Origin of the sequence: Glycomyces albidus (assembly GCF_009451885.1) — a bacterium.
Classification (GTDB): Bacteria; Actinomycetota; Actinomycetes; order Mycobacteriales; family Micromonosporaceae; genus Glycomyces; species Glycomyces albidus.
On the sequence record NZ_WIAO01000006.1, the window covers coordinates 55488 to 167927 of the forward strand.

Sequence of the window (112440 nt, forward strand, 5' to 3'; positions counted from 1 at the left end):
GCCTTCGTCGTCGGTCTTCGCGGTGGTCACCAGCGTGATGTCCATACCGCGAACCCGGTCGATCTTGTCCTGGTCGATCTCGGGGAACACGGCCTGCTCCGTGAGACCGAACGTGTAGTTCCCGTTGCCGTCGAACTGCTGGTCCGAGAGCCCGCGGAAGTCGCGGATGCGCGGCAGCGCGATCGCGAGCAGGCGGTCGAGGAACTCCCACATGCGGTCGCCGCGGAGGGTCACCTTCGCGCCGATCGCCTGGCCCTCGCGCAGCTTGAACTGCGCGATCGACTTCTTCGCCCGGCGGACCAGGGGCTTCTGCCCCGTGATCGTCGCCAGGTCCTCGAGCGCCCCGTTGATGAGCTTCGAGTCGCGGGCGGCCTCGCCGACACCCATGTTCACCACGATCTTGGTCAGACCGGGGATCTGGTGGATGTTCTTGTACTTGAACTGGTCCTGGAGCGCCGACCTGATCTCGGAGCGGTAAGTCTCCTTCAGGCGGGGCTGCACCTTCTCAGCAACGTCAGTCATTACAGGTCCTTACCCGTCCGCTTCGAAACGCGGACCTTGCGGCCGTCGTCGCCGAACCGGTAGCCGACGCGGGTCGGCTGGTTGTCGGCGTCGAGCACCTGCACGTTCGACACGTGGATCGCCGACTCCTGGGTGACGATGCCACCGGTCTTCGAACCACGGGCCGTCTGGCCGGCCTTAGTGTGCTTGGTGATGCGGTTGACACCCTCGACGAGCACGCGCTCGCGGTCGGGGTACGCCTCCAGCACCAGGCCCTCGGCGCCCTTGTCCTTGCCCGCGATGACGCGGACGCGGTCGCCCTTCTTGATCTTCATCTCTTACAGCACCTCCGGTGCGAGGGAGATGATCTTCATGAACTGCTTGTCGCGCAGTTCGCGGGCGACCGGCCCGAAGATACGGGTCCCTCGCGGTTCGCCGTCCTTGACGAGGACGGCGGCGTTCTCGTCGAACTTGATGTACGTGCCGTCAGGACGGCGCGTCTCCTTCACCGTGCGCACGATGACGGCCTTGACGACGTCGCCCTTCTTCACCCCGGCACCCGGGGTGGCGTCCTTGACGGAGGCCACGATCGTGTCGCCGATACCGGCGTAGCGTCGGCCGGAGCCGCCGAGCACCCGGATGCACAGGATCTCCCGCGCACCGGTGTTGTCGGCGACCTTGAGCCGCGACTCTTGCTGAATCACGTCCCGATCCTCCTACTTCGCCTTCTCGAGGATCTCGACGATGCGCCAACGCTTGGTCTTCGACAGCGGACGGGTCTCCATGATGGAGACGCGGTCGCCGATCCCGGCCTCGTTGTTCTCGTCGTGAGCCTTGTACTTCTTGTTGGACTTGACGACCTTGCCGTACAGGGCGTGCTTCTTGCGGTCCTCGACCTCGACGACCGCCGTCTTGTCCATCTTGTCGCCGACGACCAGGCCCTCGAGGACCTTGCGCCGACCGCGAGTCTGAGTTTCCTCGCTCACTTCTCAACCTCCTCCGGCGCGGCGCTGAGGCCCAGCCGGCGCTCGTTCATGACGGTGTAGATCCGCGCGATCTCCTTGCGGACCAGGCCGAGCTGGTGGTTGTTCTCCAACTGACCGGTCGCGTGGCGCACCCGGAGGTTGAACAGCTCTTCCTTCTTCTCCAGGAGCTTCGCCTGGAGTTCCTTCTCGCTGAGCTCGCGCAGCTCACCGGTGTCGATACCAGTCGCCATCACTACTCACCTGCCCCTTCGCGAGAGACGATGCGGCACTTCATCGGGAGCTTGTGGATCGCCCGCTGCAGCGCCTCGTGGGCCGTCTCCTCGTTCGGGTAAGACAGCTCGAACATGACGCGGCCCGGCTTGACGTTCGCCACCCAGTACTCGGGCGAGCCCTTACCGGAACCCTGACGGGTCTCGGCCGGCTTCTTGGTGATCGCGCGGTCCGGGAAGATCGTGATCCACACCTTGCCGCCACGCTTGATGTGGCGGGTCATGGCGATACGAGCGGACTCGATCTGGCGGTTGGTCACGTAGCTGTGCTCCAGCGCCTGAATGCCGTACTCGCCGAAGGAGACCTTCGTGCCGCGAGTGGCCTTGCCCTTGCGCTTGGGCGCGTGGGGCTTCCGGTAACCGCGCGGCGGCTTCCGTGGCATGAGCATGTCGCTTAGCCCTCCTGCTTCTCAGTCTCGGGGGCGGGCGCGGCGGCAGCGGACTGTCCCGTCGGAGCGGCGCCGCGGCCACCACGGCCGCGACCCCCGCGGGCCGCACCGCCGCCGGCACCGCCGCGGCCACCGCGAGCACCGCGGTCGCCACCGGCGTCGCGACGACGCTGCACCTGCTCGGCCTGCTCCTTGAGCGTGGCCTCACCCTTGTAGATCCACACCTTCACGCCGATGCGGCCGAAGGTCGTGGCGGCCTCGAACAGGCCGTAGTCGATGTTCGCGCGCAGCGTGTGCAGCGGGACCTGGCCCTCGCGGTACTGCTCGGAACGGGACATCTCGGCGCCGCCGAGACGGCCCGAGCACTGCACCTTAATGCCCTTCACGGTCGGGTTGCGCATGGCCGACTGGATGGCCTTGCGCATCGCGCGACGGAAGTTGACACGGCTGGACAGCTGCTCGGCCACGCCCTGGGCCACCAGCTGCGCATCGACGTCGGGGTTCTTGACCTCGATGATGTTCAGCTGGACCTGCTTGCCGGTCAGCTTCTCCAGGTTGCCGCGCAGACGATCGGCCTCGGCGCCCTTGCGGCCGATGACGATGCCCGGGCGGGCGGTGTGGATGTCGACGCGGACCCGCTCGCGGGTGCGCTCGATGTCGACCTTGCTGATGCCGGCGCGCTCCAGACCCTTGGTCATGAGCTTGCGGATCTTGACGTCCTCGCCGACGTAGTCGGCGTACTCCTTGTCGGCGTACCAACGCGAGGTCCAGTCGGCGCTGATGCCGAGGCGGTACCCGTGCGGGTGAATCTTCTGCCCCATTAGGCGGTCTCCTCCTTCTCAGCGTTCTCGTTGGACTTCGCGTCGGCCTCGGCCGGCTTCGGGGCGGCCTTGGGGCGGCGCACCGACGGAGCGGCGGAGCCCTTGGCCTGGACCGACTCGACCACCACGGTGATGTGGCTGGTGCGCTTGTTGATCCGGTAGGCGCGGCCGTGGGCGCGCGGACGGTACCGGCGCATGGTCGGGCCCTCGTCGACCTTGATCTCGGACACCAGAAGCGATTCCGGGTCGAGACCGAGGTTGTTCTCGGCGTTCGCCTGAGCCGACGCGATGACCTTGTAGACCACTTCGGCCGCGCTGAACGGCGCGAACTCGAGGGTCGTCAGGGCCTCGTCCACAGGCAGGCCACGCACGAGGTCGACGACGCGGCGCGCCTTGCGAGGTGCTACGCGGACGTACCGCGCCACCGCGCGCGCCTTCGGAGCCTCCTGCTCCACTGTTGCCATCGTTCTAAATCCTTCGTTCGTTTCTCAAAGCCCGTGGCCTAGCGGCGACGGCTCTTCCGGTCGTCCTTCTCGTGACCGCGGAACGTGCGGGTCGGAGCGAACTCGCCGAGCTTGTGCCCGACCATGTTCTCGGTGACGTAGACCGGAACGTGCTTGCGACCGTCGTGCACGCCGAAGGTCAACCCGATGAAGTCCGGGGTGATCGTCGAGCGGCGCGACCAGGTCTTGATGACGTTCTTGCTCTTGGTCTCGAGCGCCGCGTCCACCTTCTTCTGCAGGTGGTCGTCGACGAACGGACCCTTCTTCAGGCTGCGAGCCATGGCTTACTAACCCCGCTTCCGGTTGGCGTGGCGACGGCGCACGATGAGCCGGTCGGTCGGGTGGTTCTTCTTCCGGGTGCGGCCCTCGGGCTTGCCCTGCGGGTTCACCGGGTGGCGACCACCGGACGTGCGGCCTTCACCACCACCGTGCGGGTGGTCGACCGGGTTCATGACGACACCGCGGACGGTCGGGCGCCAGCCCTTCCAGCGCATGCGGCCGGCCTTGCCCCAGTTGATGTTGCCCTGCTCGGCGTTGCCGACCTCGCCGATGGAGGCGCGGCAGGTGACCTGGACCAGGCGGATCTCGCCGGACGGCATGCGCAGGTGCGCGTACTTGCCTTCCCGGGCGAGGAGCTGGATCGAGGCGCCGGCCGAGCGGCCCAGAGCGGCACCGCCGCCGGGCTTGAGCTCCACCGCGTGGATCGTGGTACCGACCGGGATGTGGCGCAGCTCCAGCGAGTTGCCGGGCTTGATGTCCGCTTCCGGGCCGTTCTCGATCACGTCACCCTGCTTGATGCCCTTGGGGGCCAGGATGTAGCGCTTCTCGCCGTCCGCGTAGTGCAGCAGCGCGATGTTCGCGGTCCGGTTCGGGTCGTACTCGATGTGCGCGACCTTCGCCGGCACGCCGTCCTTGTCGTGGCGGCGGAAGTCGATCACCCGGTAGCGGCGCTTGTGGCCCCCACCGCGGTGACGCGTCGAGATCTTGCCCGTGTTGCCGCGGCCGCCGGTCTTGGTGATCGGGCGCAGCAGCGACTTCTCGGGCGTCGAACGGGTGATCTCGGCGAAGTCGGAGACGCTGGAGCCACGACGCCCAGGCGTCGTCGGCTTGTACTTGCGAATAGCCATATCGGTTAACTCCCTGCGTCTCTTAGGCGATCTGTCCGCCGAAGATCTCACCGAGGCGACCGGGGTCGCCTTCGACGGTGACGATCGCGTGCTTGACGCTCTTGCGCTGGCCCCAACCGGTCCGGGTGCGCTTGCGCTTGCCCGAGCGGTTCAGGGTGTTGACGCTCTTGACGTCCACACCGAAGATCTGCTTGATGGCGATCTTGATGTGGCTCTTGTTGGCGCGCGGGTCGACCTCGAAGGTGTACTTGCCCTCGCCGAGGAGGGTGTAGGTCTTCTCCGAGATGACCGGCTTGATGATGATGTCGCGCGGGTCGGCGACGGTCACTTCGCTCACGCCGCGACCTCCTGATCGGTCCGGTCAGCGATGAACGCCTCGAGGGCGGCCTCGCTGAACACGATGTCCTCGTTGTTGAGCACGTCGTAGGTGTTGACCTGACCCCAGTCGAGGAGGTGCACCTCGGGGAGGTTGCGCAGGCTCTGCGCCGCGGTCTCCTCGTCGCGGGACAGGACCACGAGGACCTTCTTCGCGCCGGTGATCGCCTCGAGGGCGGCCTTGGCGGTCTTGGTCTTCGGGGCCTCGTCCGCGAGGAATGAGTCGATGACGTGCACGTTGTCGCCGCGCACCCGGTCGGTGAGGGCGCCCGCGAGAGCGGCGGCCTTCATCTTCTTGGGCGTGCGCTCGGCGAACGACCGCGGCTTGGGGCCGTGGACGACGCCGCCGCCGGCGAACTGCGGGGCGCGGGTCGAACCCTGGCGGGCGCGGCCGGTGCCCTTCTGCCGGTACGGCTTCTTGCCACCGCCGCGGACTTCGCCGCGGGTCTTGGTGTTGGCCGAGCCCGAGCGGGCGGCGGCCAGCTGGGCCGTCACGACCTGGTGCATGAGCGGGATGTTCGGCTCGACGTCGAAGATCGACGCCGGGAGCTCGATGGTCTTCCCGGTCGCTTCGCCAGAGGCGTTCTTGACGGTGATTTCAAGGCTCATGGTTATGCCACCTGCTTCACTGCGGAGCGGACGAGCACCAGGCCGTTCTTCGGTCCGGGGACGGCGCCGACGATGAGCAGCAGCCCGCGCTCGGCGTCGACCGCCTGGACGCGGAGGTTCTGCGTCGTGTGGCGGGAGCCGCCGTGGCGGCCGGCCATGCGCATGCCCTTGAACACGCGGCCCGGGGTCGCGCAGCCGCCGATGGAACCGGGGGCGCGGTGGACCTTGTGCGCACCGTGGCTGGCGGGGAGGCCGCCGAAGCCGTGGCGCTTCATGACACCCGAGAAGCCCTTGCCCTTGGTGGTGCCGGTGACGTCGACGAGCTGACCGGATTCGAAGACGGTCGCCTCGACGGTCTGGCCCAGCTCGTAGTCGGCGGCGTCCGAGGTGCGCAGCTCGACAAGGTGGCGACGCGGGGCGACGCCGGCCTTCTCGAAGTGGCCCTGGAGCGGCTTGGTGACGTTCTTGAGTTTGATGTCGCCGAAGCCCAGCTGGACGGCGGAGTAGCCGTCGACGTCGGGCTTGCGGACCTGGGTGACCACGTTCGGGCCGGCCTGCACCACAGTGACGGGAACGGCGCGGCCGTTCTCGTCCCAAACCTGGGTCATGCCGAGCTTGGTGCCCAGGATTCCCTTGATCTGCCTGTCCATTGGTCCCCTACAGCTTGATCTCGATGTCGACGCCGGCCGGGAGGTCGAGGCGCATCAACGAGTCGACCGTCTTCGGGGTCGGGTCGAGGATGTCGATGAGGCGCTTGTGCGTGCGCATCTCGAAGTGCTCGCGCGAGTCCTTGTACTTGTGCGGCGACCGGATGACACAGAAACGGTTGATCTCGGTCGGCAGCGGCACCGGCCCGGAGATGGCAGCACCGGTACGGGTGACCGTCTCCACGATCTTGCGGGCCGAGGAGTCCACGACCTCGTGGTCGTAGGCTTTCAGCCTGATGCGGATCTTCTGTCCCGCCATGATTCCTAACCTAACGTAAATTGGCTGTTCAGACCGCTCCACGCGGTCGGGCGTGTCGCGAGTTTGAGACTGGCTCGGGCACAGCAGTGCCCCTTGCTTGTCCATCGGCTCGCCCGCCTGCCCGTCATGAAACGGTCCCTCTCAGCACGGTCAGTGCCTACTCGGGCCCGCGGGCCGGGCGTGAGCACCGGCGCATGTCAAAGACGCGCCCGTGCGAACGCAACCTGACCAGTATGCCCGATCCCCCGAATGCCCAGCAAGCTGGGGTCGGGCAACAGTGGGACAGGTTACGCGTATACGGCTGTCCTCGCGTCCGGGACGTCGCGGGGCGACGGTCTCCGGGAGCGAATGAACCGGGGCGGCCGGCAGGCGGCCGCCCCGGTGTGCGGTCTTACTTGATGACCTTGGTGACGCGGCCCGAGCCGACGGTCCGGCCGCCCTCGCGGATCGCGAAGAGGAGGCCCTCGTCCATGGCGATGGGCTGGATCAGCTCCACCTTCATGTCGGTGTTGTCACCCGGCATGACCATCTCGGTGCCCTCGGGGAGGGTCACGACGCCGGTCACGTCGGTGGTCCGGAAGTAGAACTGCGGACGGTAGTTGTTGAAGAACGGCGTGTGGCGCCCGCCCTCGTCCTTGGACAGGATGTAGACCTGCGCCTCGAAGTCGGTGTGCGGGGTGGTCGTGCCAGGCTTGACGACGACCATGCCGCGCTCGACCTCTTCGCGCTTGGTGCCGCGGAGCAGGAGGCCCACGTTCTCACCGGCGCGCGCGTCGTCGAGGGTCTTGCGGAACATCTCGATGGCGGTCACCTTGGTGGTGATGGCGCCCTCGCGGATGCCGACGATCTCGACTTCCTCGTTCGGGAGGAGCACACCGCGCTCCACACGACCGGTGACCACGGTGCCGCGGCCGGTGATGGTGAAGACGTCCTCGATCGGCATCAGGAACGGCTTGTCCATCTGGCGCTCCGGCTCCGGGACGGAGTCGTCGACGGCCTGCATGAGCTCGGCGACCGCGTCGACCCACTTCTGCTCGCCCTCGAGGGCGCCCAGAGCGGAGACCTGAACGACCGGGGCGTCGTCGCCCGGGAAGTTCTGGTCGGACAGCAGCTCGCGGACCTCCATCTCGACGAGCTCGAGGATCTCCTCGTCGTCGACCATGTCGGCCTTGTTGAGCGCCACGACGATGTACGGGACACCGACCTGGCGGGCGAGGAGGACGTGCTCGCGGGTCTGCGGCATGGGGCCGTCAGCGGCGGACACGACCAGGATCGCGCCGTCCATCTGGGCCGCGCCGGTGATCATGTTCTTGATGTAGTCGGCGTGGCCGGGGCAGTCGACGTGGGCGTAGTGCCGCGCCTCGGTCTGGTACTCGACGTGCGAGATGGAGATCGTGATACCGCGCTGCTTCTCCTCAGGCGCGTTGTCGATCTCGTCGAACGGCGTGTACGGGTTGATGTCCGGGTACTTGTCGTGCAGCACCTTCGTGATCGCCGCGGTGAGGGTGGTCTTGCCGTGGTCGACGTGACCGAGCGTGCCGATGTTCACGTGCGGCTTGTTGCGCTCGAACTTTTCCTTAGCCACTTCGTCCTCCTGTGGACTGGGTAAATCTGGTTTGACTTATCTGACCTATTGCGTCGCTTCGGGTCTCAGCGCCTCTGCCGGCAACAGGTGGTAGCGCCGGGCACCCGGGCTTGGGTGCCCGAAACGCCTACTCGCCTGTCGCCTTGGCGATGATCTCCTTGGCGACGTTCGTCGGGACTTCGGCGTAGGTGTCGAACTGCATCGAGTAGTTCGCCCGCCCGGCCGTCTTCGACCGCAGGTCGCCGACGTAACCGAACATCTCCGACAGCGGCACGACGGCCTTGACCGTGCGGTCGTTGCCCCGCTCGCCCATCTCCTGGACCATGCCGCGACGGGAGTTGATGTCGCCGATGACATCGCCCATGTTCTCTTCAGGGCAGATGACCTCGACGGCCATCATCGGCTCGAGCAGCACCGGACGAGCCCGCTTCGCGGCCTCCTTCAGCGCCATCCGACCCGCGATCTTGAAGGCCATCTCCGAGGAGTCGACCTCGTGGTACTGACCGTCGATCAGTTCCATCTTCACGCCCACCAGCGGGTAGCCCGCGAGGACGCCGTCTTCGAGCGCGGACTCCGCGCCGGCCTTGACCGACGGGATGTACTCGCGCGGGATGCGGCCACCGGTGATCTTGTCGTCGAAGGCGAAGATCTCGTCCTCGTTCGACTTCATCTCGAGCGGCTCGAGGTTGACGAGCACCCGCGCGAACTGACCGGAACCACCGGTCTGCTTCTTGTGCAGGTATTCGACCTTCTCGATGCGCTGCGTGATGGTCTCGCGGTAGGCCACCTGCGGCTTGCCGATGTTGGCCTCGACGTTGAACTCCCGCTTCATGCGGTCGACCAGGATGTCGAGGTGCAGCTCGCCCATGCCGGAGATGATCGTCTGACCGGAGTCCTCGTCGGTCTTGACCCGGAAGGTCGGGTCCTCTTCGGCGAGGCGCTGGATGGCGGTGGCCAGCTTGTCCTGGTCGGCCTTCGACTTGGGCTCGATGGCCACGTCGATCACCGGCTCGGGGAAGACCATCGACTCCAGGATGACCTGGTCGTTCGAGTCGCACAGCGTGTCACCGGTGGTGGTGGCCTTGAGGCCCTGCACCGCGATGATGTCGCCGGCCTGCGCGTCCGCGCGCTCTTCGCGCTTGTTCGCGTGCATCTGGTAGATCTTGCCGACGCGCTCCTTGCGGCCCTTGGTCGAGTTGATGACCTGGGTGCCGGACGCCACCGTGCCGGAGTAGATCCGGACGTAGGTGAGGCGGCCGAGGTGCTTGTCGGTCTGGATCTTGAACGCGAGGCCCGCGAAGGGCTCCTCGACGTCCGCGTGGCGCTCGGCCGGGGTCTCGTTGTCGGTGAGGGTCCCCTGGATCGCCGGGATGTCGAGCGGGCTCGGCAGGTAGTCCACGACCGCGTCGAGCAGGGGCTGGACGCCCTTGTTCTTGAACGCGGTGCCGCAGAGGACCGGGTTGATCTGGTTGGCGATGGTCGCCTTCCGGATCGCGGCCTTGACCTCGGCGGTGGTGATCTCGTCGCCGGAGAGGAACTTCTCCGCGAACTCGTCGTCGGTGTCGGAGAGCGTCTCGAGGAGCTTCTCGCGGTACTCCTCGGCCTGGTCGGCCAGGTCCGCCGGGATCTCCTCGACCGTGTACTCCTCGCCGAGGCCGGTCTCGCCGCGCCACACCTTGGCGTGCATCTCGACCAGGTCGACGACGCCGATGAAGTCGGCCTCGTTCCCGATCGGGAGCTGGATCACCGCGGTGTTGGAGTTGAGGCGGTCCTGCATCATCTCCACGCAGCGGAAGAAGTTCGCACCGGTGCGGTCGAGCTTGTTGACGAAGCACATGCGCGGGACGCTGTACTTGTTCGCCTGGCGCCAGACGTTCTCGGTCTGCGGCTCCACGCCGGCGACGCCGTCGTAGACGGCGATCGCGGAGTCGAGCACGCGCAGCGAACGCTCCACCTCGACGGTGAAGTCGACGTGCCCGGGCGTGTCGATGATCTGGATGACGTGGTCGTCCCACTGGCACTTGGTCGCAGCGGAGGTGATGGTGATACCACGCTCCTGCTCCTGCTCCATCCAGTCCATCGTGGCGGCGCCGTCGTGGACCTCACCGATCTTGTGCGAGACACCGGTGTAGTACAGGATCCGCTCGGTGGTGGTGGTCTTACCGGCGTCGATGTGGGCCATGATGCCGATGTTCCGGAGCTTGGCGAGCTCCGCGTTGGCCTTGTTAGCCACGATGTCTCCTTCTCACTACCAGCGGTAGTGCGCGAACGCCTTGTTGGAATCGGCCATCTTGTGCGTGTCTTCGCGCTTCTTGACCGCGGCACCGAGGCCGTTCGAAGCGTCGAGGATCTCGTTCGTCAGGCGCTCGACCATGCTCTTCTCGCGGCGGTCGCGGGCGTAGCCCACGAGCCAGCGGAGACCGAGGGTGGTGGCGCGCTGCGGACGGACGTCGACCGGGACCTGGTAGGTCGCGCCGCCGACGCGGCGGGAGCGGACCTCGAGGGTCGGCTTGACGTTGTCGAGGGCGCGCTTGAGGATCACCACGGGGTCCGAGTCGGCCTTCTGGCGGCAGTTCTCGAGGGCCTCGTAGACGATCCGCTCGGCGAGGCGGCGCTTGCCGTCCTTGAGGACCTTGTTGATGAGCTGGGTGACGAGCACCGAGTTGTAGACCGGGTCGGCGGTAAGCGGCCGGCGCGGCGCGGGACCTTTACGCGGCATGGCTTACTTCTCCTTCTTCGCGCCGTAGCGGCTGCGGGCCTGCTTGCGGTCGCGGACACCCTGGGTGTCGAGCGCGCCGCGGATGATCTTGTAGCGGACACCCGGCAGGTCGCGGACACGACCGCCGCGGACCAGCACGATGGAGTGCTCCTGGAGGTTGTGGCCCACACCCGGGATGTAGGCGGTGACCTCGGTGCCGTTCATGAGGCGGACGCGGGCCACCTTGCGCATGGCCGAGTTCGGCTTCTTGGGCGTGGTGGTGTACACGCGCGTGCACACGCCGCGGGCCTGCGGCGAGCCCTTCAGCGCGGGCGTCTTGTTCTTGCTGGTCTTGGCCTGGCGGCCTTTGCGGACCAGCTGCTGGATAGTCGGCACTAGGCAGACCCCTCTCAACAGTCGACGGTTGCGTATTCCTGTGTTGACGCCATCTGTCCCCCACGATGCGGAGCACGGCGTCGAGGCCGGGCTCAGCGGGATGGGTTCCCGTCCCCCGCGTTCGGGCGTGTCGCGTCTCTCCGGACCCATACCCGCCGCCCGGCAGACCGAAGTCCGCCGCGATGCGAGTTCAGACGCGTTCGTGAAGCGATCTCCTCGGAGACCGGCTAAAGAGCCGTGTTCACGAAGCCCCCAGTGCGAGGGATGCGTGCCGATGGCGCCGGCCTGCGGGACCGAGATCCCGCTGCCTTGCAGGCACGCAACCTGGCCTGGCTCTCACGGGGACCGAGCTGCCGGAGTTGACAGGGCCACCATGCCGCTCAAAGCGGTGTCCAGGCGCAAGGGAGAAGCCTACCTAGCCTAACGAACAAGGTCAAAGCCGATTTCGCCCTGAGCGGCATCCGTGTTCGGAGTCACGCCGGGGTGAGGAGCCTTGTCCTGTCGTTTCGGTGCGGTAAGCACACCGCAGCCATCTTAGCTCGCGGGACGCGCGCGCCCCGCGCGGGGAGCCCGGTGGGAGTGCTTGTTCACCAGGGGTTCCCCCGGATGTCAGGCGATGTCGCCGCCGTACGGCGCCTGCCCGGCCGACCGGGCCATCCCGAGCACCCAGACCAGCAGTGCCGCGACGACGACCGCCCCGGCGATCCCGATCGCGATCCACGCGGTGCGCCTGATCCCGGGCAGCCGCGCCGCGCCGAGGAGGAACCCCTCCGAGGCCCGGATGTCGGCCTCCGCCTGCCGGGCGAGCATGAGCGCGACCACCGCCGGAATCGCCCCGCCGACGAACACGGACAGCGCCGCCCCGACCCCGGCCAGCATCCGCGCGGCCACGATCTTCGTCGACTCCACCGGCTCCGGATCATCCGGATGCCGAACCCCCTGCTGCACCTGCGCCACGAACCCATCCTGCCCTACCGGTCGGGAAGCTCTTCGGACGGTTCTCGATCACGGTTGAGATAGTCGAAGAACTCATCGACGCTACGGAAGACCCGACCGGACGGATCGCCGTACAACTAGTGCGTGACGCCCTCCCGGCCCTCAACCCGCGGCCGATCACCTTCTCCTCATTCTCATGCATCTGGTCAGGTCCCCTACCGCGACGACATAAAGCCGCGCGACACGCCCTCGCAAATGCTTCTCCTGAGCCTTACCCACGGGTGAGAATAGAAAGTATTATGGTAGCTATGAAAGTAAGCTTGAGCATCCCCGACGAGGACATCCGCTTCCTCGACAACTTCGCTCGCGACCACGGCATCCCCTCACGCTCGGCCGCGGTGCAGCAGAGCATCGCGCTGCTGCGCGAAGCGGAGCTCAAGGAGCAGTACAAGATCGCGATGCAGGAGTGGCGCGAATCGCCCGATTCCGAACTGTGGGAGAGCACCGTCGGGGACGGCCTCACCGATGCGTAGAGGCGACATCTACCAAGTCGACTTCGAACCCAGCCGCGGCGCCGAAGCGAACAAGGCCCGACCGGCGATCGTCGTCAGCCGCGACACACTCAACCAGGCCGTCGAAGAGCTGGGATACGGCGTGATCACCGTAGTGCCGCTCACCTCGAACACCAAGCGGATCCTCCAGTTCCAGACGCTGCTCAGATCGGTCGACACCGGACTGCCGTCGGACTCCAAGACTTTGACCGAGCAGGTCCGGGCGCTCAGCGTCGAACGGTTCATCCACCGTGTCGGCGGGCTCAATGCCGAACTCCTCGCCCGTGTCGACGCCGACCTCCGGCTCCACCTCGACCTGTAGTCAGCGCTCTCCTCTCCCGGGCTCGCGTCCGTCCGCATCGCGGACCGCCCTCGCCGCGATATCCGTCAGCAACTCCAGCAGGTACTGCTGGAGCGTTTGCCCCTGGTCCTTCGCGCTCGCGCAGAGCAGTTCGTAGAGGTCGTCCGGAACATCGCGGATCTCGATCGTCGCCATGCTCAAGTTCTACAGCGACGAGTCGGTAAGAGCCGCAATGAAACGCCGGTGGGGGCCGGGCGCTTTCGCGCCCGGCCCCCACCGGTTTTCTCAGTGCCGTCGGGAATCGGCGGGTTCTTGCTTAGAACGTCCCCAGATCGTACGAGTCCTCGAGGCTCACGGCCGGGCCGCCGCCGTAGGCGAAGGCCGACGCGGTCGAGTCGTCGTAGCCGCCGAGGGAGTAGACCGCGGCCTTGGCTTCCTCGGTGGGCTCGACGGAGACGTTGCGGTACTTGGCGATGCCGGTACCGGCCGGGATCAGCTTGCCGAGGATCACGTTCTCCTTCAGGCCGACCAGCGAGTCGGACTTGCCGGAGATCGCGGCCTCGGTGAGCACCCGGGTGGTCTCCTGGAACGAGGCCGCGGACAGCCACGACTCCGTCGCCAGGGAGGCCTTGGTGATGCCCATGAGCTGCGGGCGGCCGGAGGCCGGCTCGCCGCCGTCGGCGATGATCTTGCGGTTCTGCTCCTCGAACTCGAGGCGGTCGACCAGGGAGCCCGGCAGGAACTCCGAGGTGCCCGAGTCGATGATCGTGATCCGCTTGAGCATCTGGCGCACGATGATCTCGATGTGCTTGTCGTGGATCATCACGCCCTGCGACCGGTACACGTCCTGGACCTGCTCCACCAGGTGGCGCTGGACCTTCCGCGGACCGAGCACGCGCAGCAGCTCGTGCGGGTCGATCGTGCCCTCGACGAGCTTCTCGCCGACCTCGACGTGCTCGCCCTCGCCCACGCGCAGGCGCAGGCGCCTCGGCACCTTGTCCACCACGATCTCCTCGGAGCCGTCGTCCGGCGTGATGATGATCTTCCGGCTCTTCTCCGCGTCCTCGATGCGCACGGTGCCGCTCGCCTCGGCGATCGGCGCCTTGCCCTTCGGGATGCGGGCCTCGAAGACCTCCTGCACACGCGGCAGACCCTGCGTGATGTCGTCGCCGGCCACACCACCGGTGTGGAAGGTGCGCATCGTGAGCTGGGTGCCCGGCTCGCCGATCGACTGCGCCGCGATGATGCCGACGGCCTCGCCGAGGTCCACCTTCTCGCCCGTGGGCATCGAACGGCCGTAGCAGGCCGCGCAGACGCCCTGGCGGGACTCGCAGGTCAGGACCGAGCGGACCTTCACCGCGGTGACGCCGGCGGCGACGAGCTGGGCGATGTGGTCCGAGTTCAGCGGCGTGTTGCGCTCGAGGAGCACCTTGCCGTCGACCTCGACGTCCTCGCCCAGGTTCCGCGCGTCGATCGAGGTCTCGACCAGGTCGGACTCGATGAAGCGGCCGTCGACCACGACGCCGACCGGGAAGTCGAGCGCCCGGTCCGTCCCGCAGTCGTCCTCGCGGATGATGACGTCCTGCGACACGTCCACCAGACGACGGGTCAGGTAACCCGAGTCGGCGGTCCGCAGCGCGGTGTCCGCGAGGCCCTTGCGGGAGCCGTGGGTCGAGATGAAGTACTCGAGCACCGTCAGGCCCTCGCGCAGCGACGACTTGATCGGGCGCGGGATGATCTCGCCCTTCGGGTTCGCCACCAGGCCGCGCATGCCGGCGATCTGGCGCAGCTGCAGCATGTTGCCTCGCGCGCCCGAGTTGATCATCTGCCACAGCGGGTTCTCCGGCTGCAGCGTCTCGTTCAGGTCGTCCAGCACCTCGGCCGTGGCCTTGGTCCAGATCTCCGTGAGCTCGCCGCGCCGCTCCTCCGCGGTCATGAGACCCCGGACGTACTGCTTGTCGATCTTGGCGGAGTCGGCCTCGTACTTCTCGAGGATCTCGGCCTTGTGCGCCGGCTCCACGACGTCCTCGATGCCGATGGTCACGCCCGACCAGCCGGCCCACTTGAAGCCGGCGGACTTCAGCGCGTCCAGGCAGGCGCCCAGCTGCACCTTCGAGTAGTGCTCGGACAGGTCGTGGATGATGTTCGACAACTGGCCCTTGCGGACCTCGTAGTTGACGTACTCGAAGTCCGGCGGCAGGCACTCGTTGAAGAACACCCGGCCCAGCGTCGTCTCCACCAGCAGCGGCTCGCCCGGAGTCCAGCCCTCGGGGGCCGTCCACGGCTCGCCCGGGCCGTTGTTGATCGACTCGATGCCGTCCAGACGGATCCGGATGCGCGCCTGGATGTCCAGCTCGCCGCGGTCCTTCGCCATCTGCGCCTCGCCGACGTCCGAGAACGCCCGGCCCTCGCCGACGCGGCCTTCGGAGAGGTGCGTCAGGTAGTACAGGCCGATGATCTGGTCCTGCGTGGGCAGGGCCACCGGCTTGCCGTCCGAGGGCTTGAGGATGTTGTTCGACGCCAGCATCAGGATGCGGGCCTCGGCCTGGGCCTCAGCCGACAGCGGCACGTGCACGGCCATCTGGTCGCCGTCGAAGTCCGCGTTGAAGGCGGTGCACACCAGCGGGTGGAGCTGGATGGCCTTGCCCTCGACGAGCTGCGGCTCGAACGCCTGGATGCCGAGGCGGTGCAGCGTGGGCGCGCGGTTGAGCAGGACCGGGTGCTCGGAGATGACCTCTTCGAGCACGTCCCACACGACCGGGCGCGCGCGCTCGACCATGCGCTTGGCCGACTTGATGTTCTGCGCGTGGTTCAGGTCCACCAGGCGCTTCATCACGAACGGCTTGAACAGCTCCAGCGCCATCTGCTTGGGCAGACCGCACTGGTGCAGCTTCAGGCGCGGGCCGACCACGATGACCGAGCGGCCCGAGTAGTCGACGCGCTTGCCGAGCAGGTTCTGGCGGAACCGGCCCTGCTTGCCCTTGAGCATGTCGGACAGCGACTTGAGCGGACGGTTGCCGGGGCCCGTCACCGGGCGGCCGCGGCGGCCGTTGTCGAACAGCGCGTCCACCGACTCCTGCAGCATCCGCTTCTCGTTCGCCACGATGATCTCGGGCGCGCCGAGGTCCATCAGGCGCTTGAGGCGGTTGTTGCGGTTGATGACGCGGCGGTACAGGTCGTTCAGGTCCGAGGTCGCGAACCGGCCGCCGTCGAGCTGCACCATCGGGCGCAGCTCCGGCGGGATCACCGGCACGCAGTCGAGCACCATGCCCAGCGGCGAGTTGCCGGTGGCCTGGAACGCGGCCACGACCTTCAGGCGCTTGAGGGCGCGGAGCTTCTTTTGGCCCTTGCCGGTCGCGATGACGTCCCGCAGGTGGATCGTCTCGGCGTCCAGGTCGAGGTTCTCGAGCAGGTTCTTGATGGACTCGGCGCCCATCCCGCCCGTGTAGTACTCGCCGAAGCGCTGCTGCAGCTCCCGGTAGAGCATCTCGTCGCCGATGAGCTGGCGCACGTCCAGCTTGCGGAACGTGTCCATGACCTCGTCGAGGCGGTCGATCTCCCGCTGCGCCTTGTCGCGGATCTGGCGCATCTCGCGCTCGCCGCCGTCCTTGACCTTGCGGCGGACGTCGGCGCGGGCGCCTTCGGCCTCCAGCTCGGCCAGGTCGGCCTCGAGCTTCGAGGCGCGCTCCTCGATCGCGGCGTCGCGCTGCTGCTCCAGGTGGCGCTTCTCGGCGACGATCTCGTTCTCCAGCGTCGGGAGGTCGCGCTGGCGCGCCTCGTCGTCGACGGCGGTGATCACGTAAGCCGCGAAGTAGATGACCTTCTCGAGGTCCTTCGGCGCCAGGTCCAGCAGGTAGCCCAGGCGCGAGGGCACGCCCTTGAAGTACCAGATGTGGGTCACGGGCGCGGCCAGCTCGATGTGGCCCATGCGCTCGCGGCGCACCTTCGAGCGCGTCACCTCGACGCCGCAGCGCTCGCAGATGATGCCCTTGAACCGGATGCGCTTGTACTTGCCGCAGTAGCACTCCCAGTCCCGGGTCGGGCCGAAGATCTTCTCGCAGAAGAGGCCGTCCTTCTCGGGCTTGAGGGTGCGGTAGTTGATGGTCTCGGGCTTCTTCACCTCGCCGTGAGACCACTGCCGGATGTCCTCCGCGGTGGCGAGGCCGATCTTCAACTTGTCGAAGAAGTTGACGTCGAGCACTGAACTCTTCCCCTTGATGGTTCTTAAGGATTGGATGAGACGTTGGCGGGGGCGGCGGCGAGCCGCCGCCCCTGCTCGACGTCAGGCGCTCTCGAAGTCCACGCTCGAGGGCTCTTCATGGGACAGGTCGATCCCGAGCTCCTCGGCCGCGCGGAAGACCTCGTCGTCGCTCTCGGTCATCTGGATGGCCTGCCCGTCGGCGGACAGGACCTCGACGTTGAGGCAGAGCGACTGGAGCTCTTTGAGCAGCACCTTGAACGATTCGGGAATGCCCGGTTCGGGGACGTTCTCGCCCTTGACGATCGCCTCGTAGACCTTGACACGGCCCACCACGTCGTCGGACTTGATCGTCAGCAGCTCCTGCAGCGCGTAGGCCGCGCCGTAGGCCTGCATGGCCCAGCACTCCATCTCACCGAAGCGCTGGCCGCCGAACTGGGCCTTGCCGCCGAGCGGCTGCTGGGTGATCATCGAGTACGGACCGGTCGAACGCGCGTGGATCTTGTCGTCGACCATGTGGTTCAGCTTCAGGATGTACATGTAGCCGACCGAGATCGGGTCCGGGAACGGCTCGCCGGTGCGCCCGTCGAACAGCTGCGCCTTGCCGGTCGGGGCCACCATGCGCTGGCCGTCGCGGTTCGGGAGCGTGCTCGCCAGGACACCCTGGACCTCGTCGGGGTGGGCGCCGTCGAACACCGGCGTCCCCACCTTCGAGTCGGCCGGGGCCTCGTCGGCGCCGATCGCCTTCAGGGCCTGCTGCCAGGCCTCGTCGAAGCCCTCCAGCTTCCAGCCCGTCTTCGCCGCCCAGCCCAGGTGGACTTCCAGTACCTGGCCGATGTTCATTCGGCCCGGGACGCCCAGCGGGTTGAGCAGGATGTCGATCGGGGTGCCGTCCGGCAGGAACGGCATGTCCTCCTGCGGCACCACCTTGGAGATGACGCCCTTGTTGCCGTGGCGGCCGGCGAGCTTGTCGCCCACGCCGATCTTGCGCTTCTGCGCGATGTAGACGCGGACCAGCTCGTTGACGCCCGGGGACAGCTCGTCGCCGTCCTCGCGGCTGAAGGTGCGGACGCCGATGACCGTGCCGGCCTCGCCGTGCGGGACCTTCAGGGACGTGTCGCGCACCTCGCGGGCCTTCTCGCCGAAGATCGCGCGGAGCAGGCGCTCCTCCGGAGTCAGCTCGGTCTCGCCCTTCGGCGTGACCTTGCCGACGAGGATGTCGCCGTCCTCGACCTCGGCGCCGATCCGGATGATGCCCCGGTCGTCGAGGTCGGAGAGCATCTCCTCGCCGACGTTCGGGATGTCCCGGGTGATCTCCTCCGGACCCAGCTTGGTGTCGCGGGCGTCGACCTCGTGCTCGTCGATGTGGATCGAGGTGAGCACGTCCTCTTCGACCAGGCGCGAGGAGAGCACGATGGCGTCCTCGAAGTTCTGGCCCTCCCAGGTGGTGAACGCGACCAGCAGGTTCTTGCCGAGGGCCATCTCGCCCTTGTCGGTCGAGGGGCCGTCGGCGATCGGCTGCCCGGCCTCCACGCGCTCGCCCTCGGTCACGAGGGGCACCTGGTTGATGCACGAGCCCGCGTTGGAGCGGCGGAACTTGTGCAGCAGGTAGGTGCGGCGCATGCCGTTGTCCTGCGCGATGGTGATGTAGTCGGCGCTGGAGTCCTCGACGATGCCGTCGGCCTCGGCGACGACCACGTCGCCGGCGTCGACCGCGGCGCGGTACTCCATGCCGGTGCCCACCAGCGGCGAGTCGGTCTTGATCAGCGGCACGGCCTGGCGCTGCATGTTCGCGCCCATGAGGGCGCGGTTCGCGTCGTCGTGCTCGAGGAACGGCACCAGCGCGGTCGCGACCGAGGTCATCTGGCGCGGCGAGACGTCCATGAAGTCGATCTCGTTCGCGGTCAGGAGCTCGGCCTCGCCGCCCAGGCCGCGGGCCAGGACCTGCGCGTCGACGAACGAGCCGTCGTCGTTCAGGAGCTGGTTCGCCTGGGCGATGGTGAAGCGGTCCTCTTCGTCGGCCGTCAGGTACTGGATCTCGTCGGTGACCTTGCCGTCGACGACCTTCCGGTACGGCGTCTCGATGAAGCCGAACGGGTTGACGCGGGCGAAGGTCGACATGGCGCCGATGAGGCCGATGTTCGGGCCTTCCGGCGTCTCGATCGGGCACATGCGGCCGTAGTGCGACGGGTGCACGTCGCGGACGTCCATGGCGGCGCGGTCCCGCGAGAGACCGCCCGGGCCGAGCGCCGAGAGGCGGCGGCGGTGGGTCAGGCCCGTGATCGGGTTGACCTGGTCCATGAACTGCGACAGCTGCGAGGTGCCGAAGAACTCCTTGATCGCGGCCACCACGGGGCGGATATTGATCAGGGTCTGCGGCGTGATCGCCTCGACGTCCTGGGTCGTCATCCGCTCGCGGACGACGCGCTCCATGCGGGAGAGGCCCACCCGGATCTGGTTCTGGATGAGCTCGCCGACGGTGCGCAGGCGGCGGTTGCCGAAGTGGTCGATGTCGTCCGGCGCGTAGCCCGGCTCGGCCGCGTGCAGGCGCAGCATGAACTCGATCGTCGCCGCGAGGTCGTCCTCGGTGAGGACGCCGGTCGAGATCGGGTGGTCGAGGCCGAACTTCTTGTTGACCTTGTACCGGCCGACCTTGGCGAGGTCGTAGCGCTTCTTGTTGAAGAACAGGTTCTCCAGCAGCGACTGCGCGTTGTCCTTGGTCGGCGGCTCGCCCGGGCGGAGCTTGCGGTAGATGTCGAGCAGGGCCTCGTCCTGCGAGTTGATGGTGTCCTTCTCGAGGGTCGCCATCATGAGCTCGGACCAGCCGAAGCGCTCGCGGATCCGGTCGTTGTCCCAACCGATCGCCTTGAGCAGCACGGTCACGGCCTGGCGGCGCTTGCGGTCGACGCGCACGCCGACGGTCTCGCGCTTGTCCACGTCGAACTCGAGCCAGGCGCCGCGGCCGGGAATGACCTTGGCGCTGGTGAGGTCGCGGTCCGAGGTCTTGTCGGGCTGCTTGTCGAAGTACACCCCGGGCGAGCGGACGAGCTGCGACACGACGACGCGCTCGGTGCCGTTGACGATGAAGGTGCCCTTCGGGGTCATCATGGGGAAGTCGCCCATGAAGACCGTCTGGCTCTTGATCTCGCCGGTGGTGTGGTTGATGAACTCCGCGGTCACGAACAGCGGAGCGCAGTAGGTGAGGTCCTTCTCGCGGCACTCCTCGATCGGGGCCTTGACCTCGTCGAAGCGAGGGTTGGAGAAGGACAGGCTCATGGTGCCCGAGAAGTCCTCGATCGGGCTGATCTCCTCGAGGATCTCGTCGAGGCCGCTGACTGCGTCTTCACCCGCTCGGGCACGGTAGGTCTCGTTGCCGACGAGCCAGTCGAACGAGTCGGTCTGGAGCGCCAGAAGGTTCGGTACTTCGAGTTTCTCTTCGATCCTGCCGAACGAGATGCGGCGGGGAGCGTGCTTGCTCTTGCTGGAGCTGGTCTTGCCAGTGCGGGAAGCTGCCAAGATTCGTCCTTCCGAGGACCTGATTGTTACGACGGCCGGCGCATGCCACAGACACCGCATCGATGCGGGATCGACGAGGACAGCCGGAAGCAGGCCACTGATGGGACGACATGCCGAAAGGCGATGAACGTCGGTCGAAAGCCTGGAATCCCCACCGTCCGCGACCCTCACCGCGTCAAGAAGGCGTGAAGGAGGCAGCGCAAATTAATACCCTAGCGTAGACTCCGGCGGACTGTCAACTGACCCAACGCGCGGTGGGGTAAGTGGTGACGAGCGTCTCGCTGACTGCCGAAGTTCCTCCCGGTCATGGGTCGGTCCCCTGCGGGGGCCGTCGGTGCCGTCCTGCCTCCGGGCCGCCGCGGGCGGCCCGTGTTCGCCCGCTCCCGCAGCGTTTCGGACGAGCGCCGGAACACGGGGGCGTTGCGTGCGCCACGGAGTGGCGCTTGAGGAACTAGTTTGCAGGATCAAGTCACAGTTCGTCAAGTCAGGCGTCTAATTCGCCCGGATGCGCCCCTTCGGCCCGGGCGCGTGGAGCGGGCGTCGGCCAGCGGCGATGGGCGCCTGAGGAGCCGGCGGCGGGCCTCCGTGCGGCCGGTCTCCGGGCGTGTCGCGATCGGTGCGGGCGCGGGACGCCTTGCGTCGCCCGCGGCCGGTGCCCCGGCCGTGATGCGGCGTCCCGCCCACGCACCTTCGGCGGCCGAGGACCGCCTCACCTGTACAACGAGCCCGCGCCGGGAAGGTGACGCGGGCTCAGCCGGATGCGGGGTCTGCCGGGGGCGGCGCGGGCGGCGCGGGCGGCGCGGGCGGCGCGGGCGGCGCGGGCGGCGACAGGGTACGTGCGCCGCCGGGGGCCGCGACCATGCGCGCACAGGTACGGCAGCGGCACGGGTAGGGGCCGGACCTTCCGTCCCCCGGGCGCGGAGCGGCCCGGGCCGCGCCCCATCTGCGCGACCCGGGCCTTTTCTTCCCCGATAGAGAGGTGGTTCGTGTCGACGTCCCGCTAGGCGTCCAGGAGCTCCTGGGCCTTCGCGAGGGCGTCGTTGGTGGCCTCCTGCCAGGCGTAGACGTCCTGCTCGATCGCCGCGTAGGCGTCGGCGTGGGCGTCCTCGTAGGCCTTCTCGGAGGCGTCGGCGTAGCCGGTCTCCTCGCCGCAGGCGGCGAAGTCGACGGCCATCTGGATCTCGTACGCCTTCCACTCCTCATAGGAGGATCCGGCGGCCTCGGGGATCTCCGGGACCACGGCGTCGCTGTCGCCGACCATCATCTCGCGCTCCTCGTCGGAGGCGTCCTGGTAGTAGAGCGCCGCGAAGAACTCGTAGACGGGCAGGCTGTTGTACTCGTCGAACTCCCAGCCCTCGTAGCCCTTGCCGGTGATGCACTCGATGAGCTCGTCCTGCTTCTCGGCCATCGCCTCACCGTAGGCGATCTCGATGTCCTCCCACATGGTCTCGTCGCCCCAGATGGGATTCTGCTCGCCGTAGGACCAGTACGAGTAGGTCTCCTCGGCGCCGCCCTCGCCTTCGTAGGTCTCCTCGATCAACTCGGGCTCGCCGTGGAGCTCCTCGATCATGGAGAGCTGGCAGCCGCCCGGCATGGGCTCGGGCTCCATCTCCTCCTCGAGGTCGATCGCGCCGTCATCGGCGGCGGCGGCCTCCTCCTCGGCGATGGCGTCCTCGGAGAACTCGCCCTCGCCGGACATCATGTCGGCGTAGTCCTGCGCGGAGCCGTAGGACCACTCGGCGTACTCCTCGCCCTGGTAGGCGACGTACCAGGCGTACTGCTCCTCAGGGGTGAGCGCGTCCCACTCGGTGGTGTCGGGCTCCTCCCAGGAGCCCTCCTCCTCCGCCCACCTCTCCTCTTCGGCGGCCCAGTAGTCCTCGGTGGCGGGGTCGTCCATGCCGTCGGGGCCGTTGGCCCACTGCCCGAAGCCGTACTCCTCGGCCTGGGCGGGGTCGATGAGGAAGCTCTCGTGGGGGTAGTACTCGGTGAGCGCCTCCTGCTCGTCGGGCTCGTACGGCTGCAGCGACCAGGGGTCGTGGACGGTGAAGCCCTGCTCCTCCAGGCACTTCTCGACGAGCCGGTACTCGGCGGCCGCCAGCTCGGCCTCGAGCCGGTTGCTGTCGTTGATCATGTCGACCAGGCGGTCCTCATCGGACTCCGCGGCGTCGTCGCCGAGGCCGAGCATGCCGCAGCCCGCGGTCAACGCCAGCACGGCGGCAGCGCCTGCGACGGCGGCGGCCCCTCTTCTCCCGGGCATCGTCGTTCTCCTTGCGTGTCAGGTGTGTCTACCCGCAAGACGAGGCGGTGCGCGGCTTTCGTTGCAAGGCCGCCGGGAATCTTCTGAAAATCTCTCAGGTGGCACGAAACCGGGGCCGCACTGCGCGATGCAGTGCGGCCCCGGGTTCCGTACGAAGGGCTGGGAGGCCCCTTGAGGATGAGTAGTGTGCGACTACTTCAGGGAGACGGTGGCGCCGGCGCCCTCGAGGGCCTCCTTGGCCTTGTCGGCGTCTTCCTTCTTCGCACCCTCGAGGACGGCCTTGGGGGCGCTCTCGACGAGCTCCTTGGCCTCCTTGAGGCCGAGGCCGGTCAGGCCGCGGACTTCCTTGATGACCTTGATCTTGGACTCGCCGGCCGACTCGAGGACGACGTCGAACGTGTCCTTCTCGACAGCGGCCTCCTCGCCACCGGCGGCGGGGCCGGCGGCGGCCACGGCGACGGGGGCGGCGGCGGTGACGTCGAACTTCTCCTCGAACGCCTTCACGAACTCGGAGACCTCGAGGAGGGTCATGCCCTCGAACTGCTCGAGCAGCTCGTCGGTGGACAGCTTGGTAGCCATGGTGTGATTCCTTTCTGAACGTCTTCGGGCCTTGCGGGGCTACTCCCCGGCGGCCGCTTTCTTGTCCTGCAGCGCCGCGCCCAGACGCGCCACCTGCCCGGCGGGGGCGGCGATGACGGAGACGGCCTTCTGCGCGGTGGCCTTGAGCGCGCCGGCCAGCTTGGCCAGGAGCACCTCGCGGGATTCGAGGTCGGCGAGCTTGTTGATCTCGTCGACGGAGAGGGCCTTGCCCTCCATGAACCCGCCCTTGATCACCAGGGCGTCGTGCGTCTTCGCGAACGCGCGGAGGCCCTTGGCGGCCTCCACCGGGTCGCCTTCGATGAAGGTGATCGCGGTGGGACCGGTGAACAGGTCGTCCAGCCCGGTGACCCCGGCCTGGTTGGCGGCTCGCTTGGCGAGCGTGTTCTTGGCGACGCGGTAACGCGTGCCCTCGCCGAGGGAACGCCGCAGCTCGCGGAGCTCTGCAACGGTCAGGCCGCGGTACTCGGTGAGCACCGTGGCGGTCGCGCTGGAGAAGTCCTCGGCGAGCTCGGCGATGGCGGTCTGCTTACCCGCCGGATATTCCCTGTCAGCCATGTTTCCCTCCTTTCTCGGCTGAAATCAATCCTCAACCGTCGCGGAGGCGACAAAAAAGGCGCCCCAGCGGGACGCCTTGTCAGTGGGACCTGAAGGCCGACGGGATCGGCCCACACCATGGTCGCTTCGAAGAGTCGCCCTACGTCGGTCCCGGGTGGTTTACAACCGCACGAGGCGGTGACCGAACGGTCTTTGGGTTGTGGCCTCCAGCGTAGCAGCGGACACGGAGAAGCCCCAGCGCAGGAGTCCTGCGCCGGGGCTACATCACACTCGGCCGCGCCGTGGAGGCACCGCTACTTGATCCGAACCGCCTGCGGGTCGACCGGGATGCCCGGGCCCATGGTGGTCGAGATGACCGACTTCTTGATGTACACGCCCTTGGAGCTGGCGGGCTTCAGCCGCTGGACCTCTTCGAGGGCCGCGCTGTAGTTCTCCGCGAGCTGCTCGGCCGTGAAGCTGGTCTTGCCGATCGGCAGGTGCAGGTTCGCGTGCTTGTCGACGCGGAACGCGATCTTGCCGGCCTTGATCTCGGTGACGGCCTTCGCGACGTCCGGCGTGACGGTGCCGGTCTTCGGGTTCGGCATGAGGCCGCGCGGGCCCAGGATCCGCGCGATCCGGCCGATCTTGGCCATCTGGTCGGGAGTGGCGACGGCGGCGTCGAACTCGAGCCAGCCTTCGGAGATGCGCTTCACGAGCTCGTCGGAGCCGACCTCGTCGGCGCCGGCGGCGACGGCGGCCTCGGCCTTGTCGCCTTCGGCGAAGACGATCACGCGGACGGTCTTGCCCGTGCCGTGGGGCAGGGAGACGGTGCCGCGGACGAGCTGGTCGGCCTGGCGCGGGTCGACGCCGAGGCGCAGGGCGACCTCGACGGTGGCGTCGAACTTGGTCGGCGAGGTCTCCTTGGCGAGACCGGTCGCCTCGACCGGCGCGTACAGCTGCGTCCGGTCGACCTTCTTGATGAGGTCTTGGTACTTCTTGCTGCGCTTCATGTTTCCATCCTTCGGATGTCGTGGTGAGGGCCGGCGCGCGCCCTTCCACTGGGTTTCATGCCGGCGGGGCCGGCGACGTTCGGTTGCTCTTAACCCTCGACCGTGATGCCCATGGAGCGGGCGGTGCCGGCGACGATGAGCGACGCGGCGTCGAGGTCGTTGGCGTTGAGGTCGGGGAGCTTCTTCTCCGCGATCTCGCGCACCTGGGCCTCGGTCACCTTGCCGACCTTGACGCGGTGCGGCTCGCCCGATCCCTTGGCGACACCGGCGGCCTTGAGCAGGAGCTTCGCGGCCGGCGGGGTCTTGAGGACGAACGTGAACGAGCGGTCCTCGTACACCGTGATCTCAGCGGGGAGGACTTCGCCGCGCTGGGATTCGGTGGCCGCGTTGTACGCCTTGCAGAACTCCATGATGTTGACGCCGTGCTGACCGAGGGCGGGGCCCACCGGCGGAGCCGGCGTGGCCTGGCCACCCTGCAGTTCGAGCTTGAACGTCACAACGGCCTTCTTGTTGGGAGCCATCGTGTCCTTCTCTTCCTGGGCTTCGTCTACGGCTTGCAAAGCTTCGCCGTGACTGGCTGTTCACAGGGCGGACCGCCCTGTGTTCTTCCGTGCGCGCACCGGCTCGGAGCTGGAGCGCAACCGTTCCAGGGTACCTGCCGAGCGGCAGGGTCCCCGAAGCGAGGTGTGTGAGCTGTGCTTCAGGTCGCCGGGGGCCGCGGGGCCCGCGGCGCGCCTGCGGTTACAGCTTCGAGACCTGGTTGAAGTTGAGCTCGACCGGGGTCTCGCGGCCGAAGATCGAGACGAGCACCTTGAGCTTCTGCTGCTCGGCGTTGATCTCCGCGATGGTGGCGGGCATCGACGCGAACGCGCCGTCGACGACGGTGACGGACTCGCCCTCGGCGAAGTCGACCTTGATGTCGGCGTCGGAGGAGGCGGACTCGCCGGCCGCGCCCTCGTCCTTGGGCTTCTGCTCCGGCGGGAGGAGCCACTGGATGACCTCGTCGAGCGGGAGCGGGCTGGGCCGGTCGGTGCGGTCGACCACGCCGACGAAGCCGGTCACGCCGGGCGTGTTGCGCACGACCGAGTACGACTCGGGGGTCATCTCCATGCGGACGAGCACGTAGCTCGGGAAGACCTTGGCCTCCACCTTGGAGCGCTTGCCGTTCTTGATCTCCACCTCGGTGTGGGTGGGGACCTCGATCTGGTAGATGTAGTCCTCCATGTCGAAGGACTGGATGCGGTTCTCGAGGTTCGAGCGCACGCGGTTCTCGAAGCCGGCGTAGGAGTGCAGCACGTACCACTCGCCGGGGGCGAAGCGCAGCTTGGCGCGCAGCGCCTCCGCCGGGTCGACCTCGGGCTCGCCGGGCTCGGCGGCCTCGGCCTCGTCGGTCTCCGGCTCGTCGTCGACGTCCGCGACCTGGGCCGCAGCGGCCTGCGCCGCGGCTTCTTCCTTCAAGGCCTCGTCGAACTCAGACACGCTTGACTCTCATTCCGGCTCGGTGCCCGCCGTCCGCGGGCACTGCGACTGTGCTTCTGCTGCTTCTGCTTCGGTTTCTTCGGATGCGGCGGCGCTGCGCCGAGGTACGGCTCTCGCCGTGGCGGATCCCGCCGCCGGTGAAGTCGCGCGCCGGCGGAACCGGCGCGCGTCATACCCACTAGGGTAGCCGCTCTGCGGCGGGGCGCGCCTCAGGCACCGTCGAAACGGCGCAGGTCACGCGAACCGCCCGGGGCGGGCGCGGGCGGGACGGGCCGGATGCCGACTCGCCCGGGGACCGCGGAGGGCCTAGGAGTCGGCGCCGAAGGCGCGGCGGACGAGGTCGCCGAAGAGCAGGTCGAGCCCGCCGATGTACGCCATCATGATGCCGACGAAGACGAGCACCACGATCGAGTAGGTGATGAGCTGGCGGCGGGTCGGGTAGACGACCTTGCGCAGCTGCTCGACCACCTCGCGCAGGAACCGGCCGAGCTTCTTGAAGGGGTTGCGCTCGACCGCCTTGTCGCCCTGCTTGCGGGTGGGACGCCCCTTGTCGGCGGTCGCATCGGAGCGGCTGGTGTCGTCGGCCACGTCGGCTTCCTCCAGGGTTCGTCTGATCGGGGCGGTCAGGCTTGCAGCATACCGGACTAACTCGACGCGTCCGCGTCGCGGCGTCGCGCTTTGTAGGCGGCGGTGAGTTCGGCGCGGCGCTCGTTCCAGTGGTCGCGCATCAGCCGCATCTCGACCTTGGTGAACTCCATGAACGCGGCGGTCTGGATGAGCCGGTCGCGGCCGGGACCGTCCGGGAGCGTGTCGATCCCGACGAGCGCGGTGTCGCGGTAGCGGTCGAGGAACCCGGAGCGGTCGAGCATGATCGAGCCCCAGATGTCGTCGTCGTTGAGCCGGTAGACGTCGGCGCGGGTGGAGGGCCGGCGGGTCTTGAAGACCAGGCCGGCGGCGAGGAGCTCGCGCACCGCGCCCGAGACGGCCGCGAGGCTGATGCCCAGGCCCTCGGCGATCTCGGCGGCGGTGTAGGTCTCGTCGTCGTCGACCAGGATGTAGGTGAACACCCGCGCGGCCATCTTCTGCATCCCGCTGGTCGCCAGGATCGCCGCGAACTGCTCCACGTAGTCGAGCATCGACTGCCGCTCCGCGCTGTGCTCTTCCATGTCTCCCCTTCGCCGCGCCCCGATCGGTTCTTGATGATATCTTGACACTCATCATGTTTCACAAATTTGTGAAAACTATGATAGCTTGAGCGCATGAACGCAGTGATCCGCACTGAGAACCTGGTCAAGCGCTTCGGTCACGTGACCGCGCTCGATCATCTCAATCTCGAAGTGGCCCAAGGCGAGACCCACGGGTTCCTCGGCCCGAACGGCGCCGGCAAGTCCACCACCATCCGCGTCCTCCTCGGCATGCTCCGATCCGACGAGGGCCGCGCCGAGCTCTTCGGCGCCGACCCCTGGAAGGACGCCGCCGAGCTCCACCGGCGCCTCGCGTACGTCCCCGGCGACGTCGCCCTCTGGCCCGGCCTCACCGGCGGCGAGACCATCGACCTCCTCGGACGCCTGCGCGGCGGCATCGACAAGCGCAAACGCGACGAGCTCCTCGAGCGCTTCGACCTCGACCCGCGCAAGAAGGGCCGCTCCTACTCCAAGGGCAACCGCCAGAAGGTCGCCCTCGTCGCCGCGTTCGCCGCCGACGTCGACCTGCTCCTGCTCGACGAGCCCACCTCCGGACTCGACCCGCTCATGGGCGCCGTCTTCAACGAATGCGTCAGGGAGGCGTCGGCCCAGGGCCGCACCGTGCTCCTCTCGAGCCACATCATGAGCGAGGTCGAGGCCCTCTGCGAGCGGGTGAGCATCATCCGCAAGGGCGTCATCGCCGAGACCGGCACCCTCGCCGACATGCGGCACTTCTCCCGCTCCCGGCTGCGCGCCACCCTCAAGAACCCCGTCCGCGGCCTCGGCGACCACGACGGCGTCCACGACCTGAAGACCGACGGCCTCGACATCGACTGCAACGTCGACGCCGCCGCCCTCGACGACGTGCTCGCCCAGCTCGCCGTCGCCGGCGTCGCCGCGCTCACCTGCGAGCCGCCGTCCCTGGAGCAGATCTTCATGCGCTTCTACGGCGACGAGCTCGCCGCCTCGGGCGTCCAAGAGGAGAACGGGAAATGAGCACCGCAGCAGCGGAGATCGAAGACGGCCTGGGCACACTCGCCGGCACCGGCAAGCTCCTGCGGTTCCAGGCCCGCCGCACCCGCGTCTTCCTCATCGGATGGTTCGCGGGGCTCGCCGGCGGCACCTGGATGATCGCCGCGGCGTTCCCCGGCCTCTACCCGACCGCGGCCGACCGCGCCCAGTACGCGACCACCGTGGACACTCCGGCGATGCGGTCGATGACCGGCCCCGTCGAGTACATCGAGGCGTACGCCGACAGCACCGCCGCGATGCTCGCCCACAACATGCTGCTGTGGACCGGGGCGCTCACCGCCGTCATGTTCGCCCTCCTGGTCACCAGGGTGACCAGGGCCGACGAGGAGACCTCCCGCCTGGAGGTCATCCGGTCCCTGCCCGTCGGCAGGCGCGCCGACCTGGCCGCGGCGATGCTCCTCGCCGTCATCGCCTCCCTCGTGCTCGGCCTGCTCCTGGCGCTCACCGTCCTCGGCGTCCCCGGCGCGGACCTCGAAGGCGCACTGCTCTACGGCCTCGCGCACGCCGCCATCGGCATCGTGTTCGCCGCGCTCACCGCCGTCGCCGCGCAGATCGCCGGGTTCGGATCCACCGCCACCGGCATGGCCTTCGGCGTCATCGGCCTGGCCGCGCTCATGAGCGGCGTCGGCAGCGCCCAGGAGAGCGGCGCGATCTGGGCCTCCCCCATCGGCTGGTCCCAGGAGACGTTCGTCTTCACCGCCGGCCAGCGCTGGTGGCCGCTGGCGGTCTCGGCCGGCGCGGCCGCGCTGCTGGCCTGGCTCGCGTTCTCCCTGGTCACCCGTCGCGACTTCGGCCAGGGCATGATGCCCGCCCGGGCCGGGCGGGCCCACGCGGGCGGCGGGCTGCGCAGCGTCGGCTCGCTGACGCTGCGGCTCAACCGGGCGGTCCTGTGGTCCGGGGTCGTGACCATGCTCCTGCTCGGTGCCGCGTACGGGTCGGTGGTCGGCAGCGCCGACGACATGCTCGAGACGCTCTCGGACACGCAGCGCCAGGTCCTCGACCAGGGCGGGGCGTCCATCGAGCAGAACTTCGCGGCCACCATCAGCGCGCTCGACGGACTGTTCGCCAGCATCTTCGGGCTGCTCGTCGTCGGCCGCGCCCGCCGGGAGGAGACGGGCGGACGCGGCGAGCTCCTCGCCGCGGGTCCGGTGCCGCGCAGCGGCTGGCCGGGCTCGTACCTGCCGACCGCGCTGGCGACCGTGACGCTCGCGGTGGCCGTCGGCGGGCTGTTCCTGGCGATCACCGGATCGGCCTCGACCGGGGACGGGGCGTTCTTCGGGGAGCTGCTCGGCGCCTCGCTGCTCCAGCTCCCGGCGGCGTGGGCGCTGACCGCGTTCGCGTTCGCCGCGTACGCCTGGCTGCCGCGTGCGGGGTGGCTGCGCTGGCTGGCGTGGGTGTACGCGTTCGTCGTGTCCTACTTCGGGCAGCTGCTCGACATGCCGGCCTGGTCCAGGGCGCTCTCGCCGTTCGACCACCTCGCGAGGTACCCGGCCGAGGACGTCGAGTGGCTGCCGGTGGTGCTGCTGACGCTGGTGGCCGGCGTCTTCGCGGTGCTCGGCTACGCCGGTGCCCGCCGGAGGGACCTGCACTTCAGCTAGCCCCGCACCAGACCCCGTTCCAAGGAAACCGGGCGCCGCCGGTCCGACACCCCGGGCCGGCGGCGCCGACCCGTGCCGGTGGTGCCGGCGGGACTTGTCATACCCCCGTGAAAGCCTGTGGTTCCATGGGCAGCGTGTTCGAACTCCGCTATGAGTTGACCGATCCGCCCGCCGAGGCCGAGTTCGCACTCGATCCGGCGCAGCGGTCGGCGGTCGAGCACGCCGCCGGGCCCCTGCTGATCCGGGGCGGGCCGCAGACGGGCAAGACCGAGGCGCTGCTGCGGGCCGCGGCCGCGAAGGTCGAGGCCGGGGCCGATCCGGCGTCGATCCTGTTCTTCGGGCTGCGCCGCCAGGACACGGCGTACCTGCGGGCCCGTCTGAACGCCGCGACGGCCGCGCGGTCGGCGGCCGAGATCGGCGTGTACACCTTCCCGGCGTTCGCGTTCGCGGTGCTCCGGTCGGCCGCGGCGCTCGACGGCCGGGAGGAGCCGCGGCTGCTGACCGGTCCGGAGGCCGACGCGCTCATCCGGTCGATGCTCGAGGTCGAGGACTTCGGCTGGCCCGACGGGTTCGACGAGGCGGTGCGCACGTACGCGTTCGCGCAGCAGCTTCGGGACCTGGTGCTGCGCTGCGGCGAGCGCGGCCTGTCGGCGCCGGAGCTGACGCGGCTCGCGCTCGAGCACGACCGTCCCGAGTGGACGGCGGCGGCGCGGTTCTACGACCGGTACGTGACCACGCTGGCACTGCAGTCGATGTCGAGTGCGCTGTACGACTCGGCGGAGATCGTGCGCGCCGCGGGGGCCGCGCTGCGCTCGCGTCCGGAGCTGCTGCCGCGGCCCGCGTGGGTGTTCGTGGACGACCTCCAGGACGCGACCCCGGCTCATCTGCGGCTGCTGGAGCTGCTGGCCGGGGACGGCGGGAACATCGTCGCGGCCGGGTCGCCGGACGCGGCCGTGTTCGGCTTCCAGGGCGGCGACCCGGAGTCGATCCGGGAGTTCCCGTTCCGGTTCCCGGCGTTCGACGGGGCCGAGGCGCCGACGGCGCAGCTGGACGACGTGCACGAGGTGGCGCTCGCGCCGCTGGCGGCGACGACGGTGCTGTCGCGGCGCCTGCGCGGGTCGGACCGGGACCGGCGGCGCGGGACGGCCTCGCAGGAGCGGGGCCGGGCGGAGGTGGTGTACCTGCCGTCGGCGACGCGGGAGGCGGTGTACATCGCGGACGTCGCGCGGCGCGCGCACCTGCTCGACGGGGTCCCTTACGGCGACATGGCGGTGGTGGTGAAGTCGGCGTCGTCGATCCCGCAGATGCGGCGGGCGATGCAGCACGCGGGGGTGCCGACCCGGCAGGCCGCCGACGACGTGCCGCTCCCGGCGCATCCGACGGTCCGGGACCTGCTGCGGGTGGTGCTGGTGGGGCGCCATCCCGACCGGCTCGACGAGACGGTCGCGGCCGGGCTGCTGCATTCGCAGTTCGGCGGCGCGGACCCGTTCGCGGAGCGGCGGCTGCGCCAGGAGCTGCGGCGGCTGGCGGTCGCGGCCGACGACTTCTCCCCCGGCGCCGACCTGCTGGTCGAGTCGCTGGCGGATCCGGCGCGGATCGCGGCGCTGCCGGAGGAGGAGTGGGCCGAGCCGGCGCGGCGGCTCGACGCGCTGTTCGCGGCGGCCCGCGGGGGCGGCGGCATCACCGAGACGCTGTGGTCGGTGTGGGAGGCGTCGGGGCTGGGCGAGCGGCTCAAGCGGCGGGCGCTGTCCTCGGACCGGCGGGCGCAGCGCGCGGACGCCGAGCTGGATGCGGTGATCGCGATGTTCGACCTGGCGGCCGATTACGAGAAGAAGCAGCCGGGGGCGCTCGTCGACGTGTTCTGCGAGCATGTGCTCCACCAGCAGCTTCCGGGCGACTTCCTTTCGGCGCGTGCGGAACTGGGCGATGCGGTGACGTTGACGACGGCGCATGCCGCGCACGGTCGCCAGTGGGCGTTCGTGGTGGTGGCGGGCGCGCAGGAGGGGGTGTGGCCGAACCTGCGGCCGCGCGGTTCGCTCCTGGGCGCGGAGGCGCTGGTCGACGTGCTGGACGGGCGCGCCGACGTGGACCAGGTGGCACAGCTGCTCGACGAGGAGCGGCGGCTGTTCTACAACGCGTGCACGCGGGCGCGGACGCGGCTGCTGGTGACGGCGGTCGACTCCGACGACGCGCAGCCGAGCCGGTTCTGCGGGGAGCTGGGGGTCGAGCCGGTGACGGCGCCGCGGCGGGGGCGGCCGCTGAGCCTCGCGTCGCTGGCGGCGCGGCTGCGGGAGGCCGTGGTGGACGCGGGGCACGCCGAGCGGGACGCGGCGGCGGCCGGGCTGCGCCGCCTCGCCGAGTCGGGGGTGCCGGGCGCGGATCCGGCCACGTGGTGGGGTCTGGCGCAGGTCTCCGACGAGCGGGCGCTCAAGCTCGCCGGGGAGACGCTGCGGATCTCGCCGTCGCAAGTGGAGACGTCGCAGCAGTGCGGGCTGCGGTGGATCCTGGAGTCGAACGGCGCGGACGACGGGGACCTGCTGCCGCGGCATCTGGGGACGCTCCTGCACGCCGCCGCCGAGGCGGTCACGGTCGATCCGGCCGCCGACCCGAAGGCGGTCATGGAGCAGGTCGTGGGCGAACATTTCGACCGGCTGCCGTTCGAGGCGCCGTGGCACGCCGAGCAGCAGCGCCGCCGCGTCTCGGGCGCGGTCGAGCGGTTCGCGGCGTGGCTGAGCGCGAACCGGCGGGAGCTGCTCGGGGCGGAGCGGTCGTTCCGGGTGAAGCTCGAGGTGGGGCCGCCGGGCGTCGAAGTCGTCATGTCCGGGCAGATCGACCGGCTCGAGCGCGACGGCGACGGGCGCCTGTACGTGGTGGACCTGAAGACCGGCAGGAACGTGCCGCGGGCCGACGAGGTGCAGACGCACGCGCAGCTGGGGGCGTACCAGCTCGCGGTGGCCGAGGGGGCGTTCAGCGAGGGCAGCGAGCCGGGCGGCGCGGAGCTGGTCTACCCGAACGTGGAGAACAAGAAGTCGATCCGGATCGTGACGCAGGGGCCGCTGAGCGAGGGCGAGAACCCGGACTGGGCGCGTGAGGCCGTCGCGGAGGCCGCGAACCGGATGGCCGGCGACGTGTTCGAGGCGCGGAACACGAGCAAGTGCGCGACGTGCAAGATCAAGCAGTGCTGCCCGATCGCGGACGAGGGGCGGCAGGTCACCGATGAGTGAGGCGCGGGTGAACGAGGCGGGCGAGGCCCGGGTGAGCGAGGCCCGGGTGAGCGGGGCGCGGGCGGCGCAGGTGCGGCGGTTCAGCGCGCTGGGACTCGCCAACCGGCTCGGGGCGAACCGGCCCACCGCAGAGCAGGAGCTCGTGATCGAGGCCGGCCGCGACCCGATGCTCGTGATCGCGGGCGCGGGCTCGGGCAAGACGACGACGATGGCCGACCGGGTCGTGTGGCTCATCGCGAACCGGGTGGTGCGCCCCGAGCACATCCTCGGGCTCACCTTCACCCGCAAGGCCGCCGCGGAGCTCGCGGCGAGGGTCAGGGAGAAGCTGCGGCGCCTGACCGAGTCGATCCCCGAGCTGTCGGACCTGCACGGCGAACCGACGGTGTCGACGTACAACGCGTACGCGGGGAGCCTGGTCGGCGAGCACGGGCTGCGCATCGGCATCGAGCCGGGCACCCGGATCGTCACCGACACGGGCCGGTGGCAGATCGCCCGGGACCTGGTGTGCGCGTGGGACGGCGAGATGAGCGAGTTCGACGTCGGGATCGACGAGGTCACCAAGCGGGTGCTGCAGCTCGCCGGGCAGCTCGCCGAGCACCTCCGGGACGGCGCCGACCTCCGGTCGTTCGGCCGCGACCTGTACGAGGAGCTCGAGGAGCGCGTCAACGGCAAGCCGCTCAACGACGAGTTCCGGAACCTGGCGTCCCTGCGGCGCAAGTACGACCAGCTGCTGCCGCTGGTGGAGGCGTGGGACCAACGCAAGCGCGAGCTCGGCGTCATGGACTTCGCCGACCAGCTCTCGCTCGCGGCGCAGCTCGTGGCGGGTGCGCCCGAGATCATCCGCTCCGAGCGCGACCGGTGGCGGGTGGTCCTGCTCGACGAGTACCAGGACACGTCGTTCTCCCAGGTCTCGCTGCTGCGGGACCTGTTCGGCGGCGGGCACCCGGTGACGGCGGTGGGCGACCCGAACCAGTCGATCTACTCCTGGCGCGGCGCCTCCGCCGGGACCCTCCAGCGGTTCCCCGCGGACTTCCCGGCCGCGACGGGCGAGCCCGCGAAGGTCGCGTACCTGACGAAGTCGTGGCGCAACCGCGAAGCGATCCTCGAGATCGCGAACACCGTCTCGGCGCCGCTGCGCGCCGCGGACGTGCCGCCCCTGACCGTGGGCGCGAAGTTCGACGACGAGCACGGCCCCGGCCTGGTCGAGGCGGCGATGCACCTGTCGGCCGCCGACGAGGCCGAGTGGATCGCGGCCCGGCTCGCCGCGGTCTGGCAGCCGGGCGCCGAGGAGACCGCCGCGGTCCTCATCCGCAAGCGCCGCCAGATCCCGGCGCTGCACCGCGCCCTGACGCACGCCGGGCTCCCCGTCCAGGTGGTCGGGTCGCTCGGGCTGCTGTTCTTCCCCGAAGTGGCCGAGACGGTGGCGATGCTGCGCGCGGCCGCGGACCCGATGAACGGCCCGGCGCTCATGCGGCTCCTGGCGGGGAACCGGTGGCGGATCGGTCCGCGCGACATCGCGGCCCTGTGGGCGCGGGCGCGCGAGCTCGCCCCGGACTCGCGCGGCTTCGAACCGGACGCGGGCGTGGAGGCCGAGGCGTCCCTCGCCGACGCGCTCGGCAATCCCGGTGCGCCCGAACGCTACTCGACCCTCGGGTACCTGCGGTTCGCGCAGCTCCACGAGGAGCTGAGCTGGATCCGCAGCCGCCTGGGGCAGAGCCTCCCGGACGTGGTCGGCGACGTCATCACCCACACGGGCCTGGACGTCGAGGTGATGCTGCACCACGGGGACCTGAGCAACCTCGACGAGTTCACGGACGTGGCCGCGTCGTACGAGAACGACACGGCCGGGGCGAGCATCCCGGGGTTCCTGTCGTACCTGGAGACGGCGGCCGAACAGGAGCGCGGCCTCACGGTCGAGGGCGCGAACCCGGCCGGCGGGGTGGTGCAGCTCCTCACCGTCCACGCAGCGAAGGGCCTGGAGTGGGACGTGGTGGCGGTCCCGGGGCTGTGCGACGGGATTCTGCCGACCACCAAGCGGGACTCGACGTGGGTCTCGGACGCCGCGCGCCTGCCGTACCCGCTGCGCGGCGACGCCGAGAACCTCCCGGTTCTGTACCTCGACGAGGCGCGGATCCCCTCGGAGGTCGCGAAGGCGGTCAAGGCGTTCAAGAAGGACGACCACGAGGCGAACCTCGGCGAGGAGCGGCGGCTGGCCTATGTGGCCATGACGCGCGCCCGCCGGGCGCTGCTGGCCAGCGGCTACTGGTGGGACGCGGACAAGCAGAGCGCGCGGCGGCCCGCCCCGTACCTCGAGGAGGCCCGGAACGCGGGCGCCGAGACCCCGGTGTGGACCCAGTCGGGGCCGACGAACCCGCTCGAGGACCAGGCCCGCACCGCGCAGTGGCCGAGCAAGGCGCCTTTGGGGTCCCGGCAGGCGGCGTTCGCCGAGGCGGCCGAGCTGGTCCTGAACGCGGCCGACCCGGAGCGGGAGGGCCCGCTCGCGCGACAGTGGCGCGAGGAGGCCGAACTGCTCCTGGCCGAGCGCGAGGAGCGCGAGTCCGGGATCGTGCGCCTGCCCCGGCCGGCGCGCCTGTCGACGTCGCAGCTCATGGCGATGCGCGCCGACGAGGCGGCGTTCGCGGCCGAGCGGCGCCGGCCCATGCCGCAGCCGCCGCGACCGGCGACCCAGCGCGGCACCGAGTTCCACTCGTGGGTGGAGGAGTTCTTCGGCGGCGGCACCCTCTTCGACCCCGCCGATCTGCCCGGCGCGGCCGACGAGGCGATCGACCAGTCCGACCTCGAACGCCTCAAGGCCGCGTTCCGCGGCTCCGAGTGGGCGAACCGGCGCATCGCCGCCCAGGAGGTGCCGTTCGTCATCGAGTTCGAGGGAACGGTCGTGCGCGGCCGCATCGACGCGGTGTTCTACCGAGAGCCCGGCGACCGCGACGGCGGCTACGACATCGTCGACTGGAAGACCGGCCGCCCGCCGGAGGGCGAGGCCGCGGCCCATGCGGCGCTCCAGCTCAAGGTCTACCGGAAGGCGTGGGCGCGGCTGAAGGGCGTCGACGAGTCGGAGGTCCGGGCGGCGTTCCACTACATCTCGGCGAACCGCACCTGGTGGCCGGACCTCGATTAGGGAGGCGGACGCGTCGCGTTCGCACCGATGCCGCCGCGGATTTGCCCGGCATTGCTATCGTGGCGTTCGCCTCCAACGGCCGGCCCGGCCGGCCGGCGGCCCTGACACCCGAAGGGTCGCAACCGAATCCCCCATTGATAGGAACCAATGAGCATGACCTTCAAGCTCCGCACCGCCCGCAGGGCCACCGTCGTCACCGCCGGCGCCTTCGCCCTTCTCCTGGCCGCCGCCGCGTGCGGTGGCAGCAGCGACACGCCTGAGGGCGCGGTGGAGAACTTCCTCGACAACGGCATCGAGGACTTCGCCAACTCGTTCGCCTCCGGCGATGTCGACAAGGCCGCCACCGATGCCGAGGAGTACTTCTGCGCTGAGGACATCACCGCCATCAAGGACATGGGCGCCATGTTCGAGGGCATGAGCGAGGACGAGATCAAGGAGGCCATGGGCGACGAGGAGATCGTCCCCGAGGACTGGTCGTACGAGATCGGCGAGGTCACCGAAGAGGGCGACACCGCGTCCGTCGCGGTCACCATGACCGAGAACGGCGAGGACACCGAGGAGACCTTCGACCTGGTCAAGGAAGACGACGTCTGGAAGATCTGCGGTTTCATGGCCTGAGGCCGCATCGCCTGAAGGGCCCGGCGAGCGCAGCTCGTCGGGCCCTTCTCACTCGCCGCGGGCGCCGATACCGTCCGCGGTCACTCGGCCAGTAGGGCGAGCAGTCCATCGGCGATCTCGCCGACTTCGGCGAGCCGCCCGGACGCCACAGCGATGACCAGGTCATAGGCCTTGTCCTCGACGGCGTCGGGGTCGGCGAGCCGCAGACCGTTGAGTTCGAGGAACGTCGCAGCGGCGAGGAAACCGAGACGCTTGTTCCCGTCGACGAGCGGGTGGTTCGCAACGATCGAATGCAGGAGCGCCGCGGCCTTCTCGAGGAGCGACTCGTACGCCTCGGAGCCGAACACGCTCGTCTGCGGGCGGGCGGCGGCCGATTCCAGCAGCCCGATGTCGCGGATCCCGACGGTCGGCCCTGCTGCGACCACGGCGAGGTCCACCAGTTCCTCAGTCGTCAAGTAGCGGGGCACTACTCGCCCAGTCTCGTCATCAGCCGGGCGTGCCGCTTCGCGATGTCCTCCGCCACCGATCGGACGTGCTCGCGCTGCCGACGCTCCATCCATTCGGCGATCGCGGCTTCGGCGGCGCTGTTCATCGACAGGCCCGCTTCCGCGGCGACCTCCCGGAACCGGCTCTCCACCTCGTCGGACAGCCTGAGTGTCATCGCCATCCCGGCACCTCCATTCTGGTTGCATCGATGATACCAAGGATGCCACCAACTCGGCGGTCGCGCATCGTCGACCGCGGGTGCGGACGTGAGAGGGCCCGACTGGGGATGCCAGCCGGGCCCTCTCGCGTCGTCGTCTAGCGCTTCTCGACCGCGGCCTTCACCGTGGCGTCTCCAGCCTCGCCGGAGGTGGCGCTTTCAGGGAGGTCCCCGAACACCAGGTCCAGGGCGAGGGTCTCGGCCTGAACGAACTCGCGATGGGCCTCGACGGCGGCGCGGACGGCGTCCGAGGCGTCGACGGTGACGGCGACGCGGTCGGTGACGTCGAGGCCGGCGTCCTTGCGGGCCTGCTGGATCACGCGGACCAGGTCGCGGGCCAGGCCCTCGGCGGCCAGCTCCGGCGTGACCTCCGTGTCGAGGACGAGCACGCCGCCCTCGTTCGGAAGGGCCTCGGTGTGCTCGGCGTCGACGGCGACCATCGTCAGCTCGAACTCGCCGTCCTCCAGGACGACGCCGCCGGCGGTGACCGTGCCGTCCTCGACGGTCCAGTCCCCCGCCTTGACGGCCTTGATGACCCGCTGCACGTCCTTGCCCAGGCGCGGCCCGAGCACGCGCGGGACCAGCTTCAGGTCGGACTTCGAGTAGGCGCTCACGTCGGAGTCGAACTCGACGGCCTTGACGTTCAGCTCGTCCTTGAGCAGGTCCGCGAAGGGCTCGAGGCGCTCGGCGTGCGGGGTCGCGACCGTGACCTTCGCCAGCGGCAGCCGCACCCGCAGCTTGCGCGCCTTGCGCATGAACAGGCCCACGGAGGCGATGTCGCGCACGGCGTCCATCGCCTCGACCAGGGCGTGGTCGGCGGGCAGGTCCCCGGCCGAGGGCCAGTCGGCGAGGTGCACCGAGCGGCCGCCGGTCAAGCCCCGCCAGATGTCCTCGGCGACCATCGGCAGCAGCGGCGCGGCCACCTCGGTCGCGGCCTTCAGCGCCGTCGCGAGCGTGGCGAACCCGGCCTCGTCGCCCTCCCAGAACCGGTCGCGGGAGCGGCGCACGTACCAGTTGGTGAGGCTCTCGAGGTAGGACCGGAACGCGGCCGTGGCGGCCACGAGGTCGTAGCCGTCCATCGCCTCGGTCATCGCCTCGACCAGTTCGCGGGTCTTGGCGAGCAGGTACCGGTCGAGCCGGTGCTCGGACGCCAGCGCGGTCGCGCGGGCCTGCTCGGGGCTGGCCTCGTATCCGGAGGCGCCGGCGTAGAGCGTGTAGAAGTACCACACGTTCCACAGCGGCAGGACGATCTGGCGGACGGCGTCGCGGAAGCCGGTCTCGGTGACGGGCATGTCGCCGCCGCGCAGGACCGGGGACGAGACGAGGAACCAGCGGACCGCGTCGGAGCCGTACTGCTCGAACGACTCCCGGACGTCCGGGTAGTTCTTGAGCGATTTGGACATCTTCTGGCCGTCGGCGCCCAGGAGGGTGCCGTGGACAACGGCGGTGCGGAACGCGGGCCGGTCGAACAGGGCGGTCGAGAGGACGTGCAGCAGGTAGAACCAGCCGCGGGTCTGGGCCGTGTACTCGACGATGAAGTCGCCGGGGAAGTGGTGCTCGAACCAGTCGGCGTTCTCGAACGGGTAGTGGACCTGGGCGAACGGCATGGACCCGGATTCGAACCAGCAGTCGAGGACCTCGGGGACGCGGCGCATCGTCGACTTCCCGGTGGGGTCGTCAGGGTTCGGCCGCACGAGGTCGTCGATGTAGGGCCGGTGGAGGTCGCGGACTTCGACGCCGAAGTCGCGTTCGAGTTCGGCGAGGGAGCCGTAGACGTCGATGCGCGGGTGCTCGGGGTCGTCGCTGACCCACACGGGGATGGGCGAGCCCCAGAAGCGGTTGCGGCTGATGTTCCAGTCGCGCGCGTTGGCGAGCCACTTCCCGAACTGGCCGTCCTTGATGTGGCCGGGGGTCCAGTCGATCTCCTGGTTGAGTTCGACCATGCGGTCGCGGAACTTGGTGACGGCCACGAACCACGCCGAGAGGGCGCGCTGGATCAGCGGGGAGCCGCAGCGCCAGCAGTGCGGGTAGTTGTGGTTGTAGGTGTCGTGGCGCAGCAGCCGCTGGGTGGCCTTGAGGTCGTTGATGATGAGCTTGTTCGCTTCGAAGACGTGGACGCCGGCGTACGGGGGGACCTCGTCGGTGAACTTGCCGGAGTCGTCGACGGGGACGACCGGTTCGATGCCGGCGGCGTCGGTGACGAGCTTGTCCTCTTCGCCGAAGGCGGGGGCGATGTGGACGACGCCGGTGCCGTCCTCGGTGGTGACGTAGTCGGCGGCGAGGACCTGGTGGGCGTTCTCGCGTCCGGCGAAGAAGTCGAACGGCGGGTTGTAGCGCAGGCCGACGAGGTCGGCGCCCTTGTAGCGGGCGAGGACTTCGGGGGCGTCGCCGAGTTCGCGGGCGTAGGCGGCGAGGCGGGCCTCGGCGAGGAGGTAGCGGCCGTCGTCGGTGGCGACGACGGCGTAGTCGACGTCGGGGTGGACGGCGGCGGCGAGGTTGGACGGCAGGGTCCAGGGCGTGGTGGTCCACACCAGGAGCTTGACGCCGCCGAGGGGGCCGTCGTCGGCGACGTCGAGGCCGACGGTGACGGCGGGGTCCTGCCGGTCGCGGTAGGTGTCGTCCATCTTGGTCTCGGTGGCGGCGAGGGGCGTCTCGCAGCGCCAGCAGTACCAGAGGACGCGGTAGCCCTCGTAGATGAGGCCCTTGTCGTAGAGGGTCTTGAAGGCCCACATGACGCTCTCCATGTAGGTGAGGTCGAGGGTCTTGTAGTCGTTCTCGAAGTCGACCCAGCGGGCCTGGCGGGTGACGTAGTCGTGCCATTCGCCGGTGAACTGGAGGACGGACGCCTTGGCGGCGGCGTTGAACCGGTCGATGCCGTAGGCCTCGATCTCGGCCTTGGTCTTGAGGCCGAGTTCCTTCTCGGTGGTGACCTCGGCGGGCATGCCGTGGGTGTCCCAGCCGAAGCGGCGCTCGACGCGGCGGCCGCGCATGGTCTGGTAGCGGGGGACGATGTCCTTGACGTACCCGGTGAGGAGGTGCCCGTAGTGGGGCAGGCCGTTGGCGAAGGGGGGGCCGTCGTAGAAGACGAACTCGTTGGCGCCGTTCTCGCCGGCTTCGCGGGCCTCGACGGAGGACTGGAAGGTGTCGTCCTTGGTCCAGAAGTCGAGGATGCGGCGCTCGACCTCCGGGAGGTTCGGGCTCGCGGGGACACCCCGTCGGGGGTCGTCGAGTGGATAGGCCATAGACCCGGTTCTCCTCACACACCTTGCTCACCTGTGTGCGAGGACGAGCCGCGCCCTCTGAGGGCGGCCCGCGGTACCACCTCGCTTGGCGCACGAGTGCGCCCGCTCGATTCGGCGGCGGTGACGGGCCGCGCCCGTCCGGTTCTACTGGGGCCCGTGGCGGCCGCGGGTGCCGCGGCCGGTGGGCCGGTTCTTCCGGAAGCTCGCCGGTGATGGCCGGGTCGACGCTGTTGCACGCAAGTGTAGCGCTGCCCGCCCGGGGGTCCGCGAGCGATTTGCGCCGAGGGGGGCCTGGTCACCGGTCGGCGTCCCAGGGTGCGGACATGTACTATCTGCCTTGTGAGCATCCACGCGAACAACTGGTGGTGGCGTCGCTGAGGCGGCGTCCTGCTTGTGCGTGCGAGCGAACGGAGCGACCGTCGTGAAGGCGGTCGCTTCGTCGTATCCGGGGTCGGCCGCTTCAGGACGGGACTCGAGACCCAGCACCTTCTTGAGGAAGAGGCCCTGATGACAGTGTTCAAGACCCCGTCGGGAGTGACGGTCGAGCGGACGGTGTCCGAGCTCGACTCGCCCGACCTGACGTCCGTGGTGGCGCAGGTCGAGGCCCGCCGCGGCGGCGTGCTCTCCAGCGGCATGGAGTATCCGGGGCGCTATTCGCGCTACCACCTGGCGTACGTGGACCCGTCCCTGGAGGTCGTGGCGCGCGGCCGGCAGGTGACGGTGCGGCAGTTGAACGCCCGCGGCTACCTGCTGGTCGACGTCCTCGCGGACGCGTTCGCGGCGGCCGGGGTGGGGGCGGTGACCCGCGACGACGGCGAGGTGCGCGTCGAGGTGCCGGTGCCGACCGAGCGGGTGCCGGAGGAGCTGCGGTCGAAGCTGCCGACGGCGTTCTCGGCGCTGCGGGTGGTGCTCGAGGCGCTGCGGTGCGACGACCCGTACCTGGGCCTGTGGGGGGCGTTCGGGTACGACCTGGCGTACCAGTTCGAGCCGATCCCGTACGCGAAGGACCGCCCGGCCGACCAGCGGGACCTGGTGCTGCACCTGGCCGACGAGCTGTACGTGGTCGACCGGAAGCGCGAGACGGCGCAGGTGCGCCGGTACGAGTTCTCGTTCGGGGACCGGTCGACGAAGGGCCTGCCGCGCGAGACCGAGTCGCTGGAGTACGTGCGGGCCGAGTCGGTCCCGGACGGGCCGGTGCCGGGCGTGTACGCGGACACGGTGCGCCGGGCCCGCCGCGAGTTCAAGGCGGGCAACCTGTTCGAGGTGGTCCCGGGGCACGAGATGTACGCGGCGTGCGATTCGCCGACGCTGTTCTACGAGCGGCTGCGGACGGCGAATCCGGCGCCGTACGAGTTCATCTTCAACCTGGGCGAGCGCGAGTACCTGGTGGGGGCGTCGCCGGAGATGTTCGTGCGGGTCGCCGGGGACCGGGTGGAGACGTGCCCGATCTCGGGGACGATCGCGCGCGGGGACGACCCGATGCACGACGCCTCGCAGATCGCGGAGCTGATCGGCTCCGCGAAGGAGGAGTCGGAGCTGACGATGTGCACCGACGTGGACCGCAACGACAAGGCCCGCGTGTGCGTGCCCGGGTCGGTGAAGGTCCTGGGGCGCAGGCAGATCGAGCTGTACTCGCGGCTGATCCACACGGTGGACCACGTCGAGGGGCGGCTGCGCGAGGGCATGGACGCGCTGGACGCGTTCTTGACGCACATGTGGTCGGTGACGGTGACGGGCGCGCCGAAGACGTGGGCGATGCGGTTCATCGAGGAGCAGGAGACGACGCCGCGGCGCTGGTACGGGGGCGCGGTCGGGTTCGTGGGCTTCGACGGTTCCATGAACACGGGCTTGACGCTGCGCACGGCGCAGATCCGCGGGGGCGTGGCGGCGGTGCGCGCGGGCGCGACGCTGCTGTACGACTCGGACCCGGACGCGGAGGAGGCCGAGACGCACCTGAAGGCGCGGGCGCTGCTGGAGACCGCGGCGGGCGGGGTCGGCGCCGCGGCGCCGGTGCCCGAGCCGATCGAGGTGGCGGGCGGCCCGGCCGGGGTGGGCCGGAAGGTCCTGCTGGTGGACCACGAGGACTCGTTCGTGAACACGCTCGGGGACTACTTCCGGCAACACGGCTGCGAGGTGACGACGCTCCGGTTCGGGTTCGACGTCGCGTCGGTGCTGGACGAGCTCGCGCCGGACCTGGTGGTGCTGTCGCCGGGGCCGGGCCGGCCGGAGGACTTCGGGACGGCGGCGCTCCTGGACGAGCTCGAGCGGCGCGCGATGCCGGTGTTCGGAGTGTGCCTGGGGCTCCAGGCGATGGTCGAGCACGCGGGCGGGCGCCTGTCGCTGCTGGACGAGCCGAGCCACGGCAAGCCCGGGAACGTGAAGGTGAACGGCGGCGGCCTGTTCGACGGCCTGCCGGACGAGGTGACGGCGGCGCGCTACCACTCGCTGTACGCCACCGCGGACCAGGTGAAGGGCGATTTCGCGCCGACTGCGGCGATCGACGAGGTCGTGATGGCGATCGAGGCGCCCGGGAAGCGGTGGTTCGCGGTGCAGTTCCACCCCGAGTCGATCCTGACGGCGGCGGGCGCGCACGGACACCGGATCATCGGGAACGCGCTGCGCCTGACGGCGTGACAGGGGACGGGTCGACGGAGTGACGCCGCGGGGCCGGGATGCTTCCCGGCCCCTTCTCGTCGCTGCTCCCGGTCAGGAGGTGTACTCCCAGTCCTTGACGCAGCCCCACGCGCTGTGACCCCAGTTGCCCTTCCAGTAGACCTCCATCCAGAAGTCGCTGGAGTGGCCGCACGCGGTGTACTCACCGCCGGCGACGCGGGTGCAGGAGGTCTGCACCCAGGTGCCGGCCGGGATGGATCCGAGGATCGCGGAGCCCGCCTCGGCGCGGAGCCGGTGGTTGACCCCTTCGGCGAAGCGGGCGCGGCAGGTGCGCTGTTCGACGGCGCTGGCCGGGACCGTGTCCTGGTCTTGGGCCGTGCCGTGCTCGATGCGCGACTTGACGGGCGTCGGCACTTCGGTCGGGACGGCCGCGGCCGGCGATGCGGCGGACAGCGACAGCGCGAGGCCGGCTGCCGCGATTCCGATGGCAGTGAAGAGCTTCTTCAGTACCATGATCACCCCTTTGGTGAACGTGTTCATGACTGCGCCTTGTGACGCAGGCTCCACTTAAGTACGTGGAAGCGGCTCTTTCCCCACAAACCACGCATTGTCGGGAACCTGACAGCGCCGGTTCGGCGCGTCGGATCGGGGCCGCGCGGCGGCAGGGCCCGCGTGTTCGAATTGCGGGGCGGCCGCCGATCGGGGGCGGAGTGTCGGTGGCCCGTGGTTGGGTGGTCGGATGGCGAAAACCGTGTACAACACCGCGACCACCGTCGACGGGTTCATTGCCGATCCGGACAACTCACTGGAGTGGCTGTTCCAGGTCCCGGGCGGACTGCCCGCGGAGCCGGGCTCGGACGGCGAGGCGGTCGAGACGCCGCTCGACGAGTTCGGCGAGTTCCTGAAGGGCGTCGGCGCGATCTGCATGGGGTCGACCACGTACGAGTGGATCCTGAACTTCGAGAACGCGGCCGAGCAGCCGGAGAAGTGGGTGTACGAGCAGCCCGCCTGGGTCTTCACCAGCCGCGACCTGCCGGCCGTGCCGGGCGCCGACATCCGGTTCGTCTCCGGCGACGTCGCGGCGGTCCACGCCGAGATGGCGGCGGTCGCCGGCGACAAGGACCGCTGGATCGTCGGCGGCGGCGACCTCGTCGGACAGTTCTTCGAGGCGGGCCTCCTCGACGAGATCCGGGTCAGCCTCGCGCCGGTGTTCCTCGGCGCCGGGGCGCCGCTGCTCCCCCGCCGCATCCTCTCCGACCGCCTCGAACTCATCGAGGCGAAGCCGAGCGGCCAGTTCGCGACTCTCGCTTACCGGGTCAAGAACTAGGCGGAGTCCTCGGCCCCGGGGCGCATCGGTATCCGGACCGCAGCGCCGGACCGGGGCCGGGACCTCGCCAGGCCGCACCTGGGCGGCAGGAGACTCGCCTCCGGCCGCCCACCGGTCCCGGCCCGGCCTTCGCGGGCGGGCCGGGACCGGACTTGTGTGCGCTGCAAGAGTGCTTAGTCGTCGCCGCGGTCGTCGGTGTCGTCGCGGCCGTCATCCGAGTCGTCGTTGTCGTCACCGTCGCTGTCGTCCCGGTCGTCGTCGTCATCCGAGCCGTCGTCGGAGTCGTCGTCTTGGGCCGAGTCGAGGACCGTGCCGTCGAGGGCGTCGACCGCGACGTCCCATTCGACGCCGTCGGCGTCGGTGATGTCGATGATCCAGACGGGGGCCTCGGCGGTGCCTTCGAGGTCGGCGTCGCGGACCGTGCCGTCGACTGCGGTGAGCGCGGCCTCGGCGGCCGCGTCCTCGCCGATGGCGCCGGCCGGGAGCTGGAAGTCGTCGTCGGAGCCGTCGCCGTTGTCGTCGTACTGGTCGTCGAGGTCGAGACCCGTCTGCGAGGCGCCGTTGTCCTCGCGGCGGTCGTCGGCGTCGTCGAAGTCGGCGGCGAAGGCCGCGGCGGTGCCGCCGCCGAGGAGGAGGACGCCGGCGGCGCCCGCGATCACGAGGGTGCGGTGGCGGCCGGTGAAGCGGCGGGCCTTCGGGGCCTCGGGCTGCTGGGCGGGAGTCTGCTCGTTCATGACTGGTCCTTTCGGTCCGTTCGGATCGGATGTCGGCAACCTTGCGCCCTCGAACCTGAAGCCAAGCTGAAGTCACCTGAAGACGGCTTAAGGTTTCCGGGCCGACGAGCCGAGGACGACGCGTTCGCGCTGGCAGGAGGCGAATCCCGACCGGGGAGTCGACTTCAGCTTGGCTTCAGGTTCCGTGTGCCAAGCTTCGGAACATGCGTTTGCTGATGGTGGAAGACGAGCAGCGGCTGGCCCAGGTGGTCGCCGCCGGGCTGGCGGCCGAGGGATACGCCGTCGACCTGGCCCACGACGGCCCGACCGGCCTGTCGATGGCGAGGAGCGGCGACTACGACGCGGTCATCCTCGACATCATGCTGCCCGGCATGAACGGCTACCAGGTGTGCGCGGCCCTGCGGGAGGCCGGCGTCGAGACCCCGATCCTCATGCTCACCGCCAAGGACGGCGAGTACGACGAGGCCGAGGGCCTCGACACCGGCGCCGACGACTACCTCACCAAGCCGTTCTCCTTCGTCGTCCTCCAGGCCCGCATCCGCGCCATGCTGCGCCGCGGCCGATCGGCCCGGCCGTCGGTCTGGCGGTTCGGCGACCTCGCCGTCGACCCGGCCACCCGCACCTGCCGCCGCGGCGACAAGGCGCTCGACCTCACCTCCAAGGAGTTCTCGGTCCTCGAATACCTGGCCAGCCGCGCCGGCGAAGTGGTCTCCAAGTCCGAGATCCTCGAGCACGTGTGGGACTTCGCCTACGACGGCGACGTGAACATCGTCGAGGTGTACATCTCCAACCTGCGCCGCAAGATCGACGCGCCATACGGGAAGGCGGCCATCACCACCGTGCGCGGGGCGGGCTACCGGCTGGCGGCCGACGGTGGATGAGAAGACGAGGAAGCGGGCCCTGAAGGAGTCCCGGCGGCACGCCTACGACAAGCGGCTCCTGTGGCGGCCCGAGTCGGTGCGGGCACGGACCACCGTGGGCGCCACCGTCGTCGTCGCGATCGCGCTCATCGTCGCCGGCTTCCTCGTGGTGACGCTCCTGCGCGACAACCTCTACGGCCGGGCCGAACTGACCGCCGAAGTCAACGCCCGCTCGATCGCGGGCCAGCTCGCCTCCGGCACCGCGCCGGGCGCCGTCGAGCTGCCGGACGACGACGAAGCCGCCCAGATCGTCGCGGCGAACGGTGACGTCGTCGCCGCCAGCGAAGACCTCGCCGGGATGGGCGCCGTCGGCGACTTCGCCCCCGCACCGGACCCGGTCACGGAGACCACTGAGGATGCGGACGACGGCGACGACGGCGGCACCGACGATGACGACACCGACGACCAGACCGACGACGATGACGACGACGCGGACGACGGCGACTCGGACGGCGGCGACTCGGACGACAATGCGACCGAGACCCAGAGTCCCTCGGCCGCACCGGAACCCACGCAAGGCGCCGTCGGGTCGTCGATCGCCTACGAGACCGTGACCCTGCGGTCCGAGGGGGCGCCGTACCGGTTCGCGGCCATGAACGCCACCGCGCCAGACGGCACCGTTTACACCGTCTACTCGGGAGCGTCGCTGGAGACGCAGGAGGAGGCCGTCGAGAGCGTGACGGCCACGATGTGGTGGGCGCTGCCGGCGCTGCTCGCAGTCGTCGCGGTGGTGACCTGGCTCGTGACGCGGCGGGCGCTGCGCCCGGTCGGGGCGATCCAGAAGGAGCTCATCTCGATCACCGGCGGCGACCTCTCCCGGCGGGTGCCGGTGCCGGCGAGCCGCGACGAGATCCACAGCCTCGCCGTCACCACCAACACGACCCTCGCGGCGCTCGACCACGCGGTGTCGCAGCAGCGCCGGTTCGTCGCCGACGCCTCGCACGAGCTGCGCAGCCCGCTCGCGATCCTGCGCAGCCAGATCGAGATCGCGAGGGAGCACCCCGAACTCCTCGACCTCGACGCGACGCACGCCGACGTGATCCGGCTCCAGGACCTCGCCGCCGACCTGCTGCTCCTGGCGCGGCTCGACGCCGGCGAGCGCCCGCCGCACACCGAGGTGCCGTTCACCGAGCTCGTCCGGGAGGAGGTGGCCCGGCGGGCCGCCTCCGACCGGGTGCCGGTCCGGCTCGAGGTGGAGGAGGACCTGTCCGTCTTCGGGGTGCGCGGGCACCTGGCGCGGGCCGTCGGGAACCTGCTGGCCAACGCGCAGCGCCACGCCGCGACCGCGGTGACGGTCACGCTCGCGGCGGAGGACGACGAGTGGCTGTTCCTCGACGTCGGCGACGACGGGAACGGGGTGCCGGCCGGGGACCGCAGGCGGATCTTCGACCGGTTCGTGCGCCTCGACGAATCGCGCAGCCGCGACGAAGGCGGCGCCGGACTGGGCCTGGCGATCGTGCAGGACGTGGTGCTGGCGCACCGCGGCATGGTCCAGGTCCTCGAGTCGCCGGAGGGAGGTGCGCTGTTCAGGATGGCGCTGCGACGGGCCGACCGCCGGCCCCCGCAGGCGAGTGCGGAGGCCGGCGGGCCGGTCGCCTCAGGTCCTGCCCCGTGAACCGGGCCCGGGCCGGCCGGGTTCACGGGAAGGATCTCAGGCGAGGTCGACGGGCTCCTTGCGGCGGTGCGTCACGAGGAACAGGACGGCGCCGAGGATGAGCGCGCCCGCGGCGGCCGCGACGAACGCGATCGTCGAGCCGCCGGTGTCCGGCAGCGAAGGTCCGCCGATCTTCAGCGCCGCCGAGTTGTTCGCCAGGTCGCCGTCGAGGTTCACGCCGTCGACGCCGCGGAGGAAGGCGTCCACTTCGACGCGTCCGGCCTTGCCGGTGGCGTCCGAGACGTCGACGGTGAGGACGATGTCGACCGATTCTCCGGCGCCGAGGCCGTCGAAGGCGCACGCGAAGTCGATCCGGTCGAGCCCGGACCCGGCCTCGAGCGCTTCGCGGCGGTCCTCGATCTCGTCCTCGTCGAAGCAGCGCCAGCCGTCGTCACCGGGATCCTCGGTGTCGCCGATCGAGACGAGCGCCGCGCCTTCGGGGAGCTGCCCGCGGACGAAGTAGGACGGGTCCCCCGCGTACGCCGGCCGATCGGTTGCGGCGGCGGGGCCGTCGTTGCCGATGGGGATGGTCAGCTCGACTTCGCCGCCGCGGATCTTGGCGCCGCCGACGGTCAGGTCGAAGGGGTGGTCGGTGGTCTCGATGGTGATGCCGCCGCGGTTGTCGCCGTCGATCGGGTCCTGGTCGCCGGCGGCGGTGAGGCCGAGCAGGTTCGAGGAGCCTTCGTCCCAGGAGGGTGCGCCGTATTGGCGTTCGAACGTCGCCTGGTCCATGGAGAGCACCTCGTACTCGCATGCGCAGACCGCGAGGGGGCCGGGTGCGCCGGGATCGACGGTGTACTCGATCGGGTGGGTGAACTGGAACGCGGTGCCCGGGAGGTCCTCGAATTCGGTGAAGAAGCAGAAGTGGCCGCCGGGCGTCGACCTCCAGGCGTCGGCGAAGCAGTTGTCCCAGGGCGCCTCGATGCCGACCACGCCTTCGGCGTCCAGGCTGGTGAAACCGGGGCCGAGCCAGACCGCGGTGACGTAGAGGTCGTCGGGGAGCGCGGCGTCGGTGCTGAACCTCGGATTGACGTCGACCGCGGAACCGGGTTCGACGCCGGTGTGGGCGACGTCCGCCGCGTCGTAGTCGGTGAAGGTGCCCTCGTATCGGTGCTCGACGACCTCGACGGTGCCGGTCTCGGTGTAGGTCTCGGACGCGTCGAAGTAGACCAGGAGCGTGTACTCGTACTCGCCGAGCTCGGTCCCGGCCGCTGCGGCGACGGGGAAGAGGAACTCGTTCGCCGTGCCGGGGTCCTCGATCTCGCACTCGATGTAGGGCGAGGGGTCGTATGTGGTGCAGCCGTGGCCGATGCCGAAGGTGATGGTCCCGTCGGGGGCGTCGATGTCGAGCGTCATGACGAGGGGGCCGGCCGGGTCCTCGTCGAAGGCGACGTCGAGGGTGGCGGCGCGCGGCATGCCGCCGGCGACGAGCGGGCCGTCGAGGTCGAGGACGATCTCGGGCGCCGGCCCCTGTGCGGCGGCGGGCGGTGCGAAGGCGCCCGTTCCGGCGACCGCCGCCGCGAGGACGACGGCCGCCGCCGAACGCCGGCCGATCCGTTCGAAGAATGTGCTCATTGGACGCTCCAAGCGGGCTTGCCAGGGGGCGTCGGCTCGGCGTCCGGTGGCGAGGGCTGATGAACGGGAAACGTCCGTGCGCGGCCCGAGGTTGCGGAGCCCGATATGAACAATGGGTGAACTGACGGGTGTCGCGCCTGGTCAGGAGATGCGCGATCCGAGGGGGACGTCGGCGTCGGGGGCGAGGAGGACGACTTCGTCGGTCCCCTCGACGGGCACGCCGAGGACGAGCACTTCGGACATGAAGTCGGCGATCTGCCGGGGCGGGAAGTTGGTGACCGCGACGACGGTGCGCCCGACGAGCTCTTCGGGCGTGTAGCGGGCGGTGATCTGGGCGCTGGAGCGTTTCACGCCGAGGTCGCCGAAGTCGATCCAGAGCTTGTACGCGGGCTTACGGGCCTTGGCGAAGACTTCGGCGCGTTCGATGCGGCCGGTGCGGATCTCGGTGCGGAAGAAGTCCTCGGCGGAGCTCTGCTCCCGGGTCTGCGACTGGTGTGCCATGCCGGGAGGATAGCGCCGCCCGGTCAGGCCCGAAAGCGGGCTTCGAGCCGCCGGAGGGCGTCGGGGGTGAGGCGGCCGTAGAGGCGGATGCGGGCCATGCCGCCGTCGGGGAAGATGTTGAGCCGCACGGCGGTCGCGGGACGGTCGTTGCCGAGGACGAACCGGTGCGGCGTGTCCGGTTGCAGTGCGGTGCGTTCGAAGAGGGTGAAGGTGTCGGTGCCGTCGGCGGCGTCGATGGAGGCCCAGCCGGGCGCGTTGTGCTTGAGGTGGGTGGTGTCGAGTTCGGCGACGCGGATGACGCCGCGGCCGGCGAGGCGGATGTCGAGCCATTCGTGGCCGGGGGTGCGGCGGCGGGCGGTCTCCCAGCCGTCGGCCTGGCTCGCCGGCAGGCCGGGCATGATCGCGCCGACCGGGTTGGAGTAGAAGGCGTTCGATGCGCCGGTGACGGCGGCGCCGTTGACGAGCGCGGCGAGGTCGAGCGGGAGGTCGGCGAAGCCCGCCGGGTCGGGGACGGGCGTGCCGTGGACGCGCAGGCGCGCGACGCCGCCGTCGGGGTGCAGGTTGAGGCGGACGTGGGTGTAGCGGGCCGGGTCGTCGACGTCGTACTCGTTGCGGCTGTCGCCCTTGGCGTCCGTGATCGGGACGATGGGTCGCCAGCCGGTGAGGTCGGCGACGGCGGGGTGGCCGTCGGCGCGGCAGGCGTCGACGGAGATGCGGGGCGGGTAGTTGCCGGTGAAGTAGGCGGTGTCCACCACGATGCCGCTGATCACGCCCGGGACGCCGAGGCGGACGATCGCCCAGTCGTGGCCGTCGGTGCGGCGGCGGCGGGTCTCCCAGCCGTCGTAGACCTGGCCTTTGGCGCCGAAGGTGTGCGCGGCGTGGACGACCGGGTAGGGCCGGATGAGGTTCTCCTTCTCGGCGAAGGACTCGTCGTTGGCGGCGAGGACGGCGCCGCCGAGGGCGCGGGAGGCGAGGTCGGGGAGCGCCCAGCGGTCGTCGGCGGGGCTGGTTTCGGGGACGGTGGCGTTCATCAGGGGCTCCTCTTGAGCTGTCGGCCGCGCGGGGCGGCCTCGGTGTCGATGCGCTTGCCGCGCAACCAGGTGGCGACGACGTCGCCGGTGAGGCGGCGGCCGTCGTACGGGGTGACGGGGTGGCGGTGGAGGAGGTCGGCGGCGCGGACGGTCCATTCGCGTTCGGGGTCGAAGGCGACGAGGTCGGCGTCGGCTCCGGCGGCGATGCGGCCTTTGCGCCGGAGGCCGGCGAAGTCGGCCGGGCCGCGGGACATCCACCGGGCGACGTCGGCGAGCGCGTGTCCTCGCGCGCGGGCTTCGGTCCAGACGACGGGGAGTCCGATCTGGAGGGAGGCGATGCCGCCCCAGGAGGTCGCGAAGTCGCCGGTCTTCATGGCGGGCGGGCTGGGCGAGTGGTCGGAGACGACGAAGTCGATGCGGCCGTCGGCGAGCCCGGCCCAGAGGGCGTCGCGGTTGGCGTCGCCGCGGATGGGCGGGCAGCACTTGAAGGCGGTGGCGCCGTCGGGGATGCGCTCGGCGGCGAGGGCGAGGTAGTGGGGGCAGGTCTCGGCGGTGATCGCGATGCCGTCGAGGCGGGCGCGGTGGATCTGCTCGAGGGCGCCGGCGGCGGAGAGGTGGAGGATGTGGACGCGGGCGCGGGTCATCCTGGCGGCGTCGATGACGTCGCGGATCGCGTCGGTCTCGGCTTCCGGCGGGCGGGTGGCGAGGAACCGGTCGAACGCGGTGGCGCTGCCGGCGTCGCGGAGGCGGTCGGGGTTCTCGGCGTGGACGATCAGGGTGGTGCCGAGCGCGGCGACGGTGGTGCAGGCGCGGATGAGCCCGGCGCGGCCGAGGGGAGGGAACTCGTCGACTCCCGATGGGGCCGTGAAGCATTTGAAGCCGAAGACGCCGGCCTCGTGGAGTGCCTTCAGTTCGGTCTCGTTGCCGGGGATCGCGCCGCCCCAGAAGCCGACGTCGACCCAGGTCCGCCCTCTGGCGGCGGCGCGTTTGGCGGCGAGGGCGGTGGTGTCGACGGTCGGCGGGAGGCTGTTGAGGGGCATGTCGACGATGGTGGTGACGCCCCCTGCGGCGGCGGCGCGGGTGGCGGTCGCGAAGCCTTCCCATTCGGTGCGGCCGGGTTCGTTGACGTGCACGTGGGTGTCGACGAGACCGGGCAGGAGCGCGAGGTCGCGGAGGTCTTCGGTGCGGTGAGCGGGGATCGGCTCGTCGTAGTCGCCGATGACGGCGATCCGCTCGCCCGCGATCGCGACGGCGGCGGGCCGCTCGCCGTCGGGCAGGACGGTCCGGCGCGAGCGGAGCACCAGGTCGTAGACGACGGGCGCGGAAATGTCGGAGGGGTCGGTCATCATGGTGACTCCAAGTGCGCACATGGTGACGATAGAGAGGGGGTGTCGCGAAGGGACCGCGTGCGGAGGCACGACGGGAATGCACGGCATGGGAACCCGACGACCGCCGATCGGGGCCGAGACCGGAGACTGCCGGGGCGGTTCGATGCGGTTCGGCTTCCGCGACCGGTGTGCCGGACCGGCTGCTGAAGACGGCCCGCAACGTCGCGGCCTGCGTGGACCGGGTGCCGCGTCGGCTGGCGGAGGTCGAGCGTCACTCGTCGGTTGCGGTCCGAATGCCGGCCGGGCGGCCGGTGACGGTTCTCGCTGAGGCGATCTCCGCGGTGCCGGTGCTCCAGTTGCCGCGCTTCGCGGACCGCGTGCAGCGCAAGCTGTAGGCGGAGGTCGAGAGCCGCTCGGCGGTCGCCCGAGCGCCGGCCGGGCGGACGGTGATGGGTCATGCCGACGGCCCCTCTGCGGAGCGTGCGCTGCGCTTGGCGCCTCGACTGTGGGTCCGGGTCGAGTGCCTCCCTGCAGCCGCGGTCCGAATGCGGGTCGGGCGACCGGCGACGGTTCACGCTGAGAAGACCTTCGCAGAGCGACTGCGAGCGCCGCGCTTCGCGGACCAGGCGTTGTGCTGACGGCGGGCGGCCGTCGACGGCTTGTGGGCGCTCGCGGTTCGCGAGGACGGCCGCGAAGTCGTTGCGGCTCATGGTGCCTCGGTTTTCGCGGCGCGGTAGGCGCGCCATGAGCCGAAGGCGGTGATGTCGGTCAGGCCGGGCAGGTCGGCGCAGGCGTCTCGGAGGCGCATGCCGAGGGCTTCAGTGCCGTCGGCGAGGCCGACGACGCCGAGTTCGAGGTCCGCCGGTTCGGCGGGCAGGAGGGAGGTGCGCAGGACGGCGAGGTCGATGTCGTAGAGCTCGCCCTGGATGGCGGCGCCGTCCCCGGGCCGCGCGGCCTGGAGGGCCGGGTGGTCGTCGTCGACCGAATGCAGTCGGTAGATCGGCAGCGTCGTCGCGGCGCCGAGGAACGGCGCGCCGCCGATGAGGTGGTGGAGGTTGCCGCCTTTCATGCCGCCTCCGTTGAGGAACATGTGGACCATCGTCGGCTCCTTCGGTTCGGTGGTGACGGTTCGGACCGGTCGCGGCTGCCGCGGCGTCGGTCGGATCCGGCGGTCGCCGGACCCGACCTCGGCCTCGCGGCTGCGCGTGGCCGTCAGCGGTGGATGGGGCCGCTGGCTTCGGTGAGGAAGCCGGCGGTGGCGCCGTTGCGGACGGCGGTGATCTCGGCGACGATCGACAGCGCCGTCTCCTCGGTGGTGCGGCCGTTGAGGTCGAGGCCGATCGGCGACCTGAGCCTGGCCAGCGCGGTCTCGGGGACGCCGGTGTCGCGGAGCCGGGCGAGCCGGTCGCGGTGGGTGGCGCGAGAGCCCATGGCGCCGATGAAGCCGGCGCGGGAGACGAGGGCGCGTTCGAGGAGTGGCACGTCGAACTTCTCGTCGTGGGTGAGGACGCAGATCGCGGTGTCGGCGTCGACGGTGATGGCGTCGAAGTGGCGGTGGGGCCAGTCGACGATCACCTCGTCGGCTTCGGGGAAGCGGATGTCGGTGGCGAAGACCGGGCGGGCGTCGCAGACGGTGACGCGGTAGCCGAGCTGCTTGGCGATGCGGACGAGGGGCCCGGCGAAGTCGATGGCGCCGTAGACGAGGAGCCGCGGCGGCGGGGTGTGGACTTCGACGGCGTATTCGCCGGCGCGGCCGGAGGTCGCGGGCAGGTCGGTGGCGCCGAGTTCGAGCGGGCCGGTGAATCCGTGGGCGGTGATGGCGACGGCCCGGCCGATCTCGGGGCCTTCGGCGGCGCGGACGAGGGTGACGGGTTCGCCGTCGAGGATCGCGTCGAGGGCGGCGGCGAGCGCGGTGTCGTCGGGTTCGATGCGGGCGATGAGGACGTCCATGGTGCCGCCGCAGGTGAGGCCGAAGGCGACGGCGTCTTCGTCGCTGTAGCCGAAGGATTCGACCGCGGGTTCGCCGCTGTCGAGGACTTCTTGGCAGCGGAGGTAGACGGCGGCTTCGACGCAGCCGCCGGAGACGCCGCCGACGGCCGCTCCCTGGCCGTCGACGGCGAGCGCGGTGCCGAGCGGGCGCGGCGAGGAGCCGGTGCTCCCGATGAGGGAGGCGAGTGCGAAGGGGCGGCCTTCGCGCATCCAGGTGCGCAGTGTGGCGGCGATGGTGTTCATGACGGCCTCCGGACGGTGAGATGCTCGGGTCGGACGGGGACGCGGGTGAGCGGCAGGCCGGTGGCGTCCCTGATGGCGGCGACGATGGCGGGGGTGGAGGAGAGCGTCGGGGGCTCGCCGGCGCCGCGGAGCCCGTAGGGCGCTTCGGGGTCGGCGTTCTCGACGATGCGCAGGCGCATCGGGGGCATGTCGAGGATGGTGGGGATGAGGTAGTCGGTGAAGGAGGCGTTCTTGACGCGGCCGCCGTCGGTGACGATCTCCTCCATGACGGCGAGTCCGAGTCCTTGGGCGGTGCCGCCGTGGATCTGGCCTTCGAGGGCGACGGGGTTGAGGATCTTGCCGACGTCTTGGACGCAGGTGAGGTCGACGACCTTGACGAGGCCGAGTTCGACGTCGACGTCGACGGTGGCGCGGTGGACGCAGAGGGCGAGCTGGACGTGGCTGTCGCCTTGGCCGGTGACGGGGTCCATGGGTTTGGTGGCGCGGTGGCGGAAGACGCGGGTGGCTTCGATGGGGCCGTCGGCGAGGTCGCGGTCCTGCCAGAGGTCGCGGACGGCTTCGCAGGCGGCTTTGACGGCGCCGCCGGTCATGTAGGACTGGCGTGAGGCGGAGGAGGATCCGGCGGAGCCGATCTTGGTGTCGTTGGGGAGCAGGACGACGTGTCGGACGCCGAGTTCGGTGCGGGCGATCTGGGTCTGGAGGTTCCAGTGGCCCTGGCCGACTTCGGCGGCGGCGGTGTGGATGTAGGCGACGGGTTCGCCGTCGTGTTCGGGGCCGCCGAGTTCGAGGCGGACGCGCGCGGTCGAGTAGTCGTCGAAGCCTTCGGAGTAGCAGATGTTCTTGAGGCCGACGCCGTAGCCGACGCCGCGGCGGACGCCTTCGCCGTGGGTGGTGTTGCCGGTGCCGCCGGGGAGTTCGACGATGTCGCGGTCGGCGGGGACGGGTGGGACGGGGAGGTCGGTGAAGCGGTCGAGGAGGTCGGCGAGCGGTGAGAACGGCCGGGCGCGGTCCGGGTCGGCGGGGGCGGCGGGGTCGGGTTCGTAGGCGTCGATGACCTGGCCGGTGATGAGCTGGTCGCCTCGGGCGATGGCGTTGCGGCGGCGGATCTCGAGGGGGTCGAGGTCGAGCGCGTCGGCGAGGGCGTCCATTTGGGACTCGTAGGCGAAGCAGGTCTGGACGGCGCCGAAGCCGCGCATCGCCCCGCACGGCGGGTTGTTGGTGCGCGCTCCCCAGGCGTCGATGCTCGCGTGCTCGACCCGGTAGGGGCCGACGGCGAGTGAGGCGGCGTTGCCGACGACGGCTTCGGTGGTGGAGGCGTAGGCGCCGCCGTCGAGGACGATGTGCGCTTTGACGTAGACGAGGTGCCCGTCGGCGTCGGCGCCGTGCTCGTAGCGCATCCGGGCGGGGTGGCGGTGGACGTGGCCGAGGAAGGACTCGGCGCGGTCGTACATCATCTTGACCGGTCGGCCGGTGCGGAGGGCGAGCATGGCCATGTGGATCTGGACGGAGAGGTCTTCGCGGGCGCCGAACGCGCCGCCGATCCCTGCCATCTCGAGGTGGATCCGCTCGGGTTCGAGGCCGAGGCACGGCGCGATCTGCTCGAGGTCGGAGTGGAGCCACTGGGTCGCGACGTGGAGGACGAGGCCGCCGCCGGTGGGGACGGCGACGCCGGATTCGGGGCCGAGCGGCGCTTGGTCCTGCATGCCGACTTCGTATTCGCGGGTGACGACGACGGCGGCTTCGGCGGTGTCGGGGTCGCCGACGCGCACGGGCTGGTACCGGAAGTAGGCGCCGGCTTCGACGGCTTCGCTCGGGTCGCATTGCGGTTCGAGGGGCTCGTAGTCGACGGCGATGCGTTCGGCGGCGCGGCGGGCGAGGTCGAGGGTCTCGGCGGCGACGATCGCGACCGGTTCGCCCTGGTAGTTGACTTCGCCTGGGGCGAGGACGGGCTGGTCGGCCTCGATGAGTCCGTAGTGGAGTTTCCCGGGGACGTCGGCGGCGGTGAGCACGGCCGCGACGCCCGGCAGTGCGAGGGCCGGGCCGGTGTCGATCGACCGGATGAGCGCCCGCGGGTGCGGGCTGCGGAGCGTGTGGCCCCACAGCATGCCGTCGAAGGCCAGGTCGGACGCGTAGTCGAAGGTGCCGTTGACTTTCGCTTCGGCGTCGGGGCGGATGGGCGACTGCCCGACGGTCCCGTCCGGTCGAGCGGTGACGGCGTTCGCGGGCACGGCGGCGGAGGTGCGGGTCCGATACGCCGCCTCTCCGTCGAGCGTCGGAGCGGCCGAAGCAGGCGGGGAGGGCGGGCCGATGGGCGGCCGCGGCTCCTGCGGCAGCTCTGCTCCGGTTCGAGGAGCGGCAGCGGGTTCACCGGGTGGTTGCGGCCGGTGCGGCGCGTCGGCACCGCTGCGGGGGCCGCTGTGGGCGGCGGCGTTTCGAGGGCCGGCTCCGGTGGCGCTGCTGCGGGGGCCGGTATCGGCGGCCGGCGGGGCGGCGTGCTCGTGCGCCGCATCGGGCCGGGCGGCGGGTGCGGGGGTGTGCCCGACCCCGCCGGCTGCCCAAGGCGGCGGGGTCGGAGTCGCGGGTTCAGGCATCGGATGCCTCCCTGAGGTCGGCGCCGGCGGCGGCGAGGTCCTTCGCAAGCGTCTCGGTGTCGGCGGTGCGGAGTTCTCCGTCGGCGACGACGGTGGCGCCGGCGACGGTGAGGAGCCGCAGCGGCGCGGCCGGGCCGAGGACGAGGGCCGTCACGGGGTCGGCGATCCCGGCGTGGCCGATGCCGGTGAGATCCCAGAGGGCGATGTCGCCCTGCTTGCCGACCTCGAGGGATCCGATCTCGGCGTCGCGGCCGAGGACCCGGGCGCCGCCGAGGGTGGCGAGGCGCAGCGCGGTGCGCGCGTCCATGGCGTGGGGGCCGTGGAGCTGCCTGGCGGTGTAGGTCGCCTGCCGCAGCTCCTCCCCCAGGTGCCCGGCCTCCTGACTCGCGGCGCCGTCGACGCCGAGGCCCACCGGGATGCCCGCGGCGAGCATGGCCGGGACGTCGGCGAGGCCGGTTCCCAAGCGTGCGTTGGAGGACGGGCAGTGCGCGACGCCGGTGCCGGCCGCGCCGAGGCGGGCCCGGGACCGGTCGTCGAGGTGCACCGCGTGGGCGAGCCACGCGTCGTCGGCGAGCCACCCGACCCGGTCCATGTACTCGACGGGGTCGCAGCCGTGGACCGCGGCGCAGAACTCGGCCTCGTCGACGGTCTCGCACAGGTGCGTGTGGAGCCGCACGCCCTTGTCGCGGGCGAGCGCCGCGGACTCGCGCAGCAGCTCCGTGGAGACCGAGAACGGCGAGCAGGGCGCGACGGCGATGCGCAGCATCGAGCCGGGGGCCGGGTCGTGGTGGCGGTCGACGGCCTCCGCGGTGGCCGCGAGCGCGGCGTCGAGGTCCTCCACGATGCGGTCGGGCGGCAGGCCGCCGTCGGCGACGCCGCGGTCCATGGACCCGCGGGCGAGGTGGAGCCGGACCCCGATCCGGGCGGCGGCCGCGATCTGGACGTCGACGAGTTCTGCCGCCTGGCCGTCCGGGTAGACGTAGTGGTGGTCGGCGGCGGTGGTGCAGCCGGAGAGGGCGAGCCAGGCGAGCCCCGCGGTGTTGGCGGCGGCGACGTGCCCGGGGCGGATGCGGCCCCAGACCGGGTAGAGCTCGACGAGCCATTCGAAGAGCGTGTGGTCGGTCGCGTATCCCCTGGTGGCCCATTGGTAGAGGTGGTGGTGGGTGTTGACGAGGCCGGGCGTGGCGAGGCAGCCGGTCCCGTCGATGCGGCGGGCGCCGTCGACGTGCGGGGCGGGGCCGGCGCCGACGGCGGTGATGACGCCGTCCTCGACCACGACGTGCCCGGAGGCGTGTTCGGGGCCGGCGACCGTCACCACGGCTGCGTTGTCGATCACTATCGCGCCCATCGCGCACGCTCCGGGGTCGGATTGTCACACCCGGTCGGCAGGCTTGGAGCCGCTGCCGAACCGAATACGGAAGGAGGTGAGGGAATGTCGTGACTCATCGGGGTTCACCAGCCAGGCCGGCGGCGGCCGTGTGGACGGCGTCGATGATCTTCTCGTAGCCGGTGCAGCGGCACAGGTTCCCTGCGAGGGCTTCCCGGATGTCCAGATCGGACGGGTCGCCGTTGCGGCCGAGGAGGTCGGCGACGGAGACGAGGAGCCCGGGGGTGCAGAAGCCGCATTGGACCGCGCCGCACTGGACGAACGCGTCGCGGACGGGGCGCGGCACGGCGCCGACGACGGTCTTCACGTCGCGGCCCTCGCACTGGGCGGTCGCGACCAGGCACGAGCAGACCGGAGCGCCGTCGAGCAGGACCGTGCAGGACCCGCATTCGCCCTGTTCGCAGGCGTTCTTGGAGCCGGTGCGGCCGAGCCGGTCGCGGAGGGTGGCCAGGAGGCTCTCGCCGGGCCGGTCGATCTCGGCCGCGACGTCGGCGCCGTCGACGCGCATGGTCACTTTCATCGGGGGTTCCTCTCGTGCGCGGCGGTCCAGACCCGGCGCAGCGCCCGGGCGGCACAGACGGCGAGGGCGTGGCGCCGGTAGTCGGCGGTGCCGCGGACGTCGTCGATGGGCCGCGCTGCGGCGGCGACGCGGCGGCCGAACTCGTCGGCGAGCGCGTCGTCGAAGCGGCCGGGGTCGGACCACGGCAGCTCGACCGCCTCGGCGTCGGGCGCGGTGAGCGGGACGGGCCCGGCCGAGCCGATGCCGGTGCCGAGTCGGCGCGTCTCAGGGTCGAGCGCGAGCGCGAAGGAGCAGACCGCGATGACCATGGCGTTGCGGGTGCCGACCTTGAGGAACTGCTGCGGGCCTGCCGCTTTGGGGACCGTGACGGCGGTGATGAGTTCGCCGGGGCGGAGCGCGGAGCGCTTGGGGCCGAGGTAGAACTCCCCGATCGGGACGTGGCGGACGCCTTCGGTGGAGGCGATCTCGACGCTCGCACCGGTGGCCAGGAGCGGCGGGTGGGCGTCGCCGGCCGGAGAGGCGGTGGCGAGGTTGCCGCCGATGGTGCCGCGGCTGCGGATCTGCGGGGACCCCACGGTGCGGGCGGCGGCGGCCAGGCCGGGGAGGACCGCGGCGAGTTCGGCGGTGATCCGCGCGTACGGCACGCCCGAGCCGATCCGGACGGTGTCGCCTTCGTCGGTCCAGTCGCGCAGTTCGTCGAGGCCGGTGAGGTCGAGCATCGCCTCAGGGCGGGTGAGCCGGTAGTTGACGGCGACCATGAGGTCGGTGCCGCCGGCGACGGGGACGGCTTCGGGGTGCTCGGCGAGGAGCCGCACGGCTTCGGCCACCGCCGCGGGGCGGTGGAAGTCGAAGCGGGCCGGGGCCGCGGCGGTCATGGCGCCTCCCTTCGGACCGCGCCCTCGATGAGCCCGTAGGGCAGGTCTCCCGCCTGGAAGACCACGCCGGGGTTGTCGAGGCCGAATCGCCCGAGGTCGAGCAGGTAGTGGTGCCGGTTCGGCAGCGACAGGCGCACTTCGCCGGCCTCGGGAACCGTCTTCAGTATGCGCTCGCCGACGGCGTAGAGGGTCTGTTGCAGCGAGAGCGAGTAGGTGTCGGCGAACGCTTCGAGGAGGGCGGCCCGGGCCGACTGGAACGCCTGGTCGTAGTCGGCGGGCGCGGTCGTGTAGTCCCAGTCGGCGGCGACCGCGGTGGCGAGGATGCGGTCGTCGGTCTCCGGGAGGGTCGTGAACTCGTTGACCAGGAAGCCGGTGAACTCGGAGTCGGTGGTGTTCAGCAGCAGCAGGTCCCGGATCCCGGCGGTGACCGCGGCCCCGGCGCCGCCGTAGGCCGCTTCGGCGGTGCGGCGCTCGCCGCCTTCGCCGCGGGTAAAGGAGTGGTCGCCGACGCGGGTCCACGGGTGCTCTTCGATGCGGACGCGCGCGTGGGTGATGGAGGGGGTGGTGTCGACGAAGTGCCGGGCGAGCCGCTCGGCGAACGCCTCGACGGCGCCGACGCCGTCCCGGGCGAGGGCGTACACGGTGTTCTTCTGCGTGTCGGTGGGGAGGACGCCGGTGTTGTCGCCGCTGTAGTGGGTGGCGTCGAGGTCGCCCGAGAGCGCGGTGTGCACGGTGAGGTCGCGGATCGCGTGGCGCGGCGTGTCGCGGTCGACGCGGACGAGCCGGACGCCGGACTTGCCGTAGCTGTTGGGTCCCAGAGTGAACCCGGGCGACGGTGCGTTCATCTAGCTGCCTCGGTACGTGGAGTAGGCGAAGGGACTCAGCAGGAGCGGGACATGGTGGTGCCCGCCGGCGACGCGGAAGGCGATCTCGACCTCCGGGTAGAAGGTGTTGATCCCTCGGTCGGCGAACCAGTCGCCGGTGTCGAAGCGGAGCCGGTGCAGACCGGGTTCGGTGCGCCAGTCGGCGACGCGGCCGTCCTCGTCGGTGCGGCCCGAATGGACGACGGCGAAGACGCCGTCGCCTTCGCGGCGCAGCAGCGTCAGATGGACCCCGCCGGCGGGCCGGCCGGTGACGGCATCGAGAACGTGGGAGGAAACGGTGCTCACCGGGCGACCTCCCCACTCGACCGGCCGGACGCGCTCCGAGACGCGCTGCCGGGGGCGATGCCGAACGCCTTGTCGAGGCGGAGTGCGACGATCTTGCGCAGTTCGGCGCGGGCCTCGGCGCGTTCGGTCGGGTCGTCGTTGCGGAGCCGCCGCCGGGCCTCCGCGAGGATCTCCTCGGCGGTGAGGCCAGTGGCGCAGATGAGGAACACGCGGCCGAAGCGGCGCTCGTACGCGGCGTTCGCCTCGGCGAGTTCCGCCCGGACCGACTCGTCGGCGGTCATCGCCCTCGCCTGCTCGCCACGCGACCACGCCGCCTCGGTGGCTCCGGCGGGACCGCCGCTCATCGCGTCCGCCTCGCCGGTAGACCGCGCCTCGCCGTTGCCGGTCTTCCCGTCGCCGCCGGGCCGCTGGCCACGGCGTCCCTCCGCCGGGGCGTCGCCATGCCGGGCCCCGCCGCGACTGCCCGCCGGGCCGTCGCCGTCGTTCCGGGCCGGTTCAGGGCCGCTCCCGCTACGTCCGCCGATGGGCGGGTGGGCGGCGTGCGCGGCGGCGACCTCCGCCTCGTCGAGCTCGTCGAAGCCGGCCAGCGCGGCGGCCTTCAGCGCGGCGAGCGAGCCGTAAGGCCGCCCAGTGGCGAGCTTCTCGGCCCAGGCTCGCGAGGCGCAGCAGGCGGTGAGCACCTCCATCGCGGCCTCGGGGTCCGCCGTGTTGAACCCTCCGAGCGTCCACATCGGCGCCTCCCGTTCACGTCCGGTTCTCCGCGGTGCACCCTCAGGGTCGCAGGTTTGTCGCCGCGTCGGGCAATTGAAGCCGAAACCCGAGGCAGAAGGCATTGTCGCCCGCTATGAAACCTTCGTTTCCCAGTCGTTAAATGCTGGAGGATCGTCCAAAGTCCGCCCGGCCGCGGCGCTATGGTGGCCTTATCCACCGCGTCCCGAACCCGCCTGCGAAGGCCGGACCCCCTGGGGGCCACCATGCGACTCCGTACCCTGCTGCAGATGCCGGAACTGGGCCTGACCCTGGTGTCGGGCCGCCACCACCTGGACCGGGAGGTCCGCTGGGTCGTCCCGACCGACCTGCGCGACCCGCGCCGGTACCTGTCGGGCGGGGAGCTGGTGCTCACCGGGATGATGTGGCGCCGCGCCGAGCGCGACTCCGACGCGTTCGTGCGCAATCTGACCGCCGCCGGGGTGACCGCGCTGGGCGCGGGCGACCACCCCGAGTTCCACTCGGTGCCGTCCGACCTCGTCGACGCGTGCGCGAGGCACGACCTGCCGCTGTTCGCCGTGGACGCCGAGGTCGCGTTCGCCGAGATCACCGAGCGGATCGTGCAGCGCCTGTCGGCGGGGCGCTCGGGCGACCTCGCCTCGCTCCTGGACCGGCACCGGCGGCTCATCGCCTCCGACGGGATCGGGCAGATCCTCGAGCTGATCGACCGCGAGCTCGGCATGGAGTGCCTGGTGCTGTCGCCGACCGGGCGGGCTCTGCGCGGAAGCCTCGAACTGGGCGAGAACGAGCGCGCCGCGATCGTCGCCCGCGCGCACGCCGCCGACCGCCTGCCGCAGAAGGTGACGCTCGACCGGCACCGCTGCTACTCGGTGTTCGGCATCGGCCCCACGATCCACACGGGGCGGTTCCTGGTGGTCGGGGACGACCACACGCGGTGGCCGCCGGAGCGGCGGCTCGTCGCCGAGCAGCTCTCGGCCCTGCTCATGCTCGAACTCGACGACCCGTCCCAGCGCCCCGCGCCGCACATCGAGCTCGTGACCGCGCTCCGCGAGGGCCGCGCCGACGAGCACCTGATGCGCTCGGCGGGCCTGCCCGCGGACGGGCCGGCCACGGTGATCGTCGCGACCGGCGGTCCCGAGGCGCTGCGGGAGGCCGTCGTCGCCGAGACCCTCCAGTTCGACTGCGTCCTGAAGGACGCCGCCGTGCGGGGCCAAGCCCGGAAAGACGGCGCACTGAACGACGGCGTACTGAAAGACGGCTCCCTCGAGGACGGCGTTCCCGAAGACGGTGCGCCGCAACCAGTTTCAGGATTCGAGGACGCGCTGCGGCCGCCGGCCGCGGCGTGGGCGACCGTCGGCGGCGAGACCGTCGCGGTCCTGACCGGACCCGGCGCCGCTCCCGGGGAGCGCGCCCGGCTCCTCGCGTGGGCGCGGCGCTGCGCCTCCGTGCTCCAGTCCGCGCACCCCGGCGGGCCGGGCGCCGTCGGCGTCGGCCTCGCCGACCCCGTCAACGCCCCCGACGGACTGCGCGGCGCCCTCGAACAGGCCCGCCACACGGCCGCGCTCGCCCAGCCGCGCCCCGGCCGCATCGAGGTCGCCGAACCCGACCACCTCGTCTCGCACCGGATGCTCCTCGCCGCCGTCCCACCCGACGTCTCCCGGGCGTTCCGCACCCGCGTGCTCGACCCGCTCCTGGAGTACGACGCCCGGCACCGCTCCGACCTGCTGCCGACCCTGCGGCGGTTCCTCGAATGCGACGGCTCCTGGCGCCAGTGCGCCGTGAGCCTCCACGTCCACGTCAACACCGTCCGGTACCGAATGCGCCGCGTCGAAGAGCTCACCGGCCGCGACCTGCGCAATCCCCTCGACCGGATGGACCTCGCACTGGCGGTCAGCCTGGACTGACCGCCCCGTCAGCGGGCGGCGCAGGGGGCGCGCCGCACCTCCCGCCGCGAAGCGGGACCATCGAAGGGGGATATTCGAACCATGGGGAACACCGCGGGGCTCGTACTCGCCGCAGGCGCCGGCAGGCGCTTCGGACAACCGAAGGCCCTCGTCCAGTACGACGGCCGCAGCCTGCTCGACCGGGCGGTGGCGACACTGCGCGACGGCGGCTGCCGCCAGGTCCTCGCCGTGCTCGGCGCCGGGGCCGAGCAGGCGCTCTCTGCCGCTGTCGAGGCGTTCACGCCGGTGCTCAACCGGCGCTGGGGGCAGGGGCTGTCGACATCGCTGAAAGCCGGGCTCGCCGCCGTCCCGGAACGCTACGACGGGGTCGTCGTGACCCTCGTCGACCTGCCGCACATCGAGGCCGAGGCCGTGCGGCGGCTCATCACCGCCGCCGGGGACGGAGCCACCGTCGCGATCGCCACGTACGAGGGCCGGCGCGGCCACCCGATGTACTTCGCCCGCGAGCACCTCGACCGCATCGCCGCCGGCGCGATCGGCGACCGGGGCGCCCGCGACTTCATCGCCGCGAACCCCGGCCTGGTGCGCGAGGTCGCGTGCCCGGGCGACCCGATCGACGTCGACACTCCGGCCGACCTCGCCGCGCTCCGGCACCCGAGCCACGCGTAACGGGACCGCGCACTGCTGCCAGCGTCGTCAGCGGTGCGCCGCACCGGTCAGAACCAGAGGTCGATCTCGCGCTTCGCGGACTCCTCCGAGTCCGAGGCGTGCACCAGGTTCTGCTGGTTCGACAGCGAGAAGTCGCCGCGGATCGTCCCCGGCTCGGCCTTGCGGCCGTCGGTGGCGCCGGCGAGCTTGCGCACCACCGGGATCGCCTCGTCGCCGGACACGACCAGGCTCACGAGCGGACCCGAGGTCATGAACTCCTTCAGGCCCTCGTAGTACGGGCGGCCCACGTGCTCGGCGTAGTGCGCGTCCGACAGCGCCGCGTCCATGGTCCGCAGCCGCATCTCCTCCACGCGCAGGCCCTTGCGCTCCAGGCGGGACAGGACTTCGCCGATGAGCCCGCGCCGGACGGCGTCGGGTTTGATCAACACGAGCGTGCGCTGCTCGGCCACGAGAGACTCCTTGGAAGCGACGGGATCAGTGGCTGCCATCGTAAGGGATGTTGTGCCCGTTGCCTCACCCACGTACGATTCACCTTGAAACCCGGTTTCCCCACTTGCGGATGAGGTGTCCCAGATGCCCTCGAGACAGCCACCCCGTCCCGCCCCGCGGCCTTCCAAGGCCCCCAGCCGGGGCGGCGCCAAAGGCGGGGCCGCCCGAGGCGGAGCGAAGGGCGCCGCCAAGGGCGGGTCCGCGGGCGCGCGCAAGGCGGCGCCGGCGAAGGCGCAGCCGCGCGGCGTCCGGCAGCCGACCCGGGGCATGACCGCCGAGCAACTCCGGCAGCAGCGGCTCCTCATGGACCAGCAGCGGCGGCAGCGCGAGGCCCGCTGGTGGGCGATCAACCAGCACGCGATGCGCGACCTGCACTCGCGCCAGCACCACGCGGCCGGCAGCGAGGCGATCGGGACCGTCCTCAACGCCGACAGGCGGATGCGGTGGCGGACCTCGCGCGCGATCGGCGCCATCACTTTACTGATCCTGTCGTTCTTCTTCACGTCCATGGCGATCGGCGCCCAGAGCGTCGGGATCGCCGCGCTCGCGTTCGTGTGCCTCGCGGGGTGCATCGCGTTCTTCACGGTCGAGCACTCGGCCCGGCGCTTCCCGCAGCCGGTCCCGGCGCCGCCGCTCATCGGGCAGCACCGGCTCGAGGACCTCATCGTCGAGGACGACCCGCCGCGCGGCGCCGCGGTGAAGCAGCCCGAGCAGGGCACGCTGGACGACCTGTTCGAGTCGCCGCGGCCCGAGGCCGGACCGGTTGCGGCGCAGCCGGAACCGTCGAAGCCCGCAGCAGCCGCCGCGGCCGGGCCGACCGTCGTGGTCGTGCCGGTCGACCAGGGCCCGAAGCCGGAGGCCGAGCCTGAACCCGACGTCGCCGTCGCGACCGCGCCCGTCCCGGACTCCGGTCCGGCGCCGGTCGTGCCCGACGCCGCGGTCGCCACGGCGCCGGTGCCGGAGCACGAGGCGCCGGCGGCCGCACCGGAACCCGATGAGTCGCCTGTGGTGACCGAGGCCGCTGCTGTGGTCGTTCCGGCGGAGCCCGCGGACGCGACGGAACACGACAAGGCCCCTGCCGCAATGGCGTCCACTGGGGAGTCTGCCGCTCAGGAAGCGGCGCCCGATGACCCCGCGGGGGCGACCGCAGATCACAACCGGGCGTCCTTGTCCATTGAGGAGCCCGAGGCTCAGGAGTCCGTTCCGGAGGATCCCGCAGAGGCGCCCGCACCGGACCACGACCGGGCGCCCGCCGCCACGTCGACCACTGAGGAGCCTGCCGCACCGGAGGCCGCCCCGGCTGCCCCCGCGGAGGCGACCGCTGCACCGGAACCCGGTGCGGGCGAACCGGACCGCGAGGACCCGCGGGCGCCCGATGCGCCCGACGCCTCGGAAGAGCGGCCCGTGGCCGCGCATCCGGTCGACGGCGCGTCGTCGGAGTCGGCGCCGCTGCCCGCGGACCCGCCGGCGGCGTTCACGCTGCCGAGCGACCGGATCGGCGGCGGCAGCGCAGGCGACGCGACGCAGTCCGCGGAGCACGCGTCCGATCAGACGCACTCGAGTCAGGCGCGACCCCATGAAGGACCGCCGAACCCAGCGCCGCCGAAGGGCCCCATAGCGGAAGCGGCGACGAAGCTGCGTTCCCCGTCCCCGCCGCGGCAGCGGACCTCCGGGGAGGGCAGCAGCCTCGCGAACGACCTCGCCGAACTGCTCCTGTCGGAGCAGCGGCTCGGCGGCGCCGACGTCACCGACGTGGCCGCGACCCTCGTGGTCGCCGACCTCCAGCGGTCGGTCGAGTTCTACACGGACGCACTGGGCCTGTCGATCTCCGACCGGACCGAGGAGGCCGCCGTGCTCGACGCCGGGTTCGGGAAGATCCTGCTGTGGGAGCGGCCCGACGCGCCGCCCGGCGAGCGCGGCATCATGCACCTGACGTTCGAGGTCGGCGACATCGACGCCGCGTTCACGCAGATGAACGAGGCCGGCGTCCAGTTCCTGCACCTGCCGCGCACCGCGCTGCTGGGCCAGAACTACGAGATGCGGGCCGCCGCGTTCCGGGACCCGGACGGGCACGGCCTGGCGATCACCGAACACCGGGAGCGCGAATAGCTCCCGACCCGATCCCGTTCCCGCCCTTGCGAACCAGCGTCTTCGAAGCGGAGTGCCCATGCTCATCGTCGGCGAGATCCACACCGCGCTGCTGCCGCACTCGCGGCCGCTGACGCCCGAGGAGGCCAAGGCGGCCCTGTCGCTCGCCGTCGGCGAGACCGTCGTCCAGTGGGCGCGGCCCGTCCCGCACACGGCGTCGCCGACGCTCCTGCACGGCGTGGACTGCAAGCTGCCGCTCGCGCCCAAGCAGGACAACCCGCACGCCGACGACCGGTCGGCGAACGGGTCGGTCCGCGCGGTCGGCACGGTCTGCTCGCGGGCCGTCCTCACCGGCGGCCACCTGCTCCAGGGCTCGGCGTGGACGGCCGTGTCGCCGCCACGGCAGCCCCGGCGGATGCCCTGGTCGTACTACCTGGCGCGGCCCGGGACGCTGGAGACGATCGGGAACTTCGAGGCCGAGCGGCTCGCGCGGGCGTTCCTGGCCGCCGAGAACCGGCGCGACCGCTCCGAACTGCTCGACGTCGCCGCGATCGCCCGGCATTCGATCCACGACGTGCTCGCACGGCCCGTCCTGGACCAGCGGCCGCCGGTCAAGACCGGGTCGACCCGGCTGCGGTGGGCGGCCATCGCCGAGCCCGGCGCGAACAAGGCCGTCGCGTTCCGGCTGGTCGGGAACGACCGGCGGCGCATGAGCATGACGACCGGCCCGGTCGAGCCCGAAGCGCTCGCCGCCGCGGCCGAGGACCTCGCCGTCCACGACTGGCTGCTGACCGCGGTCGCGTCGCGGATCGCGCTCGCGAAGATCGGCGAAGACCCGCGGCACACGCTGCGGACGCTCCGGCCCGTCGTCGACCACCTGCTCCACCTGTGGGCCGCGGGCGCCCGGACCTCGCGGGACCTCGAGTTCATGTGGGACTCGCTGGAGCGGCGCCCGGGCCTGACCCGGCAGTGGACCACGATGACCGAGCGGGTCCGCTCCCAGATCGACTACGGCGCGGCCGATCTCGCCGCGAAGATGCTCGACATGATGGAGCAGAGCGAGCGGCGGCAGGCCGGCCCGGACCAGTTCCGGCGCTAGCGCTACAGCGGCCCCTGGAAGATGTAGGTGAGCCGGTCGACGAGCTCGGCCGGCAGCGTCATCCCTTCACGCTCGGCGGACTTGCGGATCGACTCGACCGCGCCCGCGTCGGGGCGGACGCTGCCGCAGATCACCCGCACCGCGTGCTCCACTTCCAGAAAGTCCACCGACAGGACCGACACGGTCCGGTACGCCGGGAACGGGAACGCCCTCGGGTTCAGTTGCAGGATCGGCGGCATCTCGGCCCACGTGTCCGGGAAGCGGCTCCCCGACAGGCGCTGCCCGGGCGCGTGCCCGTGCTCAGCGGGCACGAGCGACTCCACCGGCTCGGGCACGCCGATGCGCCGGCCCTGGTCGCGCAGCACCCCCAGGCGCAGGAGCTGCCAGACCGCGGCGAGCATCGGGCACGACCAGCGCCGGCCCTTCGCGGTCTCGTTCCACAGCTCGACGTCGAGGAACACCGAATGCTCGCGCCGCGCGTTCTGGCTCGGCGGCGTCCACCGCAGCGGCGCGCCCATCGCGATGCCGCGCGGCTTCGGCGTCGGCACGCCGTTGGGGAGCCAGCCGAGGTCGGACACCTGCGGACGCGACCCGTTGGTGCCCGGCGGCGGTTCGAACACGATCCGGTCGGCGACCAGCCCGGCCAGGTTCAGCGACCCCATGCGGTCGCACGAGGACTCGCGGGCGAGGTAGTCGATGCGCAGCCCCGCGTCCGCGGCGGCCTCCGAGACCGTCGCGATGAGCTGCTCGGGATCGGGCAGGTCCTGGTGGAAGTAGTCGTCGACGAGGTAGCAGGTGCTGACCCGCGGCGTGCGGCCGCCGAGGCGCTTGGTGAGCGCCTCCGTGGTGCCGTGCACCCACGCGGCCGCCGAGGCCATCTCCTCCTTCAGCGCGTCCGGACGGGCGAGGTCGTCGGCGTAGAGGTGCCCGACCTCGATCGACAGGTGGGACATGCCGAACCGCTCGGTGCGCTGCTTCGCGCTGGTCTCCTCGTACGTCATTCGATCCCCCGCACGCTCGCTTCGAGTCCGGGCTGGAACAGCTCCTCCGCCGAGCGGGCGGCCAGGTCCGAGAAGGCCCGGACGGTCTCCAGGTTGGCGATCCTGAGGGTGACCGTGTCGGCGTCGGTGATGACCTGCTCGCGCCATTGCAGGACCGGGTCGAGCGGGACCGACCCGAGGAGGTTCATGCGGCCGAGCTTCAGGCGCGCGGCCATCTGGTGCAGGTCGGCGTCGATCTTCCGCAGCCACCGGATCTGCGTGGCCTCCAGGCCCGACAGGTCCGCGCCGTCGGGGTCGACCACGGCGGTGCGCACGTACCGGATCGAGGCGAGCAGCTTGCGCTGGTACTCCTCGCCGTACGCCTTTGCGGTCTCGACCAGGCCGCGCTCGCCGTGGACGAGCGAGTGCGCGGCGATGACGTGCTGCTTCGTCCAGCGGTGGTAGACGATCCACCGCCACGGCAGGTTCGCGAGCTCGGGCCGGGCGGTCGCGGCCATGACCATGTCGGTGGCGTGGGAGCGGCCCGCGGACAGGTCGACGATGACGAGGTCGTACTCGCGCGAGAGCTCCTGGAGGAGCTTGACGCACCGGTCGACGGTGTTCTCGTCGCCGGGGAACTCCGAGCCGTCCGCATCGCCGGGGCACAGGACGAGCTCGCCGGCGCCGTCGGGGCGGGCCTGGAGTTCGGCGCGGTCGCTCACGGCCCACACCGAGTGCCGCTCGGGCTCGGAGGCGAGGTCCTGCAGGTACTCGTGGACGCCGTTGCCGTAGGTGCCGTGCTCGAGGTCGTCGATCCCGAAGATCGCGCCGGCCGTCGGCGAACCGAAGTCGAAGTCCACATAGCACACGTTGGCGCCCTGGAGCGCGCGGCGGTACGCGAGGTTGCACGAGGAGACCGACCGGCCCGTCCCGCCCTTGTCCGAGGTCGCGAACAGCAGCATCGTCACACTCCGGTCTCGGCGTCGCGGCCGGCCGCGATGAGCCGGTCGAGATCGATGAGGGCCTTGACCCCCAAGGAGAACGCCGTGCCCGGCCGCTCGTCGACGACCTCCTTGGCGTGGCGGATCGTCAGCCCCACCGAGCGGATCTCCTGCGCCAGCGCCGGACCGGCGTTCGCCGAGCCGCGCAGCAGCTCCTGGTCGTAGATGTGCTCGGCCTCCACGAGCAGCTCGTGCGCGAGGTCCTCCAGGCTGCGGGAGCGGGCGGGCTCGGACCCGGCGAACTGGGCGGCGATGACCATGGCCTCGACGACGCGGATCGTGAAGTGCCAGGACGGGTCCTCGAACCAGTTCGGCAGCTCGGCGTACACCTGCTTGGGCTGGTCCCACAGGCGCGCGGCGAGGCCCTCGCGGATGCGCCGCCGCGACAGGTGGTCCCACACCAGGTCGGCGACTTCGAGGAGTTCGGCGCGGGCGTCGATGGTGACCAGGAGCCCGGCGGCGTCGTAGAGGCGCTTGAGCAGGAGCGGCGCGAAGTCGACCATGTTCCAGATCATCGCCGGGCCGTCGAGCTTCTCGATGCCGGCGAGTTCGGCCTTGACGCCCGGGAAGTGCATCTCGATCGCGCGGTCGCCGACGAGCGGGCGGCGGGTGATGCGGCCGCGGTTGGCGAGTTCGACCAGGACGTCGGCGAGGCGGATGAGGTCGTCGTCGCCGCCGCGCTGGGAGCCGAAGGTCTCGGTGGCGACGGCGCAGACCAGGAGCGTGTAGTAGTCGTACTCGAGGCCGTCGGTGGTCCGCCAGGGGACGTCTTCGAGGGGCCACTTGGAGCCGCCGCCGAAGGACGCGACCATGGCCCAGTAGCGGCGGGTGACGTCGAGCCGGATCTGGAGCGACTGGGCGAGGCGCCGCTCCTCCTCGGTGAGGAGGTTGCGGCGCATGACCCGGTCGGAGAACAGGGTCGCGATGGCCTCGAGCGCGACCACGGTGAAGTACAGGTACGGGGCGTCCTCGGCGCGGCCGGTGCGCTGGGTCGAGGTGTCGGAGACGTCGGGGATCTCGGGGGCCTTCTCGACGACCGACCAGGACCAGCCGATCTCGAACAGCTTCGTGGGCGCCTCGACGCCCGCGGTGCCGCCGGAGCCGACGGTGATGGTGCGCAGGGTCGCGATGATCTCCTCGGCCGCTTCGCGGAAGCGGCGCACGATCTTCCGGTCGGGCTGGCCGTCGACGTTGATGAGGGCGATGAGCTGGCGGCCGAAGTCGTCGTCGGCGTCGAAGGTGGACACCGCGAAGGAGCGGAGGAGGCCGGTGATGGCGCCGAGGAGGCGGCGGTGGACGATCTGCTCGATGTGGTCGAGCTCCTTGACGAGGTCCTCGCGGCCCATGCGGTCGACCGTGGGCGAGAAGTCGCTGAGGAAGGTGAGCGCGGTGAGGCTCAGCGGGATCGCGAGCGCGAAGCCCTCCGTCACGTCGATGGCGCGCTGCTCGGCCGTGGCCTCCCGGGTGCGGTCGACCCGGTGCATGTTGGAGCCGCCGGAGTAGACGGGCACGCCGTCGGCGTCGACGTGCTTCTCCATGTACTCCTTGATGAGCCGCATGATCCGGATGGGGATCTCGACGGCGTCGCCGAGGCCGGAGAGGGCGTCGAGGACCGCGTCGCTGGTGGCGTCGGGGTCGGCGTAGCGCAGGTCCGGGAGTTCCTGGGCGGGGAAGAGCAGGCACAGGAGCTGCTGGGCGTCGCCGACGGCGTCGGAGTCGTTGCGCCCGCCCCAGTACCACTCGCGGCGCTTGGAGCCGTCCTCGGCGGGGCGCCAGCTGTAGGCCACCTGGGCCTTCCAGATGTCGAGGAGCTGTTGCCGAGGCTGCATCTTCACTGGGGACCACCGCCGTGCGCTCTGGGCCGAAACGGACAGGTTCACTATGGCATGCCGATGCGTCGCAAACGGACTCGCAGAACGCGTTTTGTCGGTTACCCGACACTTCAGTCGCGTCCGCGGCGGGCCCCTCGAACGTCCTATCAGTATGGTCGGCGGGACGACGCCCCCGGACCGCCCCTGACACGAGGAGTCGAGATGGTCGAGATGATCCTGGCCGGCGTGATCGTCGGGGCGGTGGCCGCGGCCGCCGTCATCACCGGAACGCGCGACCGCCGCCGCCGCAAGGCGCTCGACGGGCTGGACGGCGCCGCCGGGCACCCCGAGCCGATCCCGGGCGGCTGGCACGCCTCCTCCGCGCAGAACGCGGGCGTCACCATGGGCATGGACTCCGGCGGCGACGGCTTCTGATCAGGCCGTGCGCTCGTAGACGCGGCACGGGACCGCGAACCCGGGCACGGTCGTCTCGCGTTCGAGGACCATGCCGAGCTTCTCGGCGACGCGGATCGAGGCGGCGTTCTGCGAATGGATGCAGGAGACGAGCCGGTCGAGGCCGAGCTCGCCGAACGCGAACCCCATCACCGCGCGGGCGGCCTCGGGCGCGTAGCCGCGGCCCCACCGGTCCCTCCTGACGCGCCAGCCCAGCTCGGTCGCCGGGAGGATCTCCGGCAGGAAGTGCGGGGTCGCCAGCGCCGACCAGCCGACGAGGGTGCCGGTGGCGGTCTCGACGGCGGCGAAGACGCCCCAGCCGTGCGCGTCCCAGTGCGCCTCGGCCTTGGCGGTGCGGGCCCGGGTGTCCTCGATGGCGAGCGGTGCGCCGCTGCCGATGAAGCGCATGACCTCGGGGTCGGCGTTGAGGACGTGCATGGCGTCGGCGTCGCCGGCGGTCAGCGGGCGCAGCAGGAGCCGCTCGGTCCGCAGTTCGACGGTCATCGCTTCGGCGGCCTTCCGAGGGCGGTCTTCACGGACCAGCAGTAGCCCCACACGAGCGCGAACACGATCCCGGCGACGCCGAGGGACCAGTGGATCGGCCAGCAGGCGATCACCGCGACCTGCAGGACCGCGCCGGCGGGCCAGACCCACGGGCGCTTCGCCATGCCCGCCAGGACGATCGAGGCGAGGACCAGGGCGGCGATCGCGATGGTCGCGGGAGCGGGGTCGTCGAGGATCATCCGCATCGGGACGATCGCGAGCAGCAGCGCGAGCGCTTCGAACGCGAGCGCCAGCGCGGCGAGGCTGCGGGCGGCGCGGGCCGGGTCGCGCAGGCCGGAGCGGTCGGCGTCCGGCTCCTCCCAGGGGGCCTCGGCCTCCTCGGGCTCCTCGGGGTGCTCGTGGCGGTCAGCCACGGCGGCCGACCAGGATGCGGCGCGCGTCGGCGACGGTGAAGACCGAGCCGGTGACGAGGACGCCGCCGCCGGATTCGTACAGGTCGTCGGCCTCTTCGGCGAGCTCGATGCCGCGGGCGATCGCGTCCCGCATGTGCGGATACACGTGGACCCGCTCCTCGCCGAAGACCTCCGCGGCGAGCTTCGCGAGGGTCGCGGCGGGCATCGCCCGGTCCGACGTGGACTTGGTGACCACGATCTCGTCGAGGATCGGCTCCAGGAGCTCGAGCATGTGGTCGACCTCCTTGTCGGCGAGCATCCCGACGACGCCGACGAGCTTGCGGAAGTTGAACCCCTCGTCGACGGCCTTCGCCATGGCCTCCATGCCGGCCGGGTTGTGCGCGGCGTCGAGGATCACCGCCGGCTCGGTCCGGACGACCTCGAGGCGGCCCGGGGACGTGAACTCCGCGAACGCCTGCCCGACGACCTCCGCGTCGAGCGCCTTCGGCTCGCCCGCGCCGAGGAGCACCTCGACCGCCGCGAGCGCCAGCGCCGCGTTGTGGGCCTGGTACTCGCCGTGCAGGGGCAGGAACAGGTCCTGGTAGCGGGCGGCCCGCGTCTCGATCGTCAGGAGCTGGCCGCCGACGGCGACCTCGCGGGCGGTCACCTCGAAGCCGCGGCCCTCGGCGACGAGCTTCGCGCCGACCGCGCTGACGCGGCGCAGCAGCGGCTCCATCGCCGAGCGCTCCTGGACGGAGGTCACGAGCGTCGAGCCCTCGTGGACGATCCCGGCCTTCATGGTCGCGATCTCGGCGATGGTCTCGCCGAGCCACTTGGTGTGGTCGATCCCGATCGGGGTGATGACCGCGACCTCGGCGTTGAGGACATTGGTGGAGTCGGTCTCGCCGCCGAGGCCGACCTCGACGACGCCGACGTCGATCGGGGTGTCCGCGAACGCGCCCATGGCGAGCGCGACGGTCATCTCGAAGTAGGTGAGCGACTCGCTGGCCTCGCGGTCGACGAGCTCGGCCAGGGGCGCGATCTCGTAGTACTGCTGGGCGAGCCGCTCGGGGCTGATCGGTTCGCCGTCGACGCAGATCCGCTCGGTGACGTCGTTGAGGTGCGGCGAGGTGAACATGCCGGTGCGCAGGCCGTGGCCGCGCAGAAGCCGCTCGATCATGCGGGTGGTCGAGGTCTTGCCGTTCGTCCCGGTGACGTGGACGGACCGGAACGAGCGCTGCGGGTCGCCCATGAGGTCGAGGAGCTGCTTGATGCGGTCGAGCGTGAAGTCCCAGCGGGAGAACCCGCGGGACTCAAGCGCCGCTTCGACTTGCGCCAGTTCGGCGTTCAATGTGGTCGTCCCCCATGGTCGTCGACGAGACGTGCGTTGTCGATCGGTTGTGGCGGCCGGGGCCGCACGCGGCCCCGGCCTCGGTCACGCGAGCCGCTGGAGCTGCGCGGTGATGCGGGCGATGTCGGCCTCGGCGGTCGCCTTGCGCGCCTTGATCTTGTCGACCACGGCGTCGGGGGCCTTCGCGAGGAACGCCTCGTTGCCGAGCTTCGCGGCCGTCCCGGCCAGCTCCTTGTCGGCGACCTTGAGGGCCTTCTCCAGGCGCGCCCGCTCGGCGGCGACGTCGATCGTCCCCGACGTGTCGAGCGCGACCGCGGCCTGGTCCGACACCGCGAGTTCGGCGGTCGGCGCGAAGTCCTCCCCAGGGGCCTCGAGCCGCACCAGGGACCGGATCAGCGGCTCCTGGTCGGCCAGGCCCGCCGCGTCCAGGCCCGTGAACCGCGCCGGCACCGGCTGGCTCGGCTTCACGCCCTGGTCGCTGCGGAAGCGCCGCACCTCGGTCACCAGGTGCTGGAGGGCGCCCACGAGCCGCTCGGCCTCGTCGTCGGCGCCGGCCGGCCGCGGCCAGGCGGCCACGGTCAGCGAGTCCCCTCGGTCCTCAGTGCCGGTGAGCGTCAGCCACAGCTCCTCGGTCACGAACGGGATCACCGGGTGCAGCAGGCGCAGGAGCTGGTCGAAGACGTGGCCGATCACCCGGCGGGTGTCGTCGGCGCGCGGCCCGCCCTCGGCGAGCACCGGCTTGGTCAGCTCGAGGTACCAGTCGAAGACGTCGTCCCACGCGAAGTGGTACAGCGCGTCCATGGCCTTCGCGAACTCGTACTGCTCGAGGTGCCGGTCGACGTCCTCGATCGTGCGCGAGAGCCGCGAGAGCACCCACCGGTCGATCAGCGACAGGTCGACGGGCAGGTCCCCCTCGACCGTGGCGCCGGACATGAGCGCGAACCGGGTGCCGTTCCACAGCTTGTTGCAGAAGTTCCGGGCGACCTCGGCCAGCTCGGTCGACGCGATCGCGTCGGCGCCGGGGTTGGCGTCCCGGGCGAGCATGAACCGCAGCGCGTCGGCGCCGTACTGGTCCACCACGTCGAGCGGGTCGATGCCGTTCCCGGAGGACTTCGACATCTTCTTGCCGTGCTTGTCGCGCAGGAGCCCGTGCAGGAACACCTCGCCGAACGGGGCCTTCCCCATGGCGTAGGTCCCGAACATCATCATCCGGACCACCCAGAAGAAGATGATGTCCCAGCCGGTCACGAGCACCGCGGTCGGATAGAACTTGTCGAGCGCCGGAGTCTGCTCGGGCCAGCCGAACGTCGAGAACGGCCACAGGCCCGAGGAGAACCACGTGTCGAGCACGTCCGGGTCCTGCACGTAGCCGTCGGGCGCGGTCTCGCCCGGGCCCACGCACACCTCTTCCCCGTTCGGCCCGTACCAGATCGGGATCCGGTGGCCCCACCACAGCTGGCGCGAGATGCACCAGTCGAGGAGGTTGTCGACCCACGAGAAGTAGCGCTTCTCCATCTCCGGCGGGTGGATCTTGGTCTCGCCGCTGCGCACGGCGTCGCCGGCCATCTTCGCGAGGCGCTCCACCTTCACGAACCACTGCTTCGACAGGCGCGGCTCCACCGTCGTGTCGCACCGCTCGCAGTGCCCGACCGCGTGCATGTACGGGCGCTTCTCCGCGGTGATGCGGCCCTCGGCCCGCAGCGCGGCGGCGATGGCCGAGCGCGCCTCGAACCGGTCGAGCCCCTGGAACGGGCCGTGCGCGGTGATCACGCCGCGCTCGTCCATGATCAGGATCGACTCCAGGCCGTGGCGCTGGCCGATCGCGAAGTCGTTCGGGTCGTGCGCCGGGGTCACCTTGACCGCGCCGGTCCCGAACGCGGGGTCGACGTGCGAGTCGGCCACGATCGGGATGCGCCGGCCGGTGAAGGGGACCTCCACGGTCTTCCCCAGCAGGTGCCGGTAGCGCTCGTCGTCGGGGTGCACGGCCACCGCGGTGTCGCCGAGCATCGTCTCGAGCCGGGTCGTGGCCACCACGATCGACTCGTCGCCGTCGCCGTAGCGCATGGACACGAGCTCGCCCGCGTCCTCCTGGTGCTCGACCTCGATGTCCGACAGGGCGGTCATGCAGCGCGGGCACCAGTTGATGATGCGCTCGGCGCGGTAGATCATGCCGTCGTCGTACATGCGCTTGAACATGGTCTGCACGGCGGCCGAGAGCCCGTCGTCGAGGGTGAACCGCTCGCGGTCCCAGTCGACGCCGTCGCCGATCTTCTTCATCTGCGAGGTGATGCGCTCGTGGTAGACGTCCTTCCACTCCCACACCTTGTCCACGAACGCCTCGCGGCCGAGGTCGTGACGGGACAGGCCCTCCTTGTCGGCGAGCTGGCGCTCCACCACGTTCTGGGTGGAGATGCCGGCGTGGTCGGTGCCGGGGAGGAACAGGGCCTCCTTGCCGCGCATGCGCTCGCGCCGCACCAGCGTGTCGATGAGGGTGTGGTCGAGCGCGTGCCCGAGGTGGAGCTGCCCCGTCACGTTCGGCGGGGGGATCACGATCGCGTAGGGCTCGCGGTCGGAGTCGTCGGCAGCCTTGAAGCGGCCGTCGGCTACCCATTTCGCGTAGCGTCGCGCCTCTACCTCTACGGGCGCGTACGTCTTCGGCAGTTGGGTTTCCGGGGCCGGCGTCTTCTCTGCTGCGTCTGTCACCGTTCCAGTCTACGAAGCCGCATGGTGAGAAGGCGAAGAGGTTTAGCCGGTGTCGCCGAGAACGCTCCTCGCGGCCGAGGCGACGTCGGTCTCGCCGTTCGCGACGGCCGCCGCCAGCTCGTCGGTGACCCGGAACCGCTCGCGCAGGGCCGCGTCGACCCGGGCGCGGATCTCGGCCGCCGCCCGGCGGCGGCGCTTGTCGGCGAGGTGGTCGCCCTCGGAGAGCCAGTCGCGGTGCTTCGCGATCGCGGCGACGAGGTCGTCGATCCCCTTCGCCTCGGAGGCGACGGTGGTGCAGATCGGCTGGCGCCACTCGCCGGGTTCGCGGCGGACCAGGCTCATCATGGCGCGCAGGTCGCGGACGGCGCCGTCGGCGCCGGGCCGGTCGGCCTTGTTGACGACGTAGACGTCGGCGATCTCGACGACCCCGGCCTTGACCGCCTGGATGCCGTCGCCCATGCCGGGGGCGAGCAGCAGCAGGGTGGTGTCGGCCAGGGAGGCGATCTCGACCTCGGCCTGGCCGACGCCGACGGTCTCGACGATGACCACGTCGAAGCCGAGCCCTTCGAGGAGGCGCACGCCCGCGCCGGTGGTGGCCGCGAGCCCGCCGAGGTGGCCGCGGGTGGCGACCGAGCGGATGTAGACGCCGGGGTCGAGGGCGTGGTCGGCCATGCGGACGCGGTCGCCGAGGATCGCGCCGCCGCTGAACGGGCTCGACGGGTCGACGGCGAGGACGCCGACGCGCAGGTCCTGCTCGCGCCACGCGGCGATGAGCGCGGAGACGAGCGTGGACTTGCCGACGCCGGGCGAGCCGGTGATCCCCACGATCAGGGCGTCGCCGCCCTTGGTGAGTCCGGCGAGCTCGGCGCTCTCGGCGCTGCCGGTGCCCTGGTTCTCGACGACGGTGATGAGGCGGGCGGTGGCCCGGCGGTCTCCCGCGCGGGCCGCCGCCACCAGGTCTGGCAGACCCATCAGGCTCCCTTGAGGACGATCGCGTCGCCCTGGCCGCCGCCGCCGCAGAGGCCGGCGGCCCCGAGCCGCCCGGGGGCGAGCTGGCGGGCGAGGGTCTGGGCGAGGCGGGCGCCGGAGGCCCCGATCGGGTGGCCGAGGGCGATCGCGCCGCCGTCGGGGTTGACCCGGTCGAGCCCGACGCCGAGGGTCTCGGCGGAGGCGAGCACGACCGCGGCGAACGCCTCGTTCATCTCGACCACGTCGAGGTCGGCGACCGAGGCGCCGGCCATGCCGAGGGCCCTGGCGATCGCGTTGGCGGGCTGGTCGAGCAGCGAGTTGTCGGGCCCGGCGACCGTCGCGTAGGCGAGGACCTCGGCGGTCCAGGCCCAGCCGTTGGCCTCGGCGAGCGACTTGCGGGTCAGCACGAGCGCGGAGGCGCCGTCGGAGATCTGCGACGCGGAGGCGGCGGTGATGGTGCCGTTCTCGGTGAACGCCGGGCGGAGCTGCGCGAGGCTCTCCGGCGTCGACTCGGGGCGGACCCCCTCGTCGGCGTCGACGTAGCCGCGCCGGGTCTCGACCGGGGTGATCTCCTCGGCGAGGCGCTCGGCGGCCTTGGCGGCCCGCTGGTGCGAGTCGGCGGCGAACGCGTCCTGCTGCTCTCGGGTGAGCGACCGGCCCTTGAGGTGGCGCTCGGTGGACTCGCCCATGGAGATGCCGTCGTAGGCGTCGGTGAGCCCGTCGTGCGCGAGGTGGTCGAGGAGGACGGCGTCGCCGTACTTAAAGCCGCGGCGCGAGCCCGTCAGCAGGTGCGGGGCGCGGCTCATCGACTCCATCCCGCCGGCGACGACCACGTCGGCGGCGCCGCCGCGGATGAGCTGGTCGGCGAGCCCGACGGCGGTGAGGCCGGAGAGGCACACCTTGTTGATCGCCAACGACGGGATGCGCATGGGCAGCCCGGCGGCCACGGCGGCCTGGCGGGCGGGGTTCTGTCCGCACCCCGCGGGCAGGACCTGCCCGAGGAGGACCTGGTCGACCAGGTCCGGGCTGACGCCCGCGCGTTCGATGGCGGCTCTGATCGCGGTCCCGGCCAGATCGGTGGCGGGGATGTCGGCGAGCGCGCCGTTGAAACGCCCGATGGGTGTCCGGGCGGCGGCGAGGATGACGGTTGCGTCGTTCATGGCGGACCTCCGTTGGTCTGTTCGCTCGATACGCTCGATCGTATGACGTTCACGGACGGAATCGGATTGCGGCGCATCGATCACGTCGGCATCGCGGTGCCCGACCTCGACGCGGCCCTGGAATGGTACGAGGGCGCGCTCGGCGGCCGGGCCGTGCACCGCGAGGTCAACGAGGCGCAAGGGGTGGTCGAGGTGATGGTCGCGTGGCCCGAGGGCGGCGCGCAGGTGCAGCTCCTCGCGCCGCTGACGGACGACTCGCCGATCGCGAAGTTCCTGGGGACCAAGGGCCCGGGGCTCCAGCAGCTCGCGTTCACCGTGGACGACGTCGCGGCCGCCGCGGACGCGCTCCGCGCGAGGGGCGCGCGGCTCCTGTACGACGAGGCGCGGCAGGGCACCGCCGGGTCGAGGATCAACTTCGTGCACCCCAAGGACGCCGGGGGCGTGCTGGTCGAACTCGTCGAACCCGCTTAGTGCGCTGGGGCCCTTGCAGGTCAGGGCCCGCTCTGTCGGATAGGCGACGCCTTCCGGGTGACACCTGGAGGACACCGGAACTTCACCTGTTTCGACATCCGTGTCATTCCAAGGGATTCGCCCGATTTGCGGCTAGTGTTGCGGGTGATCCGGCGGGCACAAACCCCTGACCTTGCTGTCGACATTCCCCTTGGCGTCTGCAAGTATTGGTCCATGTCGCAGCAGCCCTCCAGCAGTACCTTTTTCGACAACGACCAATCGGTGCCGGAATTCCCCGTGCAGTTGCGGGGTTACGACCGGCACCAGGTGGATGACTTCATCCAGAAGAACCTCGCCAAGCTGACCCAGACCGAGCAGCAGCGCACCGAGGCCGAGCAGCGGATGACCGACGCCCAGCGTCGTCTGCGCCAAGCCGAGCAGCGCATCCAGGGCCTCGAGCAGCGCCTCGCCGAGCAGCAGAAGCAGCTCGAGGAGAACACGCGCCCGACCCTGTCCGGTCTCGGCACCCGCGTCGAGCAGATCCTGCGGCTGGCCGAGGAGCAGGCCAACGAGCACCGCGCCGAGGCGAAGCGCGAGACCGAGGGCATCCTCTCGGCCGCCCGCCTGGAGTCGCGCGAGATCACCGACGCCGCCCGCGGCGAGGCCGGCAGCCTGAAGCAGAACGCCGAGCGCGAGGCCAACGCCCTGCGCACCCAGGTGGAGCGCGAGGTCGCGGAGCTGCGGACCAACGCCCGCCGCGAGTGCGAGACCCTCCGCGCCGACGCCGAGCGCGAGACCAAGCAGCTGCGCACCGCCACCGGCCACGAAGTCGCCGAACTGAAGGCATCCGTCGAGCGCGAGGTCGCGACCCTCCGCGCCACGGCGGACCGCGAGATCACCCAGCTGCGTGCCAAGGCCGCCCGCGAGGCCGAGGAGAAGCGCGCCGAGGCCGCGAAGCTCTTCGCCGAGGCGAAGGAGAAGCGCGACAAGGACCTCCAGGCCCTCGACCTCGAACTGGCCGAGCGTAAGGAGAAGGCCGAGCGCGAGGAGTCCGAGCGCCACACCCGCGCCGTCGCCGAGACGCAGAAGCTCGTGTCCGACGCCGAGAACCGCGCCCGCGACGCCGAGGAGCGCGCCAAGGCCGCCGAGACCCGCGGCGAGGAGAAGCGCAGCGAGGCCGACAAGTACGCCGAGGAGACCACCTCGAAGGCGAAGAAGGACGCGCACAAGCTCGTCAGCGACGCCAAGGCCGAGGCCGAGCGCCTCCTGGCCGACGCGAAGTCCGATGCGGAGCGTGTCACCAAGGACGCCGAGTCCAAGGTGGCCGAGCTCACCGCGAAGCGCGACCAGGTCCAGGAGACGCTGCGGAACCTCAGCGGTCTGGTCAGCGGCGCCCTCGGTGGGGCGCTGGGGCAGCAGGACGGCGACAAGTAGAAAAATCAGACGAACAAGTAAACCTGGCGAATCCGCGTTACCGTCGAGACCTACGACAGTGAAGAATGATCGTAGGCGTTGGTCGACGGTGGAGGAACCACAGCTCGGCCGCGTCCCGTCACATCCGGTCCCTATCCGGAGGTGGCGGGACGCGGCTTACGTGAGGATGAGGGCATGGCGCGTGAAGACAGACTCGACGATTCCGAACTCCTGACCGGATTCGATGAGGGCGGACCCATCGACCGGGGATTCGAGACCGCCCTGCGCGGCTACGACAAGCGGCAGGTGGACCGGTACCTCCAGCAGATGCAGCTCCAGATGGACACGCTCGCTGGGGAACGCGCCGAGGCACTCGCGCAGATCGACCGGCTCGTCGTGCAGATCCAGCAGTTGCAGGCCCAGATCCAGGAGCTGCGCCGGCGCAGCGCCGCCGGCGACAACGCCTCCTACCGGCACCTCGGCGTGCGCATCGAGCACATGCTGACGCTCGCCGAGGAGCAGGCCGAGGAGATCAAGGCCAAGGCGCACGCGCAGACCCAGCACCTGCACCAGCGCGCCGACCAGCGCCTGCGCGAGGCCGAGGCGCAGATCGAGCAGGCGCGCAAGGATTTCGAGACGACGTTGAAGGCCCGGCGGGCCGCCGCCGAGAAGGCCGAGGCCGACCGGCGCGCGATCATCGACGCCGAGATCAACAAGCGGGCCCGCGAGGCCCAGGCGATGCTGGACCAGGCGAAGGAGCGCGCCGCGGCGCTGGTGGCCGAGGCGGAGCAGGACGCCGAGAACAAACGGGCCGCCGCTGACGAGCAGACCCGGCAGCTGGTCGCTCACGTCGAGCGCCTGCGCGCCGAGGCCCAGCAGCTCAAGGACGACGCCGCGGTGGCCGCCGAGCAGGCGATCGCCGAGGCCCGCGAGAAGGCCGACCGCATCGCCGCCGAGGCCGAGGCGGAGGCCGAGCGCAAGCGCGCCGAGCACGAGGCCGAACTGCGGGACCTGCGCACCGAGGCCGTCGAGAACCTCGAGCGGTTCAAGCAGGAGACCGAGACGTTCGCGCAGTCGGTCCGCACCGAGGCCGAGAACGAGGCGACGCGCCTGCGCGCCGAGGCTGCCGACAACGCGACCCTGACGCGCACCGAGGCCGCCGACGAGGCCAAGCGGCTCCGCCAGGAGGCCCAGCGCCGCCTGGAGGAGGCCGAGGCCGAGTCGCAGCGGCTCACGGCCGAGACCGAGCAGAAGGTCGCGGCGCTGACCGCGGAGGCCGAGGAGACCGCCCGGGCGCAGCGGGAGGCCGCCGAGGCGCTCGCGCAGCGCCTCACGGAGGAGACCGAGCGGGAGACGCGGCGCATGCGCGAGGAGGTCGCCGCGGCGACCCTCCAGGAGCGGCAGGAAGCCGAGACCGCCGCGCGTGCGCTGAGCGAGGCGGCCGCCGAGGAGAGCGAGCGGCTTCGCGCCGAGGCCGCGGCGGAGGCCGAGCGGATCACCGCCGAAGCGGCCTCCGAGGCCGCCCGGCTCCGCGAGCACGCCGACCGGGCCAAGGCCGAGGCCGAGGCCGACGTCGAGCGCGCCCGCGCCCAGCTGGCCGAGATCGAGGCCGAGCGCGAGCGCCTGCTCGCCGACGCGAAGGCCGAGGCGCAGCGGATCCTCGAGCAGGCCGGCCTGGAGGCCGAGCAGGTCCGGGCCGACCGGGACCAGTACATCGCCGAGGCCGAGAAGAAGGCCGAGAACGCCAAGCGCCGCGCCGAGGAGCTCTCCAAGTCCGCCAAGCAGACCGCGCGGCGCGACTCCGAGGCCATCCTCGCCACCGCGCGGGCGCAGGCGAAGAAGCTCATCGAGGAGGCCCGCCGCGGCCGCGGCGAGGCGGCCGAGGAGCCGGCCCCGGCCGGCGACGGCGCGGTGAACAAGTCCGCGGCCGCCCGCAAGCGCGCGCAGAGCGGCGGCAAGCAGGCCAGCAGCAGCGAGTCGGCCGAGAAGGTCTCGTACTCCTGAGCAACGCGACACGGAGGGCCCGGCGCTGAGCGCCGGGCCCTCGTCGTTCCAGCGCATCCGGCCGTTCCGGTCGTCCTGGTCCTTGAATCGCCGTCGACGGCCGGCCTCGGCGACGCGGAAGGGCCCGCAGCGGTCTCGCTGCGGGCCCTTCGTCAGGAAGCGGGGTTCGCCGTCCGGCGCGCTACTTGGCGCCGGCCTTGGTCTCCTCAGAGGATTCCTCGGTCTGCTTGCCCTTGCTCTTGGCGTCCCCGGAGCCGCCCGGGGTGGTGCCGACGATCGGCGGCATGAGGCCGCCGCCGCCGGTGGCGCGCTTCTTGTTCCACACGTCGAACAGGACCGCGGCGAGGACGACCAGGCCGAGGATGATCTGCACGGTGTCGGTCGCGATGCCGAGGACCTGCATCCCCTGGCGCAGGACGCCCATCACGAGACCGCCGATGACGGCGCCGATGATGGTGCCGACGCCGCCGGTGACGGAGGCGCCGCCGATGAACGAGGCGGCGATGGCGTCGAGCTCGAACGCGTTGCCCGCGCCCGGGGTGGCCGCGTGCAGGCGGGCGGTGACGATAACGCCGGCGAGGCCGGACAGCGCGCCCATGTTCACGAAGACCCAGAAGGTGGTCTTCTTGGTCTTCACGCCCGAGAGCAGCGCGGCCTTCTCGTTCCCGCCGCCCGCGTAGACGTGGCGGCCGAAGACGGTCCGGTTGGCGATGAACGTGTACAGCAGGACCAGGCCCAGCAGGATCCAGCCGATGATCGGCAGGCCCTTGTAGGAGTAGAAGACGTACGCGGCGGCGACGATCACCGCGGCGACGGCGACGACCTGGGCGAGCCACGCGAGCTGCGAGCGTCCGGCGATGCCGGCCTTGACCTGGCGCCTGCGGCTGCGCACCTGGAAGAACACGTACAGGGCCGCGCCGAGCACGCCGACGACGAGCGTCGGGAGCCGCAGGTCCACGCCGAGGAAGGCGTAACCGGAGGCCAGCTCGTTGAAGGTGCCGGTGGTGCCGATGGTCTCGGCGTCGAGGACCTTCAGGGTCAGGCCGCGGAAGATGAGCATGCCCGCGAGGGTGACGATGAAGGCCGGGATGCGCACGTACGCGATCCAGAAGGCCTGCCAGACGCCGATGAGGGCGCCGAGGGCGATGGCGAAGAGCACCGCGGTGTACCAGGGCCAGTCCCAGTGCGAGAGCGCGATCGCCGACATGGCGCCGCAGAACGCCAGGACCGAGCCGACCGACAGGTCGATGTGGCCGTTGACGATCACCAGCATCATCCCGACCGCGAGGATCAGGATGTACGAGTTCTGCAGGATCACGTTCGTCAGGTTCAACGGCGTGATGAAGTTCTCGTTCTGCAGCGTCACGTTGAGGACCTGGAACAGCAGCATGATCAGCACGAGGGCGATGATCATGCCGTAGGAGCGCAGGTTGATGTTCTTCAGGGCCGAGATGAGGCTCGGCCGCGGTGTGGTCTGGACGGTGCTCATTGGCGTAGTTCTTCTCCCCCGGATGCGGTCTCAAGCGTCATGAGTCGCATCAGTTCTTCCTGTGTGGCGTTCTCGCGGTCGACCTGGCCGGTGATGTGCCCGGCGCTCATCGCGTAGATGCGGTCGCACATGCCGAGCAGCTCGGGCAGTTCGGAGGAGATCATGAGGACCCCCTTGCCCTGGTCGACCAGCTTCTGGATCAGCTCGTAGATCTCGTACTTGGCGCCGACGTCGATGCCTCGGGTCGGCTCGTCGAGGATGAGCAGCTCGGGTTCGGTGAAGACCCACTTGCCGAGCACGATCTTCTGCTGGTTGCCGCCGGAGAGGTTCCCGGCGAGCTGGTAGACCGACGGGGCCTTGACGCCGAACTCCTTGCGCAGGCGCTCGGAGACGGTGTTGATGCCGTCCTGGTCGACGACGCCGCGCTTGGAGAGCTTGCCCAGGCCGGGCAGGGTGAAGTTCTCGCGCAGGTCGTACTCGAGGTGCAGGCCGTAGTGCTTGCGGTCCTCGGTCGCGTACGCGAGGCCGGCGTCGATGGCCTCGGGGACATTGCGCAGGCGCAGCGGCTTGCCGTCCATGAGGGCCGTGCCGGAGATGTTCGAGCCCCAGCTGCGGCCGAACAGGCTCATGGCGAACTCGGTGCGGCCGGCGCCCATGAGGCCCGCGAGGCCGACGATCTCGCCGCGGGCGACGTTCAGGGACGCGCCGTTGACGATGACGCGGTCGCGCTGCTCGGGATGGTGGACCGTCCAGTCCTTGACCTCGAAGAAGACCTCGCCGATCTTGGGCTCGTGCGGCGGGAACAGGTGCTCGAGGTCGCGGCCGACCATGGACTTGATGAGCCGGTCCTCGGTGACGGCGTCGGCCTCGGTGTCGAGCGTCTCGATCGACTGGCCGTCGCGGAGCACGGTGATCCGGTCGGCGACCGCCAGTACCTCGCCCAGCTTGTGGGAGATGATGATGCTGGTGACGCCCTCGTCGCGGAGCGTGCGGAGCAGCTCCAGGAGGTTCTCGGAGTCGGTGTCGTTGAGCGCGGCGGTCGGCTCGTCGAGGATCAGGAGCTTGACGTTCTTGGACAGCGCCTTGGCGATCTCGACGAGCTGCTGCTTGCCGACGCCGATCTTCTCGACCAGGGTGGCCGGGTTGTCGTGGAGGCCGACCTGCCGCATGAGGCGGGCGGCCTCGGTGTTGGTCCGGTCCCAGGAGATGACGCCGCGGTTCTTCTGCTCGTTGCCGAGGAAGATGTTCTCCGCGATCGAGAGTTCGCCGACGAGGGCCAGCTCCTGGTGGATGATGACGACGCCCGCGGCTTCGGAGTCGCGGATGTTCTTGAACTGGGCGGGCTCGCCGTCGAACTCGATCTCGCCTTCGAAGTCGCCGTAGGCGTAGACGCCCGAAAGGATCTTCATGAGCGTCGACTTGCCGGCGCCGTTCTCGCCGACGAGCGCGTGGATCGTCGCCCGCTTGACCCCCAAGTCGACCCCGGAGAGCGCGAGCACGCCCGGGAACCGCTTGGTGATCCCCCGCATACGGAGGATTTCTTCAGTCATTGCTTCGTCCTATTTGGAATGAATGGACAGCTCTGGGGAGAGAGGTTCGGGGACGCCCGTGGCGGGCATGGGCGTCCCCGAGGAAGAGGTCCAGCGGAACCTACGCGAGGTCTTCTTCGGCGATGTAGCCGGAGTCGACGACGACTTCCTGGTAGTTGTTCACGTCGACGCTCACCGGCTCCAGCAGGTAGGCCGGGACGACCTTGTTGCCGTTGTCGTAGGTGGAGTCGTCGTTGATCTCGGGCTCGTTGCCGTCGAGGACCGCCACGACCATGTCGACCGTGGTGGCCGCGAGCTCGCGGGTGTCCTTGTACACGGTCATCGACTGCAGGCCGTCGATGATGTACTTCACGGACTCGACCTCGGCGTCCTGGCCGGTGATGACCGGCATGGTGGTGTAGCCGTTGCCCTGGAGCGAGGCGATGATGCCGCGGCTGATGCCGTCGTAGGGCGCGAGCACCGCGTCGACGACCGAACCGTCGTTGTAGAAGTTCGACAGGATGTTGTCCATGCGCTCCTGCGCGACGGCGCCGTCCCAGTTCTCGGTCGCGATCTGCTCGAGCGTGGTCTGGCCCGACTTGACGACGAGCTTGCCCTCGGTCACGAACGGTTCGAGCACGGCCCAGGCGCCGTCGAAGAAGTACTTGGTGTTGTTATCGGTCAACGCGCCGGCGAAGAGCTCGATGTTGAACGGGCCGGCCTGGTTCGCGAGGTCGAGCGCCTCGACGATGTAGGTCCCCTGCAGGGTGCCGACCTGGGTGTTGTCGAAGCTCGCGTAGTAGTCGACGTCCGGCGTGTCCAGGATGAGGCGGTCGTAGGCGATGACCGTGATGTCCTGGCCCTTCGCCTGGGCGAGCACACCGCTGAGCGACTTGTTGTCGATCGCGGCGATGACGAGCACGTCGACGTTCTGCCCGACCATGGTCTCGATCTGGCTCACCTGGTCGGCGGCCACGTCGTTCGCGTACTGCAGGCTGACCTCGTAGCCCTCCTCCTCGAACGCCTTCTTGAGGTTGTCGCCGTCGAGGATCCACCGCTCGGAGGTCTTCGTGGGCATCGCGATGCCGACCTTGCCGCCGCCGCCCTCACCGCCGCCGTCCTCGGAGGCGCATGCGGAGGCGACCATGGCGACCGCGGCCGCGCCGATGGTGCCGGTCATCAGTTGACGTCGATTGACGTTCATTAGTACTCCTTCGTACCGGGCGGTGCCGGGGCATGACCGACGTCGCCCTGGGGTCAAGACGGATTCGATAGTTCAACGTTTTTCCACAACCGTCAACAGCGGATGCGTCTCGTGTCCGAATCGTTGCTTTTCCAGTTCACCGAATTCCGACACTCGATCCCCACAGGGCACATCGGACTTCGGCTCACTTCATGGAAATGACCGTGCGTATTGACTTGGTCACCTGATCGTGCCACATCCCTACGGCCGACTACCGCTCGACCGATCGGATGGGATAGCCTCACATTTAGTGCCAAATCACGACACCGTTCAGCTGACCCCCTGAGGAGGTGAGGATGTCGAGCACGACGACCGTCGGACCCGCAGCCGTCCACCGTTTACTGCACCGGGACGCGGTGTGCAGCGTCTTCAGCGGCACCGTCGCGGCCGACCCCACGGACCTCCTGTGCGTCACGGTCGCGCACGAGCGCGTCGACGGCTCCCGCCGCGAAGTCTTCCTCGAATGGGCCGCGAAGCTCACCGGCCTCGCCGCCCACCCCCATCTGTCCCCCTGCAGCGCGGTCGGCCTCACCGAGAACGGACGCCCGTACCTGGCGGTGGGCACCGCCAGGCGCACCCTCGCCGACCTCCTCGCCGAGCAGGGGCCCATGCCTCCCGGGCAGGTGCGCGCCCTCGGCGTGGCCTTGAGCGACGCCGTGACCGTCTACCACCGCGCCGGCCTCATCCACGGCGCCATCCAGCCCTCGCACATCCTCGTCGGCCAGGGGCACCACCTCCAGCTCACCGCCTACGACGTCACCGCCCCCGTCCTGGCCGCCCCCCTACCCCCCTCCCCCTACACCGCCCCCGAGCACCTCGACGCCGCCGTCGCGGGCGAGGTCGCCGCCAGCCCCGCCGGCGACGTGTACGCCCTCGCCACCGTCCTCTACGCCGCCCTCGGCGGGCGGCTGCCGTGGGTGCGCCACGCCCGCGAGGACGCCGCCGACCCGCTGCTGCGCGCCGCCCCCGTGCCGCACGTCCCCGGCGTCGACGCCGAACTGACCGACCTCATCGGGGCCGCCCTCAGCCCCGACCCCCGGCGGCGCCCCACCGCCGACGTCTTCCGCGAGCACCTCACCCGCATCAGCCTCGCCGGGCCCTTCGCCCCCGGCCAGCGCCCCGACTCAGTGGCCTCCGGCCTCCTCCCCCGCCGCGGCCTCCGCCCCGTGACCGTGGCCGTCTCGACCGAGCTGGCGCCGTACCGGGCCCGCCGCGAGCGGGTCGGGCTGCGCCCGCGGCTGCGGTCCATCGCCACCGCGACCGCCGGCATCGCGCTCACGGGAGCGCTCCTCGGGGGCGCCGCGCTGGCGACCTACGCCGCGACCAACCCGGAGAGCACCGGCACCGTCTGCACCGACCCGGCCGTGCTCGGCGGGCGGATCAGCGAGCAGCTCGACGAGGGCGAGATCATCGAGAGCTGGTGCGCCGACGGCGGCGGCTATGTCGCGGCCGAGGTGGACTACCCGGGCGGCTCGGGCGGCGACGGCGACGGCTCGACCGAGCGCCGCGTCTGGCGCATCGAGGGCGACGACCTCGTGGCCGTCACCGGCTGCGCCGACACCGCGATGCCGCCCAGCATCATCGAATTCCTCGACTGCCCCTGAGCCCCGGGACCCGTGGTCGGTCCGCGGCCGCATGGCCGGGTCGGCCCGCGCTGCGACCGCCGCCGGCGCGTGCGGCCGCCCGTCCTGTCGCCGCCGGGCACGGCCGTTTCAGGCTCGTGTCGCTCATATCGTTGGGCCCCAAGGTGTTCCATGACCGCCTCCTTCGCTGCGCCGGCCGTGCGCCGGGGCTGGAGGCAATGGTGCTGGGGTGCAGCTGAAGGGGACCTGAAGCCGCCTTCAGGCGGCTTCAGGTCCGCGGGTCCGCCCCTTTCGGGCTCGGGCGGGGCGGTCCGGCGCTATCCGGCCTCGGGCGGGCGCTGCTCGTCTCCCGGCTTCGGGAGGAAGCCGCCGAAGGCGGCGACGGTCTTGTTCGCGTAGGCGGAGGTGTCGCCGCGCTCCATGGGACCGTCCCAAGTGGTCGGCAGCGGGGCGTGCGCGGGGAGGATGCGGGAGACGATGCGGTCCAGGGCCTCTTCGGCCTTGCCGACCCAGAGGTGGCCGCCGCCGGCGATCTCCTCGACCTCGGCCTGCGGGATCGCGGCGAAGCGCTGCTTCGCCTCGGGGTACTGGAGGTAGTCGTCCTGCTCGGGGATGAGCGCCAGGAGCGGGCGGCCGTCGTCGGCCCACCGCTCGAGGTCGTCCTCTTTCGAGTAGCGGAGGGGCGGGGAGAGGAGGATCGCGCCCTCGACGCCCGGCTCCAGGCCGTACTTGAGGGTGAGGTCGGTGCCGAAGGACCAGCCGACCAGCCACAGCCGCGGCAGCTCCGCGAACTCGGCGTACTCGACCGCGGCGGCGAGGTCGAAGCGCTCGCCCACGCCGTTGTCGAACGCGCCCTGGCTCTTGCCCTGCTGCGATTCGGTGCCGCGGGTGTTGAAGCGCAGCACCGCCGTGTTCGCCAGCGCAGGGAGCCGCCAGGCGGCCTTGCGGAAGATGTGCGAGTCCATCATGCCGCCGTGGGTGGGCAGCGGGTGGACGCACACGATGGTCGCCTCGGGCTCGCGGTCGGCGGGCAGGGCGAGTTCGCCGACGAGTTCGAGCCCGTCGGCGGTGTGGAGCGTGAGCGCCTCGCGTCTGGCGGGGAGCATGCTCGCGGATCTGATGACAGCCACGCCGGAATTATCCCCGCCGGGGCGGGCGCGAAACCAGCCGCTGTGTCGCAGCACTCGCGGCCGGCCGGGCCGGTGCCGTCCCGAGCCCCCACCCGCCCGGGGAGAAGGTAGTCCGATCTTTCCGTGCGGGTGCGACAGGAAGGCGGCCCCGCGGCGGGCCTGTCACCCGGAAGGGCTCGGTTCGGTGCGCGCCGGCGGTCAGCGCCAGCGGCCGGGGCGGCGGCGGTCGCGGGCGTTCCAGCAGCCGGTGTGCCAGTGGCGGCGGTCGTCGCCGTCGCCGCCGTCGGCCCAGGCGACGACGTGCGGGGTGCCCGGCTGGATCTCGAGGTCGCAGCCGGGGCACCGGTAGACCTTGTCGGCGCCCGCGCCGGGGATGCGGCGCACCCGCAGCGGACCGCCGGGTCCGTCGACGAGGGTCGGGTCCTGGGCGCCGGAGGTCGGCCGCCGGGGTTCGTCCCGGCGGCGGTTCTTGCGGGGCACGGTCGGGCCTAGGTGCGCGGGGTGTCGTCTTCGGCGGGCCGGGCGGCGGCCTCGGCGGCCGCGGCTTCGCGCGCGACGCGCTCGTTGAGCCGCCTGACGTGCTTGTTCATCCCGCGGATGAGGAAGATCGTCACGACGACGAGGAAGACGGTCACGAACAGCCCGAGCGGTCCGGCCATCGCCTGGTCGCGTTCCGGCCCGAACTCTTGTGCCAGCATCTCGATTCCCACGCCTCAACCGTAGCCCGGCCGCTCAGGCGTCCTGCAGGGCCGGGAGCCTCCAGTCGACCGGCTCACCGCCCTGTTCGGCGAGGAGCGCGTTGACGCGGCTGAAGGGCTTGGAGCCGAAGAAGCCGCGGCGGGCGCTCAGCGGGGACGGGTGCGCGGACTCGATCGCGGGGATCGGGCCGAGGAGGTCCTTGAGCTTGCGGGCGTCGGCGCCCCAGAGGACGGCGACGGCGGGGCCGCCGCGCTCGGCGAGGGCGCGGATGGCCTGCTCGGTGACGGGCTCCCAGCCCTTGCCGCGGTGGGAGGCGGGGGTGCCGGGGGCGACGCTGAGGGAGCGGTTGAGCAGGAGAACGCCCTGCTCGGCCCAGGGGGTGAGGTCGCCGTTGGCGGGGAGGGGGTGGCCGAGGTCGTCGCGGTACTCGTTGAAGATGTTGACGAGGCTCTTGGGGAGGGGGCGCACGTCGGGGGCGACGGCGAAGGAGAGGCCGATGGCGTGGCCGGGGGTGGGGTAGGGGTCCTGGCCGACGATGATCACCTTGACGTCGTCGAAGGGCTGCTGGAAGGCGCGGAGGATGTGCTCGGCGGCGGGGAGGTACTTGCGTCCGGCGGCGACTTCGGCGCGGAGGAACTCCCCCATCTTGGCGACGTCGTCGGCGACGGGGGCGAGGGCCTTGGCCCAGCCGGGTTCCATGAGTTCATCAAGGGTCTTGTTCATGACTCAGATGCTAGGACCCTCCACCGACACGAAGTACCCCGCGTCGCGCAGGGCCGCAACGATTTCGGTCGCGTGTTCGGAACCGCGGGTCTCGATCGAGAGGTCCACTGAGACCTCGCCGACGGACAGGCGCGGGTCGGAGCGCTGGTGGTAGACGTCGACGATGTTGCCGCCGTAGGAGCCGACGAGTCTGAGCACGGAGGCGAGGGCGCCGGGGCGGTCGGCGCAGCGGAGGCTGGCGCGCATGAAGCGGCCGGAGGCGCCGAGGCCGTGTTCGATGAGGCGCATCAGCAGGAGCGGGTCGATGTTGCCTCCGGAGAGGACGGCGACGCACGGTTCGTCGTAGGCGACGGAGTAGTTGAGGAGCGCGGCGTAGGCGGTGGCGCCGGCGGGTTCGACGACGAGCTTGTTGCGTTCGAGGAGGGACAGGAGCGCGCGGCTGATGTCCTCTTCGGTCACGGTGACGACTTCGTCGACGAGGCGCGCGACGTGTGCGAAGGGGACGTCGCCGGGGCGGCCGACGGCGATGCCGTCGGCGATGGTGTGCATCTTGTCGAGCTTGACGGGACGGCCGGCGGCGAGCGAGTGCGGGTAGGAGGCGGCGCCTTCGGCCTGGACGCCGATGATCCTGATGCCGGGTTTGAGCTGCTTGGCTGCGGCGGCGATGCCGGCGACGAGCCCGCCGCCGCCGACGGAGGCGACGATGGTCGCGGTCTCGGGGAGCTGCTCGAGGATCTCGAGGGCGATGGTGCCCTGGCCGGCGACGATGTCGCGGTGGTCGAAGGGGTGGATGAGGACGGCGCCGGTCTCGTCGGCGAAGCGGTGCGCGGATTCGAGGGCGTCGTCGACGGTGAGGCCGCCGAGGATGACCTCGGCGCCGTATCCCTTGGTGGCGGCGACCTTCGGGAGGGGCGCGGATTCGGGCATGAAGACGGTGGAGCGGATGCCGAGGGTGGAGGCGGCGAGGGCGACGCCCTGGGCGTGGTTGCCGGCGGAGGCGGCGACGACGCCGTGCTCGCGCTCGTCTTCGCTGAGGCCCGAGACGCGCATGTAGGCGCCGCGGATCTTGAAGGAGCCGGCCCGCTGGAGGTTCTCGCATTTGAGGTGGACGCCGCCGAGGACGGGGTCCCGGGAGGGTTCCAGCGGGGTGCGCCGGACGATCCCGTCGAGTGCTTCCGCGGCTTTGCGGACTTCCGAAAGTGTCACCAGCTCCGTCACGCCTCGATCGTAGTGCGCGTGCCGCCGGGGATCGCCGCACACCGTTGCGGGGCGGGTCGCGGACTGCTCCGAAACCTCCCGATAACGGTTGCCGGAGCCCGAAATGTCGACCCCGCGCACCCTTGGGGCTCGCTCCCCGGATTCGAAACCGCAGGTGGCACCGAGTGAACCTGAGTTCACTTCATGCGACTGCGCCTGATGAAACAGCGGGTGACCCCCGTTACTCAATGAGCCCGGAAGGCTTAAGCTACGAACAGTCATCTCTTAACCCTGGCGAAGCTCGCGAGTCATCCACCGGCAACGCCCGCCCAGCGCCGCCGCCGAACCCAACCGTCCATCCCCTTGAAACCCCTGGAGTCAACGGTGACTGCTGTCACGCTGAAGAACGTCTCGAAGGTGTTCCCCGGCGACACCCTGGCCGTGGACTCGCTCAGCATGGAGGTCAACCACGGCGAGTTCCTCGTCCTGCTCGGCCCGTCCGGCTGCGGCAAGTCCACGGTGCTCCGCATGGTCGCCGGACTCGAGACGCCCTCCGACGGCGAGATCCTCCTGGACGGCGAGTACGCCAACGACCTGCCCCCGCGCGAGCGCAACGCCGCCATGATCTTCCAGACCTTCGCGCTCTACCCGCACATGTCCGTGGGCGACAACATCGGCTTCCCGCTCAAGCTCGGCAAGCAGAACGGCGCCCAGTCGGTGCCCGACGCGGTCGGCGACATGGCCGGCGCCCTCGGCATCTCGGACCTGATCGACCGCAAGCCCAGCCAGCTCTCCGGCGGCCAGCAGCAGCGCGTGGCCATGGGCCGGGCCCTGGTGCGCCGCCCGAAGCTGTTCCTCATGGACGAGCCGCTGTCGAACCTCGACGTGGGCCTGCGCGCCGAGCTGCGCACCGAGATCTCCTCGCTGGTGCGCCGCCACGACGCGACGACCCTGTACGTCACGCACGACCAGACCGAGGCCCTGACGATGGCCGACCGGGTCGCGGTCATGCGCAAGGGCGTCCTGCAGGACGTCGGCACCCCCGACGAGGTGTACGAGCGGCCCGCGACGATGTACGTCGCGGCGTTCCTCGGGACCCCGCGCATGAACCTCATCGAGGCCCGCGTCAACGTGTTCCTCGACCGGTACGTCGCGCTCGACTTCGGCGAGCAGGAGCTGCGGCTGCCCTGGCACGACCTGCGCGGCCGGGCCGTCGCCCGCTACCACGGGGAGAACATCGTGGTCGGGATGCGGGCCGAGGCGCTCGCGCCCGTCGCCGAGGGCCACCCGGGCCAGTCGATCCAGGGCCGGGTCCGGTTCTACGAGCACCACGGCCACGAGACGCTCGTGTTCCTCGACATCGGCGCGACCGCGGTCGTGCCCGACGGCATCGGCGACAAGCCGGACCTGGCGCGCGGCGGCTCCAAGCCGCGGCGGCGCCTCGGCGGCCTGTTCTCCGGGTTCGGGCAGTCCCCGGCCGAGCGCCGCGAGGCCGACTCGGGACCGATCCGCAAACCCGCCGACCTCGTGTTCCGGCTCCCCCCGCACATCCCGGTGTCCGCGGGGCAGCCGATCACCGTGGCCGTCCACATGGACGCCCTGCACTACTTCGACAAGTACGGCAAGCGGATCGACGTCGGCTGGACGCAGCGGGCCTAGAACGCCCGAAGGGGGCCCTCCGCGGAGGGCCCCCTTTCGCGCGGTCCTAACCCAGGAACTTCTCGGCCTCGATGATCTTCACGGAGATCTCGAGTCCCTTCGGGGTCTTGTAGGAGACGGTGTCGCCGACCTTGTGCCCGAGGATCGCCGAGCCCAGCGCCGAGTCCGGGCTGTACACCGTCAGCTCGGTGGTCGCGGCGATCTCGCGGGAGCCCAGCAGGAACTTCTCGGTGTCGTCGGGGTCGCCGTCGAAGGCGATGGTGACGACGGTGCCGATCTGGATCTCGTCGCTCTCCTTCGCCTCGCCCACTTTCGCGTTCCGCAGCAGGTCCTGGAGCTGGCGGATGCGGCCCTCCTGCTTGCCCTGCTCGTCGCGGGCGGCGTGGTAGCCGCCGTTCTCGCGCAGGTCGCCCTCTTCGCGGCGGGCGTTGATCTCCGCGGCGATGACCGGCCGGTTCGCGATGAGCTCGTCGAGCTCGTTCTTGAGGCGGTCGTATGCCTCCTGGGTCAGCCAGGTGCCCTGGTTAGCGTCGGTAGCCATGTCTTCTCAATCCTCCGATAGTGCGATCCGTAGTGTGGAGTCCCGCATCAGCGCACCGCGCCCTGGACGCGGCCCCGGATAGCGAAAGGCCCGCCGACCGGGATGCGGTGCGACGGGCCGTAAGTCTGCGTTCAGTCGGCCTGCCAGCACCTCAGTACTTCACCGGTATTGACGTCGCCCTCCACGGGGAGGACGTAGGTCATCTCGACGTGGGTGGAAGCGTCGGCCGGGACCTCCACCTCGGCGTAGCCGATCTCGGCTCCGGCGAGGTCGCGGGACCGGACGGCGCACGTGGCGCCCTCACCGGCCGGCTTGTAGACCTCGAACGTGATCTCGACCTGCCCGGGGACGGAGTCGTCGTAGGCGAGCAGGCGCTCGGAGAGCTCGTCCTGGCCGTACGACTCGGTCAGGAGCCATGCGGCGACGGCGCCGGCCGCGATGACGCCGGCCGTGAAGGCGGCGGTCACCGCCGGGCGGCGCCGGGAGGGTTCGCGGCGGCGACCGTAGCGACCGTCGGGGAAGGACACGGCAGCCGTTTCAGGCACGCGTCCGTCCGTGGTCTGCGTCTCAGTCATTGGCGCGGCTTTCCTTCGCGATCAGCGGCTTCGCCGCCGGGAGTCCGGATTCCGGGAGGAACCGGGAAGCAATGATTATCGAGTATCGTTGCACAGAATGCCGGAGCCGACAACTACCGCTGCGCGCGAGTCGGTCCGAGCCCTATGGATCCCTGTTTACCAGCCAGCGAGGTCGACTGCTGTGACGAATCGAAGCACACTGCGCCTGATGTGCGTGCACGCCCACCCCGACGACGAGTCGAGCAAGGGCGCCGGGACGATGGCGCGCTATGTGCGCGAAGGCATCGAGGTCCTGGTCGTCACGTGCACCGGGGGCGAGCGCGGCGACGTCCTCAACCCGAAGATGGACCGGCCGGAGGTGCAGGAGAACCTGCCGCGGATCCGCAGCGAGGAGATGGCCCGGGCCCGCGAGATCCTCGGCGTCGAGCAGCACTGGCTCGGCTTCACCGACTCCGGCCTCCCCGACGGGTGGCTCCCCGACTCGGGCATCGAGCTCCCCGAGGACGCGTTCTACCTGGTGCCCACCGAGGAGGCGGCCGCGCCGCTGGTCGAGGTCATGCGCTCGTTCAAGCCGCACGTGGTGACCACGTACGACGAGGAGGGCGGCTACCCGCACCCGGACCACGTCAAGACCCACGAGGTCGCGGTCGCGGCGTTCGCCGCCGCCGGCGACCCCGGGCGCTACCCGGACCGCGGCGAGCCGTGGCAGCCGCTGAAGCTCTACTACAACCACTCGTTCGGCAAGGCCCGCATCGAGGCCCTGCACTACGCGATGACCGACGCCGGCCTCGACTCCCCGTACAAGGAGTGGATGGACGCCGGGGACTGGACCCGCGACAAGAGCGAGCGGGTGACCACCCGGGTCGAGTGCGCCGAGTACTTCGAGATCCGGGACGCGGCGCTGAAGGCGCATGCGACCCAGGTCGACCCGGACGGGTTCTGGTTCGCCGTGCCGCGCGCGATCCAGGAGAAGGCGTGGCCGACGGAGGACTTCGAGCTCGTCGAGTCCCGGATCGAGACCCGCCTGCCCGAGGACGACCTCTTCGCCGGTCTCCGGTAACAGCGTTCCATCGCTTCACTTGGGCCCCAGGGAGACCTGGGGCCTCTTGCTCCACTTGCGAGGGCGGTCGCGACGGCGGATCGTCCCGCTCCGCGCACCCTCAGTGAGGAAACAACTGTCGGGCTCCCGACACCACCGTGTATTTCGCCGGAAAGTGCGGGAACCTTGCTGCAAGCGCGCTCCCGCGGGATACCGTGCGGGAGAAACCGGGCCGCACCCAGGCCACGAAGCATTCTCACGCGGAGGCGGGCGCAGAACGGAGGTGGAGCCATGGTCAGTCGTGAAACTTCGCCGGCTCGAACGAAGTCGTTCGTCGGCAGTCTCCTCGTCGCCACGCCCACGCTGCAGGACCCCAACTTCGACCGCACCGTCGTCATCGGCGTCGGACACGAGTCCGACGGCGTGCTCGGCGTGGTCCTCAACCGCGCCACCGAACGGAAGGTCGCCCACTACCTCGACCAGTGGGCCGTCCTCGCCGGCCACCCCGCCGTCCTGTTCGAGGGCGGGCCGGTCCAGCCGGACGCCGCGATCGGACTCGGCTGGCGCAAGGCCGACGCGCCGTTCTCTGACGCGTTCCGGCCCGTGCTCGGACGGCTCGGCACCCTCGACCTGTCCCGGGAGCCCGACGAGGTCGCACCGCTCCTGGAGGGCATGCGCGTCTTCACCGGGTACGCCGGATGGGCGCCGGGTCAGCTCGAGTCGGAGATCGAGGCGGGCGCGTGGATGGTCTTCGACGCCCTCCCCGCGGACCCGTTCTCGACCAGCCCCGAGGACCTGTGGTCGATGGTGTGGAAGCGCCAGGGCGGCATGCTCTCGGCCGTCGCGCACTACCCGGCCGACCCGTCGCTGAACTGAGCCGGCCCCTCACGCCCCGGGCCGCCAGGCCATCAGGACGATCACCAGGGTGTAGAAGACCAGGTTGAGCCCGGCGAGGGCGAGGAGCCTGCCGCGGTGCTGCTCGAGCAGCTCGCTGTCAAGTGCGCTGTCGAGTGCGCCGTGGGCGTCCTGGAGCTCCTTGCCGATGCGGGCGAGCACCCCGGGGATGACGGCCGCGCCGTTGACGACCGCGATGACGTAGAGCGTGGAGGCGATGACGAGCCAGGCGTCGCCGAACGAGTAGCGGTCGCTGGTCACGGTCGCGACCGCCCCGAACAGGGCCGCGATGAGCGTCAGCGCGTTGAAGAGCATGCAGCGGCGCCCGGCCTGGTGCACCCGGTCGCCGTCGCGTTCGCGCAGGGCGCGCTCGCCGAGCAGGGGCAGGAGCATGGCCGGGCCGACGAAGATCACCGCCGTGAGCACGTGCAGGACGACCAGGAACGTGTGCATAGGACGATGTTACGGACATATCAGGCGCAGTGCGGGCGGAACGGCGGGGACGAGCCGGCCCGGGACGAGCTATGCCCAGGGTCGATCGCGGACGCCATACGGCCGCCCGCAGGGGGTCGCACGGGCCCGAAACGCCGCATGGGCCCCTTTCGGGGCCCATGCGGGTGTGGTGGAGCTGCAGGGAATCGAACCCTGGTCCTCCGCGGCCTTCGTGAGGCTTCTCCGGGTGCAGTCCGCTGTGCCTTTTATCGAGCCCCACCGATCACGCGGACGAGTCGGTGAGACGGGCTCTAATCGCCGAAAGTCTCGGACGACGTCCCAGCGATCAAGACGTCGGCCACAGCATCCTTAAATGATGCCGCTGGACCAGGGCGGATGCGCCCCTGGAGCGGCAAACTTCACTGTCGCTTAAGCAGCGAGGGCGAAGTCAGTGCGTTGCTTTGCGTTGGCACTTATTGGTTTCCAACATCGGTTTACGAGACGGCGTTGGCTTCCTCGACCCGCTTCCCTCACGTCAACGTACGGAGTCGAAACCGATCAGCCCCTGGATCGCGCCAGAAGCAACGTCGAGTGAGTGTTCATCACCCTGTTGAGTTGTGCTGTGGAATTCTACCCCGGTTCAACGAGCGGCGTCGAACCGATATTCCGGTACGGCCGGCGTGACGCGCCGGTCACACCGCCGCTAGCGGCCGCCGCGCTTGGCGGCGCGGCCGACGGCCCGCTCGATCTCGCGGTCGGCCTCGCGCTTGGCGATCGCCTGCCGCTTGTCGTAGTTCTTGCGGCCGCGGCCGAGCCCGAGCTCCATCTTGGCGTACCCGTTCTGGAAGTACACCGACAGCGGGATCAGCGTGAGACCGGCCTCGTCGAGCTTCGGCGAGAGCTTGTCGATCTCCGAGCGGTGCAGCAGGAGCTTGCGGATGCGCCGCGGCGGGTGGTTCGTCCACGTCCCGTAGTCGTACTCGGGGATGTGGAAGTTGTGGACGCGGGCCTCGCCGTTGTGGATCTCGGCGTACGCGTCGACGATGTTCCCCCGGCCCTGGCGCAGGGCCTTGACCTCGGTCCCGGACAGGACCATGCCGGCCTCGTAGGTGTCCAGGATCTCGTAGTCGTGGCGGGCCTTCCGGTTGGTGGTCACCACTGAGCGCTCGGAACCCGAGTGCTTGACCTTCTCCTGCTTCTTCTTGGACACCAGGCAAGCTTAACGATCGAACATCTGTATGGCCAAGCACATTTCCGGCTTCGCATGCTGCGCTCATCGGCACAGGCACGCGGGCAGGTATCCGAGCGGGTTCACACGCTCGCCGTGGACGCGCACTTCGAAGTGGAGGTGCGGGCCGGTGCTGGCGCCGGTGGTGCCGACCGCGCCGATGCCCTCGTCGCGGTCGACGTGCTCGCCGTACGACACCCAGATGCTCGACTGGTGCGCGTAGCAGGAGGTGACGCCGCCGCCGTGGGAGATGCAGGTGAGCTTCCCGTAGCCGGCGTTCCAGCCCGCGTAGACGACCCTGCCGGAGTCGACGGCGTGGATCGTGGTGCCCGAGCCGGCCGCGAAGTCGGTGCCGCCGTGGAAGCGGGAGCTTCCGTAGATCGGGTGGATCCGCCAGCCGAAGTCCGAGGACTTCCAGCCGTCGACCGGCACGACCCAGTCGCCGCCACCGCCGCCGCCCGAGGACGGGCCGCCCCCGCCCGAGTCGTCGTCGTCCTGGCGGCGCAGCTCGTCGGCGAGGCGCTCGGACTCGGCCTCGAGCTCGTCGTACTCGGACTGGGCGTCGGCGCGCTCGGCCTCGGCGACGGCGAGCGCGGCCTCCTGGTCGGCCTGGAGCCGCTGGACCGCGAGCTGCGCGGCCTCGGCCTCGGCGACGCGGACCTGGGCGTCGGCGAGGGCCTGCGCGGCGGCGGCCTCGGCGGCCTCCGCCTCGGCCTCGGCGACCGCGGCCGTGTTCTCGGCGTTGGCCGCCTCGCGGCGGGCGAGGGTCACCTCCTCGACGGCCTGGTCCTTGCCCTCCATGAGGAACTCCAGGTAGGTCAGGCCGTCGATGGCCTCGGCGGGGTCTTCGGAGGCGAGGATCGCGTCGACGGTGAGCAGTTCGGCGCCGCGCGCGGTCGCGTTGAACATCGCGGCGCGGGACTCGCGGGCCTCCTCGACGACCGCCGCGGCGGCCTCGTACTCGGCCTCGGCGGCGGCGAGCGCCTCGCGGGCGGCGTCGGCCTCGCGTTCGGCCTGGGCGGCCTCGGACTCGGCGGCGGCGACCCTGCCGCGGGCGACGTCGACCGCATGCTCGGCCTCGGGGAGCCGGGCCCGGGTGTCGGCGAGGACCGCGCCGGCGGCGCGCACCTCGTCCGAGGCGTCCTCGAGTTCGGCGGCCATCCGCGCCTTCTCGCGCTCGACGGCGTCGAGCTCGGACTGGGAGACCCCGAACGCGGGACTGCTCGCGGTCCCTGCCAGGAGCAGGGCCGCGAGCAGCCATCCGATGCGCCTCATAGCGCCCGAATCTAGTCCATCTGCGACAGATGTTCAGGCCAATCGGGACACTCGCCCCGAACGGGTGAGCCTTACACCTTGATGTTGAACCGCAACGTGATCCACGCGGTGATCGCGGAGATGACGGCGGAGATGCCGGTGAGGATCGGCAGGAGCAGCAGGATCGACTGCATGCTGATCGGCGGCATCAGGCTGAAGAGGTCCTTGAACTGGCCGTCGATGACCAGGAACTTCGCGGCGATGAGCGTCGCGAAGGCGAAGATCGCGCCGATGACGCCGGCGAAGACCGCCTCAAGGACGAACGGGGCCTGGACGAACCAGTTCGGGGCGCCGACGAGCTTCATGATCGCGACCTCGCGGCGCCGCGAGTAGGCGGCGACCTGGATCGTGTTCGCGACCAGCATCAGGGCGGCGACGCCCTGGACGAGCGCGACGATCAGGGTGAGGCGCTGGGCCCCGCCGAGGATGTCGAAGACCTGCTGGAGGATGTCGCGCTGGTTGGTGACCTGGTAGACGCCCTCGCGCTCGCTGAAGTCGGCGATGAGCTTGTCGGCGTCGCCGATGTCCTTCATCTTGATGCGGAAGGCGGCCGGGAGGACGCTCGGGTCGACGGAGCTGACCAGGTCCTCGGACTCCTCGAAGGTGTCCTTGAAGCGCTCGTACGCCTCGTCCTGCGACTCGTACTGGACCTGCTCGGCGTAGCCGCTGTCCTCGAGTTCGTTCTGGATCTGGTCGGTCAGGGTCTGGTCGATGCCGCGGTCGAGGTAGACGACCACTTCGAGGTTGGTCTGGTAGTACTCCTCGATCACGTCGACCTGGTTGTACAGCAGCAGCCCCGCGCCGAGCATCGTCAGCGAGACGGCCATGGTGATGATCATGGCGACGGTCATGGAGATATTGCGCCACAGTCCGAGGAAGACCTCGGACATCACGTACTTCGCGCGCATGTGCTCTGGTTCTGCCTTTCGCTCAGCCGTAGACGCCGCGCGCCTGGTCGCGGACGATCTGGCCGTTCTCGATCTCGATGACGCGGCGGCGCATCTGGTTCACGATGTTGGAGTCGTGGGTGACCATCAGGATGGTGGTGCCGGTCCGGCTGATCCGGTCGAGAAGCCGCATGATCTCGATCGAGGTGTCGGGGTCCAGGTTGCCGGTGGGCTCGTCCGCCAGCAGGAGCAGGGGCCGGTTGACGAAGGCGCGGGCCACGGCCACGCGCTGCTGCTCGCCGCCGGAGAGTTCGTGCGGGTAGCGGTGCTCCTTGCCGCCGAGGCCGACGAGCTCGAGGACCTCGGGCACGACGCGGCGGGCCACGGACTTGGGCTTGCCGATGACCTCGAGCGCGAACGCCACGTTCTCGGCGGCGGTGCGGTTCGGCAGCAGCCGGAAGTCTTGGAACACGCACCCGATGCTGCGCCGGTAGGCCGGGGTCTTCCAGCGGCGCAGGCGGGTCACGTCGGTGTCCCCGACGGTGATCTTGCCCTTGTCGGGGACCTCTTCCCGCAGCAGGAGCTTGATGATCGTCGACTTCCCCGCACCGGTGGGGCCGATGAAGAACACGAACTCCCCCTTGTCGATGAAGACGTTCATGTCCTCCACCGAGGGGCGGTTCGACCGGGGGTAGTGCTTGGTTACACCCTCAAGCTGAATCACGAGGCGGAGTCTATCCGCCGTTTCGGCGGGCCGGTCCGGCGGCTCCAGTACAAGCGTGGCATATTCCGGTATTTCGGACCCATATGTCCCGCCCGTTCGGGGGTAACGGCGTGATTTCGCCCGAACGGGGGAAGCATATGTGGTCAGGAGGCCCATGCCGGCGCCGCGAAGGGTCACGGGGCCGCCACGAGCCGTCCACAGCGGAGCCCGGATCCTATAGGAACCTACGAGCCGGCGGCGGCCTTCTCCCCGCTCTTGCGCCAGCGGATGCCCGCCTCGAGGAAGCCGTCGATGTTCCCGTCGTAGACGCCCTTGACGTCGGCGGTCTCGAAGCCGGTGCGCAGGTCCTTGACCATCTGGTACGGGTGCTCGACGTAGGAGCGCATCTGGTCGCCCCACGAGGCGGTGGCCGAGCCGCGCAGCTCGTCGACCTTGGCCCGCTCCTCGTCGCGCTTGCGCTGGAGGAGCTTGGCCTTGAGGACCGCCATCGCGGTGGCCTTGTTCTGGAGCTGCGAGCGCTCGTTCTGGCAGGAGACGACGATGCCGGTCGGGAGGTGGGTCAGGCGCACCGCCGAGTCGGTGGTGTTGACGCCCTGGCCGCCGGGGCCCGAGGAGCGGTAGACGTCCACGCGGATCTCGTCCTCGGGGATGTCCTCGATCTCGTCGGTCTGCTCCAGGGCCGGGACCACCTCGACCGCGGCGAACCCGGTCTGGCGGCGCCCCTGGTTGTCGTACTTGCTGATGCGCACGACCCGGTGCGTGCCCTGCTCGACCGAGAGGTGCCCGTAGGCGTAGGGGCCCTTGACGGCGAAGGTCGCCGAGCGGATCCCGGCCTCTTCGGCGTAGGAGATGTCGTACACCTCGGTGCCGAAGCCGTGCGGCTCCGACCAGCGCAGGTACATGCGCATGAGCTGCTCGGCGAAGTCGCAGGCGTCGGCGCCCCCGGCGCCGGACCGCACGGTCACGACGCAGTCGCGCTCGTCGTACTCGCCCGAGAGGAGGGTGCGGACTTCGAGCTCGTCGACGGCCTTGCGGATCGAGTCGAGCTCGGCGCCGGCCTCGGCCGCCGCGCCCGGGTCGTCCTCGGACTCGGCGAGTTCGAACATGATCTCGACATCGCCCATGCGCTCGTGCAGGGAGGCGAGCTTCTTGAGCTCGGCCTGGATATAGGAGAGGCGCGAGGTGAGCTTCTGGGCGTGATCGGGGTCGTCCCACAGCCCGGGGTCGGCGGCCGCGGCCTCGAGCTCGGCCAGCTCGCGCCGGAGCGCGGGGAGGTCCAGGACGGCCTCGACGCTGGCGAGCGTCGCCTTGAGTTCGCGGAGATCGGCTGAAACATCGACACTGGTCACAACAGATCAGGGTACGCCTGTATTCGGGCTCATACGAAACGGGACGCGAGCCCTGTGGGGGCCGCGTCCCGTTCCGTGCTTGATGTCGTGCGACCGGCGTCGGCGCCGGGTCTCTCCGTCTACCGCTTCTTCAGCCAGCTGAGCGCCGCCCGGTGGTACCCGATCGCGAACTCCATCGCGATCGCGGCGTTCGGGTCTTCGTCGGCGTAGTCCTTCGCGGCGGCACGGGCCTCTGCCAAGGCCTCCTGGTGCTGCTCGACCGCGTCGGCGAACATCTCGTCGGCGGTGTCCTTCGAGAGGTAGTCGAGGAAGGCCGTGCGCAGCGCGACGGGGTCGCGCAGCTGGCCGATCCGGGCCGGCTCGTTGAGCCAGCGGGTGAACGCCCGCTTGCCGTTGGCGCTGATCGTGTAGGGCACCGAGGCGCGCGGCCCCGGCTTCCCCACGCGGACGAGGCCGCCCTCGGCCAGCGCGGGGAGTTCGCGGTAGACCTGCGAGCGCGTCATGGTCCAGTACGGACCGAGGCGACGGGTCGCCTCCGCCATGAGTTGTCCGCCGGTCATCGGTCCTTCGTGCAGCAAGCCCAGCAATGCTGCTGAGGTCGCGTTGAGTTCTTTTCCTGCCATGCCCGACAGGATGCCATGTGGATGCCGCTCTGACAAGTGGACAGCTCCAATGTGTCGATAGACCTCGACCGATGGTTCATCCTGCGTGACCATGGAAAGCACTGCAAGCCTTGTGAATCCGTCGGGGGTCGATCCGGGATTGCAACGCCTGATCGGAGAATTCCAATCGTGTGATCCCCATCGCCCTCATCGGTTCGGACGATGCGGGGTCACTCGGCGCTCATGGATCATTATCGACTGTCGCCGCCGATTTCAGTTGTCGGCATGGGCGAACCGATGAGGTCCGATCCGGGCGAGTCATCGTCGGAACCGCCCTCTGTGGAGCCTCCGTCGCCCTCATCCGACTCGGACATTTCAGTAGATTCCACCCCGGCGTCGGGGCTCTCCGACTCCGGCCCTTGAGGACTGGCGGACTCCTCGCCGGGAGACCCGGAGCCGCTCGGTGCCGGTTCCGTTGGGTCCGCTGAGGACTCGCCCTCGGCGGGCGCCGACGAGCCGGCCTCTTCGGACGGACCGTCCGCATCCTCCGCATTCGGGACGTCCGGGCCCGTCAGGGCCGCGAAGGCCCAGACCGCTCCGGCCGCGAGCGCGACCAGTGCCAGGGCGGCCGCCACGAACCGGCCGCGGCGAGGCGACTCCGCGGGCGCCGACTCGGCGGCGAGCATCGCGCAGAGGGCGCCGGCGCCGATCTCCGGCCGGTGGGGCGTGACGGGCGCGTAGTCGAAGGAGCGCGTCGCGTCCCGTTCGCGCAGTTCGGGTTGGATCGGGGCGGTCGCCTGCCGCGACAGGCGCGGGGCGAGTCGGCGCAGCTCGGCGGCGACCGCGTCGAGGTCTCCGCGGGCGCGCGGGTCGAGCGACAGGAGCATCTCGACGACCTGCCACAGCTCGCCGTCGACGGCGGCCGGCTTGACGGGAATGCGGGTCAGGTGGCGCTCGACCACGTCCGTGATGGACCCGCCGCGGTAGGCGCTGTGCGCGGTCAGCGCCTCGTAGAGGACCAGCCCGAGCGCGTAGTTGTCGACCCCGGTGCTCGCCGAGTCGCCGGAGGCCACCTCCGGGGCGATGTACTCGGGGGTGCCGTGCGAGGGGGCGGTGCGGGAGGCGGCGGCGCGGGCGATCCCGAAGTCGACGAACTTGACGCCGTCGGAGCCGTGGAGCATGAGGTTGCCGGGCTTGACGTCGCTGTGGCGGTACCCGGAGCGGTGGATCGCGGCCAGGGTCTCGGCGGCGCTGGCGCACCGCAGCGCGGCCTCGGACGCCGGGAGCGGCCCGTGCACGCGCAGGTGCTCGCGCAGGTCCAGGCCCTCGATGAACTCCAGGACCACGGCGCAGACCGTCTCGGTGACGATGAAGTCCTTGACGCCCACGACGCCCGGGTGGTCGATCGTCCGCAGGATCTCGGCCTCGGCGCGGAAGGACTCGAAGATCTCCGCCTCGTCGCGCAGCTCCTCCCGGAGCACCTTGACGGCCACCCGGTCCCCGGTGATCCGGTCGAGCGCGCGCCACACGATGCCGACCGCGCCGCGCGCGATCTCCTGCTCGAGGACGTAGCGGTCGGCCAGAACCGTGTGCATGGCAGCTCCCGGGGGTGGCGGCGGGCGGGCTGAGTCCAGCGTAATCGGGGTGTCACCGCAGCTCAGCGGCGGGATCACAGGCTGGCACGAACGGGGGATACAGCGCCGGTCCGGCCCGGTGCCCCGACCGGGGTTCAACGGTCGCGTGCTGTGAGTGCCGGACCACTACACTTGCGCCCATGTCCCTCGAACGGCCAAGCTTTGAACAGACAGCCGAAACTCAGTGCCGAATCAGTGGTGATCGCCTGTGACCGAATTGCGCTGGCGCTACGGCGCCGCCACCGACGTGGGCAAAGTCCGCGACCTGAATGAGGACTCCCACCTCGCGTCGCGGCGACTGCTCGCGGTCGCCGACGGCGTGGGGGGCGCCGCTGCGGGCGAGGTCGCCAGCGGGGTGACCATCGCCGAGGTGACGCGCCTGGCCCGCCGCTCCCCCGCCGACGCGCACGCGGAGCTGGGCGAGGTCGTCGAGGCCGCCCGCGACCGCATCCGCGCCGCGGTGGCCGAGAACCCCGAGTCCGAGGGCATGGCGACGACGCTGACGGGCCTGTGGCTCGGCGACGACGCCGTCGACATCGTCCACATCGGGGACTCGCGCGCCTACCAGATCCGCGGCGAGGACTTCGTCCAGGTGACCGTGGACGACTCGTACGTGCAGCACCTGGTCGACGAGGGCGCCATCACGCCCGCCGAGGCCCAGGACCACCCCTACAAGTCCGTCGTGACGCGCGTGCTCCAGGCCAACCCCGCGCCGGCGCACTTCGAGACCCGTCCCGCGCAGATCGGCGACCGGTACATGCTCTGCTCCGACGGGCTCAGCGACGTCGTGGACGACGCCGTGATCGAGAACGTCCTCCGCGACTTCGCCGACCCTCAGGCGGCCGCGGACGAACTGGTCCGCCTGGCCCTCGAGGGCGGCGGCCCCGACAACGTCACCGTGGTCGTCGGCGACGTGTCCGAGCACCGGCCGCGCCGGCGCCGGCCCTGGATCCTCGCCGCGGCGGCCGTCGTGCTGCTCGTGGCCGCGATCGCGCTGGGGCTGTACTTCTTCTGAGACTCGAGCCAGGGCCGCCCGGTCGCCCGGGCGGCCCTGTCCGCTGCCGTGCGCGCGGATCCGGCTCTCGCCGTCCCGGTGACGCGTGACCGGTGCCCGATCCGGTTCGCGCGCGCTCAGTCGAAGGCGAGGCCCAGGTTCGCGCCCTCGGCGCGGGCCGTGTACTCGAAGAACAGGGCGTCGTCGGCGGTCACGTTCTTGAGGTGGCCGTGGAGTTCGTAGCCGATGACGGCCACGAGGCGGTTCCAGGCCAGGATCAGCCGGGCGGTCTCCTCGACGGTGAAGTCGCCGTCCGCGAGCAGGTCGAGCATCGCCGGCTCGATGGCGGCCGGGTCGCACACCGGGCCGGTGTAGGGCCGAAGACCGACGGAGCGCTTGGCGTCGGCGACGATGCGCGCGAGCGTGAGCGGCATCCGGGCGGCGATCTCGGTCGTGAGATGGGGGGCGGCGTAGCCGGGGACCGGGGTGCCGAACAGCAGCGCGTACTCATGGCGGTTGGCCAGGCACCAGGCGCGGACGGCGCGCCAGACCGAGAGCCAGCGCTCCTCCGGGGCGGCGTCGGGGAGGTCGCCGGCGATCGCGGCGTCGCCGATCTCGCCGTAGGACTCGACGAGGAGCGCGGTCAGGAGCTCGTCGCGGCTGGCGAAGTAGCGGTACACGGCCGAGGAGGCCATGCCGAGGTCGCGGGCGACCGAGCGCAGGGACAGGCCGGGGGCGCCCACGTCGCCGAGCTGGCGGCGGGCGGAGGTCAGGATCTCCTTGGTGAGCTCGGCTCGGGCGCGTTCTCTGGCGGTTCTCGGCGCGTTCATCAGGCCAGTGTACAGAAACGAGAGCACTGCTCTTGCGTTGCCGACCAGGGATGTGCAATCATTGCTCTCAACAGAGAGCGCCGCTCTCGACTTCGAGCGGCGAACCCACAAGGAGCACCCCGTGTCAGGCACCCCAGACCCCCGCACCGGCGCCGTCGCGTTCGGCCTCGCCGGCGTCCTGTTCGTCCTCTACGAGGCGGCCGCGCCGCGCCTCGACCAGACCACGCTCGAAGGCGCCGAGTCCTGGACGAGCGCCGGCTGGGCCGTCGCCCACATCGCCGCGATCGTCGGGCTCATCCTCATCCCGCTCGCCTACGGGTCCCTGCGCGGCCACCTCGAAGGCACCCGCAACGAGAAGACCGCGTTCCTCGCCGCGACCGCCGGCTACATCGGATCGGCGCTGACGATCTCGTACTACGGCGCGGAGGTCTACGGCCTCAAGGCGATCGGCGAGCGCGCCGTGGCCGACGCCGACCCGACGATGACCGAGGTCGCCGACGCCTTCCGGTTCGATCCCGTCGCCATGGCGGTGTTCGCGACCGGCCTCGCGCTCATCGCGCTCGCGGCCGTCATCGCGGCGGTCGCGGTGTGGCGCTCGGGGACGCTCAACCGGTGGAGCGGCGTCCCGCTCGCCGTCCTCATGGCGACGTACCTGCCGCAGTTCTTCCTGCCCCACGCGGGTCGGATCGCCTGGGGCGCCGCGGTGGCCGCGGCGGCGCTGTGGCTCGCGGCCGAGATGTGGCGCGCCGCCGCGAAGACGCCCGTGAAGGAGCCGCAGGCGCGGACGAAGGATCTCCAAGCGGCGTAATCGGATACGACGGCGGCCCCGCGATCGCGGGGCCGCCGTCGTTCGTCCTAAGCAGACAGTGCGATGCCGTCGAGGATGTCGTGCTCGCTGATGAGGACCGAGTCGATCCCGCTGCGCTCCATGACGGTGCGCAGCACCAGCGCGCCGCCGACGATGACGTCGGCCCGGCCCGGATGCATCACCGGGATCGCGAGCCGCGCGGCGTGGTCGGCCGCGGCCAGGTCGGCGGTCACCTTCGCGACCTGCTCGTACGAGAGGCGGCTGCCGTCGATCGCGTCCGCGTCGTAGGCCGGCAGGCCCAGGGCGATCCCGGCGATCGTCGTCGCGGTCCCGGCGACGGCCACGAGCTCGGTGGCGTCACGGTCGGCGTCGGCGACGGCGAGCCCGCGGTCGACGAGGGCGGTGACGTCGGCGACCGCGGCGTCGATCTCGTCAGGGCGCGGCGGGTCGGAGCGGAGGTGCCGCTCGGTCATGCGCACGCAGCCGACGTCCATGGAGATCGCGGCGAGCACCTCGGAGCCGGTGCCGCGCACGAACTCGGTGGAGCCGCCGCCGATGTCGATGAGCATCCGCTGCCCGGCGTGGGCGGGCAGGGTGGCGACCGCGCCGGTGAAGGAGAGCCGGGCCTCTTCGTCGCCGGTGATGACCTCGGGGGCCTGGCCGAGGACGGTCTCGACCATGGCCGTGAAGTCGTCGGCGTTCGCGGCGTCGCGGCTGGCGGAGGTGGCGACCATGCGGACCGCTTCGGCGCCTTCTCTGCGGATCTGCGCGGTGTAGTCGGCGAGGGCGGTGCGGGTGCGCTCCAGGGCGGCGTCGGCGAGGCGCCCGGTCCGGTCGACGCCTTCGCCGAGGCGCACGACCTCCATGCGGCGCACGACGTCGCGGAGGCGGCCGTCGTCGCCGATGTCGGCGATGAGCAGGCGGATCGAGTTGGTGCCGCAGTCGATGCCGGCGACGCGCCGGGTGCTCATTCGCTCTCCTCGCGGTGTGCGCAGCTTGCGTTCCGCCACCACTCGGGCAGCATCTCGATGGCCTCGTCGCCGATCGGGCTCACGCCGGGCCCGGCTGCGAGCGCGTGGCCGACGAGGGCGTGCAGGCATTTGACGCGGTCGGGCAGGCCCCCGGCGGAGACCCCGGCGATCTCGGGGACGTCGCCGAGACGGGCCCGGCGGGCCAGGTAGTCCTCGTGGGCGCGCCGGTGGTGCGCGGCCAGTTCGGGGTCGGCGGCGAGCCGTTCGTTCATGTCCTTCATGACGCCGCCGCCTTCGAGGCGGCCGATGGCGGACGCGGCCTTGGGGCAGGTCAGGTAGTACGTGGTGGGGAACGGCGAGCCGTCGGGCAGGCGCGGTTCGGTCTCGACGACGGCCGGCTGGCCGCAGGGGCAGCGCCAGGCGACGGCGTGGGCGCCGCGGATGGGGCGTCCGAGCTGCGCGGAGACGGCGGCCGCGTCGGCCTCGGTCACCGCTTGGGGCGCTTGGGGCCACGCTTCCGGCTTCACTGCATCACTCCGCTGGTTCCTCGGTTTCCTCTGGGTCGAGCTGGTCGGCGTCTTCAAAGGTAGCGGTCAGCTCGTCGTACCAGGCCTGGTCGGAGGCGGTCTCGTCGTCCTCGTCACCGGTGTGCCTTGGTTCGTCCTCGTCGATGACGATGACGAGGTCCTCGCCCGGGGGGACGAGCAGGAGGCTGGAGCGGATCTGCGCCTCGACGTACTCGGGGTCCTCCCATTTGAGGCGCTCGGCCTCGAGCTCCTCGATGCGCTCCATCTGCGCGGACTGCTCGGCTTCGAGGCGGTTGATCTCGATGCGCTGCTCGATGTAGGTGCGCAGCGGGTACGCGTATGCGAGGGCGAGCGCGGAGAGGACGAGTGCGAGGACGGCGGCGCGGCGCGAGACCTTCCGGGCGGGGCGGTAGCGGACCCGCTTGACCTCGGCCCGGCCGGCGGCGCCGGGCGCGGGGCGCCGGGCGGCGCGGGTGCGGCCGGGACCGGTGGATCGTCCTCCGGGGCGGCTGGGTCGGCGGCTCGCGTTCACGGGCCCCAGCCTAGTCGATGCCGCCGGGGGCCGCTGCGTTCGAAGGCCCCCGCGCCACGGGGCGCGGGGGCCTTGCGATCCGCTTCAGCTCTCCTTCAGGTTCGCGCCGCTGCGGTTGCGACCGGGGGCCCTTTCCCAGCCGGAGGCCGTGCCTCCGGTGTGCGTCCGGACCGGTTGCGCCGCTTCAGCTCCCCTTCAGGTTCGCCGAGCTACGGTCGTGCTCGCCGAACCTCGGCGGTGATGCCGCAATCGACGCCGTGAACCCGCGAAGCTGCCGCCTCACCTTCACGTACGTCGGCAGTGGCGCACCTTCGCCTCAACGAAGCCCGGCCGGCCGCTCTTCGCCTCCGCGAATTTCGGCCGCGCCGCCGCTTCGCCTTGGCGAGCGTCGACGTTGCCGCTACTTCGACTTCGCGAACTTGGGGAATGCCGAAGCGCCGGCGTAGCGGGCGGCGTCGCCGAGGTCTTCCTCGATGCGCAGGAGCTGGTTGTACTTGGCGACGCGGTCCGAGCGGGCCGGGGCGCCGGTCTTGATCTGGCCGCAGGTCATGGCGACGGCCAGGTCGGCGATGGTGGTGTCCTCGGTCTCGCCGGAGCGGTGGCTCATCATGCAGCCGAAGCCGGCGCGGTGGGCCATCTCGACGGCGTCGGTGGTCTCGGTGAGCGAGCCGATCTGGTTCACCTTGACCAGGAGGCCGTTGGCGGCCTGCTCCTCGATGCCCCGGCGGATCCGCTCGGGGTTGGTGACGAACAGGTCGTCGCCGACGATCTGGAGGCGCGAGCCGACGGACGCGGTGAGCGCGGACCAGCCGGCCCAGTCGTCCTCGGAAAGGGGGTCCTCGATGGACACGAACGGGTAGGCGCCGATGAGCTCCTCGTAGTAGGCGCTCATCTCCTCGCCGGACTTCTTCTGGCCCTCGAAGAGGTAGGCGCCGTCGGTGAAGAACTCGGTCGCGGCCACGTCCATCGCGAAGGCGATGTCGGTGCCCAGCTTGTAGCCGGCCTTCTCGATGGCGACCGCGATGAGGTCGAGTGCGGCGCGGTTCGAGTCGAGGTTGGGGGCGAAGCCGCCCTCGTCGCCGAGGCCGGTCGACAGGCCGCGCTCCTTGAGGACGGACTTGAGCGCGTGGTACGTCTCGGCGCCCCAGCGCAGGGCCTCCTTGAACGTCGGCGCGCCGATCGGGGCGATCATGAACTCCTGGACGTCGACGTTCGAGTCCGCGTGGGAGCCGCCGTTGAGGATGTTCATCATCGGCACCGGCAGGAGGTGCGCGTTCGGGCCGCCCACGTAGCGGTACAGCGGCAGCTCGGCCGAGTCGGCGGCGGCCTTCGCGGTC

At 70.8% G+C, this 112440-nt stretch carries 107 protein-coding genes and 1 other RNA gene (2 of these 108 running past the window's edge); 26 read left to right on the forward strand and 82 right to left on the reverse strand.

Annotation, left to right across the window (positions count from 1 at the left end):
• From rplE to GFD30_RS07285, 19 genes are all read right to left on the reverse strand, one after another.
• Positions 1 to 522 carry the 5' portion of a 50S ribosomal protein L5 gene (gene rplE / locus GFD30_RS07195; RefSeq protein ID WP_153024516.1) on the reverse strand. 54 nt of this gene lie to the left of the window's left edge, so 522 of the gene's 576 nt are visible here — the first part of the coding sequence; the start codon lies at positions 520 to 522; the stop codon falls past the left edge of the window.
• On the reverse strand, positions 522 to 836 hold the full coding sequence (gene rplX, locus GFD30_RS07200) for a 50S ribosomal protein L24 (RefSeq protein ID WP_153024517.1): 315 nt from the start codon (positions 834 to 836) through the stop codon (positions 522 to 524). Before rplX ends, rplE begins: the two co-directional genes overlap by 1 nt.
• Before the next feature lie 3 nt (positions 837 to 839).
• Positions 840 to 1205 (reverse strand): 50S ribosomal protein L14, encoded by a 366-nt coding sequence (gene rplN / locus GFD30_RS07205; protein WP_091039823.1) that lies wholly within the window; start codon positions 1203 to 1205, stop codon positions 840 to 842.
• Positions 1206 to 1217: 12 nt separating this feature from the next.
• The gene (gene rpsQ / locus GFD30_RS07210) at positions 1218 to 1487 is read right to left on the reverse strand and encodes a 30S ribosomal protein S17 (protein WP_322633036.1); all 270 of its coding nucleotides are present in this window, start codon (positions 1485 to 1487) and stop codon (positions 1218 to 1220) included.
• Positions 1484 to 1717 (reverse strand): 50S ribosomal protein L29, encoded by a 234-nt coding sequence (gene rpmC / locus GFD30_RS07215; protein WP_125249215.1) that lies wholly within the window; start codon positions 1715 to 1717, stop codon positions 1484 to 1486. Before rpmC ends, rpsQ begins: the two co-directional genes overlap by 4 nt.
• Before the next feature lie 2 nt (positions 1718 to 1719).
• Positions 1720 to 2145 (reverse strand): 50S ribosomal protein L16, encoded by a 426-nt coding sequence (gene rplP, locus GFD30_RS07220; RefSeq protein WP_153024518.1) that lies wholly within the window; start codon positions 2143 to 2145, stop codon positions 1720 to 1722.
• A 5-nt stretch (positions 2146 to 2150) separates the two neighbouring features.
• Positions 2151 to 2966: a 30S ribosomal protein S3 gene (gene rpsC, locus GFD30_RS07225; RefSeq protein ID WP_153024519.1), complete on the reverse strand. Its 816-nt coding sequence runs from the start codon at positions 2964 to 2966 to the stop codon at positions 2151 to 2153.
• Entirely contained in the window at positions 2966 to 3430 is a 465-nt protein-coding gene (rplV, locus tag GFD30_RS07230; RefSeq protein ID WP_153024520.1) for a 50S ribosomal protein L22, read from the reverse strand. The genes rpsC and rplV overlap by 1 nt, the downstream gene beginning before the upstream one ends.
• Before the next feature lie 38 nt (positions 3431 to 3468).
• Positions 3469 to 3750 carry a 30S ribosomal protein S19 gene (gene rpsS, locus GFD30_RS07235; protein WP_153024521.1) on the reverse strand — a complete coding sequence of 94 codons (282 nt, stop codon included), beginning with the start codon at positions 3748 to 3750 and terminating at the stop codon, positions 3469 to 3471.
• Between the two features lie 6 nt (positions 3751 to 3756).
• On the reverse strand, positions 3757 to 4596 hold the full coding sequence (gene rplB, locus GFD30_RS07240; RefSeq protein WP_153024522.1) for a 50S ribosomal protein L2: 840 nt from the start codon (positions 4594 to 4596) through the stop codon (positions 3757 to 3759).
• Positions 4597 to 4618: 22 nt separating this feature from the next.
• Complete coding sequence (gene rplW / locus GFD30_RS07245) at positions 4619 to 4933, reverse strand: 50S ribosomal protein L23 (protein ID WP_322633037.1); 315 nt, start codon at positions 4931 to 4933, stop codon at positions 4619 to 4621.
• The gene (gene rplD / locus GFD30_RS07250) at positions 4930 to 5580 is read right to left on the reverse strand and encodes a 50S ribosomal protein L4 (protein WP_153024523.1); all 651 of its coding nucleotides are present in this window, start codon (positions 5578 to 5580) and stop codon (positions 4930 to 4932) included. The genes rplW and rplD overlap by 4 nt, the downstream gene beginning before the upstream one ends.
• A gap of 2 nt (positions 5581 to 5582) precedes the next feature.
• On the reverse strand, positions 5583 to 6230 hold the full coding sequence (gene rplC, locus GFD30_RS07255; protein WP_153024524.1) for a 50S ribosomal protein L3: 648 nt from the start codon (positions 6228 to 6230) through the stop codon (positions 5583 to 5585).
• A gap of 7 nt (positions 6231 to 6237) precedes the next feature.
• Entirely contained in the window at positions 6238 to 6546 is a 309-nt protein-coding gene (gene rpsJ / locus GFD30_RS07260; protein ID WP_026922761.1) for a 30S ribosomal protein S10, read from the reverse strand.
• A 391-nt stretch (positions 6547 to 6937) separates the two neighbouring features.
• On the reverse strand, positions 6938 to 8131 hold the full coding sequence (gene tuf, locus GFD30_RS07265) for an elongation factor Tu (protein ID WP_322633038.1): 1194 nt from the start codon (positions 8129 to 8131) through the stop codon (positions 6938 to 6940).
• 127 nt (positions 8132 to 8258) lie between these two features.
• Positions 8259 to 10364: an elongation factor G gene (gene fusA, locus GFD30_RS07270; RefSeq protein ID WP_322633039.1), complete on the reverse strand. Its 2106-nt coding sequence runs from the start codon at positions 10362 to 10364 to the stop codon at positions 8259 to 8261.
• A gap of 15 nt (positions 10365 to 10379) precedes the next feature.
• A complete protein-coding gene (rpsG, locus tag GFD30_RS07275; RefSeq protein WP_106361877.1) occupies positions 10380 to 10850 on the reverse strand; it encodes a 30S ribosomal protein S7 in 471 nt (156 codons plus the stop codon).
• A 3-nt stretch (positions 10851 to 10853) separates the two neighbouring features.
• On the reverse strand, positions 10854 to 11225 hold the full coding sequence (gene rpsL / locus GFD30_RS07280; protein WP_091053661.1) for a 30S ribosomal protein S12: 372 nt from the start codon (positions 11223 to 11225) through the stop codon (positions 10854 to 10856).
• A gap of 609 nt (positions 11226 to 11834) precedes the next feature.
• Entirely contained in the window at positions 11835 to 12134 is a 300-nt protein-coding gene (locus GFD30_RS07285) for a hypothetical protein (protein WP_227995925.1), read from the reverse strand.
• 335 nt (positions 12135 to 12469) lie between these two features.
• Between GFD30_RS07285 and GFD30_RS07290 the strand changes: the two genes are divergently transcribed.
• Entirely contained in the window at positions 12470 to 12694 is a 225-nt protein-coding gene (locus GFD30_RS07290; protein ID WP_153024526.1) for a ribbon-helix-helix domain-containing protein, read from the forward strand.
• Complete coding sequence (locus tag GFD30_RS07295) at positions 12687 to 13034, forward strand: type II toxin-antitoxin system PemK/MazF family toxin (RefSeq protein ID WP_153024527.1); 348 nt, start codon at positions 12687 to 12689, stop codon at positions 13032 to 13034. The genes GFD30_RS07290 and GFD30_RS07295 overlap by 8 nt, the downstream gene beginning before the upstream one ends.
• Here the strand turns inward: GFD30_RS07295 and GFD30_RS07300 are convergent, their stop codons facing one another.
• The 11 genes from GFD30_RS07300 to GFD30_RS07355 all read right to left on the reverse strand — a co-directional run bounded on the left by GFD30_RS07300 (position 13035) and on the right by GFD30_RS07355 (position 27773).
• Entirely contained in the window at positions 13035 to 13208 is a 174-nt protein-coding gene (locus GFD30_RS07300) for a hypothetical protein (protein ID WP_153024528.1), read from the reverse strand.
• Between the two features lie 121 nt (positions 13209 to 13329).
• Entirely contained in the window at positions 13330 to 17214 is a 3885-nt protein-coding gene (locus GFD30_RS07305) for a DNA-directed RNA polymerase subunit beta' (RefSeq protein WP_322633040.1), read from the reverse strand.
• Between the two features lie 81 nt (positions 17215 to 17295).
• A complete protein-coding gene (gene rpoB / locus GFD30_RS07310; RefSeq protein WP_153024529.1) occupies positions 17296 to 20727 on the reverse strand; it encodes a DNA-directed RNA polymerase subunit beta in 3432 nt (1143 codons plus the stop codon).
• Positions 20728 to 21727: 1000 nt separating this feature from the next.
• Positions 21728 to 22984 carry a hypothetical protein gene (locus tag GFD30_RS07320; protein ID WP_153024531.1) on the reverse strand — a complete coding sequence of 419 codons (1257 nt, stop codon included), beginning with the start codon at positions 22982 to 22984 and terminating at the stop codon, positions 21728 to 21730.
• 192 nt (positions 22985 to 23176) lie between these two features.
• Positions 23177 to 23563, reverse strand: a complete 387-nt coding sequence (gene rplL, locus GFD30_RS07325) for a 50S ribosomal protein L7/L12 (RefSeq protein ID WP_153024532.1) — start codon at positions 23561 to 23563, stop codon at positions 23177 to 23179.
• A gap of 39 nt (positions 23564 to 23602) precedes the next feature.
• The gene (gene rplJ / locus GFD30_RS07330) at positions 23603 to 24139 is read right to left on the reverse strand and encodes a 50S ribosomal protein L10 (RefSeq protein ID WP_153024533.1); all 537 of its coding nucleotides are present in this window, start codon (positions 24137 to 24139) and stop codon (positions 23603 to 23605) included.
• Between the two features lie 293 nt (positions 24140 to 24432).
• On the reverse strand, positions 24433 to 25128 hold the full coding sequence (rplA, locus tag GFD30_RS07335; RefSeq protein WP_153024534.1) for a 50S ribosomal protein L1: 696 nt from the start codon (positions 25126 to 25128) through the stop codon (positions 24433 to 24435).
• A gap of 89 nt (positions 25129 to 25217) precedes the next feature.
• Positions 25218 to 25649 carry a 50S ribosomal protein L11 gene (gene rplK / locus GFD30_RS07340; protein WP_153024535.1) on the reverse strand — a complete coding sequence of 144 codons (432 nt, stop codon included), beginning with the start codon at positions 25647 to 25649 and terminating at the stop codon, positions 25218 to 25220.
• Between the two features lie 220 nt (positions 25650 to 25869).
• The gene (nusG, locus tag GFD30_RS07345; RefSeq protein ID WP_153024632.1) at positions 25870 to 26586 is read right to left on the reverse strand and encodes a transcription termination/antitermination protein NusG; all 717 of its coding nucleotides are present in this window, start codon (positions 26584 to 26586) and stop codon (positions 25870 to 25872) included.
• Positions 26587 to 26913: 327 nt separating this feature from the next.
• Positions 26914 to 27195: a preprotein translocase subunit SecE gene (secE, locus tag GFD30_RS07350; RefSeq protein WP_322633041.1), complete on the reverse strand. Its 282-nt coding sequence runs from the start codon at positions 27193 to 27195 to the stop codon at positions 26914 to 26916.
• A 56-nt stretch (positions 27196 to 27251) separates the two neighbouring features.
• The gene (locus tag GFD30_RS07355; protein ID WP_153024536.1) at positions 27252 to 27773 is read right to left on the reverse strand and encodes a GbsR/MarR family transcriptional regulator; all 522 of its coding nucleotides are present in this window, start codon (positions 27771 to 27773) and stop codon (positions 27252 to 27254) included.
• Between the two features lie 93 nt (positions 27774 to 27866).
• Between GFD30_RS07355 and GFD30_RS07360 the strand changes: the two genes are divergently transcribed.
• The 5 genes from GFD30_RS07360 to GFD30_RS07380 all read left to right on the forward strand — a co-directional run bounded on the left by GFD30_RS07360 (position 27867) and on the right by GFD30_RS07380 (position 37399).
• A complete protein-coding gene (locus GFD30_RS07360) occupies positions 27867 to 28787 on the forward strand; it encodes an ABC transporter ATP-binding protein (RefSeq protein WP_153024537.1) in 921 nt (306 codons plus the stop codon).
• Entirely contained in the window at positions 28784 to 30421 is a 1638-nt protein-coding gene (locus GFD30_RS07365) for an ABC transporter permease (RefSeq protein WP_153024538.1), read from the forward strand. Before GFD30_RS07360 ends, GFD30_RS07365 begins: the two co-directional genes overlap by 4 nt.
• Before the next feature lie 125 nt (positions 30422 to 30546).
• Positions 30547 to 33645 carry an ATP-dependent helicase gene (locus GFD30_RS07370; protein WP_153024539.1) on the forward strand — a complete coding sequence of 1033 codons (3099 nt, stop codon included), beginning with the start codon at positions 30547 to 30549 and terminating at the stop codon, positions 33643 to 33645.
• On the forward strand, positions 33638 to 36781 hold the full coding sequence (locus GFD30_RS07375; RefSeq protein ID WP_153024540.1) for a UvrD-helicase domain-containing protein: 3144 nt from the start codon (positions 33638 to 33640) through the stop codon (positions 36779 to 36781). The genes GFD30_RS07370 and GFD30_RS07375 overlap by 8 nt, the downstream gene beginning before the upstream one ends.
• A 153-nt stretch (positions 36782 to 36934) precedes the next feature.
• A complete protein-coding gene (locus tag GFD30_RS07380; protein WP_194201880.1) occupies positions 36935 to 37399 on the forward strand; it encodes an Rv0361 family membrane protein in 465 nt (154 codons plus the stop codon).
• Positions 37400 to 37479: 80 nt separating this feature from the next.
• Here GFD30_RS07380 and GFD30_RS07385 read toward each other — a convergent pair whose 3' ends face one another.
• The 3 genes from GFD30_RS07385 to ileS form a co-directional block, all read right to left on the reverse strand.
• Positions 37480 to 37854 (reverse strand): type II toxin-antitoxin system death-on-curing family toxin, encoded by a 375-nt coding sequence (locus GFD30_RS07385; RefSeq protein ID WP_227995926.1) that lies wholly within the window; start codon positions 37852 to 37854, stop codon positions 37480 to 37482.
• 11 nt (positions 37855 to 37865) lie between these two features.
• Entirely contained in the window at positions 37866 to 38066 is a 201-nt protein-coding gene (locus GFD30_RS26200) for a hypothetical protein (protein ID WP_194201881.1), read from the reverse strand.
• Between the two features lie 134 nt (positions 38067 to 38200).
• Entirely contained in the window at positions 38201 to 41344 is a 3144-nt protein-coding gene (ileS, locus tag GFD30_RS07390) for an isoleucine--tRNA ligase (RefSeq protein ID WP_153024543.1), read from the reverse strand.
• Positions 41345 to 41851: 507 nt separating this feature from the next.
• Between ileS and GFD30_RS07395 the strand changes: the two genes are divergently transcribed.
• The gene (locus GFD30_RS07395) at positions 41852 to 43978 is read left to right on the forward strand and encodes an anthranilate synthase component I (protein WP_153024544.1); all 2127 of its coding nucleotides are present in this window, start codon (positions 41852 to 41854) and stop codon (positions 43976 to 43978) included.
• Positions 43979 to 44050: 72 nt separating this feature from the next.
• Here GFD30_RS07395 and GFD30_RS07400 read toward each other — a convergent pair whose 3' ends face one another.
• Complete coding sequence (locus tag GFD30_RS07400) at positions 44051 to 44497, reverse strand: hypothetical protein (RefSeq protein ID WP_153024545.1); 447 nt, start codon at positions 44495 to 44497, stop codon at positions 44051 to 44053.
• Between the two features lie 199 nt (positions 44498 to 44696).
• On the opposite strand from GFD30_RS07400, the gene GFD30_RS07405 reads away from it, so the two are divergent.
• Positions 44697 to 45284 carry a dihydrofolate reductase family protein gene (locus GFD30_RS07405; RefSeq protein WP_153024546.1) on the forward strand — a complete coding sequence of 196 codons (588 nt, stop codon included), beginning with the start codon at positions 44697 to 44699 and terminating at the stop codon, positions 45282 to 45284.
• 173 nt (positions 45285 to 45457) lie between these two features.
• On the opposite strand, the gene GFD30_RS07410 is transcribed toward GFD30_RS07405, so the two are convergent.
• Entirely contained in the window at positions 45458 to 46018 is a 561-nt protein-coding gene (locus GFD30_RS07410; RefSeq protein ID WP_153024547.1) for a PepSY domain-containing protein, read from the reverse strand.
• Between the two features lie 203 nt (positions 46019 to 46221).
• Here GFD30_RS07410 and GFD30_RS07415 point away from each other — a divergent pair, with 203 nt between their 5' ends.
• Together GFD30_RS07415 and GFD30_RS07420 are read left to right on the forward strand one after the other, a co-directional pair.
• Positions 46222 to 46899 carry a response regulator transcription factor gene (locus GFD30_RS07415; protein ID WP_153024548.1) on the forward strand — a complete coding sequence of 226 codons (678 nt, stop codon included), beginning with the start codon at positions 46222 to 46224 and terminating at the stop codon, positions 46897 to 46899.
• On the forward strand, positions 46892 to 48553 hold the full coding sequence (locus GFD30_RS07420) for a sensor histidine kinase (RefSeq protein ID WP_322633042.1): 1662 nt from the start codon (positions 46892 to 46894) through the stop codon (positions 48551 to 48553). Before GFD30_RS07415 ends, GFD30_RS07420 begins: the two co-directional genes overlap by 8 nt.
• A gap of 36 nt (positions 48554 to 48589) precedes the next feature.
• Here GFD30_RS07420 and GFD30_RS07425 read toward each other — a convergent pair whose 3' ends face one another.
• The 4 genes from GFD30_RS07425 to allB all read right to left on the reverse strand — a co-directional run bounded on the left by GFD30_RS07425 (position 48590) and on the right by allB (position 53048).
• The gene (locus tag GFD30_RS07425; RefSeq protein WP_153024549.1) at positions 48590 to 50167 is read right to left on the reverse strand and encodes an LPXTG cell wall anchor domain-containing protein; all 1578 of its coding nucleotides are present in this window, start codon (positions 50165 to 50167) and stop codon (positions 48590 to 48592) included.
• A 141-nt stretch (positions 50168 to 50308) separates the two neighbouring features.
• Positions 50309 to 50668, reverse strand: coding sequence for a tRNA-binding protein (locus GFD30_RS07430; protein WP_153024550.1), 360 nt, complete (start codon positions 50666 to 50668; stop codon positions 50309 to 50311).
• A 23-nt stretch (positions 50669 to 50691) separates the two neighbouring features.
• The gene (alc, locus tag GFD30_RS07435; RefSeq protein WP_153024551.1) at positions 50692 to 51699 is read right to left on the reverse strand and encodes an allantoicase; all 1008 of its coding nucleotides are present in this window, start codon (positions 51697 to 51699) and stop codon (positions 50692 to 50694) included.
• A complete protein-coding gene (allB, locus tag GFD30_RS07440; RefSeq protein ID WP_227995927.1) occupies positions 51699 to 53048 on the reverse strand; it encodes an allantoinase AllB in 1350 nt (449 codons plus the stop codon). The genes alc and allB overlap by 1 nt, the downstream gene beginning before the upstream one ends.
• Positions 53049 to 53215: 167 nt before the next feature.
• On the opposite strand from allB, the gene GFD30_RS07445 reads away from it, so the two are divergent.
• Positions 53216 to 53422, forward strand: a complete 207-nt coding sequence (locus GFD30_RS07445; RefSeq protein ID WP_153024552.1) for a hypothetical protein — start codon at positions 53216 to 53218, stop codon at positions 53420 to 53422.
• Positions 53423 to 53733: 311 nt separating this feature from the next.
• Here GFD30_RS07445 and GFD30_RS07450 read toward each other — a convergent pair whose 3' ends face one another.
• From GFD30_RS07450 to GFD30_RS07490, 9 genes are all read right to left on the reverse strand, one after another.
• Positions 53734 to 54126: an allophanate hydrolase-related protein gene (locus tag GFD30_RS07450; protein WP_153024553.1), complete on the reverse strand. Its 393-nt coding sequence runs from the start codon at positions 54124 to 54126 to the stop codon at positions 53734 to 53736.
• A gap of 113 nt (positions 54127 to 54239) precedes the next feature.
• Positions 54240 to 55259 (reverse strand): XdhC family protein, encoded by a 1020-nt coding sequence (locus GFD30_RS07455; protein ID WP_153024554.1) that lies wholly within the window; start codon positions 55257 to 55259, stop codon positions 54240 to 54242.
• A complete protein-coding gene (locus tag GFD30_RS07460) occupies positions 55256 to 57487 on the reverse strand; it encodes a molybdopterin cofactor-binding domain-containing protein (protein WP_322633043.1) in 2232 nt (743 codons plus the stop codon). Before GFD30_RS07460 ends, GFD30_RS07455 begins: the two co-directional genes overlap by 4 nt.
• Positions 57488 to 57842: 355 nt before the next feature.
• Positions 57843 to 59198, reverse strand: a complete 1356-nt coding sequence (locus GFD30_RS07465) for an 8-oxoguanine deaminase (protein ID WP_153024555.1) — start codon at positions 59196 to 59198, stop codon at positions 57843 to 57845.
• Positions 59199 to 59292: 94 nt separating this feature from the next.
• A complete protein-coding gene (locus GFD30_RS07470; RefSeq protein ID WP_153024556.1) occupies positions 59293 to 59757 on the reverse strand; it encodes a (2Fe-2S)-binding protein in 465 nt (154 codons plus the stop codon).
• On the reverse strand, positions 59754 to 60632 hold the full coding sequence (locus GFD30_RS07475; RefSeq protein WP_153024557.1) for an FAD binding domain-containing protein: 879 nt from the start codon (positions 60630 to 60632) through the stop codon (positions 59754 to 59756). The genes GFD30_RS07470 and GFD30_RS07475 overlap by 4 nt, the downstream gene beginning before the upstream one ends.
• Complete coding sequence (pucL, locus tag GFD30_RS07480) at positions 60629 to 61477, reverse strand: factor-independent urate hydroxylase (protein ID WP_153024558.1); 849 nt, start codon at positions 61475 to 61477, stop codon at positions 60629 to 60631. Before pucL ends, GFD30_RS07475 begins: the two co-directional genes overlap by 4 nt.
• Complete coding sequence (gene uraH / locus GFD30_RS07485) at positions 61478 to 61801, reverse strand: hydroxyisourate hydrolase (RefSeq protein ID WP_322633045.1); 324 nt, start codon at positions 61799 to 61801, stop codon at positions 61478 to 61480.
• On the reverse strand, positions 61798 to 62532 hold the full coding sequence (locus GFD30_RS07490) for a 2-oxo-4-hydroxy-4-carboxy-5-ureidoimidazoline decarboxylase (RefSeq protein WP_194201882.1): 735 nt from the start codon (positions 62530 to 62532) through the stop codon (positions 61798 to 61800). The genes uraH and GFD30_RS07490 overlap by 4 nt, the downstream gene beginning before the upstream one ends.
• A 243-nt stretch (positions 62533 to 62775) precedes the next feature.
• Here GFD30_RS07490 and GFD30_RS07495 point away from each other — a divergent pair, with 243 nt between their 5' ends.
• Together GFD30_RS07495 and GFD30_RS07500 are read left to right on the forward strand one after the other, a co-directional pair.
• Positions 62776 to 64434, forward strand: a complete 1659-nt coding sequence (locus GFD30_RS07495; RefSeq protein ID WP_194201883.1) for a PucR family transcriptional regulator — start codon at positions 62776 to 62778, stop codon at positions 64432 to 64434.
• A gap of 81 nt (positions 64435 to 64515) precedes the next feature.
• On the forward strand, positions 64516 to 65103 hold the full coding sequence (locus GFD30_RS07500) for a nucleotidyltransferase family protein (RefSeq protein WP_153024561.1): 588 nt from the start codon (positions 64516 to 64518) through the stop codon (positions 65101 to 65103).
• A 47-nt stretch (positions 65104 to 65150) separates the two neighbouring features.
• On the opposite strand, the gene ndk is transcribed toward GFD30_RS07500, so the two are convergent.
• Complete coding sequence (gene ndk / locus GFD30_RS07505; protein WP_407648987.1) at positions 65151 to 65552, reverse strand: nucleoside-diphosphate kinase; 402 nt, start codon at positions 65550 to 65552, stop codon at positions 65151 to 65153.
• 307 nt (positions 65553 to 65859) lie between these two features.
• Between ndk and GFD30_RS07510 the strand changes: the two genes are divergently transcribed.
• Together GFD30_RS07510 and GFD30_RS07515 are read left to right on the forward strand one after the other, a co-directional pair.
• Positions 65860 to 67701: a VOC family protein gene (locus GFD30_RS07510; RefSeq protein ID WP_153024563.1), complete on the forward strand. Its 1842-nt coding sequence runs from the start codon at positions 65860 to 65862 to the stop codon at positions 67699 to 67701.
• 58 nt (positions 67702 to 67759) lie between these two features.
• Entirely contained in the window at positions 67760 to 68779 is a 1020-nt protein-coding gene (locus tag GFD30_RS07515; protein WP_153024564.1) for an SCO2521 family protein, read from the forward strand.
• A gap of 2 nt (positions 68780 to 68781) precedes the next feature.
• Here GFD30_RS07515 and GFD30_RS07520 read toward each other — a convergent pair whose 3' ends face one another.
• From GFD30_RS07520 to GFD30_RS07530, 3 genes are read right to left on the reverse strand one after another with little or no spacing between them, the layout of a single operon-like run.
• Complete coding sequence (locus tag GFD30_RS07520) at positions 68782 to 69780, reverse strand: SCO2522 family protein (RefSeq protein WP_153024565.1); 999 nt, start codon at positions 69778 to 69780, stop codon at positions 68782 to 68784.
• Positions 69777 to 70721, reverse strand: a complete 945-nt coding sequence (locus GFD30_RS07525; RefSeq protein ID WP_153024566.1) for an SCO2523 family variant P-loop protein — start codon at positions 70719 to 70721, stop codon at positions 69777 to 69779. The genes GFD30_RS07520 and GFD30_RS07525 overlap by 4 nt, the downstream gene beginning before the upstream one ends.
• Positions 70722 to 70723: 2 nt before the next feature.
• Positions 70724 to 72589 carry an SCO2524 family protein gene (locus GFD30_RS07530; RefSeq protein ID WP_153024567.1) on the reverse strand — a complete coding sequence of 622 codons (1866 nt, stop codon included), beginning with the start codon at positions 72587 to 72589 and terminating at the stop codon, positions 70724 to 70726.
• 204 nt (positions 72590 to 72793) lie between these two features.
• Between GFD30_RS07530 and GFD30_RS07535 the strand changes: the two genes are divergently transcribed.
• A complete protein-coding gene (locus tag GFD30_RS07535) occupies positions 72794 to 73006 on the forward strand; it encodes a hypothetical protein (protein WP_153024568.1) in 213 nt (70 codons plus the stop codon).
• Here the strand turns inward: GFD30_RS07535 and GFD30_RS07540 are convergent, their stop codons facing one another.
• The 6 genes from GFD30_RS07540 to GFD30_RS07565 form a co-directional block, all read right to left on the reverse strand.
• Positions 73007 to 73528 carry a GNAT family N-acetyltransferase gene (locus GFD30_RS07540; RefSeq protein WP_153024569.1) on the reverse strand — a complete coding sequence of 174 codons (522 nt, stop codon included), beginning with the start codon at positions 73526 to 73528 and terminating at the stop codon, positions 73007 to 73009.
• Positions 73525 to 73941, reverse strand: a complete 417-nt coding sequence (locus GFD30_RS07545) for a DUF4233 domain-containing protein (protein ID WP_322633046.1) — start codon at positions 73939 to 73941, stop codon at positions 73525 to 73527. The genes GFD30_RS07540 and GFD30_RS07545 overlap by 4 nt, the downstream gene beginning before the upstream one ends.
• On the reverse strand, positions 73934 to 75271 hold the full coding sequence (locus GFD30_RS07550; protein ID WP_153024570.1) for a bifunctional folylpolyglutamate synthase/dihydrofolate synthase: 1338 nt from the start codon (positions 75269 to 75271) through the stop codon (positions 73934 to 73936). Before GFD30_RS07550 ends, GFD30_RS07545 begins: the two co-directional genes overlap by 8 nt.
• A gap of 84 nt (positions 75272 to 75355) precedes the next feature.
• Positions 75356 to 77974, reverse strand: a complete 2619-nt coding sequence (locus GFD30_RS07555; protein ID WP_322633047.1) for a valine--tRNA ligase — start codon at positions 77972 to 77974, stop codon at positions 75356 to 75358.
• A gap of 42 nt (positions 77975 to 78016) precedes the next feature.
• Complete coding sequence (gene meaB, locus GFD30_RS07560; protein ID WP_153024571.1) at positions 78017 to 78946, reverse strand: methylmalonyl Co-A mutase-associated GTPase MeaB; 930 nt, start codon at positions 78944 to 78946, stop codon at positions 78017 to 78019.
• Positions 78946 to 80103, reverse strand: a complete 1158-nt coding sequence (locus GFD30_RS07565; RefSeq protein ID WP_153024572.1) for an acetyl-CoA C-acyltransferase — start codon at positions 80101 to 80103, stop codon at positions 78946 to 78948. Before GFD30_RS07565 ends, meaB begins: the two co-directional genes overlap by 1 nt.
• A gap of 42 nt (positions 80104 to 80145) precedes the next feature.
• Here GFD30_RS07565 and mce point away from each other — a divergent pair, with 42 nt between their 5' ends.
• From mce to GFD30_RS07580, 3 genes are all read left to right on the forward strand, one after another.
• Positions 80146 to 80574 (forward strand): methylmalonyl-CoA epimerase, encoded by a 429-nt coding sequence (gene mce, locus GFD30_RS07570; protein WP_153024573.1) that lies wholly within the window; start codon positions 80146 to 80148, stop codon positions 80572 to 80574.
• 213 nt (positions 80575 to 80787) lie between these two features.
• On the forward strand, positions 80788 to 81987 hold the full coding sequence (locus GFD30_RS07575; protein WP_153024574.1) for a DivIVA domain-containing protein: 1200 nt from the start codon (positions 80788 to 80790) through the stop codon (positions 81985 to 81987).
• 174 nt (positions 81988 to 82161) lie between these two features.
• Positions 82162 to 83970: a DivIVA domain-containing protein gene (locus tag GFD30_RS07580; RefSeq protein WP_153024575.1), complete on the forward strand. Its 1809-nt coding sequence runs from the start codon at positions 82162 to 82164 to the stop codon at positions 83968 to 83970.
• Between the two features lie 181 nt (positions 83971 to 84151).
• On the opposite strand, the gene mmsB is transcribed toward GFD30_RS07580, so the two are convergent.
• The 3 genes from mmsB to chvE all read right to left on the reverse strand — a co-directional run bounded on the left by mmsB (position 84152) and on the right by chvE (position 88192).
• On the reverse strand, positions 84152 to 85459 hold the full coding sequence (gene mmsB, locus GFD30_RS07585) for a multiple monosaccharide ABC transporter permease (RefSeq protein WP_153024576.1): 1308 nt from the start codon (positions 85457 to 85459) through the stop codon (positions 84152 to 84154).
• Positions 85456 to 87009 (reverse strand): multiple monosaccharide ABC transporter ATP-binding protein, encoded by a 1554-nt coding sequence (gene mmsA / locus GFD30_RS07590; RefSeq protein WP_153024577.1) that lies wholly within the window; start codon positions 87007 to 87009, stop codon positions 85456 to 85458. Before mmsA ends, mmsB begins: the two co-directional genes overlap by 4 nt.
• Positions 87010 to 87109: 100 nt before the next feature.
• Complete coding sequence (chvE, locus tag GFD30_RS07595; protein WP_153024578.1) at positions 87110 to 88192, reverse strand: multiple monosaccharide ABC transporter substrate-binding protein; 1083 nt, start codon at positions 88190 to 88192, stop codon at positions 87110 to 87112.
• Between the two features lie 335 nt (positions 88193 to 88527).
• On the opposite strand from chvE, the gene GFD30_RS07600 reads away from it, so the two are divergent.
• Positions 88528 to 89835 (forward strand): protein kinase domain-containing protein, encoded by a 1308-nt coding sequence (locus GFD30_RS07600; RefSeq protein ID WP_153024579.1) that lies wholly within the window; start codon positions 88528 to 88530, stop codon positions 89833 to 89835.
• Positions 89836 to 90131: 296 nt separating this feature from the next.
• Here the strand turns inward: GFD30_RS07600 and GFD30_RS07605 are convergent, their stop codons facing one another.
• From GFD30_RS07605 to ilvA, 5 genes are all read right to left on the reverse strand, one after another.
• Positions 90132 to 91061 (reverse strand): alpha/beta hydrolase, encoded by a 930-nt coding sequence (locus tag GFD30_RS07605; protein WP_407648988.1) that lies wholly within the window; start codon positions 91059 to 91061, stop codon positions 90132 to 90134.
• An 81-nt stretch (positions 91062 to 91142) separates the two neighbouring features.
• On the reverse strand, positions 91143 to 91424 hold the full coding sequence (locus GFD30_RS07610; protein ID WP_322633050.1) for a hypothetical protein: 282 nt from the start codon (positions 91422 to 91424) through the stop codon (positions 91143 to 91145).
• Positions 91425 to 91432: 8 nt separating this feature from the next.
• A complete protein-coding gene (locus GFD30_RS07615) occupies positions 91433 to 91654 on the reverse strand; it encodes a hypothetical protein (RefSeq protein ID WP_153024580.1) in 222 nt (73 codons plus the stop codon).
• Positions 91655 to 91676: 22 nt separating this feature from the next.
• Positions 91677 to 92366 (reverse strand): uracil-DNA glycosylase, encoded by a 690-nt coding sequence (locus GFD30_RS07620; protein WP_153024581.1) that lies wholly within the window; start codon positions 92364 to 92366, stop codon positions 91677 to 91679.
• Between the two features lie 3 nt (positions 92367 to 92369).
• Complete coding sequence (gene ilvA, locus GFD30_RS07625; RefSeq protein WP_322633051.1) at positions 92370 to 93584, reverse strand: threonine ammonia-lyase; 1215 nt, start codon at positions 93582 to 93584, stop codon at positions 92370 to 92372.
• Between the two features lie 363 nt (positions 93585 to 93947).
• Here ilvA and GFD30_RS07630 point away from each other — a divergent pair, with 363 nt between their 5' ends.
• Positions 93948 to 95222, forward strand: a complete 1275-nt coding sequence (locus tag GFD30_RS07630) for an ABC transporter ATP-binding protein (RefSeq protein WP_322633052.1) — start codon at positions 93948 to 93950, stop codon at positions 95220 to 95222.
• A gap of 46 nt (positions 95223 to 95268) precedes the next feature.
• Here GFD30_RS07630 and greA read toward each other — a convergent pair whose 3' ends face one another.
• Both greA and GFD30_RS07640 read right to left on the reverse strand, forming a co-directional pair.
• Positions 95269 to 95763 carry a transcription elongation factor GreA gene (gene greA / locus GFD30_RS07635; protein ID WP_153024583.1) on the reverse strand — a complete coding sequence of 165 codons (495 nt, stop codon included), beginning with the start codon at positions 95761 to 95763 and terminating at the stop codon, positions 95269 to 95271.
• 131 nt (positions 95764 to 95894) lie between these two features.
• Positions 95895 to 96338: a DUF4307 domain-containing protein gene (locus tag GFD30_RS07640; RefSeq protein ID WP_153024584.1), complete on the reverse strand. Its 444-nt coding sequence runs from the start codon at positions 96336 to 96338 to the stop codon at positions 95895 to 95897.
• A 208-nt stretch (positions 96339 to 96546) separates the two neighbouring features.
• Between GFD30_RS07640 and mca the strand changes: the two genes are divergently transcribed.
• Both mca and GFD30_RS07650 read left to right on the forward strand, forming a co-directional pair.
• On the forward strand, positions 96547 to 97398 hold the full coding sequence (mca, locus tag GFD30_RS07645; RefSeq protein WP_227995943.1) for a mycothiol conjugate amidase Mca: 852 nt from the start codon (positions 96547 to 96549) through the stop codon (positions 97396 to 97398).
• A 270-nt stretch (positions 97399 to 97668) separates the two neighbouring features.
• Complete coding sequence (locus GFD30_RS07650; protein ID WP_153024586.1) at positions 97669 to 98253, forward strand: YqgE/AlgH family protein; 585 nt, start codon at positions 97669 to 97671, stop codon at positions 98251 to 98253.
• Between the two features lie 9 nt (positions 98254 to 98262).
• Here the strand turns inward: GFD30_RS07650 and GFD30_RS07655 are convergent, their stop codons facing one another.
• The 9 genes from GFD30_RS07655 to GFD30_RS07695 form a co-directional block, all read right to left on the reverse strand.
• Positions 98263 to 98724: a DUF2269 family protein gene (locus GFD30_RS07655; protein WP_153024587.1), complete on the reverse strand. Its 462-nt coding sequence runs from the start codon at positions 98722 to 98724 to the stop codon at positions 98263 to 98265.
• Between the two features lie 167 nt (positions 98725 to 98891).
• Positions 98892 to 99269, reverse strand: a transfer-messenger RNA (tmRNA) gene (gene ssrA / locus GFD30_RS07660).
• A gap of 137 nt (positions 99270 to 99406) precedes the next feature.
• Positions 99407 to 99913 carry an SsrA-binding protein SmpB gene (gene smpB, locus GFD30_RS07665; protein ID WP_322633054.1) on the reverse strand — a complete coding sequence of 169 codons (507 nt, stop codon included), beginning with the start codon at positions 99911 to 99913 and terminating at the stop codon, positions 99407 to 99409.
• A gap of 63 nt (positions 99914 to 99976) precedes the next feature.
• Complete coding sequence (locus tag GFD30_RS07670) at positions 99977 to 101206, reverse strand: M23 family metallopeptidase (protein ID WP_153024589.1); 1230 nt, start codon at positions 101204 to 101206, stop codon at positions 99977 to 99979.
• 71 nt (positions 101207 to 101277) lie between these two features.
• A complete protein-coding gene (gene ftsX / locus GFD30_RS07675; RefSeq protein WP_153024590.1) occupies positions 101278 to 102153 on the reverse strand; it encodes a permease-like cell division protein FtsX in 876 nt (291 codons plus the stop codon).
• Positions 102154 to 102175: 22 nt separating this feature from the next.
• Positions 102176 to 102856 (reverse strand): cell division ATP-binding protein FtsE, encoded by a 681-nt coding sequence (ftsE, locus tag GFD30_RS07680; protein WP_125249292.1) that lies wholly within the window; start codon positions 102854 to 102856, stop codon positions 102176 to 102178.
• 224 nt (positions 102857 to 103080) lie between these two features.
• On the reverse strand, positions 103081 to 104205 hold the full coding sequence (gene prfB / locus GFD30_RS07685) for a peptide chain release factor 2 (protein ID WP_322633055.1): 1125 nt from the start codon (positions 104203 to 104205) through the stop codon (positions 103081 to 103083).
• Between the two features lie 119 nt (positions 104206 to 104324).
• Positions 104325 to 104828: a PadR family transcriptional regulator gene (locus GFD30_RS07690; RefSeq protein ID WP_153024592.1), complete on the reverse strand. Its 504-nt coding sequence runs from the start codon at positions 104826 to 104828 to the stop codon at positions 104325 to 104327.
• 230 nt (positions 104829 to 105058) lie between these two features.
• Positions 105059 to 106402, reverse strand: a complete 1344-nt coding sequence (locus GFD30_RS07695; RefSeq protein WP_153024593.1) for a serine/threonine protein kinase — start codon at positions 106400 to 106402, stop codon at positions 105059 to 105061.
• A gap of 247 nt (positions 106403 to 106649) precedes the next feature.
• Between GFD30_RS07695 and GFD30_RS07700 the strand changes: the two genes are divergently transcribed.
• Complete coding sequence (locus tag GFD30_RS07700) at positions 106650 to 107456, forward strand: PP2C family protein-serine/threonine phosphatase (RefSeq protein ID WP_153024594.1); 807 nt, start codon at positions 106650 to 106652, stop codon at positions 107454 to 107456.
• Positions 107457 to 107572: 116 nt separating this feature from the next.
• On the opposite strand, the gene GFD30_RS07705 is transcribed toward GFD30_RS07700, so the two are convergent.
• On the reverse strand, positions 107573 to 108265 hold the full coding sequence (locus GFD30_RS07705) for a TetR/AcrR family transcriptional regulator (protein ID WP_153024595.1): 693 nt from the start codon (positions 108263 to 108265) through the stop codon (positions 107573 to 107575).
• A 121-nt stretch (positions 108266 to 108386) separates the two neighbouring features.
• On the opposite strand from GFD30_RS07705, the gene GFD30_RS07710 reads away from it, so the two are divergent.
• A complete protein-coding gene (locus tag GFD30_RS07710; protein WP_153024596.1) occupies positions 108387 to 109073 on the forward strand; it encodes a hypothetical protein in 687 nt (228 codons plus the stop codon).
• A gap of 47 nt (positions 109074 to 109120) precedes the next feature.
• Here the strand turns inward: GFD30_RS07710 and GFD30_RS07715 are convergent, their stop codons facing one another.
• From GFD30_RS07715 to eno, 4 genes are all read right to left on the reverse strand, one after another.
• Positions 109121 to 110044 carry a Ppx/GppA phosphatase family protein gene (locus GFD30_RS07715; RefSeq protein ID WP_194201884.1) on the reverse strand — a complete coding sequence of 308 codons (924 nt, stop codon included), beginning with the start codon at positions 110042 to 110044 and terminating at the stop codon, positions 109121 to 109123.
• Positions 110041 to 110571, reverse strand: coding sequence for a DUF501 domain-containing protein (locus GFD30_RS07720; RefSeq protein ID WP_322633057.1), 531 nt, complete (start codon positions 110569 to 110571; stop codon positions 110041 to 110043). Before GFD30_RS07720 ends, GFD30_RS07715 begins: the two co-directional genes overlap by 4 nt.
• 4 nt (positions 110572 to 110575) lie before the next feature.
• On the reverse strand, positions 110576 to 111103 hold the full coding sequence (locus GFD30_RS07725; RefSeq protein WP_194201886.1) for an FtsB family cell division protein: 528 nt from the start codon (positions 111101 to 111103) through the stop codon (positions 110576 to 110578).
• Positions 111104 to 111503: 400 nt separating this feature from the next.
• Positions 111504 to 112440: the 3' portion of a phosphopyruvate hydratase gene (gene eno / locus GFD30_RS07730; protein ID WP_322633058.1), read on the reverse strand. It continues 350 nt past the right edge of the window; only the last 937 of its 1287 coding nucleotides appear in the window; its start codon lies off the right edge, out of view; its stop codon occupies positions 111504 to 111506.

Bases quoted from the DNA above. Each gene is read 5' to 3' on its own strand.
- rpsJ (WP_026922761.1), bottom strand. From the start codon at position 6,546: ATGGCGGGACAGAAGATCCGCATCAGGCTGAAAGCCTACGACCACGAG.
- GFD30_RS07575 (WP_153024574.1), top strand. From the start codon at position 80,788: ATGTCGCAGCAGCCCTCCAGCAGTACCTTTTTCGACAACGACCAATCG.
- GFD30_RS07425 (WP_153024549.1), bottom strand. From the start codon at position 50,167: ATGAGCACATTCTTCGAACGGATCGGCCGGCGTTCGGCGGCGGCCGTC.
- rplK (WP_153024535.1), bottom strand. From the start codon at position 25,649: ATGGCTCCCAACAAGAAGGCCGTTGTGACGTTCAAGCTCGAACTGCAG.
- GFD30_RS07360 (WP_153024537.1), top strand. From the start codon at position 27,867: ATGAACGCAGTGATCCGCACTGAGAACCTGGTCAAGCGCTTCGGTCAC.
- GFD30_RS26200 (WP_194201881.1), bottom strand. From the start codon at position 38,066: ATGGCGATGACACTCAGGCTGTCCGACGAGGTGGAGAGCCGGTTCCGG.
- rplL (WP_153024532.1), bottom strand. From the start codon at position 23,563: ATGGCTACCAAGCTGTCCACCGACGAGCTGCTCGAGCAGTTCGAGGGC.
- GFD30_RS07535 (WP_153024568.1), top strand. From the start codon at position 72,794: ATGGTCGAGATGATCCTGGCCGGCGTGATCGTCGGGGCGGTGGCCGCG.
- GFD30_RS07455 (WP_153024554.1), bottom strand. From the start codon at position 55,259: ATGAACACCATCGCCGCCACACTGCGCACCTGGATGCGCGAAGGCCGC.
- GFD30_RS07600 (WP_153024579.1), top strand. From the start codon at position 88,528: ATGTCGAGCACGACGACCGTCGGACCCGCAGCCGTCCACCGTTTACTG.
- GFD30_RS07380 (WP_194201880.1), top strand. From the start codon at position 36,935: ATGACCTTCAAGCTCCGCACCGCCCGCAGGGCCACCGTCGTCACCGCC.
- GFD30_RS07450 (WP_153024553.1), bottom strand. From the start codon at position 54,126: ATGGTCCACATGTTCCTCAACGGAGGCGGCATGAAAGGCGGCAACCTC.
- GFD30_RS07470 (WP_153024556.1), bottom strand. From the start codon at position 59,757: ATGAAAGTGACCATGCGCGTCGACGGCGCCGACGTCGCGGCCGAGATC.
- GFD30_RS07495 (WP_194201883.1), top strand. From the start codon at position 62,776: ATGCGACTCCGTACCCTGCTGCAGATGCCGGAACTGGGCCTGACCCTG.
- rplV (WP_153024520.1), bottom strand. From the start codon at position 3,430: ATGGCAACAGTGGAGCAGGAGGCTCCGAAGGCGCGCGCGGTGGCGCGG.
- GFD30_RS07650 (WP_153024586.1), top strand. From the start codon at position 97,669: ATGGTCAGTCGTGAAACTTCGCCGGCTCGAACGAAGTCGTTCGTCGGC.
- GFD30_RS07355 (WP_153024536.1), bottom strand. From the start codon at position 27,773: ATGGAAGAGCACAGCGCGGAGCGGCAGTCGATGCTCGACTACGTGGAG.
- mce (WP_153024573.1), top strand. From the start codon at position 80,146: ATGACGTTCACGGACGGAATCGGATTGCGGCGCATCGATCACGTCGGC.
- GFD30_RS07580 (WP_153024575.1), top strand. From the start codon at position 82,162: ATGGCGCGTGAAGACAGACTCGACGATTCCGAACTCCTGACCGGATTC.
- chvE (WP_153024578.1), bottom strand. From the start codon at position 88,192: ATGAACGTCAATCGACGTCAACTGATGACCGGCACCATCGGCGCGGCC.
- GFD30_RS07530 (WP_153024567.1), bottom strand. From the start codon at position 72,589: ATGCAGCCTCGGCAACAGCTCCTCGACATCTGGAAGGCCCAGGTGGCC.
- rplB (WP_153024522.1), bottom strand. From the start codon at position 4,596: ATGGCTATTCGCAAGTACAAGCCGACGACGCCTGGGCGTCGTGGCTCC.
- GFD30_RS07520 (WP_153024565.1), bottom strand. From the start codon at position 69,780: ATGACGTACGAGGAGACCAGCGCGAAGCAGCGCACCGAGCGGTTCGGC.
- GFD30_RS07695 (WP_153024593.1), bottom strand. From the start codon at position 106,402: ATGCACACGGTTCTGGCCGACCGCTACGTCCTCGAGCAGGAGATCGCG.
- GFD30_RS07510 (WP_153024563.1), top strand. From the start codon at position 65,860: ATGACCGCCGAGCAACTCCGGCAGCAGCGGCTCCTCATGGACCAGCAG.
- GFD30_RS07540 (WP_153024569.1), bottom strand. From the start codon at position 73,528: ATGACCGTCGAACTGCGGACCGAGCGGCTCCTGCTGCGCCCGCTGACC.
- GFD30_RS07490 (WP_194201882.1), bottom strand. From the start codon at position 62,532: ATGTGGACGCTCGGAGGGTTCAACACGGCGGACCCCGAGGCCGCGATG.
- rplD (WP_153024523.1), bottom strand. From the start codon at position 5,580: ATGAGCCTTGAAATCACCGTCAAGAACGCCTCTGGCGAAGCGACCGGG.
- rpsG (WP_106361877.1), bottom strand. From the start codon at position 10,850: ATGCCGCGTAAAGGTCCCGCGCCGCGCCGGCCGCTTACCGCCGACCCG.
- greA (WP_153024583.1), bottom strand. From the start codon at position 95,763: ATGGCTACCGACGCTAACCAGGGCACCTGGCTGACCCAGGAGGCATAC.
- rplC (WP_153024524.1), bottom strand. From the start codon at position 6,230: ATGGACAGGCAGATCAAGGGAATCCTGGGCACCAAGCTCGGCATGACC.
- GFD30_RS07370 (WP_153024539.1), top strand. From the start codon at position 30,547: ATGGGCAGCGTGTTCGAACTCCGCTATGAGTTGACCGATCCGCCCGCC.
- GFD30_RS07565 (WP_153024572.1), bottom strand. From the start codon at position 80,103: ATGAACGACGCAACCGTCATCCTCGCCGCCGCCCGGACACCCATCGGG.
- GFD30_RS07515 (WP_153024564.1), top strand. From the start codon at position 67,760: ATGCTCATCGTCGGCGAGATCCACACCGCGCTGCTGCCGCACTCGCGG.
- GFD30_RS07620 (WP_153024581.1), bottom strand. From the start codon at position 92,366: ATGAACAAGACCCTTGATGAACTCATGGAACCCGGCTGGGCCAAGGCC.
- GFD30_RS07500 (WP_153024561.1), top strand. From the start codon at position 64,516: ATGGGGAACACCGCGGGGCTCGTACTCGCCGCAGGCGCCGGCAGGCGC.
- alc (WP_153024551.1), bottom strand. From the start codon at position 51,699: ATGAACGCCACCGTCCCCGAAACCAGCCCCGCCGACGACCGCTGGGCG.
- GFD30_RS07290 (WP_153024526.1), top strand. From the start codon at position 12,470: ATGAAAGTAAGCTTGAGCATCCCCGACGAGGACATCCGCTTCCTCGAC.
- GFD30_RS07655 (WP_153024587.1), bottom strand. From the start codon at position 98,724: ATGCACACGTTCCTGGTCGTCCTGCACGTGCTCACGGCGGTGATCTTC.
- rpsS (WP_153024521.1), bottom strand. From the start codon at position 3,750: ATGGCTCGCAGCCTGAAGAAGGGTCCGTTCGTCGACGACCACCTGCAG.
- GFD30_RS07475 (WP_153024557.1), bottom strand. From the start codon at position 60,632: ATGACCGCCGCGGCCCCGGCCCGCTTCGACTTCCACCGCCCCGCGGCG.
- meaB (WP_153024571.1), bottom strand. From the start codon at position 78,946: ATGGGTCTGCCAGACCTGGTGGCGGCGGCCCGCGCGGGAGACCGCCGG.
- GFD30_RS07525 (WP_153024566.1), bottom strand. From the start codon at position 70,721: ATGCTGCTGTTCGCGACCTCGGACAAGGGCGGGACGGGCCGGTCGGTC.
- GFD30_RS07405 (WP_153024546.1), top strand. From the start codon at position 44,697: ATGGCGAAAACCGTGTACAACACCGCGACCACCGTCGACGGGTTCATT.
- GFD30_RS07300 (WP_153024528.1), bottom strand. From the start codon at position 13,208: ATGGCGACGATCGAGATCCGCGATGTTCCGGACGACCTCTACGAACTG.
- GFD30_RS07375 (WP_153024540.1), top strand. From the start codon at position 33,638: ATGAGTGAGGCGCGGGTGAACGAGGCGGGCGAGGCCCGGGTGAGCGAG.
- GFD30_RS07465 (WP_153024555.1), bottom strand. From the start codon at position 59,198: ATGGGCGCGATAGTGATCGACAACGCAGCCGTGGTGACGGTCGCCGGC.
- GFD30_RS07715 (WP_194201884.1), bottom strand. From the start codon at position 110,044: ATGAGCACCCGGCGCGTCGCCGGCATCGACTGCGGCACCAACTCGATC.
- allB (WP_227995927.1), bottom strand. From the start codon at position 53,048: ATGATGACCGACCCCTCCGACATTTCCGCGCCCGTCGTCTACGACCTG.
- GFD30_RS07670 (WP_153024589.1), bottom strand. From the start codon at position 101,206: ATGAGGCGCATCGGATGGCTGCTCGCGGCCCTGCTCCTGGCAGGGACC.
- rplP (WP_153024518.1), bottom strand. From the start codon at position 2,145: ATGCTCATGCCACGGAAGCCGCCGCGCGGTTACCGGAAGCCCCACGCG.
- GFD30_RS07690 (WP_153024592.1), bottom strand. From the start codon at position 104,828: ATGGCAGGAAAAGAACTCAACGCGACCTCAGCAGCATTGCTGGGCTTG.
- GFD30_RS07430 (WP_153024550.1), bottom strand. From the start codon at position 50,668: ATGGCACACCAGTCGCAGACCCGGGAGCAGAGCTCCGCCGAGGACTTC.
- rpmC (WP_125249215.1), bottom strand. From the start codon at position 1,717: ATGGCGACTGGTATCGACACCGGTGAGCTGCGCGAGCTCAGCGAGAAG.
- mca (WP_227995943.1), top strand. From the start codon at position 96,547: ATGTGCGTGCACGCCCACCCCGACGACGAGTCGAGCAAGGGCGCCGGG.
- mmsB (WP_153024576.1), bottom strand. From the start codon at position 85,459: ATGAGCACCGTCCAGACCACACCGCGGCCGAGCCTCATCTCGGCCCTG.
- GFD30_RS07365 (WP_153024538.1), top strand. From the start codon at position 28,784: ATGAGCACCGCAGCAGCGGAGATCGAAGACGGCCTGGGCACACTCGCC.
- GFD30_RS07640 (WP_153024584.1), bottom strand. From the start codon at position 96,338: ATGACTGAGACGCAGACCACGGACGGACGCGTGCCTGAAACGGCTGCC.
- rplJ (WP_153024533.1), bottom strand. From the start codon at position 24,139: ATGGCTGACAGGGAATATCCGGCGGGTAAGCAGACCGCCATCGCCGAG.
- rplA (WP_153024534.1), bottom strand. From the start codon at position 25,128: ATGAAGCGCAGCAAGAAGTACCAAGACCTCATCAAGAAGGTCGACCGG.
- ileS (WP_153024543.1), bottom strand. From the start codon at position 41,344: ATGGCCTATCCACTCGACGACCCCCGACGGGGTGTCCCCGCGAGCCCG.
- rplX (WP_153024517.1), bottom strand. From the start codon at position 836: ATGAAGATCAAGAAGGGCGACCGCGTCCGCGTCATCGCGGGCAAGGAC.
- mmsA (WP_153024577.1), bottom strand. From the start codon at position 87,009: ATGACTGAAGAAATCCTCCGTATGCGGGGGATCACCAAGCGGTTCCCG.
- GFD30_RS07400 (WP_153024545.1), bottom strand. From the start codon at position 44,497: ATGAACACGTTCACCAAAGGGGTGATCATGGTACTGAAGAAGCTCTTC.
- GFD30_RS07410 (WP_153024547.1), bottom strand. From the start codon at position 46,018: ATGAACGAGCAGACTCCCGCCCAGCAGCCCGAGGCCCCGAAGGCCCGC.
- rpsC (WP_153024519.1), bottom strand. From the start codon at position 2,966: ATGGGGCAGAAGATTCACCCGCACGGGTACCGCCTCGGCATCAGCGCC.
- GFD30_RS07395 (WP_153024544.1), top strand. From the start codon at position 41,852: ATGACAGTGTTCAAGACCCCGTCGGGAGTGACGGTCGAGCGGACGGTG.
- pucL (WP_153024558.1), bottom strand. From the start codon at position 61,477: ATGAACGCACCGTCGCCCGGGTTCACTCTGGGACCCAACAGCTACGGC.
- GFD30_RS07320 (WP_153024531.1), bottom strand. From the start codon at position 22,984: ATGCCCGGGAGAAGAGGGGCCGCCGCCGTCGCAGGCGCTGCCGCCGTG.
- ftsX (WP_153024590.1), bottom strand. From the start codon at position 102,153: ATGCGCGCGAAGTACGTGATGTCCGAGGTCTTCCTCGGACTGTGGCGC.
- GFD30_RS07415 (WP_153024548.1), top strand. From the start codon at position 46,222: ATGCGTTTGCTGATGGTGGAAGACGAGCAGCGGCTGGCCCAGGTGGTC.
- GFD30_RS07705 (WP_153024595.1), bottom strand. From the start codon at position 108,265: ATGAACGCGCCGAGAACCGCCAGAGAACGCGCCCGAGCCGAGCTCACC.
- GFD30_RS07295 (WP_153024527.1), top strand. From the start codon at position 12,687: ATGCGTAGAGGCGACATCTACCAAGTCGACTTCGAACCCAGCCGCGGC.